Origin of the sequence: Streptomyces sp. SLBN-8D4 (assembly GCF_049739545.1) — a bacterium.
Classification (GTDB): domain Bacteria; phylum Actinomycetota; class Actinomycetes; order Streptomycetales; family Streptomycetaceae; genus Streptomyces; species Streptomyces canus_C.
In genome coordinates this window covers 7,692,804-7,806,753 of the sequence record NZ_JBMGQC010000001.1, presented here as the reverse complement: position 1 = coordinate 7,806,753, position 113,950 = coordinate 7,692,804, and the positions used below count along the sequence as shown (strand labels likewise).

Genomic DNA, 113,950 nt, shown 5'->3' with positions numbered 1-113,950 from the left:
CGGTCGCGAACACGGCCTTGACCAGGCCGCGTACGAACAGCTCCTCGACGACCTCCTTGAACGTCGGCAGCATGCCCGCGTGATGGGCCGCGATACCGCGCTCCAGGCCTTCCAGCCACTCGTAGTACCCGAGGACGTGAAGGTCCTCGTGCGGGATCGACGCGGTGCGCTCCTCGACGAGGGCGCGCACCTTGCCCCGCGCCTCGTCGTCGTTGAGCCGCAGCCCCGCGTACAGGCACTGCTGTACGGCCGCCTCGCACGCGGCGCGGCTGAAGATGAACGTGATGGCGGGCAGCAGCCCCTCGGCGTCCAGCCGCTCGATGACCTCGGGCCGGCTCGGCGTCCACACCTTCGACCGCTGCCGCCGCTCGCGCTCCCGGTCGGCCTCGCGCATCGCCCGGCCGCGCCGGCGGTCCTGGTACGACGGCCGCTGGGCCTCCATGCGGGCCAGCCGCGCGAGATCGGGGTTGACGGCCTTCTTGTTGCCCTCGCCCTCCTCGAACAGGTCGTACATCCGCCGTCCGGCGAGCACGTGCTGGAACAGCGGCACGGGCCGGTGCTCGGAGACGATCACCTGGGTGTCGCCGCGGACGGTGTCGAGCCAGTCGCCGAACTCCTCGGCGTTGGACACGGTGGCCGACAGCGACACCAGGGTCACCGACTCGGGAAGATGGATGATCACCTCTTCCCATACGGCGCCCCGGAAGCGGTCGGAGAGGTAGTGCACCTCGTCCATCACCACGTATCCGAGGCCGAGGAGGGTCTGCGAGCCCGCGTAGAGCATGTTGCGCAGGACCTCGGTGGTCATCACGACCACGGGGGCGTCGGAGTTGACGCTGTTGTCGCCCGTGAGCAGGCCGACCTTGTCCGCGCCGTAACGGCGGCTCAGGTCCGCGTACTTCTGGTTGGACAGCGCCTTGATGGGGGTCGTGTAGAAGCACTTCTTGCCCTGCTGGAGGGCGAGGTGGACGGCGAACTCGCCGACGATCGTCTTGCCGGATCCGGTGGGGGCGGCCACCAGCACGCCCTTGCCCGCTTCGAGAGCCTTGCAGGCCTCGATCTGGAAGGGGTCGAGACCGAAGTCGTACATCTCGCGGAAGCCCGCGAGCGCGGTGGCCTGCTCGGCTGCCCGCAGGCGGGCTGCCGCGTACCGCTCGGCCGGTGAGAGGTCCTCTGTCATCGTGCTTTCGAGCGTACCCGGCACCACTGACAACAGGACGATCATTATCCGGATCGGGGTTCGCGAAACCTGCCCTTCACGCAGTTCAAGGGCCCACCACGGACACCGCCCCGCGGACGCAGCGCGCGCTCAGCGGCAGCGGCCCGAGCGGCTCGCCGTCCGCGTACCCCGTGACACCCTCCGCGGTGATCTCGGCCTTCGCCGCCTTCAGCACGGTGACCTTGGGATGGTCGACGTGGGTGCCCCGGTACACGCGCGGGAACACCCGCAGCAGGGTCGTACGGCTGCAGTCGCCGACCACGGTGATGTCGAACAGCCCGTCGGTGAGGTCCGCGTCCGGGCAGATCCGCATGCCGCCGCCGTACGACGATCCGTTGCCGACGGCCACCAGGGTCGCCTCGACCTCGTGGACGCGGCCCTCGTCGAGCGTGATCCGGTACGGGAGGGGCCGGAAGGCGGCCAGTTCGGCGAGCATGGCGAGGTCGTACTTGAGGCGGCCGGTGGGCCATCTCATCCGGTTGCCGCGGTCGTTGACGCGGGAGTCGAAGCCGGAGGCGAGGACGGTGCCGAACCAGTGGTCACCGGCCTGCCCCAGGTCGGTGTCGTGGACGCGGCCCTCCTTCAGCGCCTCGGCGATGAGCCGGCCCGCGGCGGCGGGGTCGCGCACCGGCAGCCCCAGCGCGCGGGCGAAGTCGTTGCCGGTGCCGGCCGCGACCAGACCGAAGGGGGTGCGGGTGCCGGCCACGGCCTGCAGGGCGAGGTTGGCCATGCCGTCGCCGCCGACCGCGATCAGAGCGCCGGTGCCGCCGGTGACGGCGGCACGCGCGCGTGCGAGGGCGTCGGCGGCGTCCACGCCCAGTATTGTCCGCACGGCGAAGCCCGCCGCCCGCAACGCCGAAGCGGCCGGCTGCGCCGCGTGGGCGCCCCGGCCGCGGCCCGCGGTGGGGTTGACGAAGAGGGTGATCTCGCTGGTCACGGAAGCGACCTTACGAGCCGCTTCCCGCTCCTCAGGTCACGTCGTCATAACCGTTGACCCGGTCCGTGCCCGACTGCTCGGGCAGCGCCCGGCTCGCGGAGACGGTCTCGACCTCGCCGATGTCCTCGGGCGTGAGATCCAGGTCGGAGGCCTCGTCGTCGTCGGGCCCCTCGGCCTCGCGGCGGCGCCTGCGCCGGTCGTTGAGCAGGGAGAACGCGGTCGCGGCGAAGTACAGGACCCAGATCGGCGCGGCGAGCGCCAGCATCGTGAGCGGGTCGGTGCTCGGTGTGGCGACGGCCGCGAACACGGTGATGGCCATGATCATGCCGCGCCACCAGCCGAGCATCCGCTTGCCGGTGATCAACCCGGTGAGGTTGAGGAAGACCAGCAGCAGGGGCAGCTCGAAGGAGAGGCCGAAGACCAGCACCATGCGCAGGACGAGGTCGAGCAGGTCGTCCAGCGGCAGCAGGTTGGAGGTGCCGCCCGGGGTGAAGCCGATCAGCACCTGCGCCGTGGTCGGCAGGACCGTGTAGGCGAAGTAGGCGCCGACGAGGAAGAGCGGGGCACCCGTGCCGACGAAGGCGTACGCGTACTTCTTCTCGTGCCGGTGCAGACCGGGGGCGACGAAGGCCCACAGCTGGTAGAGCCAGACCGGGGAGGCCGCGACGACGCCGGCCATCAGCGACACCTTCAGGGCCAGCGTGAAGGGCGCGAGAAGGCCGTTGATCGTGATCTGGGCGCACGGCTTCGACTGCGTCGACTTGGCCAGCTCCGCGAAGGACTTGTCACAGCCGACCGAGTCGAGGATCGGCTTGGTGATCAAGTTGATGATGTCGTTGTAGAAGAAGGCGGCGACGACCGTGATGGCGACGATGGCCAGCATCGCCTTCGCGAGCCGGTTGCGGAGCTCACGAAGGTGATCCGCGAGAGGCATCCGCCCCTCGGGATCCCTCTCCTCTTTGCGGGCAGACTTGAGCAACCCACGTTCCCATCTCGTGCGGGCGGGCCGGTGATCACCGGCCCCGCGTCAGCGCTTGGTCGTGTCCGTCGGCTCCGAGACCGGGCGCGAGCTCGTCACGTCGCCGGGGGAAGCCTGGATGGTGCGCTGAGCCGGGGTCTGCTCGTCGGTGTTGGGCGGGCCGGCAGGAGTGGCCGTGCTGCTGCCCTCGTCCTTCATCGCCTTGGCCTCGCTCTTGAGGATGCGAGCGGACTTGCCGAGCGAGCGCGCCATGTCGGGAAGCTTCTTCGCGCCGAACAGCAGGATGATGACGACGAGGATGAGAATGATCTCGGGGGCGCCGAGCCTTCCGAACATAAGTCTTTACCTTCTCACCGAGGCGGCTTGTGGGGTGCTGTCCGACCGGTCGGACATGTGTCCGATCAGTCGTGCTGGCAGCGATCGTAACGCTCAGGGGTGAACGCCTGGCAATCCCTGTGCGTACTCCCGGTTCGCGGCCGAGCCTCGTTATCCGGACCGCGACCAGCAGCGTACCTGGCGACCCCGCCACGATGACAGGGCGAAGTGTCCCAAAACGCATGCGCCGCTCGACTCACACCCAACTCATGGCCGTACTCACAGTGAGTCGACAGAACGGGCCGTGCTCACCGCCGCGCGCTCCAGATCCTCCGCGGCCCTGCCGATGCGCTCCGCGGAGTCCGCTACCTGGCGCCCGAGACGCCGGGCCTCCAGGAAGACCCGGACGGCGAGCACACCGAGTACGGCGAGACCCACGAAACCCACAGCTACCGCGAACATCGGCCAGAACATGGCACCGAGCCTAGAGGGTGGAGTGCAGCCGCAGCGTACGGACCCCGCCGCCGGTCAGCAGCTCCACGATCCGCTCGCCGGCGGGCTTGCGGACGGCCGCGCCGCACTCGGGGCAGGTGAAGGAGTAGAAGGTGGTGCGGCTGGTCGCGCCGATGGCGAGGCGGAAAGCGCTGGCGGCCAGCTCGAACCGCTCCCGGCAGTCCGGGCAGCCCGCCTTGAAGGTCACCGGAGCCGCGCTTCTCATCCCCGCGAAGGCGGCAGCCACCGTGATACCCGCACCGGACGTCACCGACTCGCTCAAAGCCCCTGCTCCCGCCTGTCGTACTGACCGTCGCCCGGCCCGTCGCCCTGACCGTCGCGCGCCGCGTCCGCCGCCTGCGCGCCCTGCGCCTCGACCCCGTCGTAGGCCACCAGGGCCTCGCGGGCGGCCTCGCGGGCGCTGTCGGCGAGGTCGCGCGGCGAGACGATACGGCCGTCGCGACCGAGCCGGAGCGCCAGCCTGCGCAGCGATGCCGGGTCGGGGGTGCGGAGGGTAATACGCAGCCCGCCGTCGGAAAGCTCATCCGCACTGTCGTGCGGGTAGTACTCGGCGACCCAGCGGCCGCCGGGACCGACCTCGACGACCACCTCGGGGTCCTCGGCCGCGGGCTGCACCAGCCCCTCCGACAGGTCCCTGAGCTCGACCTCGGGCGGCGCGGACGGCTCGTCGAGGATCTTGATCTCGGCGACCCGGTCGAGCCGGAACGTGCGCCGCGCCTCGGAGCGGCGGCACCAGGCCTCGACATAGGTGTGGCCGACGCTGACCAGGCGGATCGGGTCGATCTCGCGCTCGGTGAGCTCGTCACGGGCGGGTGAGTAGTAGCGGATCCACAGCCTGCGGCGCTCGGAGATGGCCCGGTCGACGTCCGCGAAGACACCGCCCTCGGCCTCGAAGGTCACCGACAGCCGCGAGCTCGCGCTCGCCTGTTCCCCCGCCGCGGTCTCCACCTTGGCGGTGGCCCGCAGCAGCGCCTGCCGGTCGCTCTCCCTGAGTCCGGGCAGCGTGGAGACCGCGCGGGCGGCCACCAGCAGCGCGGTCGCCTCGTCCGCGGCCAGCCGCAGCGGCTCCGCTGTCTCCTCGCCGAGGGCGGCGGGGTTGTGCCACCAGATCCGCTCGCCGTCGGTGTCGATGTCGAGCAGATCGCCGCCGCGGAAGCTGGTGCCGCACATGGGCAGCACATCGAGGTCGGAGACCAGCTCGTCCTCGGTGATGCCGAAGGCGCGGGCCACGTCCTCGACCCGCGCTCCGGGGCGCTCCTTCAGATAGGTCACCAGCGAGAGCATCCGCCGGGTCTGGTCGATGGCGTTCGTGGGCCTGACCGGTTTGCCTGCCACAGTTCTCTTCCGCTCCCCCTCAGCCCTTGGCCACGGCACGCAGCCGGTCCACCACGTCGGCCCGCAACTCGGCGGGCTCCAGGACCACCACGTCGGGACCGAACTCCACCAGCCAGGCGTCCAGGCCGTGGCCGTACGGAATCTCCAACTCGTCCCAGCCGTCGCCAGGTTCCCGCACCGAGGTGGCCTTCGCCCGCAAGGGGTACCCGGCGCCGGTGCGCAGCCGGATCCGCGCGCTGCGGTCGGCGGTCTCCCCCGCCCAGCTCGCCACGGTCTCGCGGACGGTGACGACATCGGGGATCGGGGCCGTGAACCGGGTGCCGCGCGAGCGCACCTTGCCGGTGATCCGGGAGAGCCGGAACACCCGCTCGGCGCCCCGGTCCCGGTCGAAACCGGCCAGGTACCAGTGGCCGCGCCAGCACTCCAAAGCCCACGGCTCGACATGGCGCGGCTCGGGGCGGGCGGCTGTGGCCTTGCGGTAGTCGAAGACGACCGGGCGACGGTCACGGCACGCGAGCATCAGCGGCTCGAAGGAGGTTTCGTGCACCGGGATGCGCGGCTCCAGGGCACCGTGCGCCTCGTACGGGTCGACGTCCTCGGGCAGCCCCGCCGCGCGCAGCTTCTGCAGCGCACCACTGGCGGCGCCGGCGAGCCGGGCCTGCTGCCACACCTTGGCGGCCAGGCCCAGGGCGGCGGCCTCCTCGGCGTCGAGGGTGATGGGCGGCAGCCGGTTGCTGTCCCGGCGGGCCAGATAGCCGACTTCGCCGTCGAGGTTCTCAACGGTCTCGATCACGAGCCCGAGTTCGCGCAGATCGTCCTTGTCGCGCTCGAACATCCGGTTGAAGGAGTCGTCGGAATTGGCTTCCAGGTAGGCCTCGATGGACTCCCTGAGCTCGCGCTTGCTCAGCGGCCGTCGCGTCCCGAGCAGACACAGCGCCAGGTTCATCAGCCGCTCGGCCTTGGCAATGGCCATCGACGCCCTTCGCCTCCCTATGGTGCTTACGGACGATGACCGTACCGCCCCGAAGGAGCAGGGCAAAAGCCGAGGGCCCATGCCCGGACAGGCATGGACCCTGGTCGATCAGGTCCGGTCGGATGCCGTACGGCGATCCGACCGCGACGCGATCTTTTACGGCTACTCCGGTGACTCCGGTACGACGATCAGACGCCGAGGAGGTCGACCACGAAGATCAGGGTCTCACCGGGCTTGATCGCCGGGGTCGGGCTCTGGTTGCCGTAGGCGAGGTGGGCCGGGATGGTCAGCTGGCGACGGCCGCCGACCTTCATGCCCTGCACGCCCTGGTCCCAGCCCTTGATGACCCGGCCGCCGCCCAGCGGGAAGCGGAACGGCTGACCACGGTTCCAGCTGGCGTCGAACTCCTCGCCGGTGCTGAAGGAAACGCCCACGTAGTGGACGGTGACGGTCTGGCCGGCCTGCGCAACCTCGCCGTCGCCCTCCCAGATGTCCTTGATCTCCAGGTCCGCCGGGGGCTCGCCGCCCGGGAAGTCGATCTCGGGCTTGTCGATGCTCACGTCACTCGCTCCTGCTTGTTCACGGAAAGGCAACAGGGACCAGTCTTACATCCCTGCCGCGGGGACCGGCGCGCATGTCCCCCGTGCGTCACATCTTCGCGAGGATGTCCACGGTGAAGACCAGTGTGGAGTCCTTCTCGATGCCGCTGCCGGCCGGCGGATTGTCGCCGTAGCCCAGCTTCGGCGGGATGGAGATCAGCACCCGGCTGCCGACCTTCTTGCCGGTCAGACCCTGCGCCCAGCCCTTGACGACCTGCTGCAGCGAGAACGACGCCAGCTGCTTGCGCTTGTAGGTCGAGTCGAACTCCTTGCCGCTGTCCCACACCACGCCCTTGTACTGCACGAGCAGCGTGCTGTCGGCCGCGACCTCGTCGCCGTCGCCCTCGATGACGTACTCCGACACCAGCTTGGTGGGCGCGTCCGCCTTGGGGATCTCGATGGAGGGGGCCTTGCCGTCGGTGTTGGTGCCGACCTTGGGCAGCTTGGCGTCGTCCTGGGCAACGGTCTTGCCCTTGGCGGAGCTCTTCGCGTTGAACGTGTTCTGCACATCGACGACGAACACCAGGGTGTCGGTGCCCTTGATGCCCGCCTGCGCGTTGCCCTGCTTGCCGTACCCCCAGGTGGGCGGGATGGAGAACTCGACGCGGCTGCCGGCCTTCTTGCCCGCCAGGGCGTACCGCCAGCCGTCGATGATGCTGTTCTGCGCGAGCTGGATGACCAGCGCCGTCTTTCGGTCGTAGGAGTTGTCGAAGACCTTGGCCGTGCTCCAGATCTGCCCCAGGTAGTGGGCCTGGATGTAGTCGCCCTCGGCGATGGTGGTGCCGCCGCCCGCGATGAGCGTCTTGACCGCGAGGTCCTTCGACGGGTCGCCGGTGCCCTTGGCGACCGTCGGCTTCTCACCGAACTTCGTGCCCGCCGTGACCGCCGGCAGCGGACCGGCGACGATCTTCGGCGGCGGCGCCTGGGAGGCCGAGGACGACGGCGAGGGTGACGCGCTGTCGCTCGCCTTGCTCGAGTCGGACTTGTCGTCACCGCATGCGGCGAGTGTGGCCAGTCCTGCGGGAACGGCAATGAGAACGGAGCGTCGGCGCACGGTGGGGGCCTCGTAATCGGTCGATCTTGTTGATGGCGTGCGCGCAACTCTACGGCGTGAGAAGGGCGCCGTACGGGAAACGTACGGCGCCCGTGTTGCGTTCCGGCGCTGATCCGGAACGCTTTGCTCACATTCCGGCGATCAGTTTCTCGACCCTGTCGTCGACCGATCGGAACGGGTCCTTGCACAACACCGTGCGCTGCGCCTGGTCGTTGAGCTTGAGGTGGACCCAGTCGACGGTGAAGTCCCGGCGCTGTTCCTGGGCCCTGCGGATGAAGTCACCGCGCAGCCGCGCCCGAGTGGTCTGGGGCGGAACGGACTTGCCCTCGAAGATCTTCAAGTCGTTGCAGATACGGGCGGCTTGCCCCTTCCTCTCCAGAAGGTAGTACAGCCCACGACGGCGGTGGATGTCGTGATACGCGAGGTCTATCTGCGCGACCCGCGGGTGGGACATGGTCATGTTGTGCTTGGCCCGGTACCGCTCGATGAGCTTGTACTTCATGACCCAGTCGATCTCGGTGCCGATCCGGTCGAGGTCCTCCGCCTCGATCGCGTCCAGCGTCCGGCCCCACAGCTCCAGGACCTGGTCGACGGTGCCGGTGCGGATCCCGCGCCGCTCGACGAAGTCCACGGCCTTCTCGTAGTACTCGCGCTGCACCTCCAGCGCGGAGGCCTCGCGACCGCTGGCCAGACGCACCTTGCGCCGGCCGGTGATGTCGTGGCTGACCTCGCGGATCGCCCGGATCGGGTTCTCCAGGGTCAGGTCGCGCATCACGGTGCCCGCCTCGATCATGCGCAGCACCAGGTCGGTCGCGCCGACCTTCAGCAGCATGGTCGTCTCGGACATGTTCGAGTCGCCCACGATGACGTGCAGGCGGCGGTAGCGCTCGGCGTCGGCGTGCGGTTCGTCCCGGGTGTTGATGATCGGCCGGGAGCGGGTCGTCGCCGAGGAGACGCCCTCCCAGATGTGCTCGGCCCGCTGGCTGACGCAGTACACCGCGCCCCGCGGGGTCTGCAGCACCTTGCCGGCACCGCAGAGAAGCTGCCTGGTGACGAGGAACGGAATGAGAATGTCCGCGAGCCGGGAGAACTCCCCGTGGCGGGCGACGAGATAGTTCTCGTGGCAGCCGTAGGAGTTACCGGCCGAGTCCGTGTTGTTCTTGAAGAGGTAGACGTCGCCCGCGATTCCTTCCTCGTGCAGGCGTCGTTCGGCGTCCACCAGGAGTCCTTCGAGAATGCGCTCGCCCGCTTTGTCGTGGGTGACCAGTTCGGTCACGTTGTCACATTCGGGTGTCGCGTATTCCGGATGTGAGCCCACGTCGAGATAGAGGCGTGCGCCGTTTCGCAGAAAGACATTGCTGCTGCGGCCCCATGACACGACACGGCGGAAGAGGTACCGCGCCACCTCGTCGGGAGACAGGCGTCGCTGTCCCCTGAACGTACACGTGACGCCGTACTCGTTCTCCAGCCCGAAAATGCGGCGGTCCATGAGTGAACATTACGCCCGATCCCCCGAGCTGAAACGGGGTTCGGCAGCACGGTTTGGATCATTTTCCGATGAAGCCGCAACCACCGCCCGCCCCACGGGAGCTGACAGGACGCCTCCCGTGACCAGCAGAACCACCAGCGACACACCCCCCGCGACAGCCGGCACGGCGAAGCCCCACACGGCTCCGCCACCCTCGACGACCGGTCCCGCGAGCCCCGTTCCGACCGAGGCGCCCACCGTGAACGTCGTCACGATCCAGGAGAAGGCCTCGGTGACCGTCCCGGCCGGCGCGTGCCGGTCGACCAGCACGAAAGCGCAGGCGATCACGGGCGCCAGGAACACACCCGCGAGGACCGTCAGCAGCGTCATGGCGACCGCGCCCGGCACCAGCGTCAGCGGCAGGTAACACACCGCCAGAAAGCCCACCAGGACCTGCAGTCGCCGCGCGGGCTCACCGGCCCACTGCCGCGCCCCGTACACCGTGCCGCCCACCAGCGCCCCGAGACCGATCCCGGCCATCAGCCAGCCGTACACCGCGTCCCCACCGTGCTCGTCCGCGTACGGCACGGAGGCGACCGTGATGGACCCCAGCGCGATCCCGACGAACAGGAACGCGCCCAGTAGCGCCAGGAGTCCCGGCGAGCGCAGCGCACCGAGCCAGTGAGCCTCACGCGGCCCGGAGCGCCACGCGCGCGAGGGCGGCGACACGACGACCGAGAGCGCCCCGAGGACCCCGATGACGTTCAGCACCACCAGCGCCGCCTGCGCCGACCACAGCGACACGCACAGCGTCACCAGCAACGGCCCCACGGTGAACATGATTTCCTGCGCCACCGCGTCCATGGCGTACGCCGTGTGCACCTGGTCCTCCCGGCGCAGCACGCTCGGCCACAGCGCCCGCAGGCCTCCCTCCAGCGGCGGCGTGAAAAGCCCCGCGGCCGCCACGGCCGCGTAGGCGAGCGGGAGCGGCTCGGTGCCGTTGAAGGCGAACACGGCCATCGCGAGGGCCGACAGCACGGCGGACGGGAGCTGCACACGAGGCTGGCCGTGCAGGTCGACGAGGCGCCCGAGCACAGGCTGCCCCACGGCGTTGGCGACCCCGTAGACGGCCGCCAGAGCCCCGGCGAGGCTGTACGTACCGCCCTGCGCCCGGACGAACAGCACGATCGCGATCGCCGCGGTGGCGTTGGGCAGCCGGCCCACCAGCGTCCCCGTCAGCAGGCGCGCCGCATGCCTCGCCCTGAGGATCTCCAGGTATCCCGCGGCCATGTCCCGCCTCCAAGTAATACGTATAACGTCGACTCCCATACGTACCATGTGCGCTGTTCGGACGTCCAGACGAAGGAGCGGACCCACGGTGGCACGCAGCAGCACGCGACCGACCAGCCGCGACGTCGCCCAGGCGGCCGGCGTGTCCCAGGCCGCCGTCTCCCTCGTCCTCGGCGACAAATGGCGCGGCCGCGTCTCCGAGACCACCGCCGAACGCGTCCGGGAAGCCGCCCGCGACCTCGGCTACCGGCCCAACCTCGCCGCCCGCAACCTCCGCCTCGGCCACACCCGCACCGTCCTCCTCGTCGTCCCCGCCCTCACGACCGAGTTCTTCGCCGGCGTCTATACCGGCGCCGCGCGCGTCGCCGCCGACCACGGCTTCGGCGTCGTCCTGTACCCCTCCCCCGAGGGCATCGGCCCCGCCCGCGACCCCTTCGCCTCCGCCCAGGCCGCCCTCGACGGCGTCATCGCCTCCTCCATGGCCGCCGACGCCCTCACCGCCATCCGCGGCGACCAGCTCCCCCTCGTCATGCTCGACAGCGACCCCTCCGGCAGCCTCGGCGCCGCCACCGTCAACCTCGACATCACCGACGGCGTCCGCCAGGTCGCCGCCCACCTCCTGGGGCTCGGACACCGCCGCTTCCTGCACCTCGCCGCCGACGTGCCCTCCTGGACCTTCGAGGTACGCGCGCGTGAACTGGCCGCACGGCTGGCCGCGGTCCCCGGCACCTCCGTACGCACCGCCCACGCGCCCATCTCGATCGACGGCGCCCTGACCGCCGCCGAAGCCGCCCTCGCCGCTCCCGGCCCCCGCCCCACCGCCCTCGTCTGCGACGACGACAAGCTCGCCGCCGGCGCCTACAAGGCCGTACGACGACTCGGCCTGCGCGTCCCGGACGACATCTCCGTCACCGGCCTGGACGACCTCGCCCTCGCCACCGCCCTCGACCCCGAGCTGACGACCGTACGACTGGACGCCGAACTGTTCGGCGAACGCGGCATGCAAGCCCTCCTCGCCGTCCTGGAGGGCCGTGCACCCGACGCTGGAGACATCCCCGTCGAGTTGGTCGTACGAGGCTCCACGGCCCCGCCCAGCCCCTCCTGAACGCCCTGTGCCCCGACCTGGTGATCGGCCGGGGCACAGAAAGGGAAACGGTCAGGCGGGGCAGAACGGGCTACTCCTCGTCGGAGCCCTCAGCCTCGTCCGAGCTCTCCGCCTCGGTGGACGCACCGCCGGCCTCCAGCAACCGACCGAGCTGACGCCCCACGATGCGCTTGAACTTGCGCTGCTGCGGACGCGTACGGTCCAGCACCGCGACCTCCAGCCGCTCCGCCGGGATCTCCCGCTCACTGCCGTTCGTGTCCCGGGACAGCGCCTGCACGGCCAGCTTCAGCGCCTCCGCCAGGCTCATCCCGTCCTGGTGACGCTGGTCCAGATAGCTGCTGATCGTCTCGGCGTTGCCGCCCACCGCGACCGAGCCGTGCTCGTCCACGATGGAACCGTCGTGCGGCAGCCGGTAGATCTGGTCCCCGTCCGGCGTCTCACCGACCTCGGCCACGACCAGCTCCACCTCGTACGGCTTCTCACCGGCCGAGGAGAAGATCGTGCCCAGCGTCTGGGCGTACACGTTGGCGAGACCGCGGGCGGTCACGTCGTCACGGTCGTAGGTGTAACCCCGCAGGTCGGCATACCGAACGCCGCCGATGCGCAGGTTCTCGTACTCGTTGTACTTGCCGGCGGCCGCGAAGCCGATCCGGTCGTAGATCTCGCTGAACTTGTGCAGCGCACGGGACGGATTCTCGCCGACGAACACGATGCCGTCGGCATACTGCAGCACGACCAGGCTGCGACCACGGGCGATGCCCTTGCGGGCGTACTCCGCCCGGTCGGCCATCGCCTGCTGGGGGGAGACATAGAACGGCGTCGACACCGGTTATCCGTCCCTTTCTGTGGAAGTCACTGCGATCACCTTGACCAAGACGGGAAACGCCTACAGCAGCGCGGCCCGCGGGCCGTCGGGCTGCTCAAGCCGCCGCTCGAGAATCGAACGGGCGATCTCGGAGGACTCCTCGTCGGTGAGCCGACGGAAGCCGTCCTCGGTGATCACGGTGACGATCGGGTAGATCCGGCGGGCGACATCGGGACCACCGGTCGCCGAGTCGTCGTCAGCCGCGTCGTACAGGGCCTGCACCACGAGAGTGGTGGCCTGCTCCTCGGTCAGGTCGCCGCGGAAGAGCTTCTTCATGGCACCGCGCGCGAAGACCGAGCCCGACCCGGTGGCGGCGAAGTTGTGCTCCTCGGAACGGCCGCCGGTGACGTCGTAGGAGAAGATCCGCCCCCTCTCCCGGTCCACGTCGTACCCCGCGAACAGCGGCACCACGGCCAGCCCCTGCATCGCCATGCCGAGGTTGGAACGGATCATGGTGGACAGCCGGTTCGCCTTGCCCTCCAGCGACAGCTGGGCGCCCTCGACCTTCTCGAAGTGCTCCAGCTCCAGCTGGAACAGCTTCACCATCTCCACGGCAAGACCGGCGGTGCCGGCGATCCCGACGGCCGAGTACTCGTCGGCCGGGAACACCTTCTCGATGTCCCGCTGAGCGATGACATTGCCCATCGTGGCGCGACGGTCACCGGCGAGCACGACACCACCGGGGAAGGTGACCGCCACGATCGTGGTGCCGTGCGGCGCCTCGATCACACCCTGCATGGGCGGCAGTTGCCGGTTGCCCGGCAGCATCTCCGGCTGGTGCTCGGACAGGAAGTCCATGAAGGACGACGACCCAGGCGTCAGGAAGGCAGCTGGTAGACGCCCGGTGCTACGAGTGTTGGCTTCCACGCGATTCCTTCCAGGTAAGCGGCGGCCCGACGGACGGCGTCGGGATCGTCTCCCAACTTGCCGATGGCCGAATTGCAGTTGAAGCACAGTACGCCTCGGACCCTACCCGTCTTGTGGCAATGATCCACATGCACGGCCGGAGCCTTCAGACAGATCACGCACAGCCCCATCTGAGAGGCGACCATCTCGTCCCGCTCGGCTTCGGTGAGGCCGTACTCGCGCTTGAGATGGTCTTGCCGCCCCTGGACTGCCCGACAGGCCTTACAGCGTGTAGACAGGCCATCGGATGCGGTGGAATTCCGATGCCAGTCGCTGTGCGGCTTCACTTCGCCGCACGTGCGGCAGAGCTTGTGTCCGTCCGGGACATCCACGTGTTCCCGAACCGACTTACCCATGGCCTCCCGGCGCCGCCGGGAGTGCGTGGCGCTGTACTGCGCCACGCACTCCCGACAGTGCACCTGGAGGCCGTCACGCCGGTTCTTGTCCCGCGCAAAAGCCGCGACAGACAGATCCCGCCTGCATTTGCGGCATTCCTTGCTGATCGGCTCCTCGGCCACCCATATCCCCCGCAACCTTCAAAACGAAGGCAAAGTAGCCAATCGACCTTTACTCGCCGCCTTTTTGCACGAAGGAGCGCACGAAGTCCTCGGCATTTTCCTCGAGTACATCGTCGATCTCGTCCAGGACGGAGTCCACGTCGTCACTCAGCTTCTCCTGGCGCTCCTTGAGGTCCTCGGAACCCTGCGTCTCCGCAGTCTGCTCCTCGACCTCCTCGGTGTTGCGTGTGGCCTTCTGCTGTCCGCCGCCGGTGTCCTTGGTCGCCATAACCCCTCACCCCGCTCGGTTCGACGTTCTTGATCAGACCCTACAAGCAGGGTCTGACATCGGCCCCGCAGTTCCTACAACGTACGGGGGCCATCTCGATGATTCCCTCTGGCCGGGTTTTCCACCCTGCGGGACGACCCGGCCCGGGTCTCCGTTCAGTTGCCCGACAAGACCCTGACCAGGTCTTCTGCCGTGCGACAGCGGTCCAGGAGCTCCTTGACGTGATTTCGCGTTCCGCGAAGCGGTTCGAGGGTTGGGACCCGCTGGAGCGAGTCCCTGCCCGGGAGGTCGAAGATCACCGAGTCCCAGGAGGCCGCGGCGACGTCGTCGGCGTACTGCTCCAGGCAGCGGCCGCGGAAGTACGCGCGGGTGTCCTCCGGGGGCTTGGTGCGGGCCCTCTCGACCTCGTTCTCGTCGAGGAGGCGCTTGATGCGTCCGCGGGCCGCGAGACGGTTGTAGAGGCCCTTGTCGGCCCGTACGTCGGCGTACTGGAGGTCGAGGAGGTGCAGCTTGGCGGCGTCCCAGTCGAGGCCGTCGCGGCGCCGGTAGCCCTCCATGAGCTCCCGCTTGGCGACCCAGTCGAGCTCGCCGGCGAGGCTCATGGGGTCGTGTTCCAGGCGGTTGAGGGTGTCCTCCCAGCGGGACAGGACGTCCTTGGTCTGGTCGTCCGCGTCGGCGCCGTAGCGTTCCTCGACGTACTTGCGGGCGAGCTCGTAGTACTCCATCTGGAGCTGGACCGCGGTGAGTGTGCGGCCGCTGCGGAGGGTGACCAGGCGCTGGAGCGTCGGGTCGTGGGAGACCTGGTGGAGAGTGCGGACGGGCTGGTCGACGGCCAGGTCGACGGCGATGAAGCCGTCCTCGATCATGGACAGGACCAGGGCTGTCGTGCCGAGCTTGAGGTAGGTCGAGATCTCCGAGAGGTTGGCGTCGCCGATGATCACGTGGAGGCGGCGGTACTTCTCGGCGTCGGCGTGGGGCTCGTCGCGGGTGTTGATGATGGGTCGCTTGAGGGTGGTCTCCAGGCCGACCTCGACCTCGAAGTAGTCGGCGCGCTGGCTGAGCTGGAAGCCGTGTTCGTGGCCGTCCTGGCCGATGCCGACGCGGCCGGCGCCGGTGACGACCTGGCGGGATACGAAGAAGGGCGTGAGGTGGCGCACGATGTCCGAGAAGGGGGTTTCCCGCTTCATCAGGTAGTTCTCGTGCGTGCCGTAGGAGGCGCCCTTGTTGTCGGTGTTGTTCTTGTAGAGGTGGATGGGCTGGGCGCCGGGGAGCTGGGCGGCCCGTTCGGCGGCTTCGGCCATGATGCGTTCGCCGGCCTTGTCCCAGAGGACGGCGTCGCGGGGGTTGGTCACCTCGGGGGAGCTGTATTCGGGGTGTGCGTGGTCGACGTAGAGCCGTGCGCCGTTGGTGAGGATGACGTTGGCGAGGCCGATGTCCTCGTCGGTGAGCTGGCTGGAGTCGGCGGCTTCGCGGGCGAGGTCGAAGCCCCGCGCGTCCCGCAGCGGATTCTCCTCCTCGAAGTCCCAGCGGGCCCGGCGGGCCCGGTGCATCGCCGCCGCGTAGGCGTTGACGATCTGGGATGAGGTGAGCATGGCATTGGCGTTGGGGTGGCCGGGGACGGAGATCCCGTACTCCGTCTCGATGCCCATTACTCGCCGTACGGTCATGCGGCCCTCCTTGCCCGGCGGCGCCCTCGGTCGGGGGCGGCGCTCAAGTACCGCTGGCGCTCCGGTGCGTGTGCGGTGCCCGTCCCCGCACTGCGCGACTCGGCGGTACCGAAGAGCCTAGAACGGCTCTGCGCTGGTGGGGAGATCATTTGCGTCATTGCCTTGCTCGCCTTTGTTCCGGTTAGTTGCCTGAAAAACAGTCGGCTGCGGGTACCCCGGTGAGGGCACCCGCAGCCGCCCTGTCTTTACAGGTACTGACCGGTGTTCGCCACCGTGTCGATGGAGCGTCCGGTGTCGGCGCCCTGCTTTCCGGTGATGAGGGTACGGATGTAGACGATCCGCTCGCCCTTCTTGCCGGAGATGCGGGCCCAGTCGTCCGGGTTGGTGGTGTTGGGCAGGTCCTCGTTCTCCTTGAACTCGTCCACGCAGGCCTGGAGGAGGTGGGAGACCCGAAGGCCCTTGGAGTTGTGGTCGAGGAAGTCCTTGATCGCCATCTTCTTGGCGCGGCCGACGATGTTCTCGATCATGGCGCCGGAGTTGAAGTCCTTGAAGTAGAGGACTTCCTTGTCTCCGTTGGCGTAGGTGACTTCCAGGAAGCGGTTTTCCTCGGATTCGGCGTACATGTGTTCCACAGCCGTCTGGATCATGCTCTGGACGGTGGTGGACCGGCTGCCGCTGTGCTCTCCGAGGTCGTCGGAGTGCAGCGGGAGGCGCTCGGTGAGGTACTTGCCGAAGATGTCCTTGGCGGCTTCGGCGTCCGGCCGCTCGATCTTGATCTTCACGTCGAGGCGGCCGGGGCGCAGGATGGCGGGGTCGATCATGTCCTCGCGGTTGGAGGCACCGATGACGACCACGTTCTGCAGGCCTTCGACGCCGTCGATCTCGGCGAGGAGCTGCGGGACGATGGTGTTCTCGACGTCGGAGCTGACGCCGGAGCCGCGGGTGCGGAAGAGGGATTCCATCTCGTCGAAGAAGACGATGACGGGGGTGCCCTCGCTGGCCTTCTCACGGGCACGCTGGAAGACGAGGCGGATCTGCCGCTCGGTCTCGCCGACGTACTTGTTGAGGAGCTCGGGGCCCTTGATGTTGAGGAAGAAGCTCTTGCCGGTGGCCTGGCCGGTGACCTCGGCGACCTTCTTGGCCAGCGAGTTGGCGACCGCCTTGGCGATGAGCGTCTTGCCGCATCCGGGGGGTCCGTAGAGCAGGACGCCCTTGGGCGGGCGCAGTTCGTGCTCCTTGAACAGGTCCGGGTAGAGGTACGGGAGCTCCACGGCGTCCCGGATGGCCTCGATCTGGCCGCCGAGTCCGCCGATCTGCTCGTAGCCGATGTCGGGGACCTCTTCGAGGACGAGTTCCTCGACCTCGCTCTTGGGCACGACCTCGTAGACGTAGCCGGAGCGCGGTTCGAGCAGCAGGGCGTCGCCGGGACGGATGGTGACGTCCAGCAGTGGCTCGGCGAGCCGTACCACCCGTTCCTCGTCGGTGTGCCCCTGCACGAGGGCGCGCTCGCCGTCCTCGAGGATCTCCTTGAGGGTGACGATGTCGCCGACACTCTCGTACTTCATGGCCTCGACCACGTTGAGAGCTTCGTTGAGCATCACTTCCTGGCCGCGCCGGAGCTCTTCGAGTTCGACGCTGGGGCTGACGTTCACCCGCAGCTTGCGGCCGCCGGTGAAGATGTCGGCGGTGCCGTCCTCGTTCGCTTCGAGGAAGACGCCGAAGCCGGCCGGTGGCTGTGCGAGCCGGTCGACCTCCTCCTTGAGGGCCACGATCTGGTCGCGGGCCTCACGGAGCGTGTTGGCGAGTCGCTCGTTCTGGGCGGACACGCCGGCCAGGTTGGTCTGCAGCTCGACGATCCGCTCTTCGAGAATCCTCGTGTGTCGCGGAGAGTCGGCGAGCTTGCGTCGCAGGACGGCGATCTCCTGCTCAAGGTAGGCAATCTGCCCGGACGGGTCGTCGGACCCTCGTCCCGGGCGGATGCCGCGGTTCATGTCGTCGTCGTGGGCTGCCACGGTCCTCACCTCCTCCAAGGGGAGCTGGACGCTTCCAGACCCTACCTGGGTGGGTGTCGATTGAAACCCCTAGATCACAAAGACGGTAGAGGTGTGTCCGATCTTCACCCTTGCGCTCTCCCTCACGCCAGGGGAATACCCACCGAACAAGATTGGAAAGCTGCCGAAGGTAGGGTCGAAGTGTTCAACACCCGCCAGAGCTGGCCGGATTCCCGTCCAGCTAGGCACATAAACGGCAGGAGAGATGAGAGTGCAGCAGGAGGTCGGGGCCGGCGGCGAGACCCTGGAGGTCTGGATCGATCAGGACCTCTGTACCGGTGACGGTATCTGTGCCCAGTACGCGCCGGAGGTGTTCGAGCTGGACATCGACGGTCTGGCCTACGTGAAGGGCCCGGACGACGAGCTTCTGCAGGACAAGGGCGCCACAACGCCCGTACCGCTGCCGCTCCTCACCGATGTGGTCGACTCCGCGAAGGAGTGTCCGGGCGACTGCATCCACGTACGGCGAGTTTCGGACAGCGTCGAGATCTACGGCCCGGACGCAGAGTGACCGGAGAGCCACCCCGTGTGACCGCTGTCTGATTTCTCACAGATGTGATCGCCTCGGTCAGACGGTGTGCGTGCCCGCGGGGGTCGAGCGGACGAACGCGCCGTCCTTCCACTGCCACTTCGCCTTGTCCGTCACGTCCGGACAGCAACTGGGTACGTCGGACGTGGAGTAGCCGAGCAGGGTCGCGAGGACGGCGCCGTCGCTCAGCGTGAAGTCGGTGACGGTGTTGCGGGTCTTCGGGCTCAGCAGGGTGGCGACGACCCGGGGTTCACCGGTGCCCTTCGCGTGTGTGATGACGTAGACGGCGTCGGGCGGGGTGCCCATGGGGGCGTCGCAGTGCACCACGACGACTGTTTCCGGCCGTCCGTCGCCGTCGAGGTCTCCGGAGACCCGCTTCTGCACCTTCGCCTTGACCGGGCCGCAGTCGATCGGGAAGTGGACGGCCGCGGGGTCGGGCGCCGTAGTGACCACCGGGGCGGTTCTGCCCTCGGGGCCGGCTGCCTGCGCCGCCGTCGCGGTGTGGGGCTGCAGGACCGAGGAGAGGGCCACGACTCCCGCCACGGCGGTGGCGGTGGCGACCCAGTGGATCGGGCGGGTGTGCGTGTGTGCCAGTTCCGGGACGGCGGATTGCTGCACTCGGAGCGTCTCCTGTGAGGGCTGTGCCGGTGGGGGTGGCCAGCATGGTGCCACACGTCACAGGTGGGGGGAACGGCGGGGTGGGTACTTGTCCAGGTTCCCCTGGGGGCGTTTTCTGCCGTTCCCTCAACACGAAGGCGTCGGGGTGGAGTTCCTCTGGTCTGCGGGAACTCCACCCCGACGCCTCTTCGTTGATTGCGGCACGGGGCCGTCTCAGCGGCCGGAGCCGCCGTCGGCGTTGGGGCCGGTGTAGTCCTCGCCGTAGGCACCCTTGGCGGGGCGGCGGCGGCGCATGGGCGGCTCGACGCCGTCGGCGAGGCGACGGGCGGTGAGCAGGAAGCCGGTGTGGCCGATCATGCGGTGGTCCGGGCGGACGGCCAGGCCCTCCACGTGCCAGTTGCGGATCATCGACTCCCAGGAGGTCGGCTCGTTGAAGGAGCCGATCTCGCGGATGGACTCCACGGTCCGGGCGAGCTGGGTGGTGGTGGCGACGTAGCAGCACAGGATGCCGCCGGGGACGAGCGCCTTGGAGACGGCCTCCAGGCACTCCCAGGGGGCGAGCATGTCGAGGATGACGCGGTCGACGTCGGCGTCGGACAGGTTGTCCTGGAGGTCGCCGACGGTGAGCTGCCAGGCGGGGTGCGGGCCGCCGAAGTAGCGCTCCACGTTCTGCTGGGCGATCTCGGCGAAGTCCTCGCGGCGCTCGTAGCTGTGCAGCATGCCCTGGTCGCCGATGGCGCGCAGCAGGAAGCTGCTGAGCGAGCCGGAGCCGACCCCGGCCTCCACGACGCGGGCGCCGGGGAAGATGTCGGCGAAGGCGAGGATCTGCCCCGCGTCCTTGGGGTAGACCACGGCGGCGCCGCGGGGCATGGACAGGACGTAGTCGGGGAGCAGGGGGCGCAGCGCGAGATAGGCGACGTTACCGGTGGTGCGGACAACGCTGCCCTCGGGTGCGCCGATCAGCTCGTCGTGAGGAAAGGAACCCTTGTGGGTGTGGAAGTTCTTTCCCTCTTCGAGCGTGAACGTGTAGTGGCGGCCCTTGGGGTCGGTCAGCTGAACCTGGTCCCCGACCTTGAAGGGCCCGCGCCTGCGGGCGGCACCGGTCGGTTCGGACATGTGAACAGCCTACCGGTCCGCGGAGGGGCCGCCGACCACTAGGACGGTCTGGCCATGGCCTTCACGAAGGCGCGTTCCACGTCGGCCGCGGACAGGACGCCGTAGATCTCGCCGGTCTCCTCGACGACGAGGTATTCGGTGGCGGGGGTCGCGCGGAGGGTGTCCAGCAGGTCCTCCCCCGCGAGCTCGGCGGAGACGCGCATGCCGTCGGTGATGTCCTGGGCGAGGCCGCTGACGGCGACCCAGGGGCGACGGTGCTCCGGTACGCCCACGATGGCGGCCTCGCGGACGAGGGAGAGCGGGGTGCCCTCGGCGTCGACGACGACCAGGGCGCGGGCGCCGGCGTCGTTGGCGCGGCGCAGGGCCTCCGAGAGGGGGGTGTCGGTCTCGACGGGGACCGCGCGGCGGGTGAGGGTGCGGGCGCGCAGGTCGGGGAGGTGTTCGCGCAGTCGGGCCATGCGCAGACTGTTGCCGGCGCCGGTCCAGATGATCGCGGCGAGGATCGCGGCGAGCAGGGCGTCCATCACGGTGTCCATGCCGACGTTGTCCTCGGCGGAAGAACCGAGGGCTCCGGACTGGGTGAGCAGCGGGAGGCCGATGAGGACGCAGACGGCGAGGGCGCGGCCGACCCAGGCGGCGGCGATGGTGCCGCTCATGGGCCTGCCGGTGATCTTCCAGACGACGGCGCGGAGCATGCGGCCACCGTCGAGGGGGAGGCCGGGCAGGAGGTTGAAGGCGGCCACGATGAGGTTGGAGACCATCAGGCCGGCGAGCAGGACGCCGGGGACCGTGCCGGGTTCGACGGGCTGCATGGCGACGTAGAAGAGGCCGGCGAGGATCAGGGAGAGCAGTGGGCCGACGAAGGCCAGCACGAACTCCCGGCCGGGGGTCTCGGCCTCCTTCTCGATCTCGGAGACGCCGCCGAAGAACTGGAGCTGGATGCGGCGGACGGGGAGCTTGAAGCGCAGGGCCGCGACGGTGTGGGCCAGTTCGTGGACGAGCACGGAGGCGTAGAAGGCGACCGCGAAGAAGAGGGAGACGAGGTAGCGGGCGGCGCCGAGTTCCGGGAGCACGCGGTCCAGTTGGCCGCCGAACACCCAGGTGATGAGTGCGGCGACGAGGAACCAGCTCGGGGCGACGTAGACGGGCACGCCGAAGGGACGGCCCATCAGCAGGCCTCCGCGCGGCTGGGGCGACTGGGGCGGCGGGTTCTTGGGGGCGCCGGAGTGGGCGAGGGTGCGGTGGTCGTCGGCGGTGTGGGGTTCGCGGGGCGCTTCGGGTCGGGGCAGGTCGGCGTGCTCGCCGGTGTCGGCCTCGGGGGCGGGCGGATGCTCTTCGTCCCCGGTACCGGTCTCGCTCCCGGAGGCCGGTACTTCGGCGGGTGCGGGGGTGCTGTCGGACGTCGACGGGTCCTGGGCCGCGTTGTCGTCCGCGGCCGGCTGCCGTACGGGGTCGGTGGCGCCGTCGGGGGACGGGGCGGCGGCCGGGCTCCCGGTCTCGTGCGGGTCAGGGATCGTGGGCCCTGCGTGGGGCTTGGTCGGCCGGTCCGTGTCGGACCGCGGCTGCCCGCTCCCGCCGCTCTCGTCCACGATGTCCCCTCGTTCGAAGCGTCCTCCGCGCCTGCCGTGCGGAAGGTCTCGGGTCGATGGTATGCGGCGGTCGCTGCGCGTTCCGCCCCGGCACCCCCCGTGTTTCCTCAGGAACCACGGCGGTCACAGCCGCGAATGGGTCACTGTCAGTGGCGGGCCGTATGGTCTGTGGTCATGGAGACGAGCACGGAGGGCGTGACCGAGGCCGCCGCCGACGACGCGGGGACGCCGGAGGCGGTGATCGCTGCGCAGGCCGGGACGGCGGGGGCGCCGGAGGCGGTGACCGCTGCGCAGGCCGGGACGGCGGGGACGCCGGAGGCGGTGATCGCTGCGCAGGCCGGGACGGCGGGGGCGCCGGAGGCGGCTGGGCCCGGTACTGCGCCTACGACGGTCGCGGACGGTCAGCGCGGCGCGGCCCCGGCCGACGAGGACCCGGGGCCTTCCGAAGCGGCCGACGCGGCGCAGTCCGTGACGGGTGACGCGTCGAACCCGGCCGAACCCGGGACCGCCCCGACAGCGATCGCACACGGGCGGCAGGGTGGAGACGCGGCCGGCGCGGGCGAGGCGACGGGCAGCCCGGTGGGTGGTGCGGTGTCCAAGGCCGCCGCGGTGGTGCCCGTCGCTCCCGCCTCCCTGTCGCCCTCTCGTGCCAATGACTTCATGCAGTGCCCGCTGCTGTACCGCTTCCGGGTGATCGACCGGCTGCCGGAGAAGCCGAGTGCGGCGGCGACCCGGGGGACGCTGGTGCACTCGGTGCTGGAGCGGCTGTTCGACGCGCCGGCCGGGGAGCGGACCGCGCCTGCGGCCAAGTCGCTGATTCCCGGTCAGTGGGACCGGCTTCGGGAGAGCCGGCCGGAGGTGGTGGAGCTGTTCGCCGACGACCCGGACGGCGAGCGGCTGGCGCAGTGGCTCGGTGAGGCGGAGCGGCTCGTCGAGCGGTGGTTCACGCTGGAGGACCCGACGCGCCTGGAACCCGCCGAGCGGGAGCTGTTCGTGGAGGCGGAGCTGGACTCGGGACTGCGACTGCGCGGGATCATCGACCGGGTCGACGTGGCGCCGACCGGCGAGGTGCGGATCGTCGACTACAAGACCGGCAAGGCGCCCCGGCCGGAGTACGCCGAGGGCGCGCTGTTCCAGATGAAGTTCTACGCCCTGGTGGTGTGGCGACTGAAGAACGTGATCCCGCGCCGGCTCCAGCTCGTCTATCTCGGCAGCGGTGACGTCCTGACGTACGACCCGGTCCGCGCCGACCTGGAGCGTGTCGAGCGCAAGCTGCTGGCGCTGTGGGAGGCGATCCGGCAGGCCACGCAGTCGGGTGACTGGCGACCGCGCCCGACGAAGCTGTGCGGCTGGTGCGACCACCAGGAGCACTGCCCGGAGTTCGGCGGCACTCCCCCGCCCTACCCGCTACCGGTGACGCCCGCGATCAGTGAGCAGGGCAGAATGGGGCCGGACTAGCGAAGGAGACTCACGTGGCCATCCGCGTCCTACTGGTCGACGACCAGCCGCTGCTGCGTACCGGGTTCCGGATGATTCTGGAGGCCGAGCAGGACATCGCGGTCGTGGGCGAGGCCGGAGACGGCCTTCAGGCCATCGACCAGGTGCGGGCGCTGCAGCCCGACGTGGTCCTGATGGACATCCGTATGCCGCGGATGGACGGTGTGGAGGCGACCCGGCAGATCACCGGTCCCGGGCGGGACGGCCCGGCCAAGGTGCTGGTGCTGACCACCTTCGACCTCGACGAGTACGTGGTGGAGGCGCTGCGGGCGGGAGCCAGCGGCTTCCTGCTCAAGGACGCCCCGGCCAACGAGCTCGTGCAGGCGATCCGGGTGGTGGCCGCGGGCGAGGCGCTGCTCGCGCCGAGCATCACCCGCCGGCTGCTCGACAAGTACGCCACGCATCTGCCGTCCGGTGACGAGCCGGTGCCGGACACCCTGCACACGCTGACCGACCGCGAGGTCGAGGTGCTGAAGCTGGTGGCGCGCGGGCTGTCGAACGCGGAGATCGCCGCCGATCTGTTCGTCAGCGAGACCACCGTGAAGACGCATGTCGGTCATGTGCTGACCAAGCTCGGGCTGCGGGACCGGGTGCAGGCCGCGGTGTACGCGTACGAGAGCGGTCTGGTGCGTCCCGGCGCGCAGTAGCGGGCGCCTCGGCGGTGCGAGAGCGAAGCGGTACGAGAGCGAAGAGGGCGTCCCCCACCTGACGGGGGGGCGCCCTCTTCGTGTGTGCGGCCGCCGGATCGGCGCTTGCGGGCGGCCCGTCGGATCAGCCCTTGCTGAGTTCCCAGAAGCGGAACACGGTGGAGGCGTCGAGGCAGTACTCCAGGCCGTAGACGTTGTCCCGGACTACGGCGTACTGCTTGGCCTGCCAGACCGGCAGGACCGGGACCTCCTTGGCGACGAGGTCCTGGAGCGTGCCGAAGGGTTCGTCCGTCGCGGCGCGGTCCGGCTGGGCGGCGGTCTCGGGGATGAGAGAGCCGGTGATCTTGTTGTTGTCGTAGTTGTTCTCCAGCACGTTGCCCTTGCCGAAGAAGGGGGCCGTGAAGTTGTCGGCGTCCGGGTAGTCGGGTACCCAGCCCTTGACGTACACGCCGTACTTGCCGGCGGCGATGTCCTTCTCGTACTGGTCGAAGGCCACGGACTTCACGTCGGCGTCGAACAGCCCGCTGGCGTTGAGCTGCCGGGCGATCGTCTTGAGTTCCTGGTCGGTGGCCGGGCCGTAGCGCGACGGGGTCGACCACAGGGTCAGCTTCACCTTGCCGGTGATGCCCTCGTCGGCGAGGGCGGCGGCGGCCTTGGACCGGGAGGGCTGGGCGCCGTAGGTGTCGAAGAAGGCCGTGTTGTGGCCCGCGATACCGGCCGGGATGATCGAGTAGAGCGGAGTCGCGGTGCCCTGGTAGACGTCGTGGATGAGCGCCTCCCGGTCGAGCAGGTAGGCCATCGCCTTGCGGACGCCCAGCTTGCCCGTGACCGGGTCGTTCATGTTGAAGACGAGGTGCTGGACCTCGGCGCTGGTGCCCTCGACGACCTCGACGCCGGAGTCGGGTGAGGCCTTCTCGATGTCGGCGATGTCGCCCGCGCTCAGACCGCGGTAGGCGAGGTCGACCTTGTCGTCGGTCAGGGCGGTCTTCAGGGCGGCCTGGTCGCCGTGGAAGAACTTCAGGGTGACGCCGGAGTTCTGGGGGTCGGCGGTGCCCTTGTAGCTCTCGTTGACGGAGAAGACGGCCTGGTCGTCGTCGAACGAGTCGAGCTGGTAGGGGCCGGAGCCGAACGCCTTGCCGTCCTTGCGGAGGCCGTCGGCGTCGTACTGCGAGTGGTCGACGATGGAGCCGGCACCGGAGGCGATCTTGCTGGGGAAGGTCGCGTCGGGGGTGTTCAACCGGAAGACGACGGTCTTCTCGTCCGGGGTCTCGACCTTGTCGAGCATCGGGAACATGATCGCGGGACCGGCGTCGTCATTGATCTTCAGCGTGCGGTCGAAGGAGAACTTGACGTCCTCGGAGGTGAGCGGGTCACCGTTGCTGAACTTGAGGCCGTCCTTGAGGGTGCACTCGTACACCTGGGTCTTGGTGTCGGTGAACTCGCAGCTCTTCGCGGCGTCCGGCTCCGGTTCCGTGCCGCCCTTGGGGAAGCTGAGCAGCGACTGGAAGACGTTGTTGAACAACAGCCAGGATCCCGGGTCGTAGCCGGAGGCCGGGTCGGTGGCGAGGACGTCGTCGGACATCCCCATGACCACGGATGAGCCGCCGGACCCGGAGTCCCCCGACTCCGTGCCGCAGCCGGTCAGCAGACCGGAGGCCAGCCCCGCCATGATCGGCAGGACCTGCCACTGGATGCGCTTGTTCACTAGCGAGTGCCTTGTCGTCGGTTTCTTGTGGAATCCCGGACCCGTCCGCCTGGGCCCGGGGCGAACGAGGCGTGGGCGGTGGTCAGCCGCTCACGCCTGTGCCGAACGGCCGGTCAGCCGCTCACGCCCTTGCCGAGTTCCCACAGCTGCAGCGTCGAGGAGGAGTTGAGCGCGTAGGCGGTGCCCGTGACGTCGTCGCGTGCGGCGACGTACTGCTTGCCCTGCCACAGTGGCAGCACCGGGACGTCCTTGGCGACGATGTCCTGGATCTCGGTGAGGCTTCCGGACGCGGCGAGACGGTCGGCCTCGCGACGGGAGTCCGGGATCAGGGTGTTGCGGATCTGGCCGTTGCTGTAGGGCGAGCCGAGGAAGTTGTCCTTGTCGAGGAAGGGGGCGAGGTAGTTGTCCGCGTCGGGGAAGTCCGGGAACCAGCCCATGCCGTAGACGTCGTACTTGCCCTTCTGCTCGGCCGGGCGGAAGGTGTCCCAGAGTTCGCCCTTGATGGTGACGTCGAAGAGCCCGCTGGCGTTGAGCTGCCTCTGCAGGTCCTCGAACTCCTCCTTGGTGCCCGGCCCGTAGTGGTCGGTCGTGTAGTGGAGGGTCAGCTTCACCGGAGTGCTGATGGCGGCCTGGGTCAGCAGGGACTTGGCCTTGGTGACGCTCGGGTCGCCGTACCGGTTGAAGAAGGAGTTGGAGTGGCCGGTGATGGTGGCCGGGACCAGCGAGAACAGCGGCTCGGCCTGGGTGCCGTAGACCTTGGAGACGAGTTCGCTGCGGTTGATGAGCTGGGCCATCGCCTGGCGCACGGCACGGGACTTCACGGTCGGCGCGTTGGTGTTGAAGGCGAGGTAGCGGATCTCCAGACCGGCCATCTCGACGAGGTCGACGCTCCCGCCGGACTCGTTGGACATCTTCTGGATCTGCTGGGGCGACAGGGTGCGGGTGATGAGGTCGATGTCGCCCTTCTCGAGGGCGGCGCCCATGGCGTCGGCGTCCTCGTAGGAGCGCAGTTCGACCTTGTCGTTGTTCACCGTCAACGACCCCTTGTAGTGGGGGTTCTTGGTGAACACGGCGTCGACGAGGACGTTGTTCTTGACGTCGGCCTTCATGGTGTAGGGGCCGGAGCCCTCGACGTCGAAGCCGTCGCGGAGCTTGTTCTTCTCGTAGTCGTCGGGGTTGACGATGCCGGCGACCGGGGTCGACAGCTTGTACGGGAAGGTGGCGTCGGCGGTCTTGAGGTGGAAGATGACCTCGCGGTCGCCCTTGGTCTCGACGGTGTCGATGGTGGAGAGCAGGGCGAAGACGCCGGAGTCGGCCTTGATGGCGCGGGCGCGGTCGATGGAGTACTTCACGTCGGCCGCGGTGATGGCGTCGCCGTTGGCGAACTTCAGGCCGTCACGCAGGGTGCAGACATAGCGTTCGTTGCCGCTGTCGCTGAAGCCGCAGGACTGAGCCGCCTCGGGCACGGGTTCGCCGTCGCCCTTGGGCTGGATCATCAGGGTCTGCACGGTCTGGCGCAGGACGTTCCAGGTGCCGACGTCGTAGGCGAAGGCCGGGTCCAGGGGCGCGGGAGCGTCCTTCGTGGCGGTGAACCGGTCCGTGGTGCCGACCCCGATCGCGTCGCCCCCGCCGCTGCCGCTGTCGGAACCGCCGCAGGCGGCGAGCACCGGCGCGAGCAGACCTATGACGGCCGGCAGCACCAAAGTCTTGCGGTTCATGCTCGAGTTTCTCCACAGCTGTTCAGTCCGTGTACCCGGCATGCAGGGGTGGTGCGGCCGATCACGGGGTTAGGGCGATGTTCTCACCAGGAGATTAGTCCGCACCTGCAGGAGGGTTCGCAGTCACGGGAGTTGGGCTTCCATCACACAGCGAAACCGGGCGTGGACGCACCGAAGGCCCGCCGGGGGAAGGATTGGTGCAGGGTTTCATCAATCGGGACACATGGGCGCGCCCGCGGCCCTCGAAACGGGGCGTTCGGCACAGCCCGGGCCACCTGTCGAGGGCCTGTCGAGTGAAGAACCTCACACCCGCAAGGGGGCGCCGACAGGTCGGAATTCGGCCGTCCGGCGGGCTTCGAATTCTTTCGACAGGGCTCTGGGGAATTACCCCGCTATCCGCGCTGCACGCTGGGTGAACAGCCGAGGCATTTCCGTCATCGAAGAGCGATCAAGCCCCGCAGAAATGTCAGGTCGACGTCTTCGAGCGACCCGACGACCGTGCGTCCGGGGGCCGGGAGGATGGGGGCCACGGAGGGCACGGCCACGACCTGGCAGCCAGCGGCCTCGGCGGCGGCGACACCGGTCGCGGTGTCCTCGACGACGGCGCATCTGGCCGGGTGCGCGCCGAGGCCGGAGGCGGCGAACAGATACGGGTCGGGGTGCGGCTTGGTGCGGGGCACCTCGTCGCCGGCGACCGTGAGGTGGAAGTGCCGGCGGCCGAGGGAGTCGAGGACCCGGTCGATGATGCGCCGGTGCGAGGCGGAGACCAGGGCGGTGGGGATGCGGTGCGCGGACAGTTCGCCCAGCAGCCGGGTGGCGCCGGGCATCAGCGGCAGGGAGCGGCCGATACGGTCCTCGAAGCCCTGGTTGAGCAGGACGGTGAGCTCGGGGAGGGTGATGTCGGCGCCGGTGGCCTCGATCAGGAATCCGGCGCTGCGGGTCATGGGGCCGCCGACCACGACATGGCGCCAGGAGTCGTCGAGGGTGTGTCCGAGACCGGCGAAGACCTCGACCTCGACGTCCCACCAGAAGCCCTCGGTGTCCACCAGGGTGCCGTCCATGTCTAGGAGGACGGCCTGAAGGGCGGAGCCGTCTGCCGTACGGGTCAATGGCGCGGGGACCGTGCTGGTCATCCACGTACCTCCTTGAGGGACGCGCAGGCCGGTTCCCACGAGGGGAACCGGCCTGCCGGTGGACCGACCAGTGTACGACTTATCCGATCAGTGTGCTCGGTGAGCCGGAATCGGCGGCTCAGCGGGCGTTGAAGTACTTCGCCTCCGGGTGGTGGATGACGATCGCGTCCGTGGACTGCTCGGGGTGGAGCTGGAACTCCTCGCTCAGCTGGACGCCGATGCGCTCGGGCCGGAGCAGGTCGGCGATCTTGGCGCGGTCCTCCAGGTTCGGGCAGGCGCCGTAGCCGAGGGAGAAGCGGGCGCCCCGGTACTTCAGGGCGAACATGTCCTCGACGTCGGCCGGGTCCTCGCCGGAGAAGCCGAGCTCGGAACGCACGCGCGCGTGCCAGTACTCGGCGAGCGCCTCGGCCAACTGGACGGACAGGCCGTGCAGTTCGAGGTAGTCGCGGTAGGCGTTGGCCTCGAACAGCTTGGCGGTCTGCTCACCGATCCGGGAGCCGACGGTGACGACCTGGAGGCCGACCACGTCGGTCTCCCCCGACTCCTCGGGGCGGAAGAAGTCGGCGAGGCAGAGCCGGCGGCCGCGGCGCTGGCGCGGGAAGGTGAAGCGGGTCCGCTCGTTGCCCTCCTCGTCCAGGATGATCAGGTCGTCGTCCTTGGACACGCAGGGGAAGTAGCCGTAGACGACGGCGGCTTCGAGGAGGTTGTCGGTCTGGAGCCGGTCCAGCAGGCCGCGCAGCCGGGGCCTGCCCTCGGTCTCGACGAGCTCCTCGTACGTGGGTCCCTCGCCGGTGCGGGCCTGCTTGAGCCCCCACTGGCCCTTGAACAGGGCGCCCTCGTCGAGCCAGGAGGCGTACTCCTTGAGCTGGATGCCCTTGATGACGCGGGTGCCCCAGAACGGCGGGGTGGGCACCGGGTTGTCGGTGGCCACGTCGGAGCGGACATGCCCCTCTTCGGGCCGCTCCTCCTCCGCCTGTACGGCACTGGCACGCACCCGGCGCTGCTTGAGCTCGGGCAGCTTGGCGCCGGGCACGCCCCGCTTGACGCCGATGAGGGCGTCCATGAGGCGCAGTCCCTCGAACGCGTCGCGGGCGTAGCGGACTTCGCCCTCGTAGATCTCGTGCAGGTCCTGTTCGACGTACGCCCTCGTCAGCGCGGCTCCGCCCAGGATGACCGGGAAGTCGGCGGCGAGGCCGCGCTGGTTGAGCTCCTCCAGGTTCTCCTTCATGATCACCGTGGACTTGACCAGCAGCCCTGACATGCCGATGACGTCGGCGCGGTGCTCGGCGGCGGCGTCCAGGATCGCGGAGACCGGCTGCTTGATGCCGAGGTTGACCACGTTGTAGCCGTTGTTGGACAGGATGATGTCGACGAGGTTCTTGCCGATGTCGTGGACGTCGCCGCGGACGGTGGCGAGCACGATGGTGCCCTTGCCGGCCTCGTCGCCCTCGACTTTCTCCATGTGCGGTTCGAGGTAGGCGACGGCGGTCTTCATGACCTCGGCGGACTGGAGGACGAACGGCAGCTGCATCTGGCCGGAGCCGAACAGCTCGCCGACGACCTTCATGCCGTCCAGGAGGGTGTCGTTGACGATGTCGAGGGCGGGGCGCGTCCGGAGGGCCTCGTCGAGGTCGGCCTCCAGGCCGTTCTTCTCGCCGTCGATGATGCGGCGCTTGAGGCGCTCGTCCAGCGGCAGGGCGGCCAGTTCCTCGGCCCGGCCCGCCTTGAGGGACTTGGTGGTGGCGCCCTCGAACAGGGCCATCAGCTTCTGGAGGGGGTCGTAGCCCTCCGCGCGACGGTCGTGGATGAGGTCGAGGGCCGTCTGGACCTCTTCCTCGGTGAAGCGGGCGATCGGCAGGATCTTCGACGCGTGGACGATCGCCGAGTCCAGTCCCGCCTTGGTGCACTCGTCGAGGAAGACCGAGTTGAGCAGGACGCGGGCGGCCGGGTTGAGGCCGAAGGAGATGTTGGACAGGCCCAGCGTGGTCTGGACGTCCGGGTGGCGGCGCTTGAGTTCGCGGATGGCCTCGATGGTGGCGACGCCGTCCTTGCGGGACTCCTCCTGACCGGTGCAGATGGTGAAGGTCAGGGTGTCGATGAGGATGTCCGACTCGTGGATGCCCCAGTTGCCGGTCAGGTCGTCGATGAGCCGTTCGGCGATCTCGACCTTCTTCTCGGGGGTGCGGGCCTGGCCCTCCTCGTCGATGGTCAGCGCGATCAGCGCCGCGCCGTGCTCCTGGGCGAGCTTGGTGACCTTCGCGAAGCGGGACTCGGGGCCGTCGCCGTCCTCGTAGTTGACGGAGTTGATGACCGCGCGGCCGCCGAGCTTCTCCAGGCCGGCCTGGATGACGGGGACCTCGGTGGAGTCCAGGACGATCGGCAGGGTGGAGGCGGTGGCGAAGCGGCCGGCGAGCTCCTTCATGTCGGCCACGCCGTCACGGCCCACGTAGTCCACGCAGAGGTCGAGCATGTGGGCGCCCTCGCGGATCTGCTCGCGGGCCATCTCCACACAGTCGTCCCAGCGGGCCTCCAGCATGGCCTCGCGGAACTTCTTCGAGCCGTTGGCGTTGGTGCGCTCGCCGATCGCCAGGTAGGAGGTGTCCTGGCGGAAGGGGACCGTCTGGTAGAGGGAGGCGGCGCCGGGCTCGGGCTGCGGGTCGCGCTCGGGGGGCGTGAGGTCGCGGACCCGCTCGACGACCTGGCGCAGGTGCTCGGGGGTGGTGCCGCAACAGCCTCCGATCAGGGAGAGGCCGTAGTCGCGGACGAAGTTCTCCTGGGCGTCGGCCAGGCCCTCGGGGTCGAGCGGGAAGTGCGCGCCGTCCTTGGTGAGGATCGGCAGGCCCGCGTTCGGCATGCACAGCAGCGGGATGCGGGAGTGCCGGGCGAGGTAGCGCAGGTGCTCGCTCATCTCGGCGGGGCCGGTCGAGCAGTTCAGGCCGATCATGTCGATGCCGAGCGGCTCCAGCGCGGTCAGCGCGGCGCCGATCTCGGAGCCGAGCAGCATGGTGCCGGTGGTCTCGAACGCCATCGAGACGACCAGCGGCACATCGGCGCCGGTGGCCTCCAGCGCGCGGTGGGCGCCCAGGACGGAGGCCTTCGTCTGGAGGAGGTCCTGCGTGGTCTCGACGATCAGGGCGTCGGCGCCGCCGGCGAGCAGTCCCTCGACGTTGGCCTGGTAGCCGTCGCGGATCGTGGCGTAGTCGATGTGGCCGAGGGTGGGCAGCTTGGTGCCGGGGCCGACGGAGCCCAGGACCCAGCGCTGCCGGCCGTCGCGGGCGGTGTGCTCGTCGGCCGCCTCGCGGGCGATGCGGGCACCCGCCTCGGACAGTTCGTGCACGCGGTCGGCGATGTCGTACTCCGACGCGGCCGTGTGGTTGGACCCGAAGGTGTTGGTCTCGACGCAGTCGACGCCCACCGCGAAGTACGCGTCGTGGACGGAACGGACGATGTCCGGGCGTGTCACGTTGAGGATCTCGTTGCAGCCTTCGAGGTTCTCGAAGTCCTCGAGGGTGGGGTCCTGCGCCTGCAGCATGGTGCCCATCGCTCCGTCGGCGACCACCACTCTGGTGGCGAGCGCCTCGCGGAGCGCGGACACACGGGTCCGGCTGTCGGCGGAAGGGGTCGGTGGCGACGAGGCCATGAAGGGGCTCCCTCAGTTGCGACGGCTGTCGGCTTCAGGGCGCCCGCGAGTCGTCCCACGCCGGGCGCACCACGCCAGGGTAGCCGGGTCCCCGCCGGGATGTTCGGCACGTCCACGGGACGGACGAGGATGGCGGGCGGGTCATCAACGGGATACCAGTGACACAACAGTTGCCGACCGACCATTAGCGGGAGGTCGGCATCGACCGGTAGTGTTCGACATTGCCGAACAGCGGCAGCGACGCCGTAGCACTCGGCTGTCGAAGCGGACGGAGGCAGGACGGCGATGGCACGGAACATCCAGTCGCTCGAACGGGCGGCCGCGATGCTGCGGCTCCTCGCGGGCGGCGAGCGGAGACTCGGCCTGTCGGACATCGCCTCGTCCCTGGACCTGGCCAAGGGCACCGCGCACGGCATCCTGCGCACCCTCCAGGCGGAGGGGTTCGTGGAGCAGGACGACGCCTCCGGGCGGTACCAGCTGGGCGCCGAGCTGCTGCGCCTGGGCACAACGTACCTGGACGTGCACGAGTTGCGCGCGCGTGCGCTCGTGTGGACCGACGACCTGGCCCGTTCCAGCGGCGAGAGCGTCCATCTGGGCGTGCTGCACCAGCACGGCGTGCTGATCGTGCACCACGTCTTCCGGCCCGACGACAGCCGCCAGGTGCTGGAGATCGGGGCCATGCAGCCCCTGCACTGCACGGCGCTCGGCAAGGTGCTCTCGGCGTACGACCCGGTCGCGCACAGCGAAGCGCTGGAGAGCGACCGCAAGGCGTTCACCGAACGGACCGTGTGCGACCTGGAGGACTTCGAGCAGCTCCTGGACGTCACGCGCGCGCGTGGGTACGCGGCGGACGTCGAGGAGACCTGGGAGGGCGTGGCGTCCATCGCGGCGCCCATCCACGACCGGCGGCGGATGCCGGTCGGCGCGGTCGGCATCACGGGCGCCGTGGAGCGGCTGTGCCGGACCGACGAGGAGGGCGCGCTGCGTCCCGAACTGATCGCGGCGGTGCGGGACTGCGCCCGCGCGGTCTCGCGGGACCTGGGCGCCGGGCGGTTCTGAGGACCGCAGGTCAGGGCTGGTACGTCGGTGACGTGCCGGCCCTTCGTCGCACCCTGACACAACGGCACAAATCGCCGAAACAAGATCGTTGACTCACAGCCGTCAATAACGATCGAGTTTTCGACAACAGAACCCTTGACGGGCGCGCGACCCCGCAGCAAGACTCCCGTCCATCGGTCGGCATTGTCGAACACCTACCGGCAATACGCGCTAGAGTGTGACAACGCCAAGGGCCGGCATCGCTCTCACCCCGAGAGCAGCTCGAACCTCCGGAGGGACCCGGGGTTCGGTCCCCTGGACGAAGGACAAAGGAGTCGCGGGTGTCCAGCTCCGACATCTTCATCGGCGAGACCATCGGTACCGCCATACTCATCCTGCTCGGCGGTGGCGTGTGCGCCGCCGTCACGCTGAAGGCCTCCAAGGCCCGCAACGCCGGCTGGCTCGCCATCACCTTCGGGTGGGGTTTCGCCGTTCTGACGGCTGTCTACACTTCGGCGCCGCTCTCGGGCGCCCACCTCAACCCGGCCGTGACCCTGGCGCTCGCGCTCAAGAAGGACGGCATCTCCTGGGGCGACGTCCCGATCTACTGGGGCGGGCAGCTGCTCGGCGCCATGATCGGTGCGACGCTGGTCTGGATCGCCTACTACGGCCAGTTCCAGGCGCACCTGACCGACAAGGAGATCGTCGGCGCCCCGGGCGCGCAGGCCACGACCGCCAAGGCCGTCGAGGCACAGGAGAAGGGCGCGGGCCCGGTGCTCGGCATCTTCTCCACCGGCCCCGAGGTCCGGGTCGCCTGGCAGAACGTCGCCACGGAGGTCATCGGCACGATCGTGCTCGTGCTGGCCGTTCTGACGCAGGGTCTCAATGGCGACGGCAAGGGCCTGGGCACCCTGGGCGCCCTGATCACCGCGCTCGTGGTGGTCTCGATCGGTCTCTCCCTCGGTGGTCCGACCGGCTACGCGATCAACCCGGCCCGTGACCTCGGTCCGCGCATCGTGCACGCCCTCCTGCCCCTGCCCAACAAGGGCGGCTCCGACTGGGCCTACGCCTGGGTCCCGATCGCCGGTCCGCTGATCGGCGGGGCGATCGCCGCGGGCATCTACAACATCGCTTTCGCTTAGAACATCCCTAGCGGTCGTACAGCAAAGCAGTCGTAGAGCAGTCGTAGACAGTCCCTCACTCACGGAACCCAGGAGCACACAGTGACCGACGCCCACACCGCCGGCCCCTTCATCGCCGCCATCGACCAGGGCACCACCTCCAGCCGCTGCATCGTCTTCGACCGGGACGGACGTATCGTCTCCGTCGACCAGAAGGAGCACGAGCAGATCTTCCCGAAGCCGGGCTGGGTCGAGCACAACGCCACCGAGATCTGGACCAACGTCCAGGAAGTCGTCGCCGGAGCCGTCCAGAAGGCCGGTATCACCCGCGACGACATCAAGGCCATCGGCATCACCAACCAGCGCGAGACCACGCTGCTGTGGGACAAGAACACCGGTGAGCCCGTCCACAACGCCATCGTCTGGCAGGACACCCGCACCGACGCGCTGTGCCGGGAGCTCGGCCGCAACGTCGGCCAGGACCGCTTCCGCCGCGAGACGGGTCTGCCGCTGGCCTCCTACTTCGCCGGCCCGAAGGCCCGCTGGCTGCTCGACAACGTCGAGGGCCTGCGTGAGCGCGCCGAGCGCGGCGACATCCTGTTCGGCACCATGGACAGCTGGGTCATCTGGAACCTGACCGGTGGTGTCGACGGCGGCAAGCACTACACCGACGTCACCAACGCCTCGCGCACCATGCTGATGAACCTCCGCACGCTGGAGTGGGACGAGAAGATCGCCGAGTCCATCGGCGTCCCGCTGAACATGCTCCCGGAGATCCGCTCCTCCGCCGAGGTCTACGGCGAGGTCAGCGGCGGCAAGCTCGGCGACCTGCTCGGCGGCATCCCGGTCGCCTCGGCGCTCGGCGACCAGCAGGCGGCCCTGTTCGGCCAGACCTGTTTCGCCGAGGGCGAGGCCAAGTCGACGTACGGCACCGGCACGTTCATGCTGATGAACACCGGTGACAAGATCATCAACTCGTACTCGGGGCTGCTGACGACCGTCGGCTACCGCATCGGCGACGAGGCGCCGGTCTACGCCCTGGAGGGCTCGATCGCCGTCACCGGTTCGCTGGTGCAGTGGATGCGCGACCAGATGGGCCTGATCTCCACCGCCGCCGAGATCGAGACGCTCGCGCTCTCGGTCGAGGACAACGGCGGCGCGTACTTCGTGCCCGCCTTCTCCGGACTGTTCGCCCCCTACTGGCGCCCGGACGCCCGCGGTGTGATCGCCGGCCTCACCCGGTACGTCACCAAGGCGCACATCGCGCGCGCCGTCCTGGAGGCCACCGCCTGGCAGACCCGTGAGATCAGCGACGCCATGACCAAGGACTCCGGCGTCGAGCTCGCGGCCCTCAAGGTCGACGGCGGCATGACCTCCAACAACCTGCTGATGCAGACGCTCTCGGACTTCCTGGACGCCCCCGTGGTGCGTCCGATGGTCGCCGAGACCACCTGCCTCGGTGCCGCCTACGCCGCCGGTCTCGCCGTCGGCTTCTGGACCAGCACCGACGACCTGCGCGCCAACTGGCGCCGGGCCGCCGAGTGGACCCCCAACATGGACGCGGAGAAGCGCGACCGTGAGTACAAGAGCTGGCTCAAGGCCGTCGAGCGGACCATGGGCTGGCTCGAGGACGACGAGAGCTGAGCAACGCCCTCAACAGCTCTGACGAGGAGTAAGAACCCCACATGACCAGTCAGTCCACCCTGCAGTCCGTGCCTGCCCTCGGTACGCACCCGGCCTCCGGCTCCCTTCCGAGCCGCGCCGAGACCCGGGAGCAGCTCTCCAAGGCGTCGTACGACCTTCTCGTGATCGGCGGCGGCATCCTGGGCATCTCCACCGCCTGGCACGCCGCGCAGTCCGGCCTCAGGGTGGCCCTGGTCGACGCCGGCGACTTCGCCGGCGCCACCTCCTCCGCCTCCTCCAAGCTGCTCCACGGCGGTCTGCGCTATCTGCAGACCGGCGCGGTCAGGCTGGTGGCGGAGAACCACTTCGAGCGCCGTGCGGTCTCCCGCCAGGTGGCACCCCACCTGGCGAACCCGCTCACCTTCTACCTCCCCGTGTACAAGGGCGGGCCGCACGGCGCCGCGAAGCTCGGGGCGGGCGTCTTCGCCTACTCCGCGCTCTCCGCGTTCGGTGACGGCGTCGGACACCTCCTGTCCCCCTCCAGGGCGGCGCAGGACGTGCCCGAGCTGCGGACCGAGAACCTCAAGGCCGTGGCCGTGTACGGCGACGACCAGATGAACGACGCGCGCATGGCGCTGATGACGGTCCGCGCGGCCGTCGAGGCGGGCGCGGTCGTGCTGAACCACGCCGAGGTGACCGGGCTCCGGTTCACCAGGGGCCGGGTGACCGGCGCGGACCTGCGCGACCGGCAGTCCGGCGACGAGTTCGGCGTGAACGCCCGGCTCGTGCTGAACGCGACCGGGCCGTGGGTCGACCACCTGCGCAAGATGGAGGACCCGAACGCGGCGCCGTCCATCCGCTTGTCCAAGGGCGCCCACCTGGTCCTGAAGCGGACCTCGCCGTGGAAGGCCGCGCTGGCCACCCCGATCGACAAGTACCGGATCACCTTCGCGCTGCCCTGGGAGGACATGCTCCTGCTCGGCACCACGGACGAGGAGTTCGAGGGCGACCCGGCGGACGTCGCGGTCACGGAGAAGGACACGGCCCAGATACTCGACGAGGCCGCGTTCTCCGTCCGCGACCAGCAGCTCTCCCGCGACCTGATCACGTACTCCTTCGCGGGTCTGCGGGTGCTGCCGGGCGGCCCCGGTGACACCGCGAAGGCCAAGCGCGAGACCGTGGTGACGGAGGGCCGTGGCGGCATGCTGTCCGTCGCGGGCGGCAAGTGGACGACCTTCCGGCACATCGGCCGCACGGTCATGCAGAAGCTGGAGGCGCTGCCCGGCGCTCCGCTCGGTGACGACTTCGAGCCGATCTCCGCCCTGCCGAAGAGGCTCCCCCTTCCCGGGGTCGCCAACCCGCGCGCGGTCGCGCACCGCCTGCTGGTGGACAACCCGGCACCGGGTCCGCGCATGGCCGCCGACACGGCGAAGCACCTGGCGACCCACTACGGCTCGCTCGCCTTCGACATCGCGCGTCTGGCCAACGAGAACCCGGAGCTGGGCGAGCGGGTCCACCCGGACGCCCCGGAGATCTGGGCGCAGGTCGTGTACGCCCGGGACAACGAGTGGGCCGAGACGCAGGACGACGTGCTGCGTCGCCGGACGACGCTGACGATCCGGGGTCTGGCCACGGACGAGGTCCGCGCGAAGGTCCAGGACCTGCTCGACAAGAAGTAGCCCCGGGTCCGGTCCCTCCCCGACCGGGACCGGTGTCCCGAGGACGGCCCCTCCTCCCCTATGGGGGCCGGCCGGCGAAAGGGGGCGGCTCCCCGCCGATGGAGCCGCCCCCTTTCGTCTGCCCGGTGGAGCCCGCTGCCCTCCTGGGGACGGGCCGCACCGGACTGCCTCCATAATGTGCTGAGACATCCGACGTCTCAGCGCAGTGCGGGGCGAGAAGGAGGCCGGACATGGCTGTCACCGACGAGGCGATCGAGAAGATCAAGGGCATGATCGTCTCGGGCGCGCTGCGCCCCGGCGAGCGGCTCCCCAAGGAGAGCGAGCTCGCCTCCGAGCTGGGGCTGTCCCGAAACTCGCTGCGCGAGGCCGTGCGGGCGCTGTCGCTGATCCGCATCCTGGACGTACGTCAGGGTGACGGCACATATGTGACCAGCCTGGACCCGCAACTCCTCCTGGAGGCGATGAGCTTCGTCGTGGACTTCCACCGCGACGACACGGTCCTGGAATTCCTGGCGGTGCGCCGCATCCTGGAGCCGGCCGCCACCGCGATGGCCGCCTCCCGGATCAGCGAGCAGCAACTGGACGCCCTCAACGCCCAGTTGGACAAGCTCGGCGACAGCCCGTCGGTGGAGGAACTGGTCGCCTGCGATCTCGACTTCCACCGCGGGATCGTGCAGAGCTCCGGCAACTCCGTGCTCTGCTCCCTCCTGGACGGCCTGTCCGGGCCCACCACCCGGGCCCGGATCTGGCGCGGCCTGACCCAGGAGGACGCGGTCAGCCGCACCCTGCACGAGCACCGCGCGATCCTCGCGGCCCTGCGCGACCGGGACGCCGAGGCGGCCCGCTCGTGGGCGACCGTGCACATCGCGAGCGTGGAGCAGTGGTTGCGCTCCACGCTGTGAGAAGCCCGTGCGAAGCCTCCGAGCGGCATCGGAACGGGGGTGTTCCCGGGTGGCGAACGGGGCAGTGATCGTTCACTCCCCCGTGCAAGGGGGCTGCGGGCGCCCCCGCCGGACGCCGTAAGGTTGGTGCGTTAAGCGAGGGCACGTCGGAAGGAGGCGCTGGGTGATCGAGCTCGAGGGGGTTCCCGAGCTGATCGACCCGGTCATGGTGGCCGCGTTCGAGGGCTGGAACGACGCCGGCGACGCCGCCTCCACCGCGGTCGCGCATCTGGACAGGGAGTGGAAGGGCGAGGTGTTCGCGGCACTCGACGCCGAGGACTACTACGACTTCCAGGTGAACCGCCCCACGGTGTGGCTGGACGGCGGAGTGCGCAAGATCACGTGGCCGACGACAAGGTTGTCGGTGGTCCGCGTCGGCGGTGACAAGCCGCGTGACCTGGTACTCGTCCGAGGTATCGAACCGTCGATGCGCTGGCGCTCGTTCTGCAACGAGCTGCTGGGCTTCGCCCACGAACTGGGCGTGGAGCTGGTGGTGATCCTGGGCGCGCTGCTCGGTGACACCCCGCACACCCGTCCGGTTCCGATCAGCGGGACCACGTCCGATGCGGACCTGGCCCAGCGGATGGACCTGGAGGAGACCAAGTACGAGGGTCCCACGGGGATCGTCGGCATCCTCCAGGAGGCCTGCGCCCACGCGGGCGTGCCCGCGGTGTCGCTGTGGGCTGCCGTTCCGCACTACGTGTCGCAGCCGCCGAACCCGAAGGCGACACTGGCCCTCCTGAACCGTCTGGAGGACCTGATCGACGTGCGGATCCCGCTCGGCGAGCTGGCCGAGGACGCGCGCGCCTGGCAGGTGGGCGTGGACCAACTGGCCGCCGAGGACAGCGAGGTCGCCGAGTACGTCCAGACCCTGGAGGAGGCCCGCGACACCGCGGAGCTGCCGGAGGCCTCGGGGGAGGCGATCGCCCGGGAGTTCGAGCGGTATCTGCGGCGCCGGGACGGCGGCCAGCCGGGTCAGCCGGGCGGGCACGCGACCGCGGACGGCAGCGACAGTTCGGCCTACCTGCGGGAGAGCCCCGGCGGTCGTACGAAGCCTCCCAAGCCGCCGAAGCCGGAGGCGGCGGAGACGGAACCGGGGCGGGCACCCGAGCGGGAACCGGAGACGGACGACGAGGACTCGTCGCCGGAGGACTGAGCGGATGAGGGCGGTGCACACGCACCGCCCTCTCCGGTCTTTCAGATCTGGATCCGGTTCACCGCCACCGCGTCGTAATCGGTGGTGGGCGTGGGCTCCACGTCGAAGCGCGCGTTGGGCAGATACAGGCGCCTTCCCCAGGCGGCGACCGTCGTCGGGATGCGGAAGCGCGGGTCGGTGATGCGGGTGATCGCGGTGCCGCGGGTGCCGGAGTCGTTCAGCCGGAACACGTCGATCGCGTTCTGCTGCTGCTGGACGGCGTAGAGGGTCCGGCCGAGCAGCAACAGGCCGTCGCCGTTGGGGAGTTTCGCGGTACCGAGGTCGACGGTCCGGGCGGCGCCGGTGCGCGGGTCGACCCGCATGAGGCCGCCGCCGTTCGCGAAGCCGTTCACCACGAGCAGGGCGCGGCCGTCGGGGGTGCGCTCGATGCCGTTGGCCGTGAAGTCGGGTCCCTGCTGCCAGTCCCCGGTCAGGGGTACGGTCGTCACCGCGCCCTTGGCCAGCTTGTAGAGCACCGGCTTGAAGGAGTCGGTGAACCAGGCGGCACCCGGGGTGAGGACCACGTCGTTCACGAAGGTGCCGCCGGTGGCGTACACCTGCTCGGTCACGCCGGAGCGGACGTCGACGGTCCGGATCTCGGCGCTGTCGCCGCCGGCGAGGAAGAGTCTGCCGCCGTGCCGGTCGATCTTCAGGCCCACCGTCGGGCGGCCGGTGCCCTTCGCGACGATCCCGCCGCGGCCGGTGGCCAGGCTCGCCCGGTAGATGTCGCCGTTCGCGAGCGAGCCGAACCAGGCGTACGGCTCGGAGCCGATGGTGATGCCCTCGGGCTGGAAGCCGTCGGGCAGGGGGAACTGCGCGGGCCACGCGGCGTGCCGGGATCCGGCGGCGTGCGCGGTGCCGCCGAGCAGGGCCGCTCCGGTGAGCGCGGCGGTCGTGGTCAGGAGTGTGCGACGTGCGAAGGAACGGTCTGCGGGTGCCACGGTGCGTCCTTCCGCAAGGGGCCGGCCCGGGGCCGGCCGAACAGTCAAGCGACGCTCCCACCCCATCACATGACGGCGGCCTCCACAGGCTTCGGCCGGATTGTGACGCGACGTCGCTTTCTGGATGGACTGCACCCGATGCCCAACTCAAGGAAGGGGCGTTTCCCTCCGCGGGGAGGGAAACGCCCCTTCCGTTCGGCCTTCTAGAGGGCCACGCCGAGCAGTGCGTCCACCGCGCGGGTCACCACTCCGGGGGCGCCCATGTCGGTGCCCCCCTGCTCCTCCTGGAGGGCGGCCCAGCGGTCGACGGCGGTCAGTGCGGTGGGCGCGTCGAGGTCGTTCGCGAGGGCCTCGCGGATCTCCTCGACGACCGCCTCGGCGGAGGGTCCGTCGGGCCGGGAGACGGCGGCACGCCAGCGGCCCAGCCGGTCCACGGCGTCCCGGAGGACCTGGTCGGTCCACTCCCAGTCGGCCCGGTAGTGGTGGGCGAGCAGCGCGAGCCGGATGGCGGCGGGGTCGACGCCCTCGCGGCGCAGTCGCGACACGAAGACCAGGTTGCCCTTGGACTTCGACATCTTCTCGCCGTCGAGGCCGACCATGCCGGCGTGGACGTACGCCTTGGCCATGGGGAACTCGCCGGTCAGCACCTGGGCGTGCGAGGCGCCCATCTCGTGGTGCGGGAAGGCGAGGTCGGAACCGCCGCCCTGGACATCGAAGGTCATGCCGAGGTGGTCCAGGGCGATCGCCACGCACTCGATGTGCCAGCCGGGGCGTCCCCGGCCGAGCGAGGCGCCGTCCCAGCTGGGCTCGCCCTCGCGGGCGGCCATCCACAGCATCGGGTCGAGGGGGTTCTTCTTGCCCGGGCGGTCCGGGTCGCCGCCGCGCTCGGCGGACAGCAGCCGCATGGCGGCCGCGTCGAGGTTCGAGACCTTGCCGAAGTTCGGGTCGGACTCGACGGAGAAGTAGGTGTCGCCTTCGAGCTCGTAGGCGGCACCGGCGTCCCGCAGCCGTTCGACGAGCGGCACGATCCCGGGTATGGCCTCGACCGCACCGATGTAGTGCTGCGGCGGCAGCATCCTGAGGGCGGTCATGTCCTCGCGGAAGAGGACCGTCTCCTTCTCGGCGAGGGCGGCCCAGTCGATGCTGTCCCGCTCGGCGCGCTCCAGGAGCGGGTCGTCGATGTCGGTGACGTTCTGGACGTAGTGAACCTGGCGCTTGGTGTCGAGCCACACGCGCTGTACGAGGTCGAACGCGTTGTAGGTCGCCGCGTGCCCCATGTGGGTGGCGTCGTACGGCGTGATGCCGCAGACGTAGAGACGGGCGACAGGACCGGGGTCGAGGGAGACCAGACCACCGGTCGCGGTGTCGTGGATCCTCAGGTCGCGGCCCTGACCAGGCAGGGCGGGGACCTCGGAAGCGGGCCAGGCATGCATGTCATGAGCCTAACCGGACGGATGTTCCGTATACGAACCGGACCGGGCCGGATGGCCGGTAAGGCCTTCTTGCACCGTACGGCCCGGTGTGCAGTGTGCGCCGCGGGCCCGGGTGCAGTGTCCTGCTAGACGGGCGGCCAGGGAATGGCCGGCCACTCGCCGCTCGGTTCGGGGTGCTTGCCGGAGTCCAGCAGCGCGTCGACACGCGCGCGTGTGGCGTCGAGTTCGGCGGGGGTGATCAGAGTGGCCAGCCGGGTCGCCAGCTCGCCCGACAGGGCCTCCTTGAGGCCTTTCAGGACGTCGACCGCCTCCCCCGTCAGCGGTTCGCCCGCCCAGCCCCACAGCAGGGTCCGCAGCTTGTTCTCGACGTTGAAGGTCACACCGTGGTCGATGCCGTGGAGCCGGCCGCCCTCGGCGGGCAGCAGATGGCCGCCCTTGCGGTCCGCGTTGTTGATCACCGCGTCGAGGACGGCGAGCCTGCGCAGCCGCTCGTCGTCCGCGTGCACCAGCAGCGTGGTCCTCCCCTCGCCGACCTCGGCGAAGCCGATGGCCTTCCAACCCGGCTCGGGCTCCTCGGCGTCGACCAGGGCGAGCAGCTCACTGCCGGGCACCCCCTCGATCCACAGCTGGCACATGCCCTCGCCGAAGGGCCCGTCGCGCAGCACGGTGGGCGGCACCAGGCCCCAACCGGTCGCCTCGGACACCTCGTACGCGGCGACCTCGCGCTGGGCGAGGGTGCCGTCCGGGAAGTCCCACAGGGGTCGCTCGCCGCGGACCGGCTTGTAGACGCAGAGGACCTCCTGGCCCTCGTACGAGACGGAGCAGTGCAGCACCGCGTTGGAGGCGTCCCGGATCTGCCCGCGTACTGTCAGCTCGCCCCGGGCGAGCACCTCTGCCGTGGTCACGCTCCGCGGCGGTATCCGTTCTGGCGCGGACATACGTGTCCTTCCGGGTCGAGCGGGAGGCTGCACAGCGGGCAGGGCGGCCGCCCCGCGTTGACGACATCGAGGGCGCGCTTGGCGAAGGCCCTGGCCTGCGCGCCGGTGAGGCGGACCCGCAGCATCGGGGGTCCGTTCTCCTCGTCCTGGAGGAGTCTCTCCTCGGCCTCGGCGAGGTCCTCCTCGGATTCGGCCTCCAGCTCCACGAGGGCCTGCGCCTCGACGATCATGCGCTGTTCCTCGCCGTCCCAGGCGAGGGCCATGGTGCCCACCCGGAACTCCTCCTCGACGGGGGTGTCGAGGGGCGCGGTGTCGGCGATCTCGGTGGGCGGCACGGCCGGCACGGGAGCGCTGCCGCCGCTGCGGCGCACGACCTCGTCGAGGAGTTCGTCCATCCGCTCGGCGAGGGCGGCCACCTGTGTCTTCTCCAGGGCCACGCTGGTCACTCTGGGGCCGGCCGTGGCCTGGAGGAAGAACGTACGGCGCCCGGGCAGTCCGACCGTGCCGGCCACGAAGCGGTCCGGCGGGTCATAGAGGAACACCTGACGGGACACGTCCTGTCTCCATTGGATTCGTGAGTACGGGATCGACGGGAACGACGGGATCGTCCATGCGTCAACGCGCTTGTGTGAACCGCTTCACCCTACTGCGCCCGACGATCACGGTGCGCCCGCACCACCACCCACCGGGGCGTCACCGCCCGCGGCCTCCTCGCGCGGCACCAGGGAGGCGAAGTCACCGGTGTCGCCGAGGCGGACGAGAAACGGCCGCAGCCGGGTGTAACGGATGACGGTGATGGAACACGGTTCTACAGAGATCCTCTGGAAGAGGTCGAGATGAAGTCCGAGTGCGTCGGCGACGAGCGACTTGATGATGTCGCCGTGCGAGCACATCAGATAGACGGCGTCGGCTCCGTGATCGCGCTCCACGCGCGCGTTCCACTCGCGTACGGCCTCCGCCGCGCGCGTCTGCATCGCCCGCATGGACTCGCCGCCGGGGAACGCGGCCGCCGACGGATGCGCTTGGACGACCTCCATGAGCGGCTCGTCCCCGAGCTCGGCGAGCTTGCGCCCGGACCAGTCGCCGTAGTGGCACTCCCCGATGCGCTCCTCGCTGTGCGCCCGGAGGCCGGGCCGGGCGTCGAGCAGGGGCTGGATCGTCTCCTGGCAGCGCTGGAGGGGGCTGGCGACGATCTCGGAGATCGGCACCCCTTCGAGGCGTCCGGGCAGCGAGGCGGCCTGTGCGGTGCCGCGCTCGTCCAGGGCGACCCCGGGCGTCCACCCGGCGAGCAGTCCCTCGGTGTTCGCGGTGGATCGTCCGTGCCTGACAAGGATCAACGTGGGCATGCGGCCCAGGGTAGGCGTACGCCGGGCTGCGGCGTCCTTCGAGCGAGGGGAGAACACACTCCGTGATCGTTGACTGTGCCATCTACCGGGAGGGGCACCGGTCGGAGGGGCCCGAGGACCTGTCGGACGCGCTGGACCAGGCGCGACGGGCGGGCGGGTTCGTCTGGATCGGACTGCACGAGCCGTCCGAGAAGGAGTTCGAGCTCGTCACCAAGGAGTTCGGACTGCATCCGCTGGCGGTGGAGGACGCCCTCAAGGCGCATCAGCGGCCCAAGCTGGAGGTGTACGACGACTCGCTGTTCGTCGTCCTCAAGCCGGTGGTGTACGAACCGGAGAGCGACACCGTGTCCACCGGCGAGGTCATGCTCTTCCTCGGCGACGCCTTCGTGGTGACGGTCCGTCATGGCGTGGGCTCGCCGCTGAAGGCCGTACGGGAGCGTCTCGAGCAGGAGCCGAAGCTGCTCGGCAAGGGGCCCACCGCGGTGCTGTACGCGGTGGCCGACGCCGTCGTGGACCACTATTTGGAGGTGGCGACGGAACTGGGGACCGACCTGGAGGAACTGGAGGCGGAGGTGTTCTCGCCGGACGGCGGCGGCTCGCGCGGCACCGCGTCGCGGATCTACACCTTCAAGCGGCAGGTCCTGGAGTTCCGCCGGGCCACCGTCCCGCTCACGATGCCACTGACCCGGCTCGCGGGCGTGGGGGCGTACGGCGGGACGGTGCCGTTCGTGAACGACAAGGCGCGGCCCTTCTTCCGGGACGTCAACGACCACCTCGCGCGCGTGAACGAGTCGGTGGAGGGCCTGGACCGGCTGGTGTCGGACGTCCTGTCGGCGCATCTGGCGCAGATGAGCGTCCGGCAGAACGACGACATGCGGAAGATCTCCGCGTGGGCGGCCATGGCGGCGATCCCCACGATGATCGCGGGGATCTACGGCATGAACTTCGACCACATGCCGGAGCTGCACTGGGTGTGGGCGTATCCGGCGGTGATCGTGCTGATGGGCGTGCTGGAAGTGCTGCTGTACCGGACGTTCAAGCGCCGGGGCTGGCTTTAGCGGACGCTCAGGCGAACTCGGGGGCGGAGGTGGCGGGTCCGCCGAGGGCGTCGCGGCGCTGCGGCGGCTTCAGGGAGACCATGCGGCGCCAGCCCGCGGCGCGTTCGTAGGCGTAGACGCCGTGGATGCCCGCGGCGAGGAGGGCGGACTTCGCACGGGACCAGCCGAGGATGCGTCCCATGTGGGCCATCACCGCGAGGCTGACGTCCCGGTGGACGCGGATCTCGGCCAGCGCGCACTGCCTGAGCGTGTGCTGGATGGCGCGGCCGTGGCCGGCGTGGGCGAGGCGCAGCAGTTCCTCGTGGCAATAGGCGAGGTGGTTGTCCTCGTCGCTGGAGATCATCCGCACCGCCCGGCCGAGGTCGGGGTGGTCGGCGAAGTGCTTGCGCAGCAGCTCCATCTGCTCGGAGGCCCGCTGTTCGGTGACCCGGCTGTGGGCGAGGTAGGTGACGATGTCGTGCACGGTCAGCGACTCGTCGCTGTGGAGCTTCTCGTGGGCGAGACCGATGCCGTGCTTCTCCAGGAGCATCGTGTAGTCCGTCTCCGGCGGGACGGGGACGGGTGCGAGACCGCGCTTCCTCATGAGGGCGTTGAAGATCCGCCCGTGCTTGTCCTCGTCGGCGCCGTGCCGGGCGATCTTGGGGGCGAGTTCGCGTTCGCCCGGCGGCACCAGAGCGGCGATGCGGGCGTTCTCCCAGCCGCCCTGTGACTCCCCGCTGGCGGCGATGGAGCAGAACAGCCGGAAGGACTCGTCGTGGTCGAGGATCTCCTGGAACAGGCTCTTGGCCGAAAGCATCGTGGGGCACCTCTCTGCCGGACTCCGCGGCAATCCGCAAAGAACGAGTCAAATGCGGCGGGAGGGGTGCTGCAACAGCTGTGCCGGACGACTCCGCCAAAAGGAGGATGACCGGGGACACCAGGGGGCGTAACCGCGCGGGCGTGGGCGCGTTGAATCACGTGACGGCCGTGGCGGGGAAGACCCCCGAGCCCCCACCACGGCCGTAGAGCATGGCGAAGGCGATCAGGCGAGGCCCGCACGCTCCAGGGCCTCGGTACCGGCGCGGAGTGAGGCGAGGCGCTCGTCGAGGGTGAAGCCCGCGGGGGCCAGGGTCAGGGTGGTGACGCCGGCCGCCGCGTACTCCTTCATACGGTCCGCGATGCGGTCCACGGAGCCGAGCAGGGTGGTCTTGTCGATGAGGTCGTGCGGAATCGCGGCCGCGGCGCCGTCCTTGTCGCCGGCCAGGTACTTGTCCTGGATCTCGGCGGCCGCCGCCTCGAAGCCCATGCGCTGGGCGAGCTGGTTGTAGAAGTTCTGCTTGCGGCTGCCCATGCCGCCCACGTACAGCGCGGTGTAGGGGCGGAAGGTGTCGGCGAGCGTGGTGACGTCCTTGTCCTCGCCGAGGGCGAGCGGGAGGGTCGGGGCGATGTCGAACCCGTCCAGGGTCTTGCCCGCCTTCTCGCGCCCGGCGCGCAGATGCCGGATCGCGGTGTCCTCCAGGTGCTCGGCGGAGGGGAAGATCAGCAGGGCGCCGTCGGCGATCTCGCCGGTCTGCTCCAGGTTCTTCGGACCGATCGCGGCGATGTACAGCGGGATGTGCTCGCGCTCCGGGTGCACGGTCAGCTTGAGCGGCTTGCCGGGGCCGCCGGGCAGCGGCAGCGTCCAGTGCTGACCCTCGTAGGAGAGGCGCTCGCGAGACATGGCCTTGCGGACGATCTCGACGTACTCACGCGTGCGTGCCAGCGGCTTGTCGAACTTGACGCCGTACCAGCCCTCGGAGACCTGCGGACCCGAGACACCGAGCCCCAGGCGGAAACGGCCCCCGGAGAGGGAGTCGAGGGTGGCGGCGGTCATCGCGGTCATCGCCGGCTGGCGGGCCGGGATCTGGAAGATGGCCGAACCGACATCGATGCGCTCGGTCTGGGCCGCGACCCAGGTGAGCACGGTGGCCGCGTCCGAGCCGTAGGCCTCGGCGGCCCAGCAGACGGCGTATCCGAGCCGGTCGGCCTCCTGGGCGACGGCGAGATTGTCCGCGTCCATTCCGGCGCCCCAGTAGCCGAGGTTGATCCCGAGCTGCATGGCCGATTCCCCTTACCGATCAGTAACGTCCTTGTCGCAGACCATAGCGCGGCCGGGCGGCTCCGGGCAGGCCGCGGCCCGTGCCGGTGACCTGCGGGCGATTACCGCGCACCTGTCTGAATCCGTTGTCCACAGGCCCCCACGCGACAGGTTCTGGCCAGTAATCTCGGCGTTCATGGAGCAGAGGCATCTCGGTCGTACCGGCCTGCGCACGTCCCGCATCGGGCTCGGCACCCTCACCTGGGGCAGGGACACCGACGAGCACGACGCTGCGGACCTCCTGAAAACGTTCTGGGAGGCGGGCGGCACGCTGGTCGACACGGCGGACGTGTACGGCGACGGGGAGGCCGAATATCTGCTCGGGCGCCTGATAGAAGGCCTGGTCCCGCGCCGGGACCTGGTCATTTCCACGAAGGCGGGCAGCGTGCCCGACCCGGACGTCCGCGTCGACGGCTCGCGCGGCCATCTGCTCTCCGCGCTGGACGACTCGCTGGCCCGGCTCGGCACGGACTACGTCGACGTGTGGCACATCCACTCCTGGGACCCCTGCACCCCGTTGGAGGAGACGCTCCAGGCCCTCGACACGGCCGTCAGCAGCGGTCGCGCCCGCTATGCCGGGGTCTCCAACTTCTGCGGCTGGCAGCTCGCCAAGGCAGGCACCTGGCAGCTGGCGGCGCCCGGGACGCGGACCCGGCTGGCCGCCACACAGCTGGAGTACTCGCTGCTGCAGCGCGGGGTGGAGCGCGAGGTGCTGCCGGCCGCGCTCGATCTGGGCATCGGGCTGCTGCCCTCCTCGCCGCTGGGCCGCGGTGTGCTGACGGGCAAGTACCGCAACTCCACCCCGGCCGACTCGCGGGGTGCCTCGGAGCATCTGGCGCCGTTCGTCGCGCCGTACCTCGACGAGACCGCGAGCCACATCGTGGAGGCGGTGACCACGGCGGCCGACGGACTCGCGGTGACGCCCCTCCAGGTGGCCCTCGCGTGGGTCCGCGACCGGCCCGGAGTGACCGCGCCGATCGTCGGCGCGCGCAACTCGCAGCAGCTCACGGCGGCATTGTCAGTGGAGGCCCTTAGTCTTCCTGACGAGATCTGCCGGGCGCTCGACGATGTGTCGGCGCCCGTGCACCGCTATCCCGATCACGACTGGAGCACGCTGTGAGCACGGAGCCGGAGGGCACGGAGGAAGCGCCGGAGCAGGAGGCGGACGGCGCGGGGGGCGGTGCAGCGGGCACGGCGGGGCCGGCCGGGGGCGGCGCCGCTGAAAGCGTGGGCGAGGAACCGGGGGCCGACGCGGGCGAGGGCGGTGACGCCGCCGGCGTCGACGCGGACGACGCGGAGAAGGCGCGACTGTCCGAGGCCGAGGCCGAGTTGGCGGCGCAGCGGATCGAGCGGGAGCGGATCGCCCGGCGGAAGGCCGAGAAGCAGGGGCCTGTCGCGAGCGGGGCCAAGCTCAGCGGCAAGGCGGCCGATCTCCTGGCCGCCGTACGGGCGGTGGAGAGCGGGGCGAAGCCCGTGGCCGCCGTCTTCAGCGAGCCCGAGGCACCGCGTCGGGCCGCCCAGGAGCCGGTGCGGCCCCGGCCGGTGTCGGCGGAGCCGGCCGGGGCCGGGGCCGGGAGTTCGGTCGGCGTACCCGCGCCGGAGGCCGTGGAGACCGTACGGCGTGTGCTGGCCGAGGGCGGGGCGCCGGAGGGCCTCGCGGCACAGGTCGCCGCGGTCCTCGGCGAAGGCGCCGACGACCAGCTGCGGGCGGACCCCTGGCAGTTGCTGCGGGTCACGGGCGTACGGCCCGAGCAGGCCGACGGGTTCGCGCGGACGCTGCTCGGCGCCGAGTGCGCGCCGGACGACGAGCGGCGGGGGCGGGCGGTCACCGTCTGGCTCCTGGAGCAGGCGGCGTTGGCCGGGCACACCGTGCTGGAGATGCCGGCCCTCGTGGCCGCGCTGGCCCAGCGGGGCGTGCCGGACGCCGACGCGGCCGTGCAGAGCACGATCGCCGAGGCCGAGGCGCTGGTCTTCCAGGACGCCCTCGACCCTGCGGCACCGGAGCCCGCGGAGGACGACGAGGAGGGGGCGGAGCGGCCGGTCCGGATCCTGGTCGGGCTCGAGCGGTACGCCCTCGCGGAGGAGAGCCTCGCCGACGGACTGGCCCGGCTGATCAACTCCGTACCCAAGGAGGACGGTTCGGCCGCGGACTGGGAGGGCGTCGCGGGGTCGGCCGAAGGCTCGGCCGCCGAACTGATCCGCGCGGCCGCTGCGGCCGGCCTGGTCCTGCACACCGGCGGCGAGGCCTCCCTGACGGAACCGGCGGCGCTGCTGGTGGCGGCGCGCGGGCTGGGGCTGCGGGCGTGGGCGGCGACGCACAGCCCACTGGGCCGCGACCGCTTCGGCGCCCTGCTCCACGAAGCCGACCCCCACGCCCCCGCCCGGCAGGTCGCCACCGTCGCCGGGCTCCTCTCCGGTGCCGAGGGGCCCGGTCGGGATACCGACGGGGCGTTCGACCTCGATCTGCTCGTCGTGCTCGACGCGCCTCAGCTGGACGTCGAGACGGCCGCGCTGCTCGTGGAGTCCCTGCCGGACGGGGCGCGGCTGGTGCTGGGCGGGGATCCGGCGGTGCTGTGGTCGGTGGGGCCCGGGCGGGTGTTCGCCGATCTGCTCGCCGCCCGGATCTGTCCGCAGGTCGCCTCGCGCAGGCCGGACCCCGGCCCCCTGGGCGAGCTGGTCTCCGGGATCGGCATCGGTGAGCTGAACCAGGTCGAGGCCCCCGGCAAGGAGGTCGTGATCGTGCCGGTGCGGGACGCGGGCGAGGCCGTGCACCGGACCGTGCAGCTGGTCGCGGACTCGGTGCCGCGGGCGATCGGGGTCCCCGCCGATCAGACCCAGGTGATCACCCCGGGCCACGGCGGCGCCGTCGGCACCCGCGCGCTCAACGCGGCCCTGAAGGAGCGCCTCAACCCCGGCCCCGGCCGGTTCGGCGGATTCGACCCCGGTGACCGCGTCGCCTACTCCCCCGCACCGGGCCGTACGCTCCCGGGCCAGGTGGTGAAGGCCGACGCGGACGGCCTGCACCTGACCTGCTCCGGTGAGCCCGTGGTCGTACCGAAGGAACGGGTGGAGCAGACCGTGCGGCACGGCTGGGCCCTGACCGCGCACCAGGCGGTCGGCGGCCGCTGGCCCGCGGCCGTGGTGGTGCTGCCCGGGGACGCGGCGCAGGCCCTCAGCCGGCCCTGGGTCTACACGGCGTTCGGCAGGGCGGAACGCCACCTGTCCGTGGTCCACGGCGTGGAACAGGCCCTGCCGAGGGCGGTCGCCGAGATCCCGGCCAAGCCCCGGACGACCCGGCTGCCCGTCCTCCTCGGGGCCCCGACGTCCGGCTGAGCCGCAGGAAAAGGAGCGCGGCCCCGGAGAACATTTCTCCGGGGCCGCGCTCCTGCGCCTCAGCGGCGGTCCACGTCCAGGGGTTCCACATCCTCGCCCTCGACGTCGGGCTCGTCGGCGTCGTCGTCGAGATCGTCATCGTCGTCGAACACCGCGCTGACATCGAACCGGCACACCACCCGCTCGACGTCGACCTGCTCGAACGGCGTCTCCAGCCACTCCCCGGCCTCGGCCGGTTCGTCCGCGGCGGTCACCCACAGCGTGGAGTCGCCCTCCTCAAGACCGAACTCCTTGTGCCGGGAGGCGATCTCGTCGGGCTCGAACTCGCCGAACAGCACTTCCAGCGCACCGTGCACCGTGCCGGAGGCCTCCGTGCCGAGCCCCTCGTCGGCCGCCTCGACCCGCTGGGCCTGCGCCAGCAACCGCTGCGGCTCCACCACGGCGTAGTCACGGCGGATCAGCACGCTCAGCGCGTTCGGCTCCTCGGGGCCCGTGTACGGCGTGGCGTCCTCCGCGCCGGGGATCTCGAAGGGGGTGACCTCGTCGTAGCGGTCGTAGAGCAGCTCGTCATACACCTCGGCGGCCGCAGCCAGTTCGTTGAAGGCCTCGTATACGGCGGGGTCGTCCTCCCCCGACCTCCGTTCGACCGCGGCCAGGTGGCGGTCGAGCGCGGTCTTGACCGCCTCGGCGGCGGCACGTACCTCGGCAGCGGTGGGCTGCACAGCATCAGACATAGTGCAGACGCTATCCGTAGCGGGCCCCGGCCCGCACAATAGATGCGATGCCGGAATACGAATTTGTCGACGTGTACGTACCGCGGGGTGTCTCCCGCAAGGACGCCACACGTCTGCTGACGGACCATGCCGAGTACGGACACTGGGAGTTGGACCGACTGAGTCTCATGCGCGACGGCAGCCGCAGGGTGCGGTTGCGCCGGCGGATCATCCGCCAGGTGCGTGCCACGTGGTGAGACAGCACGAACGGAGCGGGCCCCGCCGAGGCGGGGCCCGCTCCGTTTCACGCGGTACGTCCTAGACAGAGTTCACGCGGAATGCCCTAGGCCAAAGCCCGCGCCTTGCGGTAGAGCACCGCGCCCGCCAGCAGCGCCCCTGCGCCCACCGGGATGGCCAGCCCGATCGGCAGGTCGCTGCCGGTCTGTGCGAGCTGCGCGCTGCCCAGGGGCTGGGTGACCGTCTGGGTGCCGGGGTGGTTGCCGCCGCCCGGTCCCCTGCCGTGCGCTCCGGGCGGAGTGGCCGGGAAGCCGGGGTGGCCGGGCTCCACCGGGTCGCCGGGGTGGCCCGGAGTGCCGGGCTGCGCCGGGGTGCCGGGCTGTTCCGGTGATCCGGGCGGGGTGTGCTGCCCGCCGCCGGAGCCGCTGCCGCAGCCGTTGCCCATGGCGGGGTTGCCGATGCCGATGACGTCGACGCTGTTGCCGCAGGCGTTCACCGGGACGTCGATCGGCGCCTCGACGTGGTTGCCCGAGCCCACGCCGGGTGAGCCAACGGCGTGACCGCCGGCGTGCGAGCCCCCCGAGCCCCCGGAACCGGAGCCTCCTGAGCCGCCGTGACCGCCGCCGTGTCCCGTGGAGCCGCCCGAGCCGCGGGCCCCGCCGCGGGCCCCGCCGGGGGCCCCGCCGGGGGCCCCGCCGGGGGCCCCGCCGGGGGCCCCGCTGCCGCCGCCCTTGTTGGCGCAGCTGTTGCCCATCGCGGGGTTGAGGACCCCGACGACGTTCACGGTATTGCCGCACGCGTTCACCGGTGCGTGCACCGGCACCGACACCGTGTTGCCCGACAGTACGCCGGGAGAGTTCGCGCTTGTTCCGCTCGCGCCCGCGTCCGCGTGCGCAGCGCCTCCTGCGGCGGCGATCACGCCGGTCGCGGCCGCCACTGTCATCAGGCCCTTGCGGGTGACTTGTCGCATGTACCTAATCCCTGCTTTCGACCTTGTCTCGAAATTCCGCTGTATCGCGGTTCCTTTTCTTTTCGAAAAGGCCGGTCGGCCCCGGAGCGCATGGCGTGCACTCCGGGGCCAACGGGCTCATCCCTGTTAACTAAGGGCGAGGCAGAACGTCACTTGTTGATGCAGGTGTTGCCGAAGGCGGGGTTCAGCAGGCCGATCACGGAGACCGTGTTGCCGCAGACGTTCACCGGGACGTGAACGGGAACCTGCACGACATTGCCGGACAGCACACCCGGGGAGCCCACAGCGGCACCCTGCGCACCCGCATCGGCGACGGCAAGGCCCGCACCCGCGAGAACCAGGCCACCAGTGGCAGCCGCAGCGGCGACGACCTTCTTGATCATTGTTCCTCCTTATTGGCAATGCGACCCCAAGTAGCGGATCGCATCACCTGTAACGAGGAGGGAGTAATGGGGATACGAGCTTATGAGACCATTCACTCTTCTCGGCCAATTTCGCACGCCCGGCCGAATAACCACGTCAACACGCGTCGGCTCCATCACCACGCGTCGGCCGGCATCGGCTCACCTCAGCTCGCGTCGATGAATCGGTCGAGAACCCGAACGCCGAACTTCAGGCCGTCCACGGGCACCCGCTCGTCGACACCGTGGAACATCCCGGCGAAGTCCAGCTCCGGGGGCAGCTTGAGCGGCGCGAAGCCGAAGCCGCGAATGCCGAGCTCGTCGAAGGACTTGGCGTCGGTGCCGCCGGAGAGCATGTAGGGGATCGCCTTGGCGGCCGGGTCCTCGGCGACCAGCGCGGACTGCATGGCGTCCACGAGCGCACCGTCGAAGGTGGTCTCGACGGCCTTGTCGGAGTGCACGTCCTCGCGCCTGACCTTGGGGCCGAGGATCTTGTCGAGGTCGGCGAGGAACTCCTCCTCGAATCCGGGCAGGAAGCGCCCGTCGACGTGCGCGGTGGCCTCGCCCGGGATGACGTTGACCTTGTAGCCGGCGCCGAGCTGGGTGGGATTGGCGGTGTTGCTGAGGGTCGCGCCGATGAGCTTGGCGATGCCGCCGAGCCGGGCGAGCGTGCCCTCCATGTCCTCCGGGTCCAGCTCGGTGCCGAGCGCGTCGCCGAGTTCGTCGAGGAAGGCCCGGGTGGTCTTGGTGACCCGCACCGGGAACTTGTGCCGGCCGAGGCGCGCGACCGCCTCCGACAGTTCGGTGATGGCGTTGTCCCGGTGGATCATCGAGCCGTGTCCGGCGGTGCCGGCCACGGTCAGCTTCATCCAGTGCATGCCCTTCTCGGCCGTCTGGATCAGGTAGAGCCGGCGCTGTTCGTTCACGGTGAAGGAGAAGCCGCCCACCTCGCTGATCGCCTCGGTCACGCCCTCGAACAGGTCCGGGTGGTGGTCGACGAGGTGCCGGGCGCCGAACTTTCCACCCGCCTCCTCGTCGGCGAGGAACGCGAGGACGATGTCCCGGGGCGGCCTGCGGCCGCTGCGCAGCCGGTCGCGGACGACCGCCAGGGTCATCGCGTCCATGTCCTTCATGTCGACCGCGCCCCGGCCCCACACACAGCCGTCGGCGACCTCGCCGGAGAACGGGTCGTGGGTCCAGTCCTGCGCGTTGGCCGGTACGACGTCGAGGTGGCCGTGGATCAGCAGGGCGGGCCGGGACGGGTCCTCGCCCGCGATCCGGGCCACCGTGGAGGCGCGGCCCGGGTGCGACTCGAAGATCTGCGGGTCGAGCCCCACCTCGGCGAGCTTCTCCGCGACCCACTCGGCTGCCTTGCGCTCGCCCGGGCCGGAGTGGTCGCCGTAGTTGCTGGTGTCGAACCGGATCAGCTCGCGGCAGAGGTCCACGACCTCGTCCTCGCCGGTGACGCCCCTGGCCGTGTCCGTGTCGCTCACGCTGTTCCTCCCGCTGTCACTGCTGGTGGTTGCCCTCATCCTCTCCCCGTGACCCGGTCGGCCCCAAGACCGGGCCCGGCCCGTCACACGCCGTTCACGCGCGCCCCCGGGAGGGGACGGGGGGTGATCGGGCCCTCTCGAAAGCCTGGTAATGTTTCCTTCGTCGCCGCGAGGGAAACCCCGCACGACAGACACCTTGTCCGGGTGGCGGAATGGCAGACGCGCTAGCTTGAGGTGCTAGTGCCCTTTATCGGGCGTGGGGGTTCAAGTCCCCCCTCGGACACCAGCCGAATCCCCTCGGCCGCTCAGGCGGCCGGGGGGATTCGTCGTGTACGGCCCCTTGTTCGCTGTATGTGGGGCATCTCTCGCTCGCTGTAAAGATCACCAGGTCAAAGGCGCGCGGCCGGTCTGGATCGCCCCCCGAACGGCGTTGCCGGCTCGCCGTTTCGATGGCGCGACCCTAGGTTCGTACTAAAATTTCCGGCTTGTTACGAGCTGGAGCCGGACAACCCCAGGCAGACCTGCGGGCCCGCCAGCGCCCCGGAGGCCCCGGGATCGAGACGCGAGGACCGATGGCAGCCATAGACGAGAGCAGCGCTCTCGGCCTGCTCAACGAAGAGTTCAGCGCAGAGATCCGCGCACAGTTCGGGGACACCGCCCGTTTCTCCGGGGGTCCCGCGGCCTCCCCGCGCACCCTCGTCGACGTGTTCGACGCGTCCGTGCGGTCCTACCCCGACGAGCTCGCCCTGGACGACGGGACGACCCGGCTCACCTACCGCGCCCTGGCCGTCGAGGTCGAGCGGCTGCGGCTGCGGCTCGCCGAGGCCGGGGTCGGGCTGGGCGACCGGGTGGGCGTCCGGGTGCCGTCCGGGACCAATGACCTCTACGTCGCGATCCTCGCCGTGCTCGCCGCAGGTGCCGCCTACGTTCCCGTCGACGCCGAGGACCCCGACGAGCGGGCCGAGCTGGTGTTCGGGGAGGCCGAGGTGCGGGCCGTGCTAGGCGCCGGGCACGACTTGACCGTCAACGGGCGCGGTGAGGCCCCCGCCGCCCGGCCCGGCATCCAGCACGACGCGTGGATCATCTTCACCTCGGGCTCCACCGGCAAACCCAAGGGCGTGGCGGTCTCGCACCGCAGCGCCGCCGCCTTCGTGGACGCCGAGGCCGCGCTGTTCCTCACCGAGGACCCCATCGGTCCCGGTGACAGGGTCATGGCGGGGCTGTCGGTCGCCTTCGACGCGTCCTGCGAGGAGATGTGGCTGGCCTGGCGGTACGGGGCCTGTCTGGTGCCGGTGCCGCGTTCGCAGGTCCGCAGCGGGGCCGATCTCGGGCCCTGGCTGGTCGAGCAGGAGATCACCGTGGTCTCCACGGTGCCGACGCTGGCCGCGCTGTGGGAGCCCGAGACCCTCAACGACGTACGGCTGCTGATCTTCGGCGGTGAGGCCTGTCCGCCCGAGCTGACACAGCGCCTGGTGACGGAGGGGCGTGAGGTGTGGAACACCTACGGGCCCACCGAGGCCACCGTGGTGGCCTGTGCGTCGCTGATGAGCGGCGAGGAGCCGATCCGGATCGGGCTGCCGCTGAACGGCTGGGAGCTGGCCGTCGTCGACGAGGCCGGGGATCCCGTGCCGATGGGCGCGAGCGGACAGCTGGTGATCGGCGGCGTCGGGCTCGCCCGGTACCTGGACGCCGAGAAGGACGCGGAGAAGTACGCGCCGCTGAAGTCGCTGGGCTGGGAGCGGGCGTACCGCAGCGGTGACCTCGTGAAGGCGGAACCCGAGGGGCTCGTCTTCCTCGGGCGGGCCGACGAGCAGATCAAGCTCGGTGGCCGGCGCATCGAGCTCGGTGAGGTCGACGCGGCGCTCCAGGCGTTGCCGGGGGTCGCGGGAGCGGCCGCCGCCGTGCGCACGGCCCGCAGCGGCAACCAGCTCCTCGTCGGGTACGTCGTCACGCAGGACGGCTGGGACCAGGCGGCGGCCGTGGAGAAACTGCGGGCCGAACTGCCCGCCGCGCTGGTGCCGTTGCTCGCCCCCGTCGAGGACCTGCCGACGCGGACCTCCGGCAAGGTGGACCGCAACGCGCTGCCGTGGCCCCTGGAGGGGCTCGAATCCGCGGGTCCGGCGGAGGAGTTGTACGGCACCGAGGCCTGGCTCGCCGAGCAGTGGGCGGAAGTCCTCGGCATCCCGGTCTCCAGCGCCCGCGACGACTTCTTCGCGATCGGCGGCAGCAGCCTGGCCGCCGCCCAGTTGACCACCCGGCTGCGCACCCGCTACCCGAGCGCGGCCGTCCTCGACATCTACCAGCAGCCCACCCTGCGCAAGCTGGCCCGGCACCTGGAGAAGTCCGCGCAGGACGACGGGGCGGCACGGGTGATCGCTCCGGTGCCGGTCAGGGCCCAGGTGCTCCAGCTCCTCGTCCTGATCCCCCTGTTCACGCTGACGGGGCTGCGCTGGCTGCTGCCGCTGGCCGCCGTCGGGAACCTCCTGCCCTCCTACGGCTGGCTGCCGTCCGCCTCCTGGTGGCTGGTCGGAGCCGGTGCCCTGCTGCTGTACAGCCCGCCCGGACGGCTCGCGATCGCCGCGGGCGGGGCCCGGCTGCTGCTGCGAGGCGTACAGCCCGGCCGCTACCCGCGCGGTGGCAGCGTCCACCTGCGGCTGTGGACCGCCGAGCGGCTCGCCGAGTACACCGGGGCGACCTCGCTGACCGGCTCCTGGCTGGAGCGGTACGCGCGGGCGCTGGGCGCCAGGATCGGCCCGGACGTGGACCTGCACTCGCTGCCGCCGGTCACCGGCATGCTCAAGCTGGGCCGGGGCGCCGCCGTGGAGTCCGAGGTGGACCTGTCCGGCTGGTGGCTGGACGGCGACCGGCTGGAGATCGGCCAGGTCAAGGTGGGCGGGCACGCGGTCGTCGGCACGCGCAGCATCCTGTTCCCGGGCGCCCGGGTCGGCAAGCGGGCCGAGGTGGCGCCGGGTTCGGCGGTCACCGGGCAGATCCCGACCGGGCAGCGCTGGGCGGGCGCGCCGGCGGTCAAGCTCGGCAAGGCCAAGCGGAACTGGCCGAAGGAGCGGCCTGCGCGGGGGACGTACTGGCGGGTGATGTACGGCCTGACCGGCTTCTCCATGAGCATGCTCCCGGTGCTGGCGGGCGGCGCGGCCTTCCTGGTCGCCCGGCCGTTCCTGGCCGCGTTCGCGCCCCTGAAGGGTGCCTTCCTCGCCCTCGTCCCGGCCACGCTCGCCTTCGGGCTGGCCTTCGCGCTGCTGCTCCTGGTCGCCGTACGGCTGCTGAGCCTGGGGCTGCGCGAGGGGACGTATCCGACGCACAGCCGGGTCGGGTGGCAGGCGTGGACCGTGACGCAGCTGATGGACCGCTCGCGCGAGACGCTGTTCCCGCTGTACGCCGGGCTGGTCACGCCGGTGTGGCTGCGGCTGCTCGGGATGCGGATCGGGCGGGGCGCCGAGGTGTCGACCGTGCTGGCGCTGCCGAGCCTGACCACGGTCGGCGAGGGCGCGTTCCTCGCCGACGACACGCTGACCGCGCCGTACGAGCTGGGGGGCGGCTGGGTCAGGATCGGGCGCGCCGAGATCGGGCGGCGGGCGTTCCTCGGGAACTCGGGGATGACCGCGCCGGGGCGGAGCGTGCCGGACGGCGGGCTGGTCGGGGTGCTCTCGGCGACGCCGAAGAAGGCGAAGAAGGGCACGTCGTATCTCGGGCTGCCGCCGGTGAAGCTGCCGCGCAGCGCGGCCGACAGCGACCAGAGCCGGACGTACGAGCCCTCGGCGGGGCTGCTGTGGGCGCGCGGGCTGGTGGAGCTGTGCCGGATCGTGCCCGTGTTCTGCTCGGCCGGGCTGCTCGTGCTGACGATCGCCGCGCTGAGCGTGCTGGGGCCGTGGGCCTGGCTCCTGGCCGGGGTCGTGCTGCTCGCGGCCGGTGCGGTGGCCGGGCTGGTGTCGGTGGTCGCCAAGTGGGCGCTCGTGGGGCGGCACCGCAGTGGGGAGCACCCGCTGTGGAGCGGCTTCGTGTGGCGCAACGAGCTCGCGGACACCTTCGTCGAGGTGCTGGCGGTGCCGTGGCTGGCGGGTGCCGTGCCCGGTACGCCGGTGATGACGGCATGGCTGCGCGGGCTCGGCGCGAGGATCGGCAGGGGTGTCTGGGTGGAGAGCTACTGGCTGCCGGAGACCGACCTGGTGGAGCTGGGGGACGCGGCGACCGTGAACCGCGGCTGTGTGCTCCAGACCCACCTCTTCCACGACCGGATCTTGCGGACGGATACTGTGGTGCTCCGTGAGGGTGCCACGCTGGGCCCTGGCGGGATCGTGCTGCCCGGCAGCACGATCGGGGCCCGCACCACGCTGGGCCCCGCGTCGCTCGTCATGGCCGCGGAGTCCGTCCCGGACGACACCCGCTGGCTCGGCAACCCGATCGAGGCATGGCGGCCCTGAACGCGGGCCACTCGGAGTCGGTGGGCGGTGTACCGGCGGATCCGAGTGGCAACGCGGCGCAGGGAGCGGAAGCGGCAGTGGCAGTTCAGCAGGCGGCGGGTTCGGACCCGTACTTCCCGGACCACGGTGACGCCCGGTACCGGGTGCACCGCTACGAGCTCGCGCTGGACTACCGCCCCGCCCCGAACCGGCTGGCCGGGAGCGCCCGGATCAACGCCATCGCGGGGCGTTCACCGCTCGCCGAGTTCATGCTCAACCTGTCCGACTTCAAGATCGGGCGGGTACGGGTGGACGGCCGGCCGGCGCACTACACGCACCGGGGCGGGAAGCTCAGGGTCCGGCCCGCGAAGCCGGTGCGGCCCGGAGCCGCGTTCACGGTCGAGGTCCATTGGTCGGGCAACCCCAAGCCGGTGCACAGCCCTTGGGGCGGGCTGGGCTGGGAGGAGCTGGAGGACGGGGCGCTGGTGGCGAGCCAGCCCGTCGGGGCGCCGTCCTGGTATCCGTGCAACGACCGGCCCGCGGACAAGGCGTCGTACCAGATCTCGATCACCACGCCCTCCGCCTACGCGGTCGTGGCGGGCGGGCGGCTGCTGACCCGTACGACCAAGGCGTCCACGACGACCTGGGTGTACGAGCAGGCCGCGCCCACCTCCAGCTATCTCGTCGGGCTGTCGATCGGCAAGTACCAGACGGTGCTGCTCGGTGACCCGGGGCCGGGCGGGGTGCCGCAGCACGGGCACATCCCGGCGCATCTACTGCCGGAGTTCTCGCGGGACTTCGCACGGCAGCCGCAGATGATGGAGCTGTTCCAGGAGCTGTTCGGGCCGTATCCGTTCGACGAGTACGCGGTCGTCGTCACGGAGGAGGAGCTCGATGTGCCCGTCGAGGCCCAGGGGTTGTCGCTGTTCGGCGCCAACCACGTGGACGGCGCCCGGGGTTGGGAGCGGCTGGTGGCGCACGAGCTGGCGCACCAGTGGTTCGGCAACAGCGTGTCCATCGCAGACTGGCGGCACATCTGGCTGAACGAGGGGTTCGCAAAATACGCCGAGTGGCTGTGGTCGGAGCGCTCGGGGGGCCGTACGGCCCAGCAACTGGCCGCTGCCGCGCACCGGTTGCTGTCCTCGCTGCCCCAGGACCTGCGGCTGGCCGACCCGGGCCGCAAGTCGATGTTCGACGACCGGCTCTACGAGCGTGGCGGGCTCGCCGTGCACGCGCTGCGCTGCGCCATGGGCGACGAGGCGTTCTTCCGGATGCTGCGCGGCTGGGCCGGGCTGCACCGGGGCGGGGCCGTGACCACCTCGACGTTCACGGCCCACGTCAACCGGTTCGCGGACGAGTCGCTGAACGGACTCTTCGACGCGTGGGTGTACGGCGTGGCGCTGCCGCCGCTGCCGACGCCGATCCCGGCGCGGCCGACGCACCCGCCGACCAACACCGGCAGGGTGCAGCCGTGACCCGACGTGTCTCGCGGCAACGGCCCGGTTGCCCTTGCGGTCTTCGGGAGCCGTACGACAGTTGTTGCGGCCGCTTCCACCGGGGCGAGTCGGCGGCGCCCACCGCCGAAGCGCTCATGCGCTCGCGCTACAGCGCCTTCGTGAAGCTGGAGCGGGACTACCTGCTGCGCACCTGGCACCCGCGGACCCGTCCCGGCTCGCTGGACCTCGACCCGGCCATGCGCTGGACCGGCCTCGAGATCCTGGACACGACCGGCGGTTCGGCCTTCCACGGCTCCGGGACGGTGACGTTCCGCGCCTCGTTCAAGGGCGGCTCCCTGCACGAGCGCAGCCGTTTCGAGCGGGTCGACGGAGCCTGGGTGTACGTCGACGGGGAGTTCCTCGGCTGAACTACGGCGCGAGGATGTCGAGTTCCTGAAGGGCGCCCTCCGCGATCTCGCGGGTCAGCTCCTCCGCGTGGCCCGCGTCGCCCGCGCGGATCGCCTCGGCGAGCCGGACATGGAGGGTGACGGCGGCCGGGTCGGGGTCCTCGAACATGACCTCGTGGCGGGTGCGGCCGGTGAGGACCTCGGCGACGACGTCACCGAGGCGGGCGAACATCTCGTTGCCGGAGGCGTTGAGGATCACCCGGTGGAAGGCGATGTCGTGGAGGAGGTAGCCCTCCAGCCGGTGGCCTTTTGAGTTGGCGACCATGCCGAGCGCGCACTCGGTGAGTTCGGCGCACTGTTCGGCGGTCGCGCGCTTGGCGGCGAGGCCCGCCGCCACCGGCTCGATCGCCGAGCGCAGCACGGTCAGTGAACGCAGCTGCTGCGGACGGTCGGCGCCGGCCAGCCGCCAGCGGATGACCTGGGGGTCGTAGACGTTCCACTCGGCCTTGGGGCGGACCGTCACGCCCACGCGGCGGCGGGACTCGACCAGGTGCATGGACTCCAGGACCCGGACCGCCTCGCGCATCACGGAGCGTGAGACGTCGAAACGCTGGGCGAGCTCGTCGGTACGCAGAACACTGCCCGGCGGGTACTCGCCCGCGGTGATCGCGGGTCCGAGGGCCTCCAGTACGCGTCCGTGCAGCCCCCGGCCCAATGTGCTCATGCACTCAGAGTACGGGGCGCGTCACACCCAGAAAAAGTCAGACTTATTCATCACAGGGTCTTGAATTTGTCGTATGTAATCGGCTTCAGTTGCGTCGACATCGGATGTCGAGGGCGACAACAGACAGTGAGGCAGCGATGAGTACCCCGAAGGTCGTCGTGGTCATGGGCGTCGCGGGCACCGGCAAGACCACCATCGGTCCCCTGCTCGCGGCCCGGCTCGGCGTCCCCTACGCCGAGGGCGACGACTTCCACCCCCCGGCCAACATCGCCAAGATGTCGGCCGGAACTGCGCTCACCGACGACGACCGGTGGCCGTGGCTGGACGCCATCGGCTCCTGGGCGCACGGGCGGGCGGGACTCGGCGGGGTGGTCAGCTGCTCGGCTCTGAAGCGGTCGTACCGCGACCGGCTGCGGGGCGAGGCGCCCGGGGTCGTCTTCGTGCACCTGGCGGGCGACCGCTCCCTCATCGAGGACCGGATGTCGCACCGGCAGGGGCACTTCATGCCCACCGCGCTCCTCGACTCGCAGTTCGCCACGCTCCAGCCCCTCCAGGAGGACGAGGCCGGGGTCGTGGTGGACGTGTCCGGCGGTCCGGAGGAGATCACCGGCCGGGCCGCGAAGGCGCTCGCCGAACTCCCGTAACACCGTTTTTCACTTGCGCAACACCCCTGTCCCCCGCATCACCCCTCTCCCCGCATCACCCCTTTCCGAAGAATGTCCCCGTACCTGCAAGGGAACCCCCGTGACCAGACTCAGCGTCGAGATGCTGGCAGCGGACGCACCGGAGCCGATCACCTCGGCCGGTCACGCTCAGCTGGGCATCGCCGTCCTGGTGGGCATCGCCGTCATCGTGCTGCTCATCACCAAGTTCAAGCTCCACGCGTTCCTGTCGCTGACCCTGGGCACGCTCGTGCTCGGCGCGGTCGCCGGAGCGCCGCTCGACAAGGCCATCCTCAGCTTCACCACCGGACTCGGCACCACGGTCGCCGGCGTCGGCGTGCTGATCGCCCTCGGCGCGATCCTCGGCAAGATGCTCGCCGACTCGGGCGGGGCCGACCAGATCGTCGACACCATCCTCGCGAAGGCGGGCGGCCGGTCGATGCCGTGGGCGATGGTCCTGATCGCCTCCGTCATCGGGCTGCCGCTGTTCTTCGAGGTCGGCGTCGTGCTGCTGATCCCGGTCGTGCTGATGGTCGCCAAGCGCGGCAACTACTCCCTGATGCGGATCGGCATCCCGGCCCTCGCGGGTCTGTCCGTGATGCACGGACTGGTGCCGCCGCACCCCGGCCCGCTGGTGGCGATCGACGCGGTGCAGGCCAACCTTGGAGTGACCCTCGCGCTCGGCGTGCTGGTCGCCATCCCGACGGTGATCGTCGCGGGGCCGCTGTTCTCGAAGGTCGCGGCCCGCTGGGTGGACGTCCCCGCGCCCGACCGGATGATCCCGCAGCGTGCCTCGGAGGAACTGGACAAGCGCCCCGCCTTCGGCCCCACGCTCGCCACGATCCTCCTCCCGGTCGTCCTGATGCTCTCCAAGGCGCTGGTCGACATCGTGATCGACGACCCCGACCACACCGTGCAGCGCGTCTTCGACGTCGTCGGCTCGCCGCTGATCGCCCTGCTGGCCTCGGTCCTCGTGGGCATCTTCACGCTCCTGCGCCCCGCCGGCTTCGGCAAGGACCGCCTCACCCCGCTCGTCGAGAAGGGCCTCGCGCCGATCGCGGGCATCCTGCTGATCGTCGGCGCGGGCGGCGGCTTCAAGCAGACCCTGATCGACTCCGGTGTGGGTCAGATGGTCCTGGACATCTCCAAGGACTGGTCGATACCGGCGCTGCTGCTGGCCTGGCTGATAGCGGTGGCGATCCGTCTGGCCACGGGCTCGGCGACGGTGGCCACGGTCTCCGCGGCCGGCCTGGTGGCCCCGCTCGCCGCCGACATGTCGACCGCCCACACGGCCCTGCTCGTCCTCGCCATCGGCGCCGGCTCGCTCTTCTTCAGCCATGTCAACGACGCCGGTTTCTGGCTGGTCAAGGAGTACTTCGGTCTGAGCGTCGGTCAGACCGTCAAGACCTGGTCGATCATGGAGACGATCATCTCCGTGGTGGCGGGCGGTCTGGTGCTGCTGCTGTCGCTGGTCCTCTAGGGGTACGACCACGAGGGCACCCGGACGGGCGAGGCACGGTTTCCGGCCTCGCCCGTCCGCCGTTGCCGGCCCGACCCCGGGGAGCCGGCGTCGAGGTGCCCTAGAGTCACCGCATGCGACGACGGACGGGACTGGCGGTGGCCGGGGCTGCGGTCCTCGCCTGGGGCGAGTGGGCGAACTGGCGCTGGTCCCGAGCACTGGTGGGGAACAGCGAGGGCGCCTTGGCGGCCGTGGTGGTGCTGGGCTACCGCAACTCCCGGACGACGGTGAACCTGGTCAACCGATGGCGCGTCCGTGCCGGGATCCGCTCCGTCACCGCCGACGGTGGGCACGGGACCCGCGTGATCTTCAGCGGCGGTACCACCGGCAGCGGTGCCACGGAGGCCCGGCTGATGGCCGACTACGCGAAGTCGGTGCTCGCGTTCGACGGACCGGTGCTCCTGGAGGACCGGTCCACGACGACGTGGGAGAACATCACGAACGTGATCCCGCTGCTCGAGAACGTGGACCGCATCAAGATCGTCTCCCAGCCGGCTCACGCGCTCAAGGCCCGCGCGTACCTGCGGCGGCAGCGCCCGGATCTGGCGGCGCGGCTGGTGCGCGCCGACGACTACCGCCCCGGCGAATGGATCGTCGTCAAACCGCTGCTGGCGCTGTACGGACTGTGGACGCTCCGCGGTCTGCGGGCCGACGAGCGGAGGCTCGCGCCGTAGCGAGCGGCTGTCGCCGTGGGGTCACTCAGCGTGTCGCGCTACGGCCGCCACAGGGGGTGCTCCCGTTCCGCCCACTCCCGGCTCACCGACCCCGTCCGCAGCCCCCGTCGGGCCTCCGGGTCGCCGAGGGCCATGCCGATGTGGCCCGCGAGGACGATGCCGATGGTCAGAGCCAGCCAGTCGTGGACGAAGGTCGCGCTGGTACGCCACTGGATCGGGGTGAGGTGGGTGAACCACATCAGCAGGCCGGTGCCGAGCATCACGAGGGTCGCGCCGGCGATCCAGGAGGCGTAGACCTTCTGGCCCGCGTTGAACTTGCCCGCCGGGCGGGAGGATCGGCGTTTGTCGCGGTGCAACGCGGCCCGCAGCCAGACCCGGTCGTGCGGGCCGAAGCGGTTCAGGAAGCCCAGGTCGGCGCGGAAGGCGCGGGAGGCCAGGCCCGCGAGGACCGGTACCGGCAGGGCCAGGCCCGCCCACTCGTGCACGCGGACCACCAGCTCACGGCGGCCGACGAGTTCGGCGAACTGGGGGACGTAGAGACAGGCCGCCGTCACCACGCAGACGCCCATCAGTGCGGCGGTCGCGCGGTGGACCCACCTCTGGCTGCGGCCGAAACGCCGGACGGGCGCCTGCGGTGGCGCGTCAACTCGTAGGATCATCATCCCGTCCGTTCGATCGGCCCACCCAGGCGTCCACGTCGTAGCCCCGGTCCTCCCAGTAGCCCGGCTTCACGTCCTCGGTGACGGTGATGCCGGACAGCCACTTGGCGGACTTGTAGAAGTACATCGGCGCCACGTAGAGGCGGACCGGGCCGCCGTGGGAGTGGCCGATGTCCTTGTCCTGCATGCGAAGGGCCACGAGGACGTCCGGGCGGCGGGCCTGGTCGAGGGTGAGGCTCTCGGTGTACGCCCCGTCGAAGCAGCTGAAGCGGACGGCCCCCGCCTTGGCGGTCACTCCGGCGGCGTCCAGCAGCGCGGAGAGCCGTACGCCTTCGAACGGCGTGTCCGGGACCCGCCAGCCCGTCACGCACTGCACGTCCTTGACCAGCCGGGTCTGGGGCAGCGCCCGCAGGTCGGCCAGGGTGTACGTCCGCGGGTGCGAGACCAGACCGTCGATCTTGAGCTGGTAGTTCCCGGCGTTCTTGTGCGGCACCGACGACGTCACGGAGTAGTAGCGGAAGCCGCCGCCGTTGGGGAGCAGCCCCGTCAGACCGGTGGGGTCCTTGTCGGCGGCGCTGCCGAGGAAGGCCTCCAGGCCGCGTTGCAGGGTGGGCGCGGCGACCACACCGAGGGCGCCCAGGCCGAGGGTGCCGAGGAAGACACGGCGGCCGATCGGCGTACCGCGCTGCTCCTCGGGCTGTTCGGAGTTCACGTACTCATTCGAACACCCGCGAGGCCTGCGGGACCAGGACTCGCGGGTGCTCGTCAGACTTCCGTAACCACTTCTCACCCGGTTCTCAGCGAGCGTCCGGTGCGCGGAGGGTCGCGACGAGGATTACGACGTCTCCCCCGCCGCCTTCTCCAGCTGGAACGCCTCGTTGCCGAGCCCGATCCGGGCGTGTGCCTCGGGCCTGCGGGCCCGCAGGAGCAGGCCCTGCGCCAGGCCCACCAGCACGGCCAGCCCGATGATGCCGGGCAGCACCCAGCTCAGCGAGGAGCCCGGGCCCGCGCCGACCAGGACGTCGAAGTCCTTCACGGTGTAGACGGCGATCACCAGCAGGGCGATCCCCGCGACGGCCGAGGTGACCAGGCGCCAGGCCTGGGCACCGGCCGCGCCGCGCCGGACGAAGAAGACGACCACGGACGCGGAGGCCGCCGCCATCAGCACGATCACGCCGAGGGAGCCGATGTTGCCGAACCAGGTGAACAGGTGCAGGACCGGCACGGTCGGGTCGCCCGTGGGCTTGTCGTCGGCGATCGCGAAGACGGCCACGACCACCACGGACACGGCGGTCTGGAGCAGCGAGCCGGTGCCGGGCGCGCCGCTCGCGCTGTTGGTGCGGCCGAAGGCGGCGGGCAGCAGGCCCTCGCGGCCCATGGCGAAGGCGTAGCGGGCGACGACGTTGTGGAAGCTGAGCAGGGCGGCGAACATGCCGGTCACGAAGAGGAAGTGCAGGACATCGGTGAAGGTGCCGCCGAGCCGGGACTCGGTGAGGCCGAAGAGCAGTCCGGCGCTCTGCTTCTGGGACTCGGCGACGATCGCCGACGGACCGGTGGCGACGGTGAGGGCCCAGCTGCTGAGCGCGAAGAACACGGCGACCCCGCTGACGGCCAGGAACATCACGCGCGGCACGAGGATGTGCGGCCGGCTGGTCTCCTCGGCGTACACCGGCGCCTGCTCGAAGCCCGTGAAGGCCGCGATGCAGAAGCACAGGGCGGTGGCGACGCCGGCGCCGCTGAGGGTGTCCGGGTTGAAGGCGTGCAGCGACAGGCCCTGGGCCGCCGGGTCGGCGACGGCGGCGATGTCGAAGGTGACGACGAGGGCGACCTCGATGATCAGCAGGACGCCGAGCACGCGCGCGTTGACATCGATCTTGAGCCAGCCCAGCGCGCCGACGACCAGGGCGGCCACCAGCGCCGGTATCCACCAGGCCACCGACAGGTCGGCGTACGTGGCGAGCAGGCTGGAGACCTCGAAGCCGAAGATGCCGTAGATGCCGACCTGGAGGGCGTTGTAGGCGACCAGGGCGACGAGGGCCGCGCTCGCCCCGGCGGTGCCGCCGAGGCCCCGGGAGATGTAGGCGTAGAAGGCGCCGGCGTTGTGGACGTGCCGGCTCATCTCGGCGTAGCCGACGCTGAACAGGACCAGCACGACGCCGAGGATGACGAAGAGGAGGGGCTGGCCGACGATCCCCATCACCGCGAATGTGGTGGGCATGACACCAGCGACGACCATGAGAGGGGCGGTCGCGGCGAGGACGGAGAGCAGCAGGCCCCCGGTGCCGAGGCGGCCGGCCCGCAGCGCGCGGTCCTGCCCCTTGAACGTACTGATGCCTGGTCTGCTCTTGCTGGAACTCTCGGTGGCCATGGGGACCGTCCTTCTGGGGTTCGGGGGTGTCACACCGTGCCGAGCGCGTGGTCGCGGGCGGCACGGAAGGCGGAGTACGGCTCGCGGTCCGGGTAGGACCAGGGGGCCGGGGTGGGGCGTTCGCCGATGCGGTGGAAGAGGGCGGCGGCCTCGGCGCCGCGGCCCTCGCAGACCTTCGCGTGGGCGAGGAAGTTGAGGTCGACCAGGCGGCGGGGATGGCCCTCGTGCTCCCATTCCAGCCACCAGTCGAAGGCCGCCTTCATCACCTGCCGGGCCCGGCGGCCGGTCCAGTGGGCGGAGGCGGCGGGGTCGTGCGGCTCGTGCCCGGCGGCGGCCAGGGCGCGGTAGCGCTCGGTGTGCGCGATGACCGGCAGGATCGCGAGCGGTGAGTCGGCGGGGGCCTGTTCGGCGGCCCAGTTGGCGAAGTCGTAGACCTCGTGCAGCGGGTCGGGGCCGGTGTCGGCCCGGCGCTCGGCGAGCCGGGCGACCATCAGGTGGTGGGCGTGGTGGTGGTCGGCGTGCCGCCGGCGGATCTCGCCGAAGACGTGGGCCACCTCGTCCGCCGCCCCGAGGTCGCGCTCCAGCAGGAGCAGGCCGAGCCAGGGGGTGGGGTCGGCCGGCGCGAGACGGGCCGCGGTCCGGCAGGCCTCGCGGGCGGCGGTGGGCTTGCCCTTGCCCCGCCGGACGCGCTGGACCAGCGCGAGGGCGAGCAGTACGGCGGCGTCGGCGGAGTCCGGCTCGGCCACCAGCCAGTCCCTGGCCCAGGCGTCGCTGTACGGCTCGGCCGCGAGCACCGTGACCCGGTGGCCCCGCCGGTCCCACTCATCACCTGTCCGGGTGAGCAACGCCCGGGCCGCCTGCCACCTGCCCTGCGCCAACGCGGCGCGCACGTCGATGAGTTCGGCGTCGTCGAGGGCCGCGTCGAAGGCCTGGGAGGCGCGTTTCCGACTGCGGCCGAAGGGCGGTGGGGGCGGGGACACCGTGTGGGTTTTCCTCACGGAACATGGCGCGTGGCCGGTGGGGCGGAAGGGGGTGAGGGGGCAGGTGGGGCGGAAAGGAGTGCCGGGGGTGACGGGGTGGGTGCGGGCCGGGTGAAAGGCGGGATGCCTGGGAGGATGCGGGCAGGCCGACGGTCGACGCTCGCAGGCCGGGGTGCCGATTCGCACGGCCATCGACTGATCACGGACAGCCAACCCCCCGCCAATGGTTTGCGTCAAGGGTCGAAGGCTCATTACACGCGTCAACTCTCTACACTTGAGAGGAAGTTGTGGCGACGCGGTGCTGGTGGGGCGGGGTCAAGGCCCCGCTTCTGTGGCGTACGCCATGGCGCAGCCCTTCCCGGCACCGCACCATGGCGGGACACCCCGCCGCCGAGAATGGTTCGGCGGCCGAGTCGACGGCCCGAATCCGGGTACTCCCAGGGGCATGCCGGACGCTGGGACGCTACAGTCGGCGACAACCACCCCGCCGCCCGGCCGGACGATCGAGGTACGCAGCGTGTCGGTTCTGGTTCTGATTCTCGCCGTGAGTGCTGCCTGTTGCCTGGGCTTCGGCTTCGTGCTCCAGCAGAACGCGGCCCGTCAGGCCCCGCTGAGCGACTTCCTCTCCCCCCGGCTGCTCCTCGACCTGGTGAAGGTACCGCGCTGGCTCGGTGGCATCGGGTTGATGGTGGTCGGCATGGTGCTGGGCGCGATCGCGCTCGGTCAGGGCGAGGTCTCCCTGGTCGAACCCCTGCTCGCCACGAACCTGCTGTTCGCCCTCGCCCTCTCCCGCAGGCAGACCAAGCAGCCGCTGGGCCGCCAGGGCTGGGCGGGGCTCGCGCTGCTGGCGGGCGGGGTGACCGCGTTCATCGTGGCGGGCGAGCCGCGCGGTGGTACGGCGGTCACCGATCCCTTCCGCCACTGGCTGATCATCGGCGTCATGATCGGCCTGGCCCTGCTGCTCACGACCTATGCCAAGCGCTCCCGGCTCAGTGCGGGGCCGGTCCTGCTGGCCCTGGCGGCCGGTCTGCTCTACGGCGTCCAGGACGCCCTCACCCGGGTCAGCGGCCAGCGCTTCTCCGCGAGCGGCCTCGCCGAGCTGCTGACGAGCTGGCAGCCGTACGCCGTGCTGGCCCTCGGCATCACCGGGCTCGTCCTGGTGCAGAGCGCGTTCGAGACCGCGCCGCTGCGGATGTCGCTGCCCGCGCTGACCGCGGCCCAGCCACTCGCCGGGATCGTGTGCGGGGTGGGCTTCCTGGGCGACCGCCTGCGCACCGACACCGCCGCGCTGACCTGGGAGGCGGTGGGGCTCGCGGCCATCGTCGCGGGCATCGTGCTGCTGGGGATGCATCCCGCGATGCCTCGCGGAGCCGACCGGTCGGAACCCACGCGGAATCTTCAGCCGAGCTGAGGGGTCCCCGCAGGGACGCCCCCCGAGCATGGCCCCGTACCCCTGCTTGGATGGGGGACATGAGCGCTGCTGACGAGATCCTCGACATCGTCGACGAAGACGACAACGTCGTCGCACAGTCACCGCGTGGTGAGGCATACGCCCAGGGCCTGCGTCATCGCTGTGTCTTCATCCAGGCCAGGGACGCCGAGGGGCGGCTCTTCGTCCATCGCCGCACGCCCACCAAGCTGGTCTTCCCGTCCCTCTACGACATGTTCGTGGGCGGCGTGGTCGGCGCGGGCGAGTCCTACGACGACGCGGCCCTGCGCGAGGCCGAGGAGGAACTGGGGGTGACGGGCCTGCCCCGACCGGAGTACCTCTTCAAGTTCCTGTACGACGACGGCGCCGGCCACACCTGGTGGTCCGCGGTGTACGAGGTCCGCTGTGAGCTCCCGGTCAGTCCCCAGGTCGAGGAGGTCGCCTGGCACGACTTCCTGACCGAGGACGAGGTGGAGCTGCGGCTGCGGGACTGGGCGTGGGTCCCGGACGGGCTGGCGGCCTACGAGCGGCTCAGGGCGTACCGGTCGATGGGCTGACCGCCGGGAGCGCCACCGTGATGCGCAGCCCGCCGCCAGGGCGCGGGGCCAGGGCGAGCGTTCCGTCGTGGGCGTGGGTGATGGTCTTCACGATGGCCAGGCCGAGCCCCACGCCCGCGTGATCGGTGTGCACGCGCTCGGTGCCGCGCTGGAACGGTTCGGTGAGCGTCGCGGCCAGCTCCGGGGTGAGCCGATCGCCGGTGTTCTCGGCCGTGAGCAGCACCGCCCCGGGGCTCACGCCGGTCGTGACCCGCACGGTGCCCCCTTCGGGCAGGTTGTGGATGATCGCGTTGTGCACGAGGTTCGTCGTGAGCTGGAGCAGGAGCGCGTGGGACCCGTTGGTGGGGGCGGCGTCCCCGCCGGTCTCGAGGGTGACCCCGTGCTTCTCCGCCAGCGGCAGAAGTTCCTCCGTGGCCTCTTCCGCGAGGAGGGAGAGGTCCACGGGTTCTCGCGTGAAGGACCGCTGATTGACGCGGCTGAGCAGGAGCAGTGCCTCCGTGAGGTCGATCGCCCGGGCGTTGACGGAGTGAAGGCGTGCGATGACTTCGCCGGTGTCGGCGTGCGGGTCGGCGCGGGCCACGTCGAGCAGGGCCTTCGAGACGGCCAGCGGGGTGCGCAGCTCGTGCGAGGCGTTGGCCGCGAACCTCTGCTGCTCGGCGACATGCGCCTCCAGCCGGGCCAGCATCGCGTCGAAGGCGTCGGCGAGTTCGCGGAACTCGTCCTTGTGACCCGGCAGCAGGATCCGGTGGGAGAGCGATCCGTGGGTGGCCAAGCGGGTGGCCTCCGCGATGCGGGTCAGCGGGGCGAGCATCCGGCCGGCGAGGATCCACCCGCCCACGAGGCCGAACACCAGCAGGAACGCCAGCACCGCGGCCGCCCTCGGGGCGAAGACCCCCAGCAGGGCGGACCGGATGGGGAAGACACCGCCCGTGGGTCCGTCGTCGGGGTTGTAGAGCATCGCGCGGTTGGGGACGTACCGCAGCAGGAACAGCCACACCGCGGCGAGCAGCAGCACTCCGGCGACCATGAGGAACCCCGCGTAGCTGAGGGTGAGTTTGAGGCGGACGCTCAGCCCCGGCTGCCTGTCCACGGTCCGCTCCCTGCTTGCCGGCCGGCCTCGTGTTGCGGGTCGGCGTTCTCGATTCGTGCGATGCGGTGGGCGATGTCGCAGGCGTTGGCGGCCGGCCAGGTGTCGCGGATGGCCTCCGCCGGACCGGGCTCGTCCTCGGCAGTCAGCACTCGCATGGTCCCGATGCTACGAACCGACGCATATCGCCGGTGTATCGAAATCCGCATACGGCCCGGCAACATCGCGTCGCCTTGGCTTATGGCATGACGCGGAACCCCGGACGGCGTGACGGTCGACGACGGCTGCCCGCGCACCACCCCCCGCCCGGGACCCGAGGACGCAGCAGTGACCAGCAGTGAGCAAGGACGGACGACGATGACACAGGTGGACACGGCGGAGAGCGGACAGGACGGCGAGCACCGCCAGGACACCGGCTCGGGGACCCGGCATGCCGGGGCCGGTGTCCGCCGGGCCGTCCTGGTCATCGCCCGCCCCGAGCCCTGGAGGCGCGGCCCGCTGCTCACCGCGTCGGCGCTGCTGCTCGGCCTGCTGATGCTGCTGCACGGGAGCGTCCCGAACCGGATCGGGCAGCTCGGCAGTCTGGTGGAGACGTTCCTGCCGTGGTTCGGCCTGTTCGTCCCGGTGCTGCTGGCCGGGGCGCTGCTGCGCCGCTCCGCCTCCGCGGTGGTCGCGCTGCTGCTGCCGGTCGTGGTGTGGCTGAACCTCTTCGGAGGGCTGCTCGGCGACAGGTCCCACACCGGCGGTGACCTGACCCTGGTCAGCCACAACGTCGGCGCCGACAACCCCGACCCGACGGCCACCGCCCGCGACCTGGTCGCCTCCGGCGCGGACGTGCTGGCGCTGGAGGAGATCACCCCCGAGGCCACGGGCACCTACGAGAGGGAACTGGCGGCGACGTACCCGTTCCACGCCGTGCGGGGCACGGTCGGGCTGTGGAGCAGGCTGCCGCTGTCGGACACCCGGCGGGTCGACATCGACATGGACTACGGGCCGCTGGCCGGCACCAAGCCGGTCGACACGACCGCGACGCGGGCGCTGCGCACCACCGTGACCACGGACCGGGGGCCGCTGGTGGTCTACGCGGCCCACCTGGCGTCCGTGCGGGTGACGCCCGGGGACGGCTTCGGTACGGCCCAGCGGGACCGGGGCGTACAGGCGATCGGCCGGGCCGTCGCCGCCGAGCGGAACGAGCGGGTGGTGCTGCTCGGCGACCTGAACGGCACCCTGGACGACCGCGCGTTCACCGCACTGGGCGCGCGGATGGCCTCGGCCCAGGACGCGGCCGGGGACGGCTTCGGCTTCACCTGGCCGGCCGGGTTCCCGCTGGCGCGGATCGACCAGATCCTGGTCAGGGGGGTGCGGCCGGAGAGCTCCTGGGTCCTTCCGGCCACCGGGAGCGACCATCTGCCGGTGGCGGCGAGGATCAGTTGGTGAACGCCCCGGGAGGACCGATGAGCACCGGCAACGCCCTTTGACGGCAGGGCCGATAGGCTCGTGCGCGTGATCGATTTTGCACGGAACGTCCGCGTCTGGTTCGCCCCCGAGGAGGTCCGGCAGGAGGGCCGTACCCCCGACTACCGGTTCTCGCTGGCCAACGAGCGCACCTTCCTGGCCTGGCTGCGGACCGCGCTCGCGCTCATCGGCGGCGGCTTCGCCGTGGACCAGTTCCTGCCGGATCTGCGCTGGGGGTGGCGGGTCGGGCTGGCCCTCGCGCTGCTCGCGGCGGGCGTGCTGTGCTCGTTGCGGGCGGTCAATCACTGGGTGCGGTGCGAGCGGGCGATGCGGCGGGGCGAGGATCTGCCGGTGTCGCGGTTCCCGGCGTTGCTGAGTGTGGTGGTCGCGGTGGTGGCCGTGGCCATGGTCTTCGTGGTGCTGGTCGGGTGGGAGGGATGAGCGAGGGCGCCGCCGCGGACCGCGACCCGGGGCTCCAGCCCGAACGCACCCGCCTCGCCTGGCGCCGTACGACCCTCTCGGGCACCGTCTCCGCCGTACTCGCCGTGAAAACGGCCCTGCACGGCGGCCCGTCCCCGGGCGCCCTCGTCGCGTGTGCCCTGTGCTGCGCGCTGTGGCTCGCCTTCCTCTACCTCGCCCACCGCCGCATCCGCACCCTGTCCTCGTCCGGCACCCCGCCGACCCTGACCCCGCGGACCGCCACGACGGCAGTGCTGTGCACGGTGGCGGTGGCGGTGTGCGGGGCCGCACTGGTGTTCTGAACGGGGCCGGGGCGCCGTGGACGCCATGGCATCCGGCGCGGTCGACCCCGGGCCCGCGGGACCGGGGAGTGAGCCACGCCGCCCCGGCGACGCGACCGCGCAAAGGCCCACCGGACGGCGGGGGAGGCGGTCACCGCGTACCGCACGGCCATGTGCCGGCCGGCCCGCATGGGCGAGCTTGAGGGCTGGCACTCCGGCCACCGTGGACCCGCTGCGCCCCGTCACCCGCGCCCCCACCTGCGCACGCGCCGCACCCCCCACCACCCGCCCACCCTCAGTCCCAGCCCCCACCCCCACCGGGCACACCCGCGCCACGCGCACCGAATCGCCCGATATGCACCCCACCCGTGGCAGCCTGTCCGACGTCATCGCCCGTCGCTTCGAAGGTGAGCACCATGACCACCCTCCACCACGAGCACGCCTCCCACTCGCACACGCACGGCTCGGACTGCGGACACACCGAGGTGCCGCACGAGGACCACGTCGACTACGCGCACGACGGGCACCTGCACCGCGAGCACGAGGGGCACTGGGACGAGTGCGAGCCGGGCGGGCACGTGTCCCACGAGGAGCACGACCACCGGCACGGCCAGGACTGCGGACACGAGAGCGTGCTGCACGGCGATCACGTCGACTACCTCCACGACGGCCACCGCCACGCCGCCCACGAGGGCCACTGGGACGACCACTGACCCGGCGAGAACCGCCAAGGAAGCACAGCACACAACCGACAGGCACCGCTGACAGCTCCCCGCCGCATCCGCGCGGGGAGCTGTCGGCCTATCGTGGGCCGGATCACGTTCACCGTTCCCCCTGGACGACATACCGACCAGTCGGCATGATGGTCCTTACCCGTTCACGCGCGCGTAAGGAGCCCCGATGAGTCCCGACCATCCGCCAGGCCTCGATCTCGACCGGCTGCGCGGTCTGCTCGACCTGGAGCGGCCCGGCCTGGTGCAGGGCCCCCTGACCGGCCGGCTGATCGAGGGCGGACGGTCGAACCTGACGTACGCGGTGTCGGACGGCACCACGAAGTGGGTCGTACGACGGCCCCCGCTCGGCCATGTCCTGGCCACCGCGCACGACATGAAGCGCGAGCACCGGGTCATCAGCGCCCTGTATCCCACGGACGTGCCGGTACCGCGCCCCGTCCTGCTGTGCGAGGACGAGAAGGTGCTCGGATCGCCTTTCTACGTCATGGGCTTCGTCGAGGGCACCCCGTACCGCACCGCCGACCAGCTCGCCCCTCTGGGCCCCGAGCGCACCCGCGACGCCGTGCTGTCCCTGGTCGACACGCTCGTCGAGCTGCACGCGGTGGACCCCGCGGAGGTCGGGCTCACGGACTTCGGGCGTCCGGAGGGCTTCCTGGACCGCCAGCTGCGCCGCTGGGGCAAGCAACTGGACGCCTCCCGCAACCGCGACCTGGCCGGTATCGACGAGCTGCACGCGGCCCTCGGCCGCCACCTGCCGCAGTCCCCGGCCGCCACCGTCGTGCACGGCGACTACCGGCTCGACAACGTCCTGATGGGCGACGACGGCCGCATCAAGGCGATCCTCGACTGGGAGATGTCCACCCTCGGCGACCCGCTCACCGACCTGGGCCTGCTGGTGATGTACAGCCTGCCGCTGGGCATGCCCGACTCCCCGGTCTCCACGACCGCCGAGGCCCCCGGCCACCCGGATCCGGCCGAACTCATCGCGCGGTACGCCGAGCGCTCGGGCCGGGACGTCTCGGCGGTGTCCTGGTACACGGCGTTCGCCTGGTTCAAGCTCGCCGTGATCCTGGAGGGCATCCACTACCGCTACACCCTGGGCCAGACGGTCGGCCGCGGTTTCGACCGCATCGGCGACCTCGTCCCGGTCTTCATCCAGCACGGTCTGACCACGCTTCACGACGGCATCCAGGAAGGCTGATCCGCATGGACTTCGCGTTCGACGCGCGCACCGAGGAGCTGCGCGCCAAGCTGCTCGCCTTCATGGACGAGTACGTCTATCCCGCCGAGGCCGTCGCGGAGGAGCAGCGCGCCCAACTGGCCTCGCCGTGGGACACCCCGGCCGTGGTGGAGGAGTTGAAGGCCGAGGCACGCAGGCAGGGGCTGTGGAACCTCTTCCTGCCGGACCCCGCGTACGGCGCGGGGCTGACCAACCTCCAGTACGCCCCGCTCGCCGAGATCACCGGCCGCTCCCCGCAGCTCGCGCCCACCGCGCTGAACTGCGCGGCGCCGGACACCGGCAACATGGAGGTCCTGAGCCAGTTCGGCGACGAGCAGCAGAAGAAGCAGTGGCTGGAGCCGTTGCTGGCCGGTGAGATCCGCTCGGCGTTCGCGATGACCGAGCCGGAGGTGGCCTCCTCGGACGCCACGAACATCACGACGTACATCGAGCGGTCCCCGGAAGGCACGGACGAGTACGTCGTCACCGGCCGCAAGTGGTACATCTCCGGGGCGATGAACCCGGACTGCAAGATCTTCATCGTGATGGGCAAGACCGACCCGGACGGCGAGGACATCCGCCGCCAGCAGTCCATGATCCTGGTGCCCCGCGACACCCCGGGCGTCACCGTCAAGCGGGCGATGCAGGTGTTCGGCTACGAGGACCACTACCACGGCGGCCACGCCGAGGTGATCTTCGACCACGCGCGCGTGCCGGTCTCGAACCTCATCGGCGAGGAGGGCGGCGGGTTCGCCATCGCCCAGGCCCGCCTCGGCCCGGGCCGCATCCACCACTGCATGCGGCTGATCGGCATGGCCGAGCGGGCGATCGAGCTGATGTGCAGGCGAGCAGTCTCCCGCACGGCCTTCGGCAAGGCGCTGGCCCAGCAGGGCGTGGTCCACAACTGGATCGCCGACGCGCGCGTGACCGTCGAGCAGCTGCGGCTGCTGGTCCTGAAGACGGCCTGGCTGATGGACACGGTCGGCAACCGGGGCGCCCACACCGAGATCCAGTCCATCAAGATCGCCACGCCCCGCGCGGTGGTGGACATCATCGACCGGGCGATCCAGCTGCACGGCGCGGGCGGTCTCAGCCAGGACTTCCCCCTGGCCGAGCTGTACGCCGGCGCCCGCACCCTGATGATCGCGGACGGGCCGGACGAGGTGCACCAGCGCTCGCTGGCGCGGCGGGAGCTGAAGAAGTACCTCTAGGCGGCGCGCTACGGCCGCAGGGCTCGCAGGAGGAGGTCGGCCAGATGGTCGGCGACCTCCTGCGGGCCCATCGGGCCGTCGGGGCGGTACCAGGTCGACAGGTGGTGGACGGAGCCGAAGTGGTAGTCCACGACGAGGTCGGCCGGGGTCGCCTTCGAGAAGACGCCCGCCTCCTGGCCCTCCTCGATGAGCGCGCGGAAGCGCTCGTGGTACTTGCGCCGTTCGGCCCGCACCTGCTTGTTCTTCTCCGGGCTCAGGTGGTGCATCGAGCGGAAGAAGATCATCGCGTCGTCGAGGTTCTCGATCGTGGTGACGACGACGTCGGCGGCCGCGGCCCGCAGCCGCTTCTCGATCGGCTCGTCGGCGTTCGCGAGCGCGTCCAGGCGTTCCTGCTGGACGCGCAGCACGCGCGCGTACACCTCGTGCAGGAGGTCGTCCTTGGAGCCGAAGTAGTGGTACAGCGCCCCCTTGGTGACGCCGGCCGCCTCGACGATCTCCTGCACGGAGGTGCGGTCGTAGCCCTGCTCGGCGAAGAGCCGGGTGGCGGCGGCCAGCAGCCGCTGCGGGACGGGCGTACCGTCACCGTCCGTCGTCCTGGGCACTGTGCCGCCACCTGCCTTTCGAGAGGTCAATCGTTGTCGTGCGGTCGGGAACGGAGTTCCCGACGGAGGATCTTCCCACTGGCCGTCTTCGGCAACTCGGGCAGGATCTCCACCTGCCGCGGGTATTTGTAGGCCGCCAGTCTCTCCTTGCAGTACGCGGCGAGTGCATCGGGGTCGGTTTCCACACCCGGACGGAGGCTGATGTACGCCTTGACGGTCTCCCCGCGGTACCCGTCGGGCACCCCGACGACGGCCGCCTCGCGCACCGCCGGATGCGTGTACAGCACGTCCTCGACCTCGCGCGGCCACACCTTGAAGCCGGACGCGTTGATCATGTCCTTCTTGCGGTCGACGACGTACAGCCAGCCCTGCGGATCCATGAACCCGATGTCACCCGTGCGCAGCTCGCCGTCCGGGAAGGTCTCGGCGGTCGCGTCCGGGCGGCGCCAGTACCCGGGCACCACCTGCGGCCCGCGTACGACGATCTCGCCCTGCTCTCCGAACGGCACCTCGACGCCGCTCTCGTCGACGATCCGTACGACCGTGTCGGGCCCGGGCAGCCCGACGGCGAGCGTCCCGGACACCGGGTCGACGGGCGCCTCCCGCTCCGGCGGCACCGACGCGCAGGGCGCGGAGCACTCGGTCAGCCCGTAGCCGTTGCGGATGTACGGTCCGAACCCGGCCCGGAACTTCTCCACCAGGGCGGGCGGCAGCGGGGCCCCGCCCGAGGAGATGTTGACGAACGACGAGAAGTGCTCGCGGGTGACGTCCGGGTGGGCGGCCAGCGCCATGAACGCGGTCGACGGACCGACCGTGTAGTGCGGCCGGTGCTCGGCGAAGGCCTCCAGGACCACACCCGCCTCGAAGCGGTACGTCAGCACGAGCGTGCCCACGCTGTTCAGACACGCCCCGAGCTGGCAGACCATGCCGGTGATGTGGAACAGCGGTGCCAGGGCGTAGTACACGGGCGCCTCGGGCAACGCGAGCCCGGTCCGCTGCCGCTCGGCGTTGTACATGATGTTGCCGTGCGTGTTGGTGGCGCCCTTGGGTGTGCCGCTGGTGCCGGAGGTGTAGCTGATCAGCGCGATGTCGCCGGGCGTGACGTCCCGCCCTTCGGGCGCCTTGTGCCCGGCCCGCGCGACCTCGACCAGGTCGTCGGCGTCCTCGGCCCGCGGCAGCCGCTCGAAGGTGAGCACGCGCGCGTCCCCGCGGGTCTGGAAGTCCAGCTCGCACCCGGTGAGCACGATCCGCACCGGCGAGCCGGCCGCCGTCTCCCGCAGATATGTCTCCCAGGCCCGGTCGGAGCAGATCAGCGCGGCCACCTCACCGTCCCGCAGGACATGGCCGACCTCCCCAGACTTGTACATGGGGTTGACGGGCACGACGACCGCGCCCGCCTTCCAGGCGCCGAGCAGCGCGAGCACGAACAGGGGCGAGTTCTGGAGCAGGATCGCCACCCGGTCCCCGCGCTCCAGACCGCGAGCGGCGAGGTGCCCGGCGACGGAGTCGCTGAGCTCGTCGACCTCGCGGTAGCCGAGCCGCCCGTCGAAGTAGGCGAGGAAGGGCCGCTCGGGGGCCTCCACGACGGCCCGCCGCAGGGCGTGCACCAATGAGTCGTCGGGCTCGATCGGACCGCGCTGGGCCTCGCTGAGCAGGCCGAGCCACGGCTTGGCCGCGTACCGGGACTCGCTCATCGGGCCTCCTCCCACTTGCGCTGGAGGTGGTTCATGCCGGCCAGCCAGCGGTCGGGCCCGGCGGCCCGCGCCTGGTAGTACTCGGCGACCTCCGGATGCGGCAGGATCAGGAACCGGTCCTCCTCGATCCCCCGGAACAGGGCCTCGGCCACGTCCTCCGGTTCGACGGCGGTCGGCTTGAGCACCAGGTCCCCCGCGGTCCCGGTGGCCGCGAGCATGTCGGTCCGCACTCCCTGCGGGCAGATCGCGTGCACCTTGATCCCCCGGTGCCGGTACGTCAGCGACAGGTACTCGGCGAAGGCGTACGCCCCGTGCTTGGTGACGGCGTAGGGAGCGGCCCCGATCATGGTCAGCAGCCCGGCCGCGGAGACGGTGGACACGAACCGTCCGCTCCCCCGCTCCAGCCAGCCGGGGAGCAGCGCGTGGGCGGCCCGTACATGGGCCATGACGTTGACGTCCCAGGAGGTGGCCCAGGCCTGCTCATCCAGCGGGTCGCCTCCGAAGGCGACACCGGCGTTGGCGCAGTAGACGTCGACGGTCCCGCCGAGAGCGTCGATCGCGTCGGAAACAACCGAGGACGCGTCCCCGGCGACGGCGATCCCGCCGATCTCCTCGGCGACGGCCTTCGCCCGCCCGGCATCCAGGTCATTGACGACTACCCGGGCCCCTTCCGCGGCGAATCGCCGGGCCAGCGCAGCCCCGATGCCACCTCCCGCCCCGGTGACCACGACTCCGGCATCCTGCAAGGCTCCCACCATCGGTCTCCTTCGACTGCGGCTCGACTGCCCGGTCAGACTAACCGGTCGGTATGTAGGAAGGAAGGGTGACCGGAGCGCCCCTCCAGGGGCGCGGGGCTGTATCGATGAGCGGCTCCGCCGCGTGGGCGCGCCAAGCCACGTACTACCCGCAGCCTCCCCACAACCGGCGGGAGCACCTACCGTGCACCTCATGCGCCTATCCAGACGAACCCTGCTGGCAGCAGCAACGGCAACGGCGTCACTCACCTCCGCGTCTCCCACCCAAGCGGCCCACGCCCGCAGACGCACCGGGTTCGAGAACCTCGCCGCGACCGGCTACGAACAGCTCCAAGGCCAACGCGTCGGCATCGTCACCAACCCCACCGGCGTCACCCGAGACGTCCGCCACATCGTCGACGTGATGCACGCCGACGAAAGAGTGAACCTGGGGGCCGTCTTCGGCCCCGAACACGGCTTCCGGGGCACCGCGCAAGCGGGCGGCTCCGAGGGCCGCTACGACGACCCCGCGACCGGCCTGCCCGTCTACGACACGTACCTGAAGAGCGGCCAGGCCCTCGCCGACATCTTCACCGCCTCCGCCGTGGACACGATCGTCTTCGACATCCAGGACGTCGGCGCACGCTTCTACACGTACATCTGGACCCTGCACGACTGCATGGAGGCGGCCCAGCTCGCCGGAAAGCGCTTCGTCGTCCTGGACCGCCCGAACCCGGTCAGCGGCCGCGCGGCCCAAGGCCCGGTCCTGCACCGGGAGTTCGCGACCTTCGTGGGCCGGCAGCCCATCTCCCAGGCGCACGGCATGACCGTCGCGGAGCTGGCCCGTCTGTTCAACGGCGAGTTCCTCACCACCCCCGTCCCCCTGGACACGGTCCTGATGACGGGCTGGAGGCGCTCGGAGTTCTACGACGCCTGGGACCTGCCCTGGGTCCCGCCGAGCCCGAACATGCCGACCCCGGACACGGCCCTGGTGTACTCGGGCACCTGCCTCTTCGAGGGCACGAACCTCTCGGAGGGCCGTGGCACCACCCGCCCCTTCGAACTCCTCGGCGCCGAGGGCCTGGACGGCCGCTGGGCCGCCGCCGCGAACGAACTCGGCCTTCCGGGCGTGCACTACAGGGAGGCCTACTTCGCCCCCACGTTCTCCAAGTTCCAGGGGAAGACGATCGGCGGCATCCAGATCCACGTCCACGACAGGCCCGCGTACGACCCCGTCCGCACCGGCATCGCCCTGCTCGTGACCGCCAAGCAGGCCTGGTCCGGGTTCGGTTGGCGCGCGGACAACTGGATCGACAAACTCACCGGCTCCACCCGGGTCCGCACGATGATCGACGCCGGCGCGAGCACCGACGAGGTCGTGGCGGGCTGGCGGGAGGAGCTGAGCGCCTTCCGGCGGATTCGGAAGGACTACCTCCTCTACGGATGAAGCCGTCGAGTATGGCCAACTTCGCCCGGTAGCAGGACGATACGCACCACTACGGGGGACGAGGTGGTCGGTGATGGCGGATCCGGCGATGAGTGTGACGCCGTACTGGGAGCTGACGTTCGACGCGGACGGGGATCCGGACCCCGGCCGGCGGGACCGGCTGCTCGCGGAGGTGACGGACCGGGGGGTCAGGGACCTGGTCTTCCTCTCGCACGGCTGGAACAGCGACCGCTCGGCGGCGACCCGGCTCTGCAGCCACTTCTTCGAGCCGTTCCCGGAGCTCGCGCCGATGGCGGGGCTCGGGTACGTGGGGGTCGTATGGCCGTCGATGCGGTTCTCGGACGAGCCGATCCCGGACTTCCCGCGGGCGGTGGCCGCCGAACTGCCGCCGCGTCCGGTGCTCGACAAGGACACCCGGCACGCGCTGCTCGAGACCTTCCCGGGCCGGGCCACCGTGATCGACCGGCTGGCCCGGTTGCTGGACCAGCAGCCGCGCGCGGAAGCCGAGTTGGAGGAGTTCGGACGCCTGGTGCGGATGCTGGTGGAGGTCGTGCCGCCGGGCCCGCAGGCGCTGTTCGCGGCGGACACGCTGGCGGAGGGGGTGCCGCAGGACGAGCCGGAGATCTTGGCCGGGTCGGCGGCGGCGGTGTGCGAGGAGTTCGCTCAGGCGCTCACCCATCTCGAATCGCCCGGCGGGGCAGAGGAGTTCACGATTCCCAACCCGTGGGACGGGGCGCACGAACTGCTGCGGCAGGGGACCTACTACGCGATGAAGCGGCGCGCGGGCACGGTCGGCGAGCGCGGACTCGGCCGGGTGGTCGGGCAGCTCGCGCAGGCGGCGCCCGGGGTGCGGGTGCACCTCGTGGGACACAGCTTCGGCGCGCGGCTGGTGTCGTTCGCCCTGCGCGGGCTGCCCCAGGGGGTGCGGACGGTCAAGTCCGTCACGCTGCTCCAAGGGGCCTTCTCCCACTACGCGTTCGCGACCCGGCTGCCGCACGACGCCCGGGCGGGAGGGGTGCTCCAGGGCCAGCAGAACCGCGTCGACGGGCCGTTGGTGTGCTGTTACTCCAGCCATGACTCGGCGCTCGGCACCCTGTATCCGCTGGCCTCGCGGATGGCGGGTGACGCCCAGGGTGTCACGGCCTTCGACATCGGCCGGACGCTGGGCGCCAAGTGGGGGGCGATGGGGCACGACGGGGTGCAGGCCGTGCCGGGTACGGCGTCCGTGAAGCTCGCCGAGGCCCTGACGAAGCTGCCCGTGAAGGGCTGCGTGAACGTCGACGCGGCCGCCGTCGTCAGACGGGGCGGGCCACCCGCGGGCGCGCACAGCGACATCTGCCACCGCGAGCTGGCCCGGCTGGTGCTGGCGGCGGGCCGTATCCACTGACCCGCCGCCAACAGCCGTACATCCGCCGGTACTTCTACCGGTGCGAGGTGAACTCCACGACCTGCTGGAAGGTCGGACGGTTCTGCCAGCTGATGTTGTAGTGCTTGATGCCTCCCAGGGTGCGCTGCACGATCGAGTCGGCGCACCACTGGTCGCCCGCCGAGCACAGCGTGTCGCCGGGGTAGACCTGGGCCGCGGTCTTGCCGGCCGCGGTCTTCAGGGTGCTGATGAGCGTGTCCCGGCAGGCGCTGAGGCTGCCGCCGCCGCAGTACTTGTCCGCCAGCGGGCCCTGCACGCTCTCACCGAGCACCGCGCGGACGTCCTTGTCGACGTAGCTCCACCAGCCGTACTGGAAGGAGCTGCCCGCGTGGGCGCCGGTGGGGCCGTGCGCGGCCGACGGGGACTCGTCGACGGGCAGGTTGGCCTGCATGGCGGTGTACAGACTCGCGCCGAGGCCCGGTTCGAAGATGCCCTTCGCCAGCAGCGGCCACCACGCGTCCAGGATGCGGACCGCGTCGGCGTCGGCGTACTTCTTCGAACCCGCCGAGGTCTCGGTGCGCTTGCCGCCGGCCGTCAGCCACGCCTGGAGCTTGCTCACCGCGGCCGCGGCCGTGGAGTCGGTGACCGTCGAGCTGTTGATCACCTTGAGCAGGTCCGGGAGGACGTCCTCCGCGCGCAGGTCGGCGAGGGACGCGTCCGCCATGGCCTTCACCAGCGAGGCCCGGGTGACCCCGCCCGCGGCGACCAGCTTCTTCACCCGGTCCTCAAGCAGGTTGCCGCGGTGCACGGAACCGTCGCCCCAGGACGCGGTCGCGTAGTCCTTGGCCTGCTTGTTGTTCCAGGAGATGTAGTAGTCCTGGTCGATCGAGTTGGGGTGCGCGGAGGCCGGCGTGTAGTCGGCGGTGTTGGTCGCCGGGTTCCAGTTCTTCCACTCGTACGCCGACTGCGCCCACACCGGGAACTCGGCGTCGACGCCGGACGCGCGCACCGGGTTGTTCCCGCTGTTGTAGTACGCGGTGTGCGTGGAGTCGGCGTAGAACCAGTTGAAGGTGTAGTTGATGTGCTGCACCGCGCTCTGGAAGGTCTGCGGGCTCTTGACGTAGTCCGGGTCGTTCAGCATCTGGAAGCCGATGATCGAGTCGGCCTCGTGCAGGTAGGAGGAGCGCAGGGTGGTGTAGGCGACCTTCTTGCCGCCGGCGGTCGCCCGGTACTCGACGGGGCCGTACTTCGTGCGCCAGACCCTCATCGTGTACGACCCCGCGGCCGTGCCGTCGGCCGTGGTCGGGGCCCAGGAGTTCTTCTGCTCGATCTTCTCCATGGCCGTGCAGGTGCCGTGGTACAGGTAGTGGTAGTCGTCCTGGCACAGTTCGACGGCGTAGGTGTCGATGATGTCCTGGCCGGAGGTCGTGGCGGACCACGAGTAGTCCTGGCCGCGGCCGAGTTCGACGTACATGCTCAGGCCCGCGAAGGAGGCGCCGCGGGCGCTGATGCCGGGGCCCTGGATCTCCTGGAGCATGAGGAGCTGGGGGGCGAAGTAGCCGGTCTGCGGGCCGAAGACGGCGACCGGGTGACCGCTGGCGGTGTACTTCCCGCTGACGACCAGGGCGTTGGACATGCCGCGCTTGGCCGAGGTGAGGGCGTTCGCGGTCGCCGTGGCGGAGGCCGCCGAGGCGCTCTGATCGGCGCCGGTGCCCGTCGGATCGTAGACCAGGGGCTCGGTGCTCACCGAACCGGCGTCGGGCAGCGCCTCGCCCTGCGCGCTCGCGGGCTTGGGTGCGTACGGGAAGCTCTCGCCGTTGTGGACGGTGAGGACGGCCTCGGGGTCGTTGCGCTCACGGAAGGACTCCCAGACCTCGGTGCCCTTCGTCACGCCGTACCGCTCCTGGGCGGCCATCAGCGAGATCGCGTTGTTGACCTCGCCGCCGCCCCCGGAACCGAACAGGGAGCCGATGACGGAGGCCAGCGCGACCAGGTCGGTGATCTTGAAGTGGTCGATGGTGCCGGCGTTGGTGATCGAGTCCTTGTGGCCGGTCAGGACGTACTCGCCGGGGAAGTAGCGGCCGCTGTCGGAGGCGTCGATGTAGGAGTTGATGCCGGCGAGATAGGCGTTGGCGTCGGCGAGGGCCTGCTGCCCGCGGGCGCCGTTGGCCGCGACCGCGTTGTCGATCTGCGCCTGCAGGTCGGCCTCGCTGTAGGGCGCGTTGCGCCAGAACTGCTGCTCCAGGCCCTGGTTGGAGGGAGCGCCGCCGGCGAAGGCGGTCAGCTGGCCGCGTCCCACGTGCCGGAAGACGTCCATCAGCCACAGTCGGTCCTGGGCGGCCGCGTAGCCCGCGCCGAACTCCGTGCCGTATCTGGTGGTGCCGGTGATGTGCGGCACACCCGTCTTCTTGTCACGGACGATCGTCACATCGGTGCGGCCGGCCGGGCTCAGGGTGGAGGCGACCTGGTCGGACGCGACCCCGAAGGACGCGTCGTTGAAGAAGGTGTTGATCGTTGAGTTGGTGAGTGCGGGGTACCCCTTGGCCAGGTTGGCGTAGGGGCCGAGCTGGTCCTCGGCGTGGTCGGGCTGGGTGCCGAAGGCCTGGTTGAGGAGGACCTGCGCGAGGGTCGCGTTGCCGTTCTCGCCGGGCGGCAGGATGTCGGAACACTGGCCGCCGCAGTAGTCGTTCGGCGCCGCGGCCTCGGCCGCCGAGGCGGTCTGCGCAAGCGGGGACAAAAGACCGGCAATCAGGACGCATATGGATGCGGACTTCAGGAACCCGGTGAGTCTGCCGGGAGTTCTCAGTCTGTCGAGTGCGGTGCGTGAGGTGCGCCGTGGCATGGCAGCTCCAACCGACGGGGGGTGTGGCCGGACGTTACCGCCGGTATCCCCGGGATTGAAGATGAACATGCGTCAAGTTTTGGCAGGGGTTCTCGAGCTTATGGGGGGCATCGGAAATCGGATGGAGCCAAATCGCTTGTCGATACGTCTATTCGGCAACGCCGCGCGAAGTCCGTGCGGCGACCGCCGAAGTGACCGAAGTACAGGTGTAGTTGTGACGGAGGTGCAGGGCGATGGCCGGTTTCCGGAGTCTGGCGAGACAGGTGCGGGATCCGCGGTGCGATCTGGCGCTTCGGCGCTACTCGCTGCGCAAGTGCCTTGAGCGGTTCGCTCCTTACGGACACAGGGCGACCTGGGACCACTTGTGCTCCCGGGCGGGATTCGCTCCCGAGGACCGCTCCCCCGACCCGGCGCGGCTCGTGGCCGCACTGGAGGAGCTGGAGGAGGCCCGTTCGGTCTGGCTCGCCTACGAGGTCGAGTTCGCCGAGCGGCGCAAGAAGGAGAAGCACGACGGGTTGCGCAGGCCGGGCAGTGTGGACGACTGGCACCGGCTGACCTGGGGCGGGTTCGGAGTCGCATGGTGCGACGACCCCCGGGTGCACCCCGATGATTCGCTGGCCGAGGTGCTGCGCAGGCTGATCTCCGCGTTGGAGCGCGAGCCGGGCGCGGTGTGCCCGGTGTGCGACGGGGAGCGGCTCGTGTGGAAGTACGAACTGGATCACGAACCCTCGACCGGCCCGGTCTGCGTGGACTGCGGAATCCTGGTGCCGCGGCCCGTGCTCACCCCCGAGGCCCTGGCGGACGCCAGGCGCGGACGGTTGCTGATGTCGGCCTAGAGCGTACGAGCGCGCCGGGGGTGCGCCGGGGATGCCGCACCCCCTGTTCTGACAGCGTTGAACTGTCGGTGCCGCCTGGCACCATCGAGGAATGGTGCAGGTGTGTCTCAACGGCCCGCGCGGGGCCGCCGACGGTGCGGCGGTGCCGCTCACTCCCGAGTCCCTGGCGCAGGCGGCGGCCGAGGCCGTCGCGGCGGGCGCCACGGACATCCATGTCCACCCCAAGACACCGTGCGGGCAGGACAGTCTGTCGCCGCGGGTGGTCGCGGCCACACTTGAGGCGATCCGTGCGCGGGTGTCGGTCCCGGTCGGTGTGACCACCGGCGCCTGGGCGGAACCGGACCCGAGGGCCCGCCTGGCCCGAGTCCGGAGCTGGACCGTGCTGCCCGACCACGCCTCGGTGAACTGGCACGAGCCGGGGGCCGAGTCGCTGGCCGCGGCCTTGATCGACCTGGGGGTCGGTGTGGAGGCCGGCATCTGGTCGGGCACGGACGCGGCCGAGCGGTTCGCGGTGTCCGCGCTCGGGCCGAAGGTGCTGCGCGTCCTCGCGGAGGTGACGGCGGCCGACGCGGCGGAGGATTCCGCGCGCACACTACTCGCCGAGCTCGGTACGGCCCACGACCGTCCGGTGCTGCTGCACGGCGAGGACGACGGCGCCTGGCCGGTACTGCGGCTGGCAGGCCGGCTGGGCCTCGCGACCCGGATCGGCCTGGAGGACACGCTGCTCCTGCCGGAGGGTCAACCTGCTCTGTCCAACGCTCAGTTGGTGGCGGAGGCACTGGTCCAGTCCGGGTGGTCCCAGCGGTCGTCGTAGGGCAGGGCGAGGAGTTCTGCCATTTTCGCCAGGTCGGACTCGTCCTGGGCGCGGAGGGCGGCGGGCGCGTGGGCCGCCGGCCAGGACTGGAGCGCGGTCACCAGGGCGCCGTCGTCACCGCGACACCACCAGCGGAACGGCGAGTCGTCGGTGATCAGGTCGAACATCCAGGCCGGCTGCGTCCGGAAGCGGTCGAGAATCGGGGTCAGGTCGCCCAGAATCGTGGCGCAGGTCTCGAACACGTCCCTGCCGGGATACGGCGGCTCCGGCGTCGTGAGTGTGTCGTCCCACCACGCGTGCACGAACGCCTCGACGGCCGCCGCCTGCTCGGACGGCCAGGCCCGCCAGTGCACCCGGCTCAGTCCGTGCTCCTCCCAGCCGATGCCGCAAAGGCTGCCGTCGGCCATGGCGTGCGCCGTCTGCGGCAGGAGACGGCGCATCACCGCCGCGTGGTCCTCGAAGTTCCCCGGGCTCTCGAAGACGAACCGGCGGACCAGGTCGACGGGCATCCGCGTGTACGGCGTCCGCAGACATGCCGTGTCCTCGGGGAGGTAATACCGCTCGCAGCCGGTCCCCGTGGGGCTGGCGAAGCCGTTGAAGACGGTGTCGATGTCGGTGAGCGCCGCGCCAAGGGCCCTTGACGTCATGGGAGTTGATCCCGTCAGGACTCCGGGCGCGGTGTCGCCGCGGGCCGAAGATCGCGACGCTACCAGGCACGGGGAGGAGGCACCAGGGGATTCCGGCACCGCCCGGTGGGACGGAGGCCGCACCGCCTGTACGACTCAGCGGCACTCGTGCGCCGTCTCCTGCCGCTCCGGATCACTGCGCCCGTTCCCCTGCCGTCTTCCGCTCCGCTCCACCAGCAGCCGCGAGCCCGTCAGCCGGTCGCCGAAGACGTCGTCCGGGTTGGACAGGACGCAGGTGTCCAGGGAGAGGCAGCCGCAGCTGATGCAGTCGGTGAGGTGGTCGCGGAGACGGTTCAACTGCTGGATGCGCTCGTCGAGTTCGGAGCGCCAGGCCTCGGAAAGGCGGGTCCAGTCCTCGCGCGTGGGGGTGCGTTCCTCGGGGAGTTCGGAGAGGGCGTCGCGGATCGTGGCCAGGGGGATGCCGACGCGCTGGGCGGCCCGCACGAACGCGACCCGGCGCAGCGCGTCACGGGAGTAGCGGCGCTGGTTGCCGGTGGTGCGGCGGCTGCTGATCAGGCCCTTGGACTCGTAGAAGTGCAGGGCGGAGACGGCGGCGCCGCTGCGGGCGGCGAGCTGGCCGACCGTGAGTTCATGGATCTTCTCGGGAATCTGGGGCACCCCTCGAAGCCTACCCATGCTGTCACCCTCGCGGTCCGTTGACAGGGGCTGCCCGGCCGACCATGCTAAGCAGTCGCTTAGATATTTTGCGGCAAGGAGGCCGGGACATGGCAGAGCCGAGGATCTTCACGGGCGCCGACGACCTGAAGGCGGCGGTGGGCGAGCAGCTGGGGTACACCGACTGGCTGGAGGTCGACCAGAAGCGCATCGACCTGTTCGCGGAGGCCACCGGTGACCACCAGTGGATCCACGTCGACCCGGAGAAGGCCGCCACGGGGCCCTTCGGCACCACCATCGCGCACGGCTATCTCACCCTGTCGCTGCTGCCGCTGTTCGGACCGCAGCTGATCAAGGTCGAGGGCGTGAAGATGGGCGTCAACTACGGGACGAACAAGGTGCGTTTCCCGGCGCCGGTGCCCGTGGGCTCCCGGCTGCGCGCCACCGCGCAGATCACCGGCGTCGACGACGTGGCGGGCGGTGTCCAGGTCACCGTCGCCTTCAGCGTGGAGCGCGAGGGCGGCGACAAGCCGGTGTGCGTGGCGGAGTCGGTGTCCCGGTACTACCTGTAAAAGGTCACTTCGCCCTGTAGAGGGTCACTTGGCCGCGCCCACCATGCGCAGCACGAGGTCGGCGTCGAGCGCGCCGACCTCGTCGGGCGTCCAGGGGCCGTCGACGTTGAACCAGCGGGCCACGTCGATGCAGAGCGACATGACGGCGAGGGTGGTGCCCCGCACGTCGAGCACGTCGAACTCGCCGGAGGCCACGCCGTCCTCGATGATCCCGCGCACCTCGGCGTCGCACTGCCGGCGCAGGGCGAGGATCTCGGCACGGGCGTCGGGGCCGAGGGAGTCCAGTTCGTACTGGACGACCCGGGCGGTGGTACGGCCGCCCGCGTGCCAGCGCACGAAGGAGCTCACCGCGTCCGCGAGCCGCTCGGTGGCGGTACCCTCGCGGCGGGCGGCGACCCGGAGGATCTCCAGCGCCTTCGCGTGACCGATCCGGCTGATGCGGTGCAGCAGCTCTTCCTTGGTCTTGTAGTGGATGTAGAGCGCGGCGGGGCTCATCCCGGCCCGGCCCGCGATGTCCCGGGTCGTGGTGGCGTGGTAGCCGCGCTCGGCGAACGCCTCCACCGCGGCGACGAGCAGCCGCCGCGCCGCGTCGGGCGTGACCTCACCCCACGCCGACAGCTCGCCGTCGGCCGTCTCCTCCGCCGTACTCATCGCACGCCCCTCTCCGCCGTTCAGAACCTCCACCATACCGCCGAACCTGAGCGAGCGCTTAGCCTGCCCGCTCAGCGGGCACCTGCGGCGGGCCGGACCCTTGCGCGAGGGGCGCGGGCGGGGAGCTGTTCACCGCGGGCGCCTGCGGCGGGCCGGGACGTGGCGTACGGGGACGTGAGCGGGAGCTGGTCGCTGCGAGCGCCACGGGGCAGCCCCGAACAGAGCGTACGGGGACGTGAGCAGGAGCTGGTCGCTGCGAACGCCGGGGGCGGCCCCGAACAGAGCGTACGGGGACGTGAGCAGGGGCTGGTCGGTGCGAATCCCTGCGACGGGTCCGGAACCGCAGGCAAGGGTGCACGAAGGCAGCTGTTCCGGGCGCGCGCCAGGCATGGGGACCGGAACCGCACGCACGAAGGCGCGAGGGGCAGCTGCTCCGAGCGGGCGCCGAGCCCGCAGGGCCGGAACCGCACGCCAGGAGGCACGAGGCGGTGCCGTTCGGCGCGGGCGCAAGCCAAGGGGGCCGGAACCGTCGGCAAGGGGACGTGGGTGCCAGCCCTTCCGTGCTCGCCCCGGCCTCGGGGCGGAACGGCACCCAGGGAGCCGCAGGGTGCCGACAGCTCGCCGCGAACCACCGAGCACCGAGCACCGAGCACCGAGCACCGTACGGAATCAGATTGCCGTGGACCAGACCCGGCCCAGACCCGCTCAAGACCCTGGACCGGGACCCCCGGAGCCCACCCCAGGTCAGACCCCCTCCCCACCGGCCCCGCTCAGAGCTTCTCGAAGGGGTCGTGCTCCGCGAGCAGCTTCTCCAGGCGGGCTTGGTCGACTCGACTCACGATCTGGCCCGCCTCCTGGCGGTCGCGGATGACCTTGGCGAGGGTGAAGGCGGAGGTGACGAGGTACAGGACGGCGATCGCGAGGAAGCCGCGGACCCACGCGTCGGCGTTAAGGCGGAAGATGCCGACGGCCGTGGCGGCCATGGCCACGGCGAAGGAGGCGACGGCCTGACCGTAGAAGGCGGCCGTGTTCTGCTGCTTGACCGGTGTGTCACTCATGGCCAGAGTCTCGGCCGACCATGGCCCCGGCCACATCCGCTCAGGTACTCACACGGTACTCAGAACGCCGAGACCCCCGTCAAAGCCCGCCCGATCACCAGCTTCTGGATCTGGCTCGTGCCCTCGTAGAGGGTCATCACCCGGGCGTCGCGCAGCAGTTTGCCCGCCGGGTACTCGTCGATGTAGCCGTAGCCGCCGAACACCTGCAAGGCGTTGTTCGCGGCGCGCACGGCCGCTTCCGAGGCGAACAGCTTGGCCTTGGAGGACGCGACCGCGAAGGGCTCGCCGCGGTCGATCAGGTCGGCCACCCGCCAGGTCAGCAGCCGGGCCGCGTCCACGTCGACGGCGATGTCACTGATCAGCTCCTGGACCAGTTGGTGCCCGGCGATCGGCTTGCCGAACTGCTCACGCTCGCCCGCGTATCGCAGAGCCGCGTCCAGGGCGGCCTGGGCTATGCCGACACACCCCGCCGCCACCGACATCCGCCCCTTGGCCAGCGCGGACATGGCGACGGAGAACCCCTTGCCCTCCTCGCCGACCATCGCGGAGGCGGGCACCCGGACCCCCTCCAGGACCAGTTCGGCGGTCGCCTGGCCGCGCAGCCCGAGTTTGCCGTGGATCGTGCGGCGGGTGAGGCCGGGGGTGTCCGCCGGTACGAGGAAGGCGGAGACGCCCTTGTGGCCGGGGGCGTCCGTCGACCGGGCGAACAGCAGCACCACGTCGGCCCACGTGCCGTTGGTGATGAACATCTTGGTGCCGTCGATGACGTAGTCGTCGCCGTCCCGCACCGCGCGCGTGGCGAGGTTGCCCGCGTCGGAGCCGGTGCCGGGCTCGGTCAGGCCGAAGCAGCCGACGTACGCGCCGGAGGTGAGCCCGGGAAGCCAGTGCCGCTTCTGCTCCTCGGTCCCCCACGCGGCGACCGTCTTGGCGACGAGCCCCAGCGAGACGGACACGATCCCGCGCACGGACGAGTCCCCGCGCCCCAGCTCCTCGGTGACCAGGCAGTACGCGAGATGGTCGCCGCCCGAGCCGCCGTACTCCTCGTCGATCGTCAGCCCGAGGAAGCCGACCTCTCCGAGCTTCTTGACGATCGACCGGTCGACCTCCTCGGCGCGATCCCAGGCGACGACGTGGGGGGCGATCTCCCGGGCCACGAAGTCCCGCGCCAGCTGCCGTACGGCAGCCTGCTCCTCACTCAGCCCCAGGTCGACCACGGGATCACCTCACTTGAGAGCAACGCCTTTAAATTAGCACTGCTAGTTTCTGGTTCGCAGCCCTACTATGTGCGCCATGGCCCGACCGCGCAAGCCCCTCCTCAGCACCGACCGGATCGTCGAGACGGCACGCGCGCTCGTGGACGCGGAGGGCCTCGCGGCCCTGTCCACGCGCCGGCTGGCGGCGGAGCTCGGGGTCAGCGGCCCGTCCCTCTACAACCACTTCCGGACGAAGGACGAGATCCTGGAGGCGGTCGCCGACTCGGTGAGCGCCCAGGTCGACCTGTCGATGTTCGAGGACGCCCGGCCCTGGCGGACCGCCCTGCACGACTGGGCCGTCTCCTACCGCGCCGCCCTGCGCGACCACCCCAACATCGTCCCGGTCCTGGCCCGGGGCCCCGGCCGCCGCCCCGCGGGGCTGCGTCTCGCCGACGCGGTCTACGGCGCGATGGTCGACGCGGGCTGGCCACCGGCGCAGGCCACGTCCATCGGCGCGCTGATGCGGTACTTCATCATGGGCTCCGCGCTCGGTTCGTTCGCCGGGGGCTTCGTGGACGACGCGAGCGCGTACGACCCCGCGGACTATCCGCACCTCGGCCAGGCGCACCTGCTCGCCGAGCAGCAGGAGAAGATCGACGAGCGGGCGTTCGAGACCGGACTCCGGGCGCTGCTGGACGGTCTCGCGCAGCAGTACGAGCAGGCCGGAGGCGCCGGGTAGCCATGTTTCGGCGGGCACCGAAGCGTTGCTGCCCCATGCTGGACCGCATGACCAAGGACCCGCAGGCACCCCGGCTGGCGAGGCTCGCCGCCCTGATGGCCGACGAGACCCGGGCCGCCTGTCTCCTGGCCCTGCTCGACGGCCGGGCCTGGACCGCGGGCGAACTGGCCCGCCACGCGGGGGTCGCCGCGTCCACCCTGAGCGAGCACCTGGGCAAACTCGTCGCGGGCGGTCTGCTGACGCAGGAGCGTCAGGGCCGCCACCGGTACGTGCGGCTGGCCGACGCGAGGGTGGCCCACCTGGTGGAGGACCTGGCGGCACAGGTCTCCCCCGACCCGGACGCGGACGCGGTCCCGCGCCCGCGAAACCTGCGGGAGTCGAGCGCCGGCTCGGCCATGGCCCGGGGCCGCACGTGCTACGACCACTTCGCGGGCCGTCTGGGCATCGCCCTGACCGACGCCCTGACGTCACGTCACCTCCTGCGCCAGGACACGGGTTTCGCCCTCACGGAAGCGGGCCTGGCCTGGTTCGAGGAGGTCGGCATCCCGCTCGACCGCAAAGGCCGCCGCCCCCTGGCCCGAGGCTGCCTCGACTGGACGGAACGCCGCCCGCACCTGGCCGGGGTCGCGGGGGCAGCCCTGTGCCGCCACGCCCTCGCCGAGGGCTGGTGCGTACGCATCGGTTCGGAGCGCGCCGTGAAGGTGACGGGGACGGGCGAACAAGCCCTGTCGGAGCTCCTGGGCATCGACGGATCGACCTTGCGCTGAACACGCCCCGCGGACGGCTGCGCACCCGTCCGAAATCCGCGAGCTTCCGCTCTCTCCCTTCCCTAACCTCAGGAGCATGATGAACCTCCGCCGCACCGAACTCCTCGCCGCCGGCGCAGCCACCGTCACCGTCATCCTCTGGGCCTCGGCCTTCGTCTCCATCCGGAGCGCGGGCGCCGCCTACTCCCCCGGCGCGCTCGCCCTCGGCCGCCTCCTGTCCGGCGCCGTCGCCCTAACCGTGATCTGCCTGATACGCCGGGAAGGGCTCCCCCCGCGCTCCGCGTGGCGCGGCATCGCGGTCTCCGGCGTCCTCTGGTTCGGCTTCTACATGGTCGTCCTGAACTGGGGCGAGCAGCAGGTGGACGCGGGCACCGCGGCGCTGGTCGTGAACATCGGCCCGATCCTGATCGCCCTGCTCGGCGCCCGTCTCCTCGGAGACGCGATGCCGCCCCGTCTGCTGGCGGGCATGGCGGTGTCCTTCGCGGGCGCCGTCACCGTGGGCCTGTCGATGTCGGACGACGGCGGGTCCTCCGTGCTCGGCGTGGTCCTGTGCCTGCTCGCGGCGATCGCCTACGCCGGCGGAGTCGTCGCCCAGAAGCCGGCCCTGGGCTCGGCTACCCCCCTGCAGGTGACGACATTCGGCTGCCTCGTGGGCGCCGTCGTCTGCCTGCCGTTCGCCGGCCGGCTGGTGTCGGAGGCGGCCGACGCCCCCGCCTCGGCGACCCTCAACATGGTCTACCTGGGCGTGTTCCCGACCGCTCTGGCCTTCACCACCTGGGCCTACGCCCTCGCCCGTACGACCGCCAGCCGCATGGGCGCGACCACCTACGCGGTGCCCGCCCTGGTCGTCCTGATGTCATGGCTGGCGCTAGGCGAGGTCCCGGGCCTGTTCACACTCGCGGGCGGGGTGCTGTGCCTGGCGGGCGTGGCGGTGTCCCGGTCCCGCGCACGGGCGGCTGCGGCTCCGGTGCCGGCACCGGAGCCGCAGCCCGAGAAGGCGTCAGACGCCGCGTGAACGCGCCCTGCCCGCAAGGACCTTGATGCAGAGCAGCGCGATGACCGAGAGCACGATGATGTACCCGGACACCGCCATCGAGGTCCCGGTGGCGTCCAGCAGCAGCACCATCAGGAAGGGCGCGAGCCCACCGCCCAGCACCGCGGCGATCTGGTAGCCGAGGGAGGCACCCGTGTACCGCATCTCGGGCGTGAACAGCTCGGCGAACAGGGCGGCTTGGGGGCCGTACATGATGCTCAGGAAGCATCCGGCGACGAACGTGCCGACGGCCAGCCAGAGCAGCGACCCGGTGTCGATCAGCAGGAACATCGGTACGGCCCACAGGGCGATGCCGACCGCGCCGGCGGCGTAGATCCGGATGCGGCCGAGGCGGTCGGAGAGGGCGGCCGCGGCCGGGATCAGCACCAGCTGGGTGAGGCTGATGCAGAGCGAGACGGTGAGAACGGCACTGCGTTTCATGCCGAGTTCGCGGGTGGTGTAGTCGAGGACGCCGGTGATCAGGATGTAGAAGGTCGCGGTGTTCACGGCGAAGGAGCCGCCCGCGAGCAGGACCGTGCCGAGGTGGTGACGGAGGACCGTGCGCAGCGGGGAGTTCTGCGCGGCCTTCTCCTGCTCGGCCAGCTCCCGCTCCGCCTGGCGGAATTCGGGGGTCTCCTCGACCTTGGCGTGGATGTACCAGGCGAGCGCGAGGACGAACAGGCCAATGAGGAACGGGATGCGCCAGCCCCAGGCCGCGAAATCGGCGTCCGTGGTGAAGGCCCCGGCCAGCAGGAAGACGGTGTTGGCCGTCACCACGCCGATGGGGACGCCGAGTTGGACGACACTGCCGTAGAGGCCGCGCTTGCCCTCGGGGGCGTACTCGGTGGCCAGCAGCATCGCGCCGCCCCACTGCGCGCCGACTGCGACGCCTTGTACGACGCGGAGGAGGACGAGCAGGATCGGGGCGGCGACGCCGATCGTGTCGTACGTCGGCAGGAGGCCGATGCCCGTGGTGGCCAGGCCCATGAGCGTCAGGGCGAGCACCAGCATGGGCTTGCGGCCGCGCTTGTCGCCGATCTGACCGGCGACGATGCCGCCGATGGGGCGGGCCAGGAAGCCGACGGCGAAGGTGGCGAAGGCGGCGAGGACTCCGGCGGAGGAACTGCCCGCGGGGAAGTAGAGGTCGCCGAGGACGAGGGCGGCGGCTATGCCGAAGACGAAGTAGTCGTACCACTCGACGGCGGACGCCAGGGCGGCCGCGGTGGCGACGCGACGGCGGTGGGGAGACGCCGGCGCGGTGACGGAAGTGGGGTGAGCGGTAGGGGCCGTGTCCATGCGGTGCACACTCCGGTGGGTGCGTGGGGACGTTGGCGGCTGAACATACTGACCGGACGGTATGGGGTCAACGGTTGTGCGCGATGGTTGCCCGGAGCACCTGAGGCGGGACTCCGGGCGACCGTCGGTCAGAACACCACCAGTGCCCTGCCGCCCTTCCCCGCAAGCATGTTGTCGAACGCCGCCGGGATGCCGTCCAGCGCGACCCGTTCCGTCACCAGGGCGCCGAGGTCGAGGCGGCCCGCCCGGACGTGCTCGGCGAGCACGGGCAGGTCCTCGGCGGGGTTGGAGTTGCCGTAGACGCAGCCCGCGAGAGTGCGGCCCCAGTGGAAGATCTCCAGGGCGTTGAAAGTGACCTGCTGGTCCTTGCCGCCGATGCCGACGACGGTCGTACGGCCGCCGCGGCGGGTGGAGTCCCAGGCCGTACGGATGGTCGACGCGCGGCCCACGCACTCCACGGCGACGTCGACGCCCTGCTTGCCGGTCAGGCCCCTGATCTCGCGGGCGGTGGTGTCGGAGGCGATCACGTAGTCGGTGGCCCCGGCGGCGAACGCCAACTCCTCCTTCTCCGGGGAGACATCGACCGCGACGATCCGTGACGCGCCCGCGATCCGGGCCGCCTGGAGCGCGGCCAGGCCCACGCCTCCGGCGCCGTACACCGCGACCGTCTCGCCCTCCCGGACCCGCGCCGCGTGGTGGACGGCGCCGTAGCCGGTGAGGACCGCGCAGCCCAGCAGGGCCGCGTCGGTGAGCGGGATGCCGTCGGGGAGGGGCAGAAGGCAGGACGCGGAGACGACCGTCTCCTCGGCGAACGCGGCGACGTTCAGGCCGGGGTGGAGGTCGGTGCCGTCGGCGGTGCGGGCGTAGACGTCGGCGGCGCCGTTCAGGGCGTTGACGCACAGCCAGACCTCGCCGAGCGTGCAGGCGTGACAACTGCCGCAGGAGGGAGCCCAGTTGAGGACGACTCCGTCGCCGGGCGCCACCCCGGCCACCCCCTCCCCCACGGCGACCACCGTGCCCGCGCCCTCGTGGCCGAGGACGGCCGGGACGGGGACGCGCATGGTGCCGTTGGACAGGGACAGGTCGGAGTGGCAGACCCCGGCGGCGGCGAGACGCACCCGGACCTGGCCGGGGCCGGGGTCCGGAAGGTCGATGTCGGTGACCTCCAGGGGAGCGCCCACGGCGGGAAGGACGACGGCACGAACCACGGGAAGGCTCCTCAGAACTGGAGGGACTTGGTCTGGAGGTACTCGGCGAGACCGTGCGAGCCGAGCTCGCGGCCCACGCCGGACTGCTTGTAACCGCCGAACGGGGCGAGGGGGTTGAAGCGGCCGCCGTTGATGTCGACCTGCCCGGTGTCCATCCGGCGCGCGAAGGCCACCGCCTCCGCCTCCTCACCGGCCCAGACGGCGCCCGCGAGGCCGTAGACCGTGCCGTTGGCGATGCGCAGGGCGTCCTCCTCGTCCTCGTAGCGCAGGACGGACAGGACCGGCCCGAAGATCTCCTCCTGCGCGATCGTCATGTCGGGAGTGACGTCGGCGAAGACGGTCGGGGCGACGAAGTAGCCCTGCTCGCGCGGGGATTCAGGGCCTCCGGCGACCAGCCGGGCCCCCTCCGCCACACCCTTCTCGATGTAACCGCGCACCCGCGCCTGCTGCTTGGCGTTGACGACGGGCCCGATGCGCTCGCCGTACTTCGCGGCGGCCGCGGCGGCGAGCTCGACGGCCTCGTCGTACTGGTCCCGGTGCACCAGCATCCGGGTCCAGGCGCTGCACGTCTGGCCGGAGTTGGACATGACGTTGGCGACGCCGACGTTGACCGCCTTGGCGAGGTCGGCGCTCGGCAGGATGACGTTGGCGGACTTGCCGCCGAGCTCCAGGGCGACCTTCTTCAGCGCGGCACCGGCGCTCGCGCCGATCCGCCGGCCGACCGCGGTGGAGCCGGTGAAGGAGACCAGGTCGACGCCGGGGTGCTCGACCAGGGCCTGCCCCGCGACCGGGCCGAGTCCGGTGACCAGGTTGAAGACGCCGGCCGGGACGCCGGCCTCGTGGACCGCCTCGGCGAAGAGCTGGGCCACCAGCGGGGTGTCCTCGGCCGGCTTGAGGACGACCGTGCAACCCGCAGCGAGGGCCGGGGCGACCTTGGCGACGATCTGGTGGAGCGGGTAGTTCCAGGGCGTGATCGCGGCGACCACGCCGACCGGCTCCTGATGGACGGTGGAGTTGCCGACCTTCTCCTCGAAGGGGTAGGTCTCGGCGAGCTCGGCGTAGGAGGCGGCGACCGCGACGGGGACGGCGGCGTGGACGTTCTGCGAGAACTTCAGCGGCGAGCCGAGTTCGGCGGTGACCGTCTCGGCGATCTCGTCCTTGCGGGCGGCGAGGACGTCCCTGAGGGCGGCCAGGCGGGCGGCCCGCTCGGCCGGAGCGGTCGCGGCCCAGGCCGGGAGTGCGCTGCGGGCGGCCCGTACGGCGAGGTCGACGTCCTCGGCGGTGCCGGCCGGGACCCGTGCGATGACCTGCTCGTCGGCCGGGTTCACGACCTCGATCACGTCCGGGCCGGTGGCCGGGCGCCACTCGCCCTCGATGTACATGCCGTCGTGCGCATTCATGGTGCGTCCTCCCGGGCTGGGCCGTGCCGTGTTGTCGTCCGGCCTCATAAACTAGCGACGATAGTTTTTTCGCGCCAGAGCGGGACCGGACCCGCCACGGACATCAGAAGTCGACTCGGGCCCGCTCGTCCACCCGCGCCACGGCCTCCTGCCCGAACTCCTTCTCGTACGCCCGCCGGATCTCCTCGATCTTCCGGTCGCTCGCGGAGGCCCGGCTCAACGGGTAGCAAATGCACCGGCCTGCGCGGCGCATCATGAGCGGAGCCAGAGTCTGATCGAAGCAACGGTGACCGTCCGGTGGAAGACGTAGGCGCGCTTGTCGAACCTCGTGGCCACGGCCCGGAAGTCCTTGAGCCCGTTGATGGTCCGCTCGACTTCGTTCCTGCGCTTGTGGATTGGGGTGCCGTGCCCTTGGTTCACTCCATTGGGTCGACGGGGGGGTGGGGGCTGACCGGGGGCCGGGGGGCAGAGGGGTGGCGGACGCTTGAGCCGCACCCTCCCCGCGATCTCACCCGTGCTCCCACGGCTGACGCCCCCTCCGCCCTGCCGTCGCCCTCCTCACTCGTCCAGGTCCGGCAACCGGTCCGGGGACGGGCAGATGCGGTCGCCGTGCTGGTCGAAGACGAAGAGGTGGGAGATGTCGACGAGGAGGGGGACCTGCATGCCGCGGCGCAGGTCGATGTCCGGGGTGGTGCGGACGACGAGGTCGCCGGGGAGGCGGGCGTCGGAGGGGGCGGGTGCGGGGTCGGGGTCCGGCGGGTCCTCCAGGACCACTACGGGGCCCGCGCGCAGGGAGACCGCCCGTTCTCTCAGGCGGTCCAGGACCGTGCCGTCGCGGCGGCGGCGCCGGGGCGAGCGCGAGGCGGGGCGCGGGGCCTCCAGGTCGGCGACGAAGGCGGGGCGGGAACCGGTGTCGAAGTGGACCAGGACCTCGTGGCCCTGGAACTCCACGTGTTCCACCAGGCCGGTGATCGGCATCTCCCCGGGGCGGGCGGAGGTCCGTTTGGCGATGCGGATCGCCTCCGAGCGCAGGCCCACGATCACCTCGCGCCCCTGCTGCACGCGGAGCAACTGGTGGTCCAGGGAGAGGGGTTCGGGCAGCCGCAGGTACTGCTTGCCGAGGCTGATGGTCATCGCGCCGTCCAGCGGGGCCCGGACCACCCCGCGCAGCAGGTTGATGCGCGGAGTGCCGATGAAGGCGGCGACGAAGACGTTGCGGGGCAGCGCGTACACCGAGCGCGGGGAGTCGACCTGCTGGAGGACTCCGCCGCGCAGGACGGCCACCCGGTCGCCGAGCGACATGGCCTCGGCCTGGTCGTGGGTGACGTAGACCGTGGTGACGCCCAACTCCCGGGTGAGCCCGGCTATTTCGGCGCGCAGGTGGTTGCGGAGCTTGGCGTCGAGGTTGGACAGCGGCTCGTCCATGAGGAAGGCGGAGGGGTGGCGGGAGATGGCCCGGCCCATCGCCACCCGCTGGCGTTCGCCACCCGAGAGCTGGGCCGGGTAGCGGTCGAGGAGGTCCTCGATGCCCAGCATGCGGGCGGTGGCGTCCACGCGGGCCCGGGGGTCCTCGCCGGGGGCCTCGATACGCAGCGGGAAGCCGATGTTCCCCCGGCTGGTCATGTTCGGGTAGAGGGCGAAGTTCTGGAACACCATCGCCATCCGCCGCTCGGCGGGCAGCAGGTCATTGGCGTACTCGCCGTCGAGCCTGAGCTCGCCCTCGGTGATCTCCTCCAGCCCGGCGATCATCCTGAGCACGGTGGATTTCCCGCAGCCGGAAGGGCCGAGCAGGACGAGGAACTCGCCGGGAACGATGTCCAGCGAGAGCCGGTCCACCACCCGGACGCCCCGGGTGTAGGTCTTGCTGACGTGGTGCAGGGATATGGCGCGTGTCATGAGGGTGCCCCCGAGGGCTGGTTCAGGCGCTGGTGCTCCGCGGTGGAGAGGCCCCGTGCGGGTCGTACGGGGCTGTGAGTCACGGAAGTTAACGGAATGCATGCGCCCGGGGGAAGAGACTGGGCGGGATCGGACGCTTCCGTCCAGCCTGCGAGATAACGGACGCCCGGATTCAGCCCGCCGTCACACCTTCAGCTCACCGTCGCGTCCTTCGGTAGCCGGGGCTCGCGGGTCTGGGTGAGGTGGGCGAAGACGACGACGTTGCTGGTGTAGCCGGTCCGCCGGGTGAAGAGTCCGCCGCAGGTGATCACGCGCAACTCCGGGCGCCGGACCGGGCCGTAGACCTCCTTGTCGGGGAAGCCCGACTTGTCGAAGACCTTCACCCGGTCCACGGTGTAGACCGCGGTACGACCGTCCGCGCGTGCCGCCTCGATCACCTTGCCGGGCTTCACCTGGGCGAGCGCGGCGAAGACGGCGGGGCCGGTCATGGTGTCGCGGTGGCCGACGGCGATCGCCGCGCCGGACTCGCCGGGCGTGGCCCCGCCCCGGTACCAGCCCACGAGCTTCGGCTTGTCGACCGGCGGTGTCGACAACTCCCGGCCCTTGGTGAGTCCGAGGCCCATGACCGGGGCGTTGATGCCCAGGGACGGGATGCGGAACGTCGTCGGCCGCGACCGGGGCAGCGGGCGGGGCGGAGGCGTGCGGGTGGGTGCGGTGCGGGCGGCGGGGGCCGGCTCGTCGGGCGCCGCCGCGTCCGGGCCGGCGGCCGCCACGATGTCCGGACCGTCGGGCCCGTCCGGCGCTGTCGATTTGCCGTCACCCGTACAGCGGACCCCCACCGTCACCAGGACGACCGTGAGCAGGGCCGTCCTGGTGAGGCGGTAGGCGCGGGTCCGGTACCAGGGCCTGCGTCTGCGCCTACGCGGCGCCATTGGGCCGACGGCGGTTCAGCCGGAAGTACGCGACACCGCCGACCGCCACCAGGCCGACGGCTCCCGCGGCGGTCACCGGCGCGAAGGCGGCCGCGGTGTCGACGAGACCGCCGCCACCCGCGTGCACCCCGCCCTTCGGGCCGTTCGGGTCGCTCTTGCTCCAACCCCCGCCGTCGCGCTGGTCCTCGATCTGGTCGCCCGGCCGGCGCTCCGCGTCGCGCTTGCCGTCATGGCAGTTGACGCGGAAGACCTTCTCCTTGGGGGCGCCCGCCACGATCCAGGTGATCTTGTACTGTCCGTCCGCCACCCCCAGCGGGTCGGTGTGGCCGGCGCCCCCCGCGAGCTGGATGGTGCCCGCGACGGTGGCGGCGGTGGGCAGCGGAGGCTGGGGCGTGATGGTGTAGGCGATGGTGGTGAGGACGTCGAAGTTGACGGCATCCAGGTAGAACTTGCAGACCCGGGGATCGTCCTTGGAGACGCCGAAAGGCACGCCCACGTGGTGGATCCGGATGTCGCCGTTCTCGCCCGCTGCCGATGCGGTCGGCGCCGCCACCCACGATGCGCCGGCCGCCGCGAGGGCGGTGAGGACGACCGAGGCGCCCGTGCGGACGCGGAAGGTACGTGGGAGTTTCAGGGTGGGCATGCGCGCTCCTCCGATTCAGGCGATTTCCATACAAATCGCTCTTTCGGCAGCACTCTCCTTCATGCGCGCGACGGTCGGCCGCATCGGCGTCCGGCGCGCCGTCAGATATCGCTCGTGCGGCGCAATCCCGGGCGCTTCGCCCGCTTCCCCGCGGCCGGCCCGGCTCCTTGAGACCGCCCCGGCGACCGCAGCGCCACCCCGGCCGACAGCAGCAACAGCGTCCCGAGCATCACGAACGGCGCGGCCACCCCCGCCACTCCCGCGACCAGGCCCGCGGTGGCCGGTGCGGCGACCTGGCCGAGGCGGTTGCCGGTCAGCCGCAGGGCGAGGGCGGTGGAGCGGGCGCCGTCGGGGGCGGCCTGGACGACCGTGGTCATGGACAGCGGCTGTCCCACGCCGAGGCAGAAGCCGAGCAGCGCGAGCATGACGGCCAGTGCCCACACCGGGACCGGCAGCGCGATGCCCGCGCACAGCACGGCCGCCAGCAGACACGTGACGGTGAGGAGGAACGCGCGCCCCAGCAGCCGTAGCAGCGGGGTCAGCACCAGACGGCAGGCGATCGTGGCCGCCGCGCGCAGGCTCAGCAGCAGGCCGACCACCGAGGGGGCGATGCCCCGGTGCTCGCCGACCACCGGGAGGTACGCGGTGAGGATGTCCGTCGCGGACAGCACGGACAGGCTCACGAAGATGCCCCCGGGCACGCCCCGGGACCGCAGGATGCGTCCCACGGGAACCCGGCCCCCCGGTCCGGTACGGGACGTGGCCGCCGTGTCGCGGTCCTCGATGCGCCACATCGAGGTGAACGCGACCGCCGCTCCCGCGCCCGCGACGAGCAGCGCGAGCGCGCTGGTGCCCGCCCTGTCCGCACCGCCGATCAGCGCACCCGCCGCGACCGGGCCGACCAGCTGGCCGAGGGAGACACCGATGGTGAAGTGACCGAAGTTGCGGTCCTGTTCGTGCGGGGCGGACTGGCGGGCGACGAGCGACTGGCCGCCGATGACGAAGCACAGGTGGCCGAGGCCCATCACCCCGCTCCAGACCGCCATGGTCCACAGAGAGCCCGCGAGGCCGCTGAGCGCGCAGCCGCCGGATATCAGCACCACGCCGACCGGCAGCAGCGGCGCGCACCGCCCGTGGTCCGTACGGCGGCCGAGCGGTACGGCGGCGAAGAGCGGCAGCAGCGCGTACACACCGGCGATGACACCGATCGCCCGCTCGTCCGCGCCCAGCGCGAGAGCCCGGTAGGAGACGGCGGGCCGGGCCATCGACACCGCCCCCTGCGCGAAGCTGAAGGCGATGACGAGGCGGAGCAGCCAGCCGCGGTTCCCACCGGGCGCCATGTGCGAGTCCTCCGTGGACGTGAAGGAAGCGGATCAGATGATTCCGAAGAGGATTCCTGCCCCGAGGATCAACAGGCATGTGAGCGCGGCCCACTTGACCACGAACTTGGTGTGGTCGCCGAACTCCACCTTGGCCATGCCGACCAGGACGTAGACGGCCGGGACGAGCGGGCTCGACATGTGCAGCGGCTGTCCGACGAGCGAGGCGCGGGCCATCTCCAGCGGGGTCACGCCGTGCGCCGCGCCGGCCTCGGCGAGGACCGGGAGGACACCGAAGTAGAAGCCGTCGTTGGACATGAAGTAGGTGAGCGGAAGGCTCAGGACGCCGGTGACGAGGGCCATGTGCGGGCCCATGCCCTCGGGGATGACGTCCACCATCCAGCGGGCCATGTGGTCGACCATGCCGGTGCCCTGGAGGACGCCGGTGAAGACGGCGGCGGCGAAGACCATGCCCGAGACGTTGAGGACGTTGTCGGCGTGGGCGGCCAGGCGGGCCTTCTGGTCGGGGATGTGCGGGAAGTTCACGGTGAGCGCGAGCGCGGCGCCGATCAGGAACAGCACCGGGATCGGCAGCCACTCCATGATCATGGAGGTGAGCAGGGTGGCGGTGAGCAGCGCGTTGAACCAGTAGAGCTTGGGGCGCAGGGTGGGGCGGTTCGGGTCGAGGACCTGGAAGCGCTCCGCGTCGCCGGCCTCGTCGTCCCCGGCGTCGGTGCCCGAGCCTGACCCGCCGGTGGCCGCGGCGGCCTTGCCCGTGCCGGAGGCACCGGAGCCGGCGCCGACCAGGACGGTCTCGGTCTCCTCGACCTTCTCGTCCACCAGGATCTCGTTCAGCGTGAGCACACCGAGCCGCTTGCGCTCGCGCATGCCGAGGACGTACGAGAGGACGAAGACGCCCAGCAGGCCGACGGCCAGGGCCGGGATCATCGGGACGAAGATGTCGCTTGCGTCGAGCTTCAGCGCGGTGGCCGCGCGGGCCGTCGGGCCGCCCCAGGGCAGGGTGTTCATCACGCCGTTGGCCATGGCGGCGACACCGGTCATCACAACCAGGCTCATCTTCAGCCGCTTGTACAGCGGGTACATCGCCGAAACGGTGATCATGAAGGTGGTCGATCCGTCGCCGTCAAGGGAGACGATCGCGGCGAGGATCGCCGTACCGACGACGATCCGCATCGGGTCGGCCTTCGCGAACTTCAGGATCCCGCGCACGACCGGGTCGAAGAGGCCGACGTCGATCATCACACCGAAGTAGACGATCGCGAACATGAGCATCGCCGCGGTGGGGGCGAGGCTGGTGACGCCGTCGATGACGTAGTCACCGAGCTTGGCGCCCTTCCCGACGAAGACGCAGAACAGGGCCGGGATCAGTACGAGCGCCGCGATCGGCGACATCTTCTTCATCATGATCAGGACCAGGAAGGTCGCGATCATGGCGAAGCCGAGGATGGTCAACATGAGTGGATACCTAACGTTCGCCCTTGAACTCCCACCGGAGTCGGCAGTGCGATGACGTTAGGACCCGTCAAGTGGCGTTAACAAGACGTTGACATGCGAGCAATAAGCGCAAAACTGCTGGTCACAGCTTTGGGCTGCTCACAGCGTCGCTACGGCGGCCAGTTCGACGGGTATGCCGTTGAGGACCGCGTTGCCCGAGAGCGGGTCGAGCAGGCTGCCGTCGAGAAGCTGGTTGACGTTGACGCCGGGGTCCTTGGCGGCATGGCCGAGCCGGGTCCCGGGCCGGTCGTGACCCCAGCCGTGCGGCAGGCTGACCACGCCGGGGCGCACGACGTCGGTGACCTCGGCCTCGGTGACCACCTCTCCCCCGGCACCCTTGATCCGTACCGCGCCGCCGTCCTTCAGGCCGAGCCGTTCGGCGTCCTCGGGGTGGATGTGCAGGGTGCAGCGGTTGGTGCCGCCGGTGAGGGCGGGGACGTTGTGCATCCAGCTGTTGTTGGAGCGCAGATGCCTGCGGCCGACGAGGACGAGCCCGTCGGCCTTGTGGCGCAGGGCCTCACGCAGCCGGGGCAGGTCGTCCGCGATCGGCCGCGGCAGCAGCTCGACCTTGCCGCTCCGGGTCTTCAGCGGCTGCGGCAGCCGGGACTCCAGCGGTCCGAGGTCGATCCCGTGCGGGTGCGCGAGCAGCTTGGTGAGGCTCAGCCCGTCCGGGCGTACGCCGAAGCCGTCGCCGTAGGGGCCGAGGCGCAGCATCATGTCGAGCCGCCGCTCGGGGCCGGTGTCGCCGGCGAGTGCGGCGCTGAGCTCACTCGGCTCGCGGCCGTGCACGGGCGAGTGGGCGTCCTTGACGGCCTTGCCGAGGGTCTGGCCGATGACCAGGTCGTCCACCGCGGACGGGTCGGCGCCGTGCATGCCGGTCGCGGCGAGGATCAGCCGGGCGAAGATCTCCGTCTCCGTCATCCGGCCGGGCTCCAGCGGGACGGCGGGGCGGGTGTAGCGGACCTGGTTGCGCACGGCGAGGGTGTTGAAGGCGAAGTCGTGGTGCGGGCTCTGGGAGGGCGGGGGCGGCGGCAGGACGACGTGGGCGTGGCGCGAGGTCTCGTTCAGGTACGGATCGACGCTGACCATGAAGTCGAGCGAGCCGAGGGCCTTGTCGAGCCGGTTGCCGTCGGGGGCGGACAGCACGGGGTTGGCGGCGACGACCACGAGTGCCCGGATCGGCTCGCCCTCCTCGGTCGCGGTGTCGATCTCCTCGGCGAGCGCGGAGAGCGGCAACTCCCCCTTGGCCTCGGGGTGTCGGCTCACCCGGGAGTGCCAGCGCCCGAGGGCGAACCCGTGGCTGGGTCCCGCGGGCCGGGGGGTCCGGTCGGTGGCCGCCTGCGGGAAGAGCGCGCCGCCGGGCCGGTCGAGGTTGCCGGTGAGGATGTTGAGCACGTCGACGAGCCAGCTGGCGAGGGTGCCGTGCGGGACGGTGCAGCTGCCGATGCGGCCGTACACGGCGGCCGTCGGGGCCGCGGCGAGTTCCCGGGCGAGGGCGCGGATCTCGGAGGCTTCGACGTCACAGGTGCCGGCGACGGCCTCGGGGGTGAAGTCCCCGACGGCTGCCCGGAGTTCGTCGGCCCCTTCGAGATACGGGGTCAACTCCCCGGTGTCCACGAGCCCTTCCTCGAAGAGCACGTACGCCATCGCCGCGAGCAGCAGGGCGTCGGTGCCGGGCCGGACGGCGATGTGCCGGTCGGCGAGCTTCGCGGTGCGGGTGCGGCGGGGGTCGATGACGGTGAGGGTGCCGCCGCGGGCCTTGAGCGCCTTGAGCTTGCCGGGGAAGTCGGGGGCGGTGCACAGACTCCCGTTGGACTCCAGGGGGTTGGCGCCGATGAGGAGCAGGTGGTCGGTGTGGTCGAGGTCGGGTACGGGGATGGCGTTGGCGTCGCCGAACAGCAGGCCGCTGGAGACGTGCTTGGGCATCTGGTCGACCGTCGAGGCGGTGAAGATGCTGCGGGTGCCGAGTCCGGCGAGCAGGACCGTCGGGTAGAGGGCGCCGGCCATGGTGTGGACGTTGGGGTTGCCGAGGACGACCCCGACGGATTTCGCCCCGTGCCCGTCGACGACCGCCCGGAGGCCGGCGGCGACCGCGTCGAAGGCCTCCTCCCAGGTGGCCTCGCGCAGCTCACCGTCCCGTCGCACGAGAGGGGTGCGCAGCCGGTCGGGGTCCCCGTCGACGGCCCCGAAGGAGGCCCCCTTCGGGCAGATGAACCCCTTGCTGAACACGTCGTCGCGGTCCCCGCGGGCGCCGGTGATCCGGGTCCCCTCGACGGTGAGCGTCAGACCACAGGTGGCCTCGCACAGGGGGCAGATACGCAGAGCGGTGCGGGACACGGGTCCTCCCGGGGCAGCGGTGCCTGACCCGGTGAGCATACCGACCGGTATGCACGTGTGGGGAGGCCTTCACCGGCGAATTCCGCGGGAGCGTCAGTCCAGGACCCGCGCCAGATAGGCCCGCAACATCTCCCGGGCCTCCTGGATGATCCGCTCGTCCCCCTCGGGCGCCATCCGGAAGGCCAGGTGGACCAGGGTGTCGGCGGTCTCCACGGCGATGAGGAAGGTGCGGCGCAGGTCGTCGTCCGGTTCGCGGGAGAGGTAGCCGGAGAGGAGCTCGGTGAGGCGGTCGGCCACGCGGTGGTTGGGTTCGGCGTGCCGGGCGCCCACGGGGATCTGGTTGCCGAAGTCGACGAGGGAGAAGCCGGGGGCGGTGCGCTTCATGGCGAGGTACTCGTCGAGGACGACGTCCATCGCCGTACGCCAGCCCCCTTCCTCACCCGACTCCTTGAGACGTTCGGTGACGCCGACCGTGAAACGCTCCAGGTTGCGCTGGGCGAGGGCGTCGACCATCTGCCGCTTGTTGCCGAAGAAGCGGTAGACCGAGCCGATGGGCACACCGGCGCGCAGCGCGACGGCGCGGGTGCTCAGGGCGTCGTAGCCGACCTCGTCGAGCAGGTCGGCGCAGGCATCGAGGATTCTGGTCAGCCGTTCGGCACTGCGCCGCTGCACGGGGGCGCGGCGAAGCGAGGTCGCTTGGGGCACGGGCTTCATGATGCCTTTCCGCCGCGGTCCGATGAACCCTGCCACCTGGTACGGGGCGGGAGGCCTGCGGCACTCACCGGGCACCGTCGGTGCTTGCCGCGGGCCGCGTCTCCGAGGCCGGACCAGTGCTGGTGCCGGCCCGCGGCGCCGGAGCGCCATCATCGCCGGGGCCCGGGACGGGCTGTGCTTCCCAGGCCGTGCCGTCGGCCTGCAGGAGGGCGACGCCCCCGCCCGCGCTCGTCGCGGGCCGGGATTCCGCGGCAGAGCCGCCGACACCGGTGCCGGCCTGCGGGGTCGGGTCAGTGCCGTCGGCACTCGTCAGGAGCAGCGCTCCCGAGGTGGTGCCACCGGTGCCCGTGCCGCCCGGCACGGTCGGGACGCCGCCACCTGCACGCGGACCGGCCCGCCCGACCGCGACGCCACCGTCGGCGGCGGCCACCGGCTGCGATCCCGGGACATCGCCGCCCCCGCTCGCACGCACAGCGGGCCGGGCCTCCGAAGCACCCCCGCTCGAACCCCTGCCCGTGACGAACCGCGCCCCCGAACCACCGCCCACGCTCCCCCTGGCCCCCGACTCCGAAGCACCGCTCCCCGTCGGCTGGGGTTCCGACGCCGTCACGTCCGCCGTGCTCTCGACCGGGGCGCCGTCGACGGCCCAGACGGTGCCGTCGTCGGCGTAGAGGCGGGCGGTGACCGTGTGGGTGCCCTGCGGGACGTACGCGGCCGCCAGGTGGTAGGACGGGGCGCGCAGGGTGGTGACGGGGCGGTCGTCCACGAAGAGGACGGCGACACCGCGGCCGGAGACCGCCTTCGCCTTCGTCGCGGCGGGCGAGAAGGTGAAGTTCTCGACGGTCAGCCGCACGGACCAGCTGTCGTCGGTGTCCGGCTGCACCACTATGCCGACGTCGGGGGCGTTGTCCTTGTCCACCTCGCGGTAGTGGCGACCCTCGTGATCGGTGTCGCCGAGGACCTTGCCCACCGGTGACACCGACTGCCCGTCCTTGTTCTTCTGTGCCCCATCGGCGCCACAGCTCACGGATCCGGTCACCAGGAGGACACAGACCGCGAGCAGGGCACGGAGTCCCCGCGTCCACGACATGCCGGGGAGCGTAGAACACAGGTCCGACAACGCGAATCCCCCTGGGGTCTGGTTCTCGTCCTCCTCCCTGAGGAGGTCACGAAGGGGACATCGGTTCCACGGAACGTGCTCTTGCGCCGACGACACCGCAATCCTACGGTGTTCCATAGGAATCGGACCGCAAGGGAGCGATCATGAACGGGGACGCAGCGCTCGCGCGCGGCGACGCACGCAAGACCGCCGAGGGCCTGGCCCACCTCTCCGGATTCGGCAACGAACACGCGTCGGAGGCCGTCCCGGGCGCCCTCCCCGTGGGCCGCAACGCCCCGCAGCGCGCCCCCCTCGGCCTGTACGCGGAACAGCTCAGCGGTACGGCGTTCACCGAGCCCCGTGCCCACAACCGCCGCTCCTGGCTGTACCGCATCCGCCCCTCCGCCGCGCACCCGGCGTTCACGCACACCCACAACGGCCACCTCCGCACGGCCCCGTTCACCGAATCGGTCCCGGACCCGAACCGGCTGCGCTGGAACCCGCTGCCGGAGCCCGTCGAGGGCACCGACTTCCTCGCCGGCCTGTGGACCCTCGGCGGCAACGGCGACGTCACCCAGCGCACCGGCATGGCCGTGCACCTCTACCACGCCACCGACTCCATGGACCGCGTCTTCAGCGACGCCGACGGCGAGCTGCTGATCGTCCCGGAGCGCGGCGGGCTGCTGCTGCGCACGGAGTTCGGGCTGCTGCATGTGGAGCCGGGCCAGGTGGCGCTGATCCCTCGCGGGGTGCGTTTCCGTGTGGAGCTGCTCGACACTGCGTCGAATCGCGGGCAGAGCCCGACCGCCCGAGGTTATGTGTGCGAGAACTATGGGGCCCCCTTCCAGCTTCCCGATCTCGGCCCGATCGGCGCCAACGGTCTCGCCAACGCCCGTGACTTCCTCGCCCCCGTCGCCGCCTACGAGGACGTCGAGGGGCCGGTGGAGGTGGTCAACAAGTTCTGCGGCAACCTCTGGACGGCGACCTACGACCACTCCCCGCTCGACGTGGTCGCCTGGCACGGCAACCATGTGCCGTACGTCTACGACCTGCGCCGCTTCAACGTCATCGGCTCCATCTCGTACGACCACCCCGACCCGTCGATCTTCACCGTGCTGACGTCTCCCTCGGACACCCCCGGCCTGGCCGGAGTCGACTTCGTGGTCTTCGCGCCGCGCTGGCTGGTCGGCGAGGACACCTTCCGGCCGCCGTACTTCCACCGGAACGTGATGAGCGAGTACATGGGCCTGATCGAGGGCGCCTACGACGCCAAGGCGGAGGGCTTCGTGCCGGGCGGCGGCTCGCTGCACAACATGATGTCGGCGCACGGACCCGACCGGGAGACGTTCGACCGGGCGAGCGCGGCCGAGCTGAAGCCGCAGAAGGTCGACGACGGGCTCGCGTTCATGTTCGAGACGCGCTGGCCGGTGACGCTCACCGCGCAGGCGGCCCGGGCGGACCACCTCCAGCCGCGCTACGACGACGTGTGGCGGGGCCTGGAACGTCACTTCCGCCCGTTGCACTGACCGATCCGCGGAAGGTACGGATAGCCCGTGACCTCCTTCGCCCCGGACTCGATCGTCCTGAACCGCAAGCTGCCGCTCTGGTACCAGGTGTCGCAGTCCCTGCGCGCCTCGATACTCGGCCGCTCCCTCCAGGACCCGCTCCGCCTGCCCACCGAGGAACAACTGGCCGGGCACTACGGCGTGAGCGTGCTGACCATGCGGCAGGCGCTGAAGGAGCTGGAGGACGAGGGGCTGATCACCCGTCACCGGCGCCGGGGCACCTTCATCGAGCCCGACGCGCGAAGGGGCGCCCCGGTCCGGCTGCTCGGCTCCGTGGACGCCATCGTGGCCCAGCAGTCCGGCATGACGACCGAACTGCTGGAGCACGGCAAGTCGCCCGTGCCGCCCGAACTCGCCGAGTACTTCCCGGACCTGGACGAGGTGGCGTCGTACCACCGGCTGCGCAGCGACGAGAAGACGGGCGAGCCGACCAACCACGCCCGCAACTACGTCCGCCCCGAACTGGCCGCCCGCATCGACCCCTCGGACCTGGCGCGCCGGCCGATGACGAAGGTGCTCCGGGACGTCGTCGGGGTGGACATCGGCCGCATCACGGACACCGTGGAGGCGCGGCTCGCGGACCCGGAGACCGCCAGACTGCTCCAAGTCCCGCTGCTCAGCCCGATCCTGCACTACACGGGGGTCACCTACGACACGGGCGGCCGGGTGCTCGACGCGGCGGTGATCCACTACCGGGGCGACCGGTTCTCCTTCTCGGTGACTCTGGACGCCACGTGAACCCACCGGCCCCGGCCGCCTGTCGGCGAGAGGTCGTACGATGCCCAGCGTGACGCACGACGACGCTCCGCCGCTGGCGGACCTCATGCCGTGGTCCGTCGCACCGCCGCGGCTTGGCCGAGGATGGCCGACGGGCCCAGACGCGGCATCCCTGAAAGCCCGCTGGGACGCCTTGCTGAAGGCCGAGGGGCCCGACCGGGAGGCCCTGTTCGGGCCCACCCGCTCCCGCACCCTGCGCTCGGCGGTCGGACAGCTGCCGGGGCGGACGGGCGGCACCGAGAAGCTCGCGCGCGCCTCCGGCCCGTGCCCGGAGCCGGTCCGGGTCCTGTCCGGGCCCTTCGACGAACAGTGGCTGATCCCGGACCAGCGGCTGATCGACGCGGCCCGGGCCGAGCTGTGGCGGGTGGCGGACGACGAGCAGGTGTTCGTGGTGGAGACCCCCACGGACGGCCGGGGCCCCCAGCTCCTGGCGACCTCGGTGCTCCCCCTGCTCCGCCCGGGCCGCATCCGCCCGCTGTACCGCCGCCCGGGCGGCACCGAACCGAACCTGGCCCCGGGCCTCCTGGAGCACCTGCGCACCCGCCTCGGCATCCCGGTGACGCCTCTGGACGTCCTCGCCTGGATCGTGACGGCGGTCCGCCCGGGCCTCACCGTCCCGCTCACCGACGACCCCGGACTGTGGTCCCGCGGCGTCGAGTCGGGCCGCCGCACGCTGTGGCTGATGCGCCGCGACGGCGACCGCCCGAAGCTGCCCGGAGGCCGCCGCCCTTACGTCCGCGCGCCGCTGCCGTCCCGCCCCCTGATCCTGGACTACGACCGCGACGAGGAGGCCCTGCTGCTCGACGAGGGCCGCGTCTCCCCCGTGCCGCCCGAGGCCTGGGACTTCGAGGCGGGCGGCGTGCGGGTGCTGGAGCAGTGGTTCGCGGCTCGCATGACGGAACCGGAGCCGGGCACCCTGTCCGCGATCCGCCCGGCGACCTGGCCGCAGGCGTGGACGTCGGAGCTGCTCGAACTGATCACGGTGCTGGCCCTGCTGGCGGATCTCCGGCCGCCCCAGGACGAGTTGACCTCACAGGTCACGGCGGCCGACCTGCGCGAGGCGGGCGTGCTGCCGGTCCCGGACGCGGCAAGAAGGCCCGCGTCGGTCCTGGACGGGCACGAGGAGGGGCCGGAGGGTCAGCTCGCCCTGCTCTAGGTTCTGGGCGCGAAGCCGTCCAGAACCCGCTCCAGCATCCGCTCGAACACCGCGTCCAGATCGATCGGCCCCGCGTCCTCCATGAACGACGCCGCCAGCCGCGGATACTCCCCCGACGCCACCTGGCTCCCCAGGTACGCGATCCGCACCGCGTTCTCCTGCTCCTGCGACCACGGCAGCGACCGCACCCGCTCGGCGGTGGAGAGCTCGTTGGAGACGTACGTCGTCACACACCCGTTGAGCATCGCGACCAGCTCGATCTTCGTGCCGGAGGGCGCGTCAAGCGGGTCGAGGCAGGCGAGGCAGTGCTCCAGGTAGCGCAGGGCGTTGGGGCTGAAGCCGTACACCCCTGACATCAGCCGCACCATCCAGGGGTGCCGGTGCATGAGGGCCTTGGTCTGGCGCGCGTTGCGCAGCATGTCGGCCCGCCAGTCACCGGTCGGCTCGAACAGTTCGTGCTCCCCGCTGACCGCGTCCACCATCAGCTCGTACAGGTCCTCCTTACGGGGGACGTAGTTGTACAGGGACATCGTCCCGCAGCCCAGTTCGGCCGCGACATGGCGCATCGACACCGCGTCCAGCCCGCCGGCGTCGGCCAGCCGCACCGCCGCCGCCGCGATGTCCGCCCTGGTGAACGCGGGCTTCGGCCCACGCCCCGTCCGCTCGGGACGGGCCCAGATCACTTCGGGTACGGCCGCTCGGCCCGCCATCGATCATCACCTCGGCCACCATCCTAGTTACGTACAGCGTACGTAGTGCGCTATGGTCCTGCCATGACTTCTACGTACGCTGTACTTAGTGAAGGTCTGGAAAAGCGCTTCGGGGAGGTCCGTGCCGTGCGCGGCCTGGATCTCGCCGTGACCCCGGGCACGGTCTGCGGCATCCTCGGCCCCAACGGCGCGGGCAAGACCACGGCCGTACGGCTGCTGACCACGCTGCTGCGACCGGACGCCGGCTCCGCGCGGGTCGCGGGGCACGATCTCGTCCGGGAGCCGGAGGCGGTGCGCCGCGCCATCGCCGTCACCGGGCAGCACGCGTCGGCCGACGGGGACCTCACCGGGCGCCAGAACCTGCGGCTGTTCGCCCGGCTGCACCGGGTGCGGGGCCCGGCCGAGCGGGCCGCCGAGCTGCTCGACCGCTTCGGACTGACCGAGGCCGCCGACCGGGCCGCGTCCACCTACTCGGGAGGGATGCGCCGCCGTCTCGATCTCGCGGCGAGCCTGATCCGGCGCCCCGAGGTCCTGTTCCTCGACGAGCCGACGACCGGGCTCGACCCGGCCAGCCGCAACCTCATCTGGGAGGCCGTGCGCGAGCTGACGGCGGACGGCACGACCG

Annotated in this window: 105 protein-coding genes, 1 tRNA gene and 1 pseudogene (2 of these 107 only partly in view); 41 read left to right on the top strand and 66 right to left on the bottom strand. The window is 70.9% G+C overall.

All coding sequences use genetic code 11. The annotated features are described in order from the left end of the window. The 12 genes from RKD20_RS35490 to RKD20_RS35435 all read right to left on the bottom strand — a co-directional run. Positions 1–1,225 carry the start of a DEAD/DEAH box helicase gene (locus tag RKD20_RS35490; protein WP_424881275.1) on the bottom strand. Its footprint begins 1,637 nt before the window's first position, so 1,225 of the gene's 2,862 nt are visible here — the first part of the coding sequence; the start codon lies at positions 1,223–1,225; its stop codon lies beyond the left edge, outside the window. 40 nt (positions 1,226–1,265) lie between these two features. Further along, complete coding sequence (locus tag RKD20_RS35485) at positions 1,266–2,156, bottom strand: diacylglycerol kinase (RefSeq protein WP_424881274.1); 891 nt, start codon at positions 2,154–2,156, stop codon at positions 1,266–1,268. Positions 2,157–2,187: 31 nt separating this feature from the next. After that, on the bottom strand, positions 2,188–3,135 hold the full coding sequence (gene tatC, locus RKD20_RS35480; protein WP_424881273.1) for a twin-arginine translocase subunit TatC: 948 nt from the start codon (positions 3,133–3,135) through the stop codon (positions 2,188–2,190). Between the two features lie 48 nt (positions 3,136–3,183). Further along, positions 3,184–3,471, bottom strand: coding sequence for a Sec-independent protein translocase subunit TatA (gene tatA, locus RKD20_RS35475; RefSeq protein WP_020117708.1), 288 nt, complete (start codon positions 3,469–3,471; stop codon positions 3,184–3,186). A gap of 258 nt (positions 3,472–3,729) precedes the next feature. Next, positions 3,730–3,924 (bottom strand): hypothetical protein, encoded by a 195-nt coding sequence (locus RKD20_RS35470; protein ID WP_424881272.1) that lies wholly within the window; start codon positions 3,922–3,924, stop codon positions 3,730–3,732. A 10-nt stretch (positions 3,925–3,934) separates the two neighbouring features. Next, the gene (locus RKD20_RS35465; protein ID WP_028807709.1) at positions 3,935–4,225 is read right to left on the bottom strand and encodes a hypothetical protein; all 291 of its coding nucleotides are present in this window, start codon (positions 4,223–4,225) and stop codon (positions 3,935–3,937) included. Continuing rightward, positions 4,222–5,298 carry a helix-turn-helix transcriptional regulator gene (locus RKD20_RS35460; RefSeq protein ID WP_424881271.1) on the bottom strand — a complete coding sequence of 359 codons (1,077 nt, stop codon included), beginning with the start codon at positions 5,296–5,298 and terminating at the stop codon, positions 4,222–4,224. Before RKD20_RS35460 ends, RKD20_RS35465 begins: the two co-directional genes overlap by 4 nt. Before the next feature lie 19 nt (positions 5,299–5,317). Next, positions 5,318–6,271, bottom strand: a complete 954-nt coding sequence (locus tag RKD20_RS35455) for a helix-turn-helix transcriptional regulator (protein ID WP_424881270.1) — start codon at positions 6,269–6,271, stop codon at positions 5,318–5,320. Between the two features lie 188 nt (positions 6,272–6,459). After that, on the bottom strand, positions 6,460–6,831 hold the full coding sequence (locus RKD20_RS35450; protein WP_424881269.1) for an FKBP-type peptidyl-prolyl cis-trans isomerase: 372 nt from the start codon (positions 6,829–6,831) through the stop codon (positions 6,460–6,462). Positions 6,832–6,919: 88 nt separating this feature from the next. Further along, positions 6,920–7,924 (bottom strand): FKBP-type peptidyl-prolyl cis-trans isomerase, encoded by a 1,005-nt coding sequence (locus RKD20_RS35445; protein ID WP_424881268.1) that lies wholly within the window; start codon positions 7,922–7,924, stop codon positions 6,920–6,922. 127 nt (positions 7,925–8,051) lie between these two features. Further along, positions 8,052–9,413: a Pup--protein ligase gene (gene pafA, locus RKD20_RS35440; protein WP_020117715.1), complete on the bottom strand. Its 1,362-nt coding sequence runs from the start codon at positions 9,411–9,413 to the stop codon at positions 8,052–8,054. A 9-nt stretch (positions 9,414–9,422) separates the two neighbouring features. Further along, on the bottom strand, positions 9,423–10,682 hold the full coding sequence (locus RKD20_RS35435) for an MFS transporter (RefSeq protein WP_424881267.1): 1,260 nt from the start codon (positions 10,680–10,682) through the stop codon (positions 9,423–9,425). Between the two features lie 88 nt (positions 10,683–10,770). Between RKD20_RS35435 and RKD20_RS35430 the strand changes: the two genes are divergently transcribed. After that, positions 10,771–11,787, top strand: a complete 1,017-nt coding sequence (locus RKD20_RS35430; protein WP_424881266.1) for a LacI family DNA-binding transcriptional regulator — start codon at positions 10,771–10,773, stop codon at positions 11,785–11,787. Between the two features lie 70 nt (positions 11,788–11,857). On the opposite strand, the gene prcA is transcribed toward RKD20_RS35430, so the two are convergent. From prcA to arc, 6 genes are all read right to left on the bottom strand, one after another. Continuing rightward, positions 11,858–12,613 carry a proteasome subunit alpha gene (prcA, locus tag RKD20_RS35425; protein ID WP_359422295.1) on the bottom strand — a complete coding sequence of 252 codons (756 nt, stop codon included), beginning with the start codon at positions 12,611–12,613 and terminating at the stop codon, positions 11,858–11,860. Positions 12,614–12,673: 60 nt separating this feature from the next. Next, complete coding sequence (gene prcB / locus RKD20_RS35420) at positions 12,674–13,519, bottom strand: proteasome subunit beta (RefSeq protein ID WP_329261561.1); 846 nt, start codon at positions 13,517–13,519, stop codon at positions 12,674–12,676. Beyond that, positions 13,471–14,076 carry an endonuclease VII domain-containing protein gene (locus tag RKD20_RS35415; protein ID WP_424881265.1) on the bottom strand — a complete coding sequence of 202 codons (606 nt, stop codon included), beginning with the start codon at positions 14,074–14,076 and terminating at the stop codon, positions 13,471–13,473. The genes prcB and RKD20_RS35415 overlap by 49 nt, the downstream gene beginning before the upstream one ends. 49 nt (positions 14,077–14,125) lie before the next feature. Then, entirely contained in the window at positions 14,126–14,344 is a 219-nt protein-coding gene (locus tag RKD20_RS35410; RefSeq protein WP_007380863.1) for a ubiquitin-like protein Pup, read from the bottom strand. A gap of 155 nt (positions 14,345–14,499) precedes the next feature. Next, entirely contained in the window at positions 14,500–16,011 is a 1,512-nt protein-coding gene (gene dop, locus RKD20_RS35405; protein ID WP_424881264.1) for a depupylase/deamidase Dop, read from the bottom strand. Between the two features lie 245 nt (positions 16,012–16,256). After that, the gene (gene arc / locus RKD20_RS35400) at positions 16,257–18,023 is read right to left on the bottom strand and encodes a proteasome ATPase (RefSeq protein ID WP_424881263.1); all 1,767 of its coding nucleotides are present in this window, start codon (positions 18,021–18,023) and stop codon (positions 16,257–16,259) included. A gap of 244 nt (positions 18,024–18,267) precedes the next feature. On the opposite strand from arc, the gene RKD20_RS35395 reads away from it, so the two are divergent. After that, on the top strand, positions 18,268–18,573 hold the full coding sequence (locus tag RKD20_RS35395) for a ferredoxin (protein WP_424881262.1): 306 nt from the start codon (positions 18,268–18,270) through the stop codon (positions 18,571–18,573). A gap of 57 nt (positions 18,574–18,630) precedes the next feature. Here RKD20_RS35395 and RKD20_RS35390 read toward each other — a convergent pair whose 3' ends face one another. The 3 genes from RKD20_RS35390 to RKD20_RS35380 form a co-directional block, all read right to left on the bottom strand. Further along, the gene (locus RKD20_RS35390) at positions 18,631–19,209 is read right to left on the bottom strand and encodes a hypothetical protein (RefSeq protein WP_424881261.1); all 579 of its coding nucleotides are present in this window, start codon (positions 19,207–19,209) and stop codon (positions 18,631–18,633) included. Positions 19,210–19,422: 213 nt separating this feature from the next. Beyond that, positions 19,423–20,325 (bottom strand): tRNA (adenine-N1)-methyltransferase, encoded by a 903-nt coding sequence (locus tag RKD20_RS35385; RefSeq protein WP_020117726.1) that lies wholly within the window; start codon positions 20,323–20,325, stop codon positions 19,423–19,425. Positions 20,326–20,363: 38 nt separating this feature from the next. Further along, positions 20,364–21,914 (bottom strand): site-2 protease family protein, encoded by a 1,551-nt coding sequence (locus RKD20_RS35380; protein WP_424881260.1) that lies wholly within the window; start codon positions 21,912–21,914, stop codon positions 20,364–20,366. 591 nt (positions 21,915–22,505) lie between these two features. Here RKD20_RS35380 and RKD20_RS35375 point away from each other — a divergent pair. Together RKD20_RS35375 and RKD20_RS35370 are read left to right on the top strand one after the other, a co-directional pair. Beyond that, on the top strand, positions 22,506–23,372 hold the full coding sequence (locus RKD20_RS35375) for a RecB family exonuclease (RefSeq protein ID WP_424883393.1): 867 nt from the start codon (positions 22,506–22,508) through the stop codon (positions 23,370–23,372). A gap of 14 nt (positions 23,373–23,386) precedes the next feature. Beyond that, complete coding sequence (locus RKD20_RS35370) at positions 23,387–24,058, top strand: response regulator (RefSeq protein ID WP_020117730.1); 672 nt, start codon at positions 23,387–23,389, stop codon at positions 24,056–24,058. 124 nt (positions 24,059–24,182) lie between these two features. Here RKD20_RS35370 and RKD20_RS35365 read toward each other — a convergent pair whose 3' ends face one another. From RKD20_RS35365 to metH, 4 genes are all read right to left on the bottom strand, one after another. Further along, positions 24,183–25,763: an ABC transporter substrate-binding protein gene (locus RKD20_RS35365; protein ID WP_424881259.1), complete on the bottom strand. Its 1,581-nt coding sequence runs from the start codon at positions 25,761–25,763 to the stop codon at positions 24,183–24,185. A gap of 113 nt (positions 25,764–25,876) precedes the next feature. After that, complete coding sequence (locus tag RKD20_RS35360) at positions 25,877–27,481, bottom strand: ABC transporter substrate-binding protein (protein WP_424881258.1); 1,605 nt, start codon at positions 27,479–27,481, stop codon at positions 25,877–25,879. A gap of 434 nt (positions 27,482–27,915) precedes the next feature. Further along, positions 27,916–28,614: an HAD family hydrolase gene (locus tag RKD20_RS35355; protein WP_424881257.1), complete on the bottom strand. Its 699-nt coding sequence runs from the start codon at positions 28,612–28,614 to the stop codon at positions 27,916–27,918. 118 nt (positions 28,615–28,732) lie between these two features. Then, complete coding sequence (gene metH / locus RKD20_RS35350; RefSeq protein ID WP_424881256.1) at positions 28,733–32,254, bottom strand: methionine synthase; 3,522 nt, start codon at positions 32,252–32,254, stop codon at positions 28,733–28,735. Between the two features lie 285 nt (positions 32,255–32,539). Here metH and RKD20_RS35345 point away from each other — a divergent pair, with 285 nt between their 5' ends. From RKD20_RS35345 to RKD20_RS35320, 6 genes are all read left to right on the top strand, one after another. Next, on the top strand, positions 32,540–33,313 hold the full coding sequence (locus tag RKD20_RS35345; RefSeq protein ID WP_424881255.1) for an IclR family transcriptional regulator: 774 nt from the start codon (positions 32,540–32,542) through the stop codon (positions 33,311–33,313). A gap of 320 nt (positions 33,314–33,633) precedes the next feature. After that, positions 33,634–34,434: an MIP/aquaporin family protein gene (locus RKD20_RS35340; protein WP_020117736.1), complete on the top strand. Its 801-nt coding sequence runs from the start codon at positions 33,634–33,636 to the stop codon at positions 34,432–34,434. Positions 34,435–34,515: 81 nt separating this feature from the next. Beyond that, positions 34,516–36,057, top strand: a complete 1,542-nt coding sequence (gene glpK, locus RKD20_RS35335) for a glycerol kinase GlpK (RefSeq protein ID WP_424881254.1) — start codon at positions 34,516–34,518, stop codon at positions 36,055–36,057. Positions 36,058–36,098: 41 nt separating this feature from the next. After that, positions 36,099–37,715 (top strand): FAD-dependent oxidoreductase, encoded by a 1,617-nt coding sequence (locus RKD20_RS35330; protein WP_424881253.1) that lies wholly within the window; start codon positions 36,099–36,101, stop codon positions 37,713–37,715. A gap of 230 nt (positions 37,716–37,945) precedes the next feature. Then, positions 37,946–38,617 (top strand): FadR/GntR family transcriptional regulator, encoded by a 672-nt coding sequence (locus RKD20_RS35325; RefSeq protein WP_020117739.1) that lies wholly within the window; start codon positions 37,946–37,948, stop codon positions 38,615–38,617. Positions 38,618–38,780: 163 nt separating this feature from the next. Continuing rightward, positions 38,781–39,812 carry a PAC2 family protein gene (locus RKD20_RS35320; RefSeq protein ID WP_424881252.1) on the top strand — a complete coding sequence of 344 codons (1,032 nt, stop codon included), beginning with the start codon at positions 38,781–38,783 and terminating at the stop codon, positions 39,810–39,812. 41 nt (positions 39,813–39,853) lie between these two features. On the opposite strand, the gene RKD20_RS35315 is transcribed toward RKD20_RS35320, so the two are convergent. The 5 genes from RKD20_RS35315 to RKD20_RS35295 all read right to left on the bottom strand — a co-directional run bounded on the left by RKD20_RS35315 (position 39,854) and on the right by RKD20_RS35295 (position 44,509). After that, positions 39,854–40,792 (bottom strand): SMP-30/gluconolactonase/LRE family protein, encoded by a 939-nt coding sequence (locus tag RKD20_RS35315; RefSeq protein WP_424881251.1) that lies wholly within the window; start codon positions 40,790–40,792, stop codon positions 39,854–39,856. Positions 40,793–40,995: 203 nt separating this feature from the next. Further along, positions 40,996–42,225: a cysteine--1-D-myo-inosityl 2-amino-2-deoxy-alpha-D-glucopyranoside ligase gene (gene mshC, locus RKD20_RS35310; RefSeq protein ID WP_424881250.1), complete on the bottom strand. Its 1,230-nt coding sequence runs from the start codon at positions 42,223–42,225 to the stop codon at positions 40,996–40,998. A 125-nt stretch (positions 42,226–42,350) separates the two neighbouring features. Then, positions 42,351–43,163, bottom strand: coding sequence for an SCO1664 family protein (locus RKD20_RS35305; protein ID WP_424881249.1), 813 nt, complete (start codon positions 43,161–43,163; stop codon positions 42,351–42,353). Further along, a complete protein-coding gene (locus RKD20_RS35300; protein WP_007380893.1) occupies positions 43,127–43,717 on the bottom strand; it encodes a DUF3090 domain-containing protein in 591 nt (196 codons plus the stop codon). Before RKD20_RS35300 ends, RKD20_RS35305 begins: the two co-directional genes overlap by 37 nt. 105 nt (positions 43,718–43,822) lie before the next feature. Continuing rightward, on the bottom strand, positions 43,823–44,509 hold the full coding sequence (locus RKD20_RS35295) for a histidine phosphatase family protein (protein WP_389813785.1): 687 nt from the start codon (positions 44,507–44,509) through the stop codon (positions 43,823–43,825). A gap of 62 nt (positions 44,510–44,571) precedes the next feature. On the opposite strand from RKD20_RS35295, the gene corA reads away from it, so the two are divergent. Continuing rightward, complete coding sequence (corA, locus tag RKD20_RS35290; protein ID WP_424881248.1) at positions 44,572–45,567, top strand: magnesium/cobalt transporter CorA; 996 nt, start codon at positions 44,572–44,574, stop codon at positions 45,565–45,567. A 7-nt stretch (positions 45,568–45,574) separates the two neighbouring features. Here the strand turns inward: corA and RKD20_RS35285 are convergent, their stop codons facing one another. Then, positions 45,575–46,363: a ferritin-like domain-containing protein gene (locus RKD20_RS35285; RefSeq protein ID WP_424881247.1), complete on the bottom strand. Its 789-nt coding sequence runs from the start codon at positions 46,361–46,363 to the stop codon at positions 45,575–45,577. Between the two features lie 225 nt (positions 46,364–46,588). Next, on the bottom strand, positions 46,589–47,644 hold the full coding sequence (locus tag RKD20_RS35280) for an LLM class F420-dependent oxidoreductase (protein ID WP_424881246.1): 1,056 nt from the start codon (positions 47,642–47,644) through the stop codon (positions 46,589–46,591). Between the two features lie 175 nt (positions 47,645–47,819). Between RKD20_RS35280 and RKD20_RS35275 the strand changes: the two genes are divergently transcribed. Both RKD20_RS35275 and RKD20_RS35270 read left to right on the top strand, forming a co-directional pair. Then, entirely contained in the window at positions 47,820–48,803 is a 984-nt protein-coding gene (locus RKD20_RS35275) for an aldo/keto reductase (RefSeq protein WP_424881245.1), read from the top strand. After that, positions 48,800–51,016: a helix-hairpin-helix domain-containing protein gene (locus RKD20_RS35270; RefSeq protein WP_424881244.1), complete on the top strand. Its 2,217-nt coding sequence runs from the start codon at positions 48,800–48,802 to the stop codon at positions 51,014–51,016. Before RKD20_RS35275 ends, RKD20_RS35270 begins: the two co-directional genes overlap by 4 nt. 59 nt (positions 51,017–51,075) lie before the next feature. On the opposite strand, the gene RKD20_RS35265 is transcribed toward RKD20_RS35270, so the two are convergent. Continuing rightward, positions 51,076–51,750 (bottom strand): hypothetical protein, encoded by a 675-nt coding sequence (locus tag RKD20_RS35265; RefSeq protein ID WP_424881243.1) that lies wholly within the window; start codon positions 51,748–51,750, stop codon positions 51,076–51,078. Positions 51,751–51,797: 47 nt separating this feature from the next. Here RKD20_RS35265 and RKD20_RS35260 point away from each other — a divergent pair, with 47 nt between their 5' ends. Then, a complete protein-coding gene (locus RKD20_RS35260; protein ID WP_007380901.1) occupies positions 51,798–51,986 on the top strand; it encodes a DUF5703 family protein in 189 nt (62 codons plus the stop codon). A gap of 86 nt (positions 51,987–52,072) precedes the next feature. On the opposite strand, the gene RKD20_RS35255 is transcribed toward RKD20_RS35260, so the two are convergent. The 3 genes from RKD20_RS35255 to RKD20_RS35245 form a co-directional block, all read right to left on the bottom strand. Then, on the bottom strand, positions 52,073–52,936 hold the full coding sequence (locus tag RKD20_RS35255; protein ID WP_424881242.1) for a chaplin: 864 nt from the start codon (positions 52,934–52,936) through the stop codon (positions 52,073–52,075). Positions 52,937–53,085: 149 nt separating this feature from the next. Continuing rightward, positions 53,086–53,319, bottom strand: coding sequence for a chaplin ChpH (chpH, locus tag RKD20_RS35250; protein ID WP_007380902.1), 234 nt, complete (start codon positions 53,317–53,319; stop codon positions 53,086–53,088). 185 nt (positions 53,320–53,504) lie between these two features. Then, complete coding sequence (locus RKD20_RS35245; protein ID WP_007380903.1) at positions 53,505–54,830, bottom strand: M20/M25/M40 family metallo-hydrolase; 1,326 nt, start codon at positions 54,828–54,830, stop codon at positions 53,505–53,507. A 198-nt stretch (positions 54,831–55,028) separates the two neighbouring features. On the opposite strand from RKD20_RS35245, the gene RKD20_RS35240 reads away from it, so the two are divergent. The 4 genes from RKD20_RS35240 to RKD20_RS35225 all read left to right on the top strand — a co-directional run bounded on the left by RKD20_RS35240 (position 55,029) and on the right by RKD20_RS35225 (position 61,112). Beyond that, positions 55,029–55,116 (top strand) — tRNA-Leu (locus RKD20_RS35240). Between the two features lie 286 nt (positions 55,117–55,402). After that, on the top strand, positions 55,403–59,269 hold the full coding sequence (locus RKD20_RS35235; RefSeq protein WP_424881241.1) for a Pls/PosA family non-ribosomal peptide synthetase: 3,867 nt from the start codon (positions 55,403–55,405) through the stop codon (positions 59,267–59,269). Between the two features lie 77 nt (positions 59,270–59,346). Beyond that, entirely contained in the window at positions 59,347–60,723 is a 1,377-nt protein-coding gene (locus RKD20_RS35230; protein ID WP_424881240.1) for a M1 family metallopeptidase, read from the top strand. After that, complete coding sequence (locus RKD20_RS35225) at positions 60,720–61,112, top strand: YchJ family protein (protein WP_424881239.1); 393 nt, start codon at positions 60,720–60,722, stop codon at positions 61,110–61,112. The genes RKD20_RS35230 and RKD20_RS35225 overlap by 4 nt, the downstream gene beginning before the upstream one ends. Before the next feature lies 1 nt (position 61,113). On the opposite strand, the gene RKD20_RS35220 is transcribed toward RKD20_RS35225, so the two are convergent. Then, positions 61,114–61,815 carry a FadR/GntR family transcriptional regulator gene (locus tag RKD20_RS35220; protein ID WP_424881238.1) on the bottom strand — a complete coding sequence of 234 codons (702 nt, stop codon included), beginning with the start codon at positions 61,813–61,815 and terminating at the stop codon, positions 61,114–61,116. A 137-nt stretch (positions 61,816–61,952) separates the two neighbouring features. Between RKD20_RS35220 and RKD20_RS35215 the strand changes: the two genes are divergently transcribed. The 3 genes from RKD20_RS35215 (at position 61,953) to RKD20_RS35205 (ending at position 64,670) form a co-directional block, all read left to right on the top strand. Further along, the gene (locus RKD20_RS35215) at positions 61,953–62,459 is read left to right on the top strand and encodes a gluconokinase (protein WP_424881237.1); all 507 of its coding nucleotides are present in this window, start codon (positions 61,953–61,955) and stop codon (positions 62,457–62,459) included. Positions 62,460–62,559: 100 nt separating this feature from the next. Continuing rightward, a complete protein-coding gene (locus RKD20_RS35210; RefSeq protein ID WP_424881236.1) occupies positions 62,560–63,957 on the top strand; it encodes a GntP family permease in 1,398 nt (465 codons plus the stop codon). Positions 63,958–64,070: 113 nt separating this feature from the next. After that, positions 64,071–64,670: a YdcF family protein gene (locus tag RKD20_RS35205; protein WP_424881235.1), complete on the top strand. Its 600-nt coding sequence runs from the start codon at positions 64,071–64,073 to the stop codon at positions 64,668–64,670. A gap of 38 nt (positions 64,671–64,708) precedes the next feature. On the opposite strand, the gene RKD20_RS35200 is transcribed toward RKD20_RS35205, so the two are convergent. The 4 genes from RKD20_RS35200 to RKD20_RS35185 all read right to left on the bottom strand — a co-directional run bounded on the left by RKD20_RS35200 (position 64,709) and on the right by RKD20_RS35185 (position 68,677). Continuing rightward, complete coding sequence (locus RKD20_RS35200; protein ID WP_424881234.1) at positions 64,709–65,329, bottom strand: cytochrome b/b6 domain-containing protein; 621 nt, start codon at positions 65,327–65,329, stop codon at positions 64,709–64,711. Further along, positions 65,313–66,041, bottom strand: coding sequence for a molybdopterin-dependent oxidoreductase (locus tag RKD20_RS35195; protein WP_424881233.1), 729 nt, complete (start codon positions 66,039–66,041; stop codon positions 65,313–65,315). The genes RKD20_RS35200 and RKD20_RS35195 overlap by 17 nt, the downstream gene beginning before the upstream one ends. A gap of 123 nt (positions 66,042–66,164) precedes the next feature. Beyond that, positions 66,165–67,697: an APC family permease gene (locus RKD20_RS35190; RefSeq protein WP_424881232.1), complete on the bottom strand. Its 1,533-nt coding sequence runs from the start codon at positions 67,695–67,697 to the stop codon at positions 66,165–66,167. A gap of 29 nt (positions 67,698–67,726) precedes the next feature. Then, positions 67,727–68,677 (bottom strand): hypothetical protein, encoded by a 951-nt coding sequence (locus RKD20_RS35185; protein WP_424881231.1) that lies wholly within the window; start codon positions 68,675–68,677, stop codon positions 67,727–67,729. 517 nt (positions 68,678–69,194) lie between these two features. Between RKD20_RS35185 and RKD20_RS35180 the strand changes: the two genes are divergently transcribed. Together RKD20_RS35180 and RKD20_RS35175 are read left to right on the top strand one after the other, a co-directional pair. Then, positions 69,195–70,088: a DMT family transporter gene (locus tag RKD20_RS35180; protein ID WP_424881230.1), complete on the top strand. Its 894-nt coding sequence runs from the start codon at positions 69,195–69,197 to the stop codon at positions 70,086–70,088. A 59-nt stretch (positions 70,089–70,147) separates the two neighbouring features. After that, entirely contained in the window at positions 70,148–70,663 is a 516-nt protein-coding gene (locus RKD20_RS35175; protein ID WP_424881229.1) for an NUDIX hydrolase, read from the top strand. Here RKD20_RS35175 and RKD20_RS35170 read toward each other — a convergent pair. Together RKD20_RS35170 and RKD20_RS35165 are read right to left on the bottom strand one after the other, a co-directional pair. After that, positions 70,638–71,735, bottom strand: coding sequence for a sensor histidine kinase (locus tag RKD20_RS35170; RefSeq protein ID WP_424883392.1), 1,098 nt, complete (start codon positions 71,733–71,735; stop codon positions 70,638–70,640). The genes RKD20_RS35175 and RKD20_RS35170 overlap by 26 nt on opposite strands. Then, positions 71,732–71,908, bottom strand: a complete 177-nt coding sequence (locus tag RKD20_RS35165; protein WP_424881228.1) for a hypothetical protein — start codon at positions 71,906–71,908, stop codon at positions 71,732–71,734. The genes RKD20_RS35170 and RKD20_RS35165 overlap by 4 nt, the downstream gene beginning before the upstream one ends. Before the next feature lie 199 nt (positions 71,909–72,107). Between RKD20_RS35165 and RKD20_RS35160 the strand changes: the two genes are divergently transcribed. The 6 genes from RKD20_RS35160 (at position 72,108) to RKD20_RS35135 (ending at position 77,109) form a co-directional block, all read left to right on the top strand. Then, entirely contained in the window at positions 72,108–73,187 is a 1,080-nt protein-coding gene (locus RKD20_RS35160; protein ID WP_424881227.1) for an endonuclease/exonuclease/phosphatase family protein, read from the top strand. Between the two features lie 66 nt (positions 73,188–73,253). Next, positions 73,254–73,646 carry a YidH family protein gene (locus RKD20_RS35155; protein WP_028807719.1) on the top strand — a complete coding sequence of 131 codons (393 nt, stop codon included), beginning with the start codon at positions 73,254–73,256 and terminating at the stop codon, positions 73,644–73,646. After that, complete coding sequence (locus RKD20_RS35150; RefSeq protein ID WP_424881226.1) at positions 73,643–73,966, top strand: DUF202 domain-containing protein; 324 nt, start codon at positions 73,643–73,645, stop codon at positions 73,964–73,966. The genes RKD20_RS35155 and RKD20_RS35150 overlap by 4 nt, the downstream gene beginning before the upstream one ends. A 395-nt stretch (positions 73,967–74,361) precedes the next feature. Next, entirely contained in the window at positions 74,362–74,658 is a 297-nt protein-coding gene (locus RKD20_RS35145) for a hypothetical protein (protein WP_020117771.1), read from the top strand. A gap of 187 nt (positions 74,659–74,845) precedes the next feature. Next, positions 74,846–75,880, top strand: a complete 1,035-nt coding sequence (locus tag RKD20_RS35140) for a phosphotransferase family protein (RefSeq protein ID WP_424881225.1) — start codon at positions 74,846–74,848, stop codon at positions 75,878–75,880. 5 nt (positions 75,881–75,885) lie between these two features. After that, complete coding sequence (locus RKD20_RS35135; protein ID WP_424881224.1) at positions 75,886–77,109, top strand: acyl-CoA dehydrogenase family protein; 1,224 nt, start codon at positions 75,886–75,888, stop codon at positions 77,107–77,109. 8 nt (positions 77,110–77,117) lie between these two features. Here the strand turns inward: RKD20_RS35135 and RKD20_RS35130 are convergent, their stop codons facing one another. Genes RKD20_RS35130 through RKD20_RS35120 form a run of 3 tightly spaced genes read right to left on the bottom strand, consistent with a single transcriptional unit; the run spans position 77,118 to position 80,163 of the window. Then, complete coding sequence (locus RKD20_RS35130) at positions 77,118–77,711, bottom strand: TetR/AcrR family transcriptional regulator (RefSeq protein WP_007380924.1); 594 nt, start codon at positions 77,709–77,711, stop codon at positions 77,118–77,120. A 26-nt stretch (positions 77,712–77,737) separates the two neighbouring features. Then, the gene (locus tag RKD20_RS35125; protein ID WP_424881223.1) at positions 77,738–79,405 is read right to left on the bottom strand and encodes a class I adenylate-forming enzyme family protein; all 1,668 of its coding nucleotides are present in this window, start codon (positions 79,403–79,405) and stop codon (positions 77,738–77,740) included. Beyond that, complete coding sequence (locus RKD20_RS35120; RefSeq protein ID WP_424881222.1) at positions 79,402–80,163, bottom strand: SDR family oxidoreductase; 762 nt, start codon at positions 80,161–80,163, stop codon at positions 79,402–79,404. The genes RKD20_RS35125 and RKD20_RS35120 overlap by 4 nt, the downstream gene beginning before the upstream one ends. A gap of 190 nt (positions 80,164–80,353) precedes the next feature. Between RKD20_RS35120 and RKD20_RS35115 the strand changes: the two genes are divergently transcribed. Further along, a complete protein-coding gene (locus RKD20_RS35115; RefSeq protein WP_424881221.1) occupies positions 80,354–81,586 on the top strand; it encodes an exo-beta-N-acetylmuramidase NamZ family protein in 1,233 nt (410 codons plus the stop codon). Between the two features lie 73 nt (positions 81,587–81,659). Then, positions 81,660–82,973, top strand: a complete 1,314-nt coding sequence (locus RKD20_RS35110) for a serine-threonine protein kinase (RefSeq protein ID WP_424881220.1) — start codon at positions 81,660–81,662, stop codon at positions 82,971–82,973. 34 nt (positions 82,974–83,007) lie between these two features. On the opposite strand, the gene RKD20_RS35105 is transcribed toward RKD20_RS35110, so the two are convergent. Continuing rightward, positions 83,008–85,794 carry a penicillin acylase family protein gene (locus RKD20_RS35105; RefSeq protein ID WP_424881219.1) on the bottom strand — a complete coding sequence of 929 codons (2,787 nt, stop codon included), beginning with the start codon at positions 85,792–85,794 and terminating at the stop codon, positions 83,008–83,010. A 233-nt stretch (positions 85,795–86,027) separates the two neighbouring features. On the opposite strand from RKD20_RS35105, the gene RKD20_RS35100 reads away from it, so the two are divergent. Both RKD20_RS35100 and RKD20_RS35095 read left to right on the top strand, forming a co-directional pair. Then, on the top strand, positions 86,028–86,630 hold the full coding sequence (locus RKD20_RS35100) for a hypothetical protein (protein WP_020117779.1): 603 nt from the start codon (positions 86,028–86,030) through the stop codon (positions 86,628–86,630). Between the two features lie 91 nt (positions 86,631–86,721). Further along, positions 86,722–87,444 carry a 3-keto-5-aminohexanoate cleavage protein gene (locus RKD20_RS35095; protein ID WP_424881218.1) on the top strand — a complete coding sequence of 241 codons (723 nt, stop codon included), beginning with the start codon at positions 86,722–86,724 and terminating at the stop codon, positions 87,442–87,444. On the opposite strand, the gene RKD20_RS35090 is transcribed toward RKD20_RS35095, so the two are convergent. Both RKD20_RS35090 and soxR read right to left on the bottom strand, forming a co-directional pair. Continuing rightward, complete coding sequence (locus tag RKD20_RS35090) at positions 87,390–88,091, bottom strand: hypothetical protein (RefSeq protein ID WP_424881217.1); 702 nt, start codon at positions 88,089–88,091, stop codon at positions 87,390–87,392. The genes RKD20_RS35095 and RKD20_RS35090 overlap by 55 nt on opposite strands. A 135-nt stretch (positions 88,092–88,226) precedes the next feature. Next, on the bottom strand, positions 88,227–88,748 hold the full coding sequence (gene soxR, locus RKD20_RS35085) for a redox-sensitive transcriptional activator SoxR (protein ID WP_424881216.1): 522 nt from the start codon (positions 88,746–88,748) through the stop codon (positions 88,227–88,229). A 107-nt stretch (positions 88,749–88,855) separates the two neighbouring features. Between soxR and RKD20_RS35080 the strand changes: the two genes are divergently transcribed. Beyond that, positions 88,856–89,317: a MaoC family dehydratase gene (locus tag RKD20_RS35080; RefSeq protein WP_424881215.1), complete on the top strand. Its 462-nt coding sequence runs from the start codon at positions 88,856–88,858 to the stop codon at positions 89,315–89,317. Positions 89,318–89,341: 24 nt separating this feature from the next. Here the strand turns inward: RKD20_RS35080 and RKD20_RS35075 are convergent, their stop codons facing one another. The 3 genes from RKD20_RS35075 to RKD20_RS35065 form a co-directional block, all read right to left on the bottom strand. Continuing rightward, complete coding sequence (locus RKD20_RS35075; RefSeq protein WP_020117784.1) at positions 89,342–89,968, bottom strand: TetR/AcrR family transcriptional regulator; 627 nt, start codon at positions 89,966–89,968, stop codon at positions 89,342–89,344. Between the two features lie 770 nt (positions 89,969–90,738). Next, a complete protein-coding gene (locus RKD20_RS35070) occupies positions 90,739–91,026 on the bottom strand; it encodes a YiaA/YiaB family inner membrane protein (protein WP_020117785.1) in 288 nt (95 codons plus the stop codon). Positions 91,027–91,085: 59 nt separating this feature from the next. After that, positions 91,086–92,240, bottom strand: a complete 1,155-nt coding sequence (locus RKD20_RS35065) for an acyl-CoA dehydrogenase family protein (RefSeq protein WP_424881214.1) — start codon at positions 92,238–92,240, stop codon at positions 91,086–91,088. A gap of 76 nt (positions 92,241–92,316) precedes the next feature. Between RKD20_RS35065 and RKD20_RS35060 the strand changes: the two genes are divergently transcribed. The 3 genes from RKD20_RS35060 (at position 92,317) to RKD20_RS35050 (ending at position 94,740) form a co-directional block, all read left to right on the top strand. Then, positions 92,317–92,958: a TetR/AcrR family transcriptional regulator gene (locus tag RKD20_RS35060; protein WP_424881213.1), complete on the top strand. Its 642-nt coding sequence runs from the start codon at positions 92,317–92,319 to the stop codon at positions 92,956–92,958. A gap of 35 nt (positions 92,959–92,993) precedes the next feature. Beyond that, positions 92,994–93,725: an ArsR/SmtB family transcription factor gene (locus RKD20_RS35055; protein WP_424881212.1), complete on the top strand. Its 732-nt coding sequence runs from the start codon at positions 92,994–92,996 to the stop codon at positions 93,723–93,725. A 79-nt stretch (positions 93,726–93,804) separates the two neighbouring features. Continuing rightward, positions 93,805–94,740, top strand: a complete 936-nt coding sequence (locus RKD20_RS35050; RefSeq protein WP_424883391.1) for a DMT family transporter — start codon at positions 93,805–93,807, stop codon at positions 94,738–94,740. On the opposite strand, the gene RKD20_RS35045 is transcribed toward RKD20_RS35050, so the two are convergent. From RKD20_RS35045 to RKD20_RS34985, 13 genes and pseudogenes are all read right to left on the bottom strand, one after another. Beyond that, positions 94,726–96,054 (bottom strand): MFS transporter, encoded by a 1,329-nt coding sequence (locus tag RKD20_RS35045; RefSeq protein ID WP_424881211.1) that lies wholly within the window; start codon positions 96,052–96,054, stop codon positions 94,726–94,728. The two genes, RKD20_RS35050 and RKD20_RS35045, sit on opposite strands and share 15 nt — an antisense overlap. 128 nt (positions 96,055–96,182) lie before the next feature. After that, positions 96,183–97,262, bottom strand: a complete 1,080-nt coding sequence (locus RKD20_RS35040; protein ID WP_424881210.1) for a Zn-dependent alcohol dehydrogenase — start codon at positions 97,260–97,262, stop codon at positions 96,183–96,185. Between the two features lie 11 nt (positions 97,263–97,273). Further along, positions 97,274–98,662: an aldehyde dehydrogenase family protein gene (locus tag RKD20_RS35035; protein ID WP_424881209.1), complete on the bottom strand. Its 1,389-nt coding sequence runs from the start codon at positions 98,660–98,662 to the stop codon at positions 97,274–97,276. A 103-nt stretch (positions 98,663–98,765) separates the two neighbouring features. Further along, positions 98,766–98,918: a DUF3574 domain-containing protein gene (locus RKD20_RS35030; protein WP_424881208.1), complete on the bottom strand. Its 153-nt coding sequence runs from the start codon at positions 98,916–98,918 to the stop codon at positions 98,766–98,768. Further along, positions 98,915–99,052, bottom strand: a pseudogene (locus RKD20_RS35025) (IS5/IS1182 family transposase); the annotation flags it as partial. The gene RKD20_RS35030 and the pseudogene RKD20_RS35025, both read right to left, overlap by 4 nt. 168 nt (positions 99,053–99,220) lie before the next feature. Beyond that, positions 99,221–100,558 (bottom strand): ABC transporter ATP-binding protein, encoded by a 1,338-nt coding sequence (locus RKD20_RS35020; RefSeq protein ID WP_424881207.1) that lies wholly within the window; start codon positions 100,556–100,558, stop codon positions 99,221–99,223. A 191-nt stretch (positions 100,559–100,749) separates the two neighbouring features. After that, complete coding sequence (locus RKD20_RS35015) at positions 100,750–101,490, bottom strand: class F sortase (RefSeq protein ID WP_424881206.1); 741 nt, start codon at positions 101,488–101,490, stop codon at positions 100,750–100,752. Further along, entirely contained in the window at positions 101,477–102,133 is a 657-nt protein-coding gene (locus RKD20_RS35010) for a hypothetical protein (protein WP_020117795.1), read from the bottom strand. The genes RKD20_RS35015 and RKD20_RS35010 overlap by 14 nt, the downstream gene beginning before the upstream one ends. 101 nt (positions 102,134–102,234) lie before the next feature. Further along, positions 102,235–103,473, bottom strand: coding sequence for an MFS transporter (locus RKD20_RS35005; RefSeq protein WP_424881205.1), 1,239 nt, complete (start codon positions 103,471–103,473; stop codon positions 102,235–102,237). A gap of 33 nt (positions 103,474–103,506) precedes the next feature. After that, positions 103,507–104,928, bottom strand: a complete 1,422-nt coding sequence (locus RKD20_RS35000) for a CitMHS family transporter (protein ID WP_424881204.1) — start codon at positions 104,926–104,928, stop codon at positions 103,507–103,509. 138 nt (positions 104,929–105,066) lie between these two features. Next, positions 105,067–107,304 carry a molybdopterin oxidoreductase family protein gene (locus RKD20_RS34995; protein WP_424881203.1) on the bottom strand — a complete coding sequence of 746 codons (2,238 nt, stop codon included), beginning with the start codon at positions 107,302–107,304 and terminating at the stop codon, positions 105,067–105,069. 93 nt (positions 107,305–107,397) lie between these two features. Further along, positions 107,398–108,018: a TetR family transcriptional regulator gene (locus tag RKD20_RS34990; protein WP_424881202.1), complete on the bottom strand. Its 621-nt coding sequence runs from the start codon at positions 108,016–108,018 to the stop codon at positions 107,398–107,400. Between the two features lie 64 nt (positions 108,019–108,082). Then, a complete protein-coding gene (locus RKD20_RS34985; RefSeq protein WP_424881201.1) occupies positions 108,083–109,108 on the bottom strand; it encodes a hypothetical protein in 1,026 nt (341 codons plus the stop codon). Positions 109,109–109,281: 173 nt separating this feature from the next. Between RKD20_RS34985 and hmgA the strand changes: the two genes are divergently transcribed. From hmgA to RKD20_RS34970, 3 genes are read left to right on the top strand one after another with little or no spacing between them, the layout of a single operon-like run. Further along, on the top strand, positions 109,282–110,643 hold the full coding sequence (gene hmgA, locus RKD20_RS34980) for a homogentisate 1,2-dioxygenase (protein WP_424881200.1): 1,362 nt from the start codon (positions 109,282–109,284) through the stop codon (positions 110,641–110,643). A 27-nt stretch (positions 110,644–110,670) separates the two neighbouring features. Further along, positions 110,671–111,420, top strand: coding sequence for a GntR family transcriptional regulator (locus RKD20_RS34975; protein WP_020117802.1), 750 nt, complete (start codon positions 110,671–110,673; stop codon positions 111,418–111,420). Positions 111,421–111,460: 40 nt separating this feature from the next. Then, the gene (locus tag RKD20_RS34970) at positions 111,461–112,615 is read left to right on the top strand and encodes a type ISP restriction/modification enzyme (RefSeq protein WP_424881199.1); all 1,155 of its coding nucleotides are present in this window, start codon (positions 111,461–111,463) and stop codon (positions 112,613–112,615) included. Here the strand turns inward: RKD20_RS34970 and RKD20_RS34965 are convergent. Then, on the bottom strand, positions 112,612–113,325 hold the full coding sequence (locus RKD20_RS34965) for a TetR/AcrR family transcriptional regulator (protein ID WP_424881198.1): 714 nt from the start codon (positions 113,323–113,325) through the stop codon (positions 112,612–112,614). The genes RKD20_RS34970 and RKD20_RS34965 overlap by 4 nt on opposite strands. A 63-nt stretch (positions 113,326–113,388) precedes the next feature. Here RKD20_RS34965 and RKD20_RS34960 point away from each other — a divergent pair, with 63 nt between their 5' ends. Further along, positions 113,389–113,950 carry the 5' portion of an ATP-binding cassette domain-containing protein gene (locus RKD20_RS34960; RefSeq protein WP_424881197.1) on the top strand. It continues 377 nt past the right edge of the window, so only the first 562 of its 939 coding nucleotides appear in the window; its start codon is at positions 113,389–113,391; its stop codon lies beyond the right edge, outside the window.

What these genes read in the sequence shown, in the direction of transcription:
- RKD20_RS35215 (WP_424881237.1), top strand. Translation starts at nt 61,953, where the DNA reads ATGAGTACCCCGAAGGTCGTCGTGGTCATGGGCGTCGCGGGCACCGGC.
- RKD20_RS35050 (WP_424883391.1), top strand. Translation starts at nt 93,805, where the DNA reads ATGAACCTCCGCCGCACCGAACTCCTCGCCGCCGGCGCAGCCACCGTC.
- RKD20_RS34985 (WP_424881201.1), bottom strand. Translation starts at nt 109,108, where the DNA reads ATGTCGTGGACGCGGGGACTCCGTGCCCTGCTCGCGGTCTGTGTCCTC.
- RKD20_RS35060 (WP_424881213.1), top strand. Translation starts at nt 92,317, where the DNA reads ATGGCCCGACCGCGCAAGCCCCTCCTCAGCACCGACCGGATCGTCGAG.
- RKD20_RS35140 (WP_424881225.1), top strand. Translation starts at nt 74,846, where the DNA reads ATGAGTCCCGACCATCCGCCAGGCCTCGATCTCGACCGGCTGCGCGGT.
- RKD20_RS35045 (WP_424881211.1), bottom strand. Translation starts at nt 96,054, where the DNA reads ATGGACACGGCCCCTACCGCTCACCCCACTTCCGTCACCGCGCCGGCG.
- RKD20_RS35175 (WP_424881229.1), top strand. Translation starts at nt 70,148, where the DNA reads ATGAGCGCTGCTGACGAGATCCTCGACATCGTCGACGAAGACGACAAC.
- RKD20_RS35005 (WP_424881205.1), bottom strand. Translation starts at nt 103,473, where the DNA reads ATGGCGCCCGGTGGGAACCGCGGCTGGCTGCTCCGCCTCGTCATCGCC.
- RKD20_RS35205 (WP_424881235.1), top strand. Translation starts at nt 64,071, where the DNA reads ATGCGACGACGGACGGGACTGGCGGTGGCCGGGGCTGCGGTCCTCGCC.
- RKD20_RS35030 (WP_424881208.1), bottom strand. Translation starts at nt 98,918, where the DNA reads ATGATGCGCCGCGCAGGCCGGTGCATTTGCTACCCGTTGAGCCGGGCC.
- RKD20_RS35200 (WP_424881234.1), bottom strand. Translation starts at nt 65,329, where the DNA reads ATGATCCTACGAGTTGACGCGCCACCGCAGGCGCCCGTCCGGCGTTTC.
- RKD20_RS35305 (WP_424881249.1), bottom strand. Translation starts at nt 43,163, where the DNA reads ATGTCCGCGCCAGAACGGATACCGCCGCGGAGCGTGACCACGGCAGAG.
- RKD20_RS35325 (WP_020117739.1), top strand. Translation starts at nt 37,946, where the DNA reads ATGGCTGTCACCGACGAGGCGATCGAGAAGATCAAGGGCATGATCGTC.
- RKD20_RS35035 (WP_424881209.1), bottom strand. Translation starts at nt 98,662, where the DNA reads ATGAATGCGCACGACGGCATGTACATCGAGGGCGAGTGGCGCCCGGCC.
- RKD20_RS35075 (WP_020117784.1), bottom strand. Translation starts at nt 89,968, where the DNA reads ATGAGTACGGCGGAGGAGACGGCCGACGGCGAGCTGTCGGCGTGGGGT.
- RKD20_RS35015 (WP_424881206.1), bottom strand. Translation starts at nt 101,490, where the DNA reads ATGGCGCCGCGTAGGCGCAGACGCAGGCCCTGGTACCGGACCCGCGCC.
- RKD20_RS34990 (WP_424881202.1), bottom strand. Translation starts at nt 108,018, where the DNA reads ATGAAGCCCGTGCCCCAAGCGACCTCGCTTCGCCGCGCCCCCGTGCAG.
- RKD20_RS35090 (WP_424881217.1), bottom strand. Translation starts at nt 88,091, where the DNA reads ATGACGTCAAGGGCCCTTGGCGCGGCGCTCACCGACATCGACACCGTC.
- RKD20_RS35470 (WP_424881272.1), bottom strand. Translation starts at nt 3,924, where the DNA reads ATGTTCTGGCCGATGTTCGCGGTAGCTGTGGGTTTCGTGGGTCTCGCC.
- RKD20_RS35255 (WP_424881242.1), bottom strand. Translation starts at nt 52,936, where the DNA reads ATGCGACAAGTCACCCGCAAGGGCCTGATGACAGTGGCGGCCGCGACC.
- RKD20_RS35100 (WP_020117779.1), top strand. Translation starts at nt 86,028, where the DNA reads ATGGCCGGTTTCCGGAGTCTGGCGAGACAGGTGCGGGATCCGCGGTGC.
- RKD20_RS35110 (WP_424881220.1), top strand. Translation starts at nt 81,660, where the DNA reads ATGGCGGATCCGGCGATGAGTGTGACGCCGTACTGGGAGCTGACGTTC.
- RKD20_RS35360 (WP_424881258.1), bottom strand. Translation starts at nt 27,481, where the DNA reads ATGAACCGCAAGACTTTGGTGCTGCCGGCCGTCATAGGTCTGCTCGCG.
- RKD20_RS35235 (WP_424881241.1), top strand. Translation starts at nt 55,403, where the DNA reads ATGGCAGCCATAGACGAGAGCAGCGCTCTCGGCCTGCTCAACGAAGAG.
- RKD20_RS35105 (WP_424881219.1), bottom strand. Translation starts at nt 85,794, where the DNA reads ATGCCACGGCGCACCTCACGCACCGCACTCGACAGACTGAGAACTCCC.
- pafA (WP_020117715.1), bottom strand. Translation starts at nt 9,413, where the DNA reads ATGGACCGCCGCATTTTCGGGCTGGAGAACGAGTACGGCGTCACGTGT.
- RKD20_RS34970 (WP_424881199.1), top strand. Translation starts at nt 111,461, where the DNA reads ATGCCCAGCGTGACGCACGACGACGCTCCGCCGCTGGCGGACCTCATG.
- RKD20_RS35010 (WP_020117795.1), bottom strand. Translation starts at nt 102,133, where the DNA reads ATGCCCACCCTGAAACTCCCACGTACCTTCCGCGTCCGCACGGGCGCC.
- RKD20_RS35165 (WP_424881228.1), bottom strand. Translation starts at nt 71,908, where the DNA reads ATGCGAGTGCTGACTGCCGAGGACGAGCCCGGTCCGGCGGAGGCCATC.
- RKD20_RS35355 (WP_424881257.1), bottom strand. Translation starts at nt 28,614, where the DNA reads ATGACCAGCACGGTCCCCGCGCCATTGACCCGTACGGCAGACGGCTCC.
- RKD20_RS35345 (WP_424881255.1), top strand. Translation starts at nt 32,540, where the DNA reads ATGGCACGGAACATCCAGTCGCTCGAACGGGCGGCCGCGATGCTGCGG.
- RKD20_RS35000 (WP_424881204.1), bottom strand. Translation starts at nt 104,928, where the DNA reads ATGTTGACCATCCTCGGCTTCGCCATGATCGCGACCTTCCTGGTCCTG.
- RKD20_RS35070 (WP_020117785.1), bottom strand. Translation starts at nt 91,026, where the DNA reads ATGAGTGACACACCGGTCAAGCAGCAGAACACGGCCGCCTTCTACGGT.
- RKD20_RS35160 (WP_424881227.1), top strand. Translation starts at nt 72,108, where the DNA reads ATGACACAGGTGGACACGGCGGAGAGCGGACAGGACGGCGAGCACCGC.
- RKD20_RS35080 (WP_424881215.1), top strand. Translation starts at nt 88,856, where the DNA reads ATGGCAGAGCCGAGGATCTTCACGGGCGCCGACGACCTGAAGGCGGCG.
- RKD20_RS35435 (WP_424881267.1), bottom strand. Translation starts at nt 10,682, where the DNA reads ATGGCCGCGGGATACCTGGAGATCCTCAGGGCGAGGCATGCGGCGCGC.
- mshC (WP_424881250.1), bottom strand. Translation starts at nt 42,225, where the DNA reads ATGCATGCCTGGCCCGCTTCCGAGGTCCCCGCCCTGCCTGGTCAGGGC.
- RKD20_RS35265 (WP_424881243.1), bottom strand. Translation starts at nt 51,750, where the DNA reads ATGTCTGATGCTGTGCAGCCCACCGCTGCCGAGGTACGTGCCGCCGCC.
- tatA (WP_020117708.1), bottom strand. Translation starts at nt 3,471, where the DNA reads ATGTTCGGAAGGCTCGGCGCCCCCGAGATCATTCTCATCCTCGTCGTC.
- RKD20_RS35150 (WP_424881226.1), top strand. Translation starts at nt 73,643, where the DNA reads ATGAGCGAGGGCGCCGCCGCGGACCGCGACCCGGGGCTCCAGCCCGAA.
- RKD20_RS35395 (WP_424881262.1), top strand. Translation starts at nt 18,268, where the DNA reads ATGAGAGTGCAGCAGGAGGTCGGGGCCGGCGGCGAGACCCTGGAGGTC.
- RKD20_RS35115 (WP_424881221.1), top strand. Translation starts at nt 80,354, where the DNA reads ATGCGCCTATCCAGACGAACCCTGCTGGCAGCAGCAACGGCAACGGCG.
- RKD20_RS35190 (WP_424881232.1), bottom strand. Translation starts at nt 67,697, where the DNA reads ATGGCCACCGAGAGTTCCAGCAAGAGCAGACCAGGCATCAGTACGTTC.
- RKD20_RS35285 (WP_424881247.1), bottom strand. Translation starts at nt 46,363, where the DNA reads ATGCTTTCGGCCAAGAGCCTGTTCCAGGAGATCCTCGACCACGACGAG.
- RKD20_RS35135 (WP_424881224.1), top strand. Translation starts at nt 75,886, where the DNA reads ATGGACTTCGCGTTCGACGCGCGCACCGAGGAGCTGCGCGCCAAGCTG.
- RKD20_RS35055 (WP_424881212.1), top strand. Translation starts at nt 92,994, where the DNA reads ATGCTGGACCGCATGACCAAGGACCCGCAGGCACCCCGGCTGGCGAGG.
- RKD20_RS35330 (WP_424881253.1), top strand. Translation starts at nt 36,099, where the DNA reads ATGACCAGTCAGTCCACCCTGCAGTCCGTGCCTGCCCTCGGTACGCAC.
- RKD20_RS35220 (WP_424881238.1), bottom strand. Translation starts at nt 61,815, where the DNA reads ATGAGCACATTGGGCCGGGGGCTGCACGGACGCGTACTGGAGGCCCTC.
- dop (WP_424881264.1), bottom strand. Translation starts at nt 16,011, where the DNA reads ATGACCGTACGGCGAGTAATGGGCATCGAGACGGAGTACGGGATCTCC.
- RKD20_RS35275 (WP_424881245.1), top strand. Translation starts at nt 47,820, where the DNA reads ATGGAGCAGAGGCATCTCGGTCGTACCGGCCTGCGCACGTCCCGCATC.
- RKD20_RS35145 (WP_020117771.1), top strand. Translation starts at nt 74,362, where the DNA reads ATGACCACCCTCCACCACGAGCACGCCTCCCACTCGCACACGCACGGC.
- RKD20_RS35020 (WP_424881207.1), bottom strand. Translation starts at nt 100,558, where the DNA reads ATGACACGCGCCATATCCCTGCACCACGTCAGCAAGACCTACACCCGG.
- RKD20_RS35280 (WP_424881246.1), bottom strand. Translation starts at nt 47,644, where the DNA reads ATGCAGCTCGGGATCAACCTCGGCTACTGGGGCGCCGGAATGGACGCG.
- metH (WP_424881256.1), bottom strand. Translation starts at nt 32,254, where the DNA reads ATGGCCTCGTCGCCACCGACCCCTTCCGCCGACAGCCGGACCCGTGTG.
- RKD20_RS35385 (WP_020117726.1), bottom strand. Translation starts at nt 20,325, where the DNA reads ATGTCCGAACCGACCGGTGCCGCCCGCAGGCGCGGGCCCTTCAAGGTC.
- RKD20_RS35295 (WP_389813785.1), bottom strand. Translation starts at nt 44,509, where the DNA reads ATGCCCACGTTGATCCTTGTCAGGCACGGACGATCCACCGCGAACACC.
- RKD20_RS35260 (WP_007380901.1), top strand. Translation starts at nt 51,798, where the DNA reads ATGCCGGAATACGAATTTGTCGACGTGTACGTACCGCGGGGTGTCTCC.
- chpH (WP_007380902.1), bottom strand. Translation starts at nt 53,319, where the DNA reads ATGATCAAGAAGGTCGTCGCCGCTGCGGCTGCCACTGGTGGCCTGGTT.
- RKD20_RS35410 (WP_007380863.1), bottom strand. Translation starts at nt 14,344, where the DNA reads ATGGCGACCAAGGACACCGGCGGCGGACAGCAGAAGGCCACACGCAAC.
- hmgA (WP_424881200.1), top strand. Translation starts at nt 109,282, where the DNA reads ATGAACGGGGACGCAGCGCTCGCGCGCGGCGACGCACGCAAGACCGCC.
- RKD20_RS35120 (WP_424881222.1), bottom strand. Translation starts at nt 80,163, where the DNA reads ATGGTGGGAGCCTTGCAGGATGCCGGAGTCGTGGTCACCGGGGCGGGA.
- RKD20_RS34965 (WP_424881198.1), bottom strand. Translation starts at nt 113,325, where the DNA reads ATGGCGGGCCGAGCGGCCGTACCCGAAGTGATCTGGGCCCGTCCCGAG.
- RKD20_RS35125 (WP_424881223.1), bottom strand. Translation starts at nt 79,405, where the DNA reads ATGAGCGAGTCCCGGTACGCGGCCAAGCCGTGGCTCGGCCTGCTCAGC.
- RKD20_RS35095 (WP_424881218.1), top strand. Translation starts at nt 86,722, where the DNA reads ATGGTGCAGGTGTGTCTCAACGGCCCGCGCGGGGCCGCCGACGGTGCG.
- RKD20_RS35455 (WP_424881270.1), bottom strand. Translation starts at nt 6,271, where the DNA reads ATGGCCATTGCCAAGGCCGAGCGGCTGATGAACCTGGCGCTGTGTCTG.